The organism is Aureimonas altamirensis, assembly GCF_001463885.1.
GTDB lineage: Bacteria > Pseudomonadota > Alphaproteobacteria > Rhizobiales > Rhizobiaceae > Aureimonas > Aureimonas altamirensis.
Window position 1 is genome coordinate 1 of the sequence record NZ_BBWQ01000020.1, and the last position, 114270, is coordinate 114270.

General features: G+C 65.4%; 109 protein-coding genes and 3 tRNA genes (1 of these 112 only partly in view). 60 read left to right on the top strand and 52 right to left on the bottom strand.

Translation table 11 applies throughout. The annotated features are described in order from the left end of the window. The coding region (locus AUL31_RS14615; RefSeq protein ID WP_192842529.1) for a beta strand repeat-containing protein at positions 1–2016 on the bottom strand (2016 nt) is incomplete at its 3' end. A gap of 1 nt (position 2017) precedes the next feature. Between AUL31_RS14615 and AUL31_RS20360 the strand changes: the two genes are divergently transcribed. Both AUL31_RS20360 and AUL31_RS14620 read left to right on the top strand, forming a co-directional pair. Further along, a complete protein-coding gene (locus tag AUL31_RS20360) occupies positions 2018–2263 on the top strand; it encodes a hypothetical protein (RefSeq protein ID WP_143190266.1) in 246 nt (81 codons plus the stop codon). Between the two features lie 277 nt (positions 2264–2540). Beyond that, positions 2541–4166, top strand: a complete 1626-nt coding sequence (locus tag AUL31_RS14620) for a GMC oxidoreductase (protein WP_060608194.1) — start codon at positions 2541–2543, stop codon at positions 4164–4166. Here the strand turns inward: AUL31_RS14620 and AUL31_RS14625 are convergent. Next, the gene (locus AUL31_RS14625) at positions 4159–5286 is read right to left on the bottom strand and encodes a DegT/DnrJ/EryC1/StrS family aminotransferase (RefSeq protein WP_306302617.1); all 1128 of its coding nucleotides are present in this window, start codon (positions 5284–5286) and stop codon (positions 4159–4161) included. The two genes, AUL31_RS14620 and AUL31_RS14625, sit on opposite strands and share 8 nt — an antisense overlap. A gap of 253 nt (positions 5287–5539) precedes the next feature. Here AUL31_RS14625 and AUL31_RS14630 point away from each other — a divergent pair, with 253 nt between their 5' ends. From AUL31_RS14630 to AUL31_RS14635, 3 genes are all read left to right on the top strand, one after another. Then, positions 5540–6931, top strand: coding sequence for a GGDEF domain-containing protein (locus tag AUL31_RS14630; RefSeq protein ID WP_060608202.1), 1392 nt, complete (start codon positions 5540–5542; stop codon positions 6929–6931). Positions 6932–6953: 22 nt separating this feature from the next. Then, positions 6954–7109 (top strand): DUF1289 domain-containing protein, encoded by a 156-nt coding sequence (locus AUL31_RS20040; protein WP_073469358.1) that lies wholly within the window; start codon positions 6954–6956, stop codon positions 7107–7109. A 70-nt stretch (positions 7110–7179) separates the two neighbouring features. Continuing rightward, positions 7180–7410: a hypothetical protein gene (locus AUL31_RS14635; RefSeq protein WP_060608204.1), complete on the top strand. Its 231-nt coding sequence runs from the start codon at positions 7180–7182 to the stop codon at positions 7408–7410. Between the two features lie 3 nt (positions 7411–7413). Here the strand turns inward: AUL31_RS14635 and mmsB are convergent, their stop codons facing one another. From mmsB to AUL31_RS14670, 7 genes are read right to left on the bottom strand one after another with little or no spacing between them, the layout of a single operon-like run. Further along, positions 7414–8289, bottom strand: coding sequence for a 3-hydroxyisobutyrate dehydrogenase (mmsB, locus tag AUL31_RS14640; protein ID WP_060608959.1), 876 nt, complete (start codon positions 8287–8289; stop codon positions 7414–7416). Between the two features lie 16 nt (positions 8290–8305). Then, positions 8306–9895 carry a GMC family oxidoreductase gene (locus AUL31_RS14645; protein ID WP_060608208.1) on the bottom strand — a complete coding sequence of 530 codons (1590 nt, stop codon included), beginning with the start codon at positions 9893–9895 and terminating at the stop codon, positions 8306–8308. A 4-nt stretch (positions 9896–9899) separates the two neighbouring features. After that, positions 9900–10889, bottom strand: coding sequence for a branched-chain amino acid ABC transporter permease (locus AUL31_RS14650; RefSeq protein WP_060608212.1), 990 nt, complete (start codon positions 10887–10889; stop codon positions 9900–9902). 2 nt (positions 10890–10891) lie between these two features. Beyond that, on the bottom strand, positions 10892–11776 hold the full coding sequence (locus tag AUL31_RS14655; protein ID WP_060608217.1) for a branched-chain amino acid ABC transporter permease: 885 nt from the start codon (positions 11774–11776) through the stop codon (positions 10892–10894). Positions 11777–11780: 4 nt separating this feature from the next. Then, complete coding sequence (locus AUL31_RS14660; RefSeq protein WP_060608219.1) at positions 11781–12521, bottom strand: ABC transporter ATP-binding protein; 741 nt, start codon at positions 12519–12521, stop codon at positions 11781–11783. Then, positions 12518–13312: an ABC transporter ATP-binding protein gene (locus tag AUL31_RS14665; protein ID WP_060608962.1), complete on the bottom strand. Its 795-nt coding sequence runs from the start codon at positions 13310–13312 to the stop codon at positions 12518–12520. Before AUL31_RS14665 ends, AUL31_RS14660 begins: the two co-directional genes overlap by 4 nt. A 17-nt stretch (positions 13313–13329) precedes the next feature. Next, positions 13330–14535 (bottom strand): ABC transporter substrate-binding protein, encoded by a 1206-nt coding sequence (locus AUL31_RS14670; RefSeq protein WP_060608965.1) that lies wholly within the window; start codon positions 14533–14535, stop codon positions 13330–13332. A gap of 279 nt (positions 14536–14814) precedes the next feature. On the opposite strand from AUL31_RS14670, the gene AUL31_RS14675 reads away from it, so the two are divergent. The 3 genes from AUL31_RS14675 (at position 14815) to AUL31_RS14685 (ending at position 16908) form a co-directional block, all read left to right on the top strand. Continuing rightward, positions 14815–15735 (top strand): LysR family transcriptional regulator, encoded by a 921-nt coding sequence (locus AUL31_RS14675; RefSeq protein ID WP_060608224.1) that lies wholly within the window; start codon positions 14815–14817, stop codon positions 15733–15735. A gap of 64 nt (positions 15736–15799) precedes the next feature. After that, positions 15800–16183 carry a CidA/LrgA family protein gene (locus AUL31_RS14680; protein ID WP_060608226.1) on the top strand — a complete coding sequence of 128 codons (384 nt, stop codon included), beginning with the start codon at positions 15800–15802 and terminating at the stop codon, positions 16181–16183. Then, a complete protein-coding gene (locus AUL31_RS14685) occupies positions 16180–16908 on the top strand; it encodes an LrgB family protein (RefSeq protein WP_060608231.1) in 729 nt (242 codons plus the stop codon). Before AUL31_RS14680 ends, AUL31_RS14685 begins: the two co-directional genes overlap by 4 nt. Before the next feature lie 4 nt (positions 16909–16912). Here the strand turns inward: AUL31_RS14685 and AUL31_RS14690 are convergent, their stop codons facing one another. After that, complete coding sequence (locus tag AUL31_RS14690) at positions 16913–17185, bottom strand: hypothetical protein (protein WP_143190267.1); 273 nt, start codon at positions 17183–17185, stop codon at positions 16913–16915. A gap of 106 nt (positions 17186–17291) precedes the next feature. Between AUL31_RS14690 and AUL31_RS14695 the strand changes: the two genes are divergently transcribed. Together AUL31_RS14695 and AUL31_RS14700 are read left to right on the top strand one after the other, a co-directional pair. Beyond that, a complete protein-coding gene (locus tag AUL31_RS14695) occupies positions 17292–17570 on the top strand; it encodes a hypothetical protein (RefSeq protein WP_143190268.1) in 279 nt (92 codons plus the stop codon). Between the two features lie 73 nt (positions 17571–17643). After that, a complete protein-coding gene (locus AUL31_RS14700) occupies positions 17644–18063 on the top strand; it encodes an META domain-containing protein (RefSeq protein ID WP_060608243.1) in 420 nt (139 codons plus the stop codon). Between the two features lie 9 nt (positions 18064–18072). Here AUL31_RS14700 and phbB read toward each other — a convergent pair whose 3' ends face one another. Together phbB and AUL31_RS14710 are read right to left on the bottom strand one after the other, a co-directional pair. Then, positions 18073–18798, bottom strand: coding sequence for an acetoacetyl-CoA reductase (gene phbB, locus AUL31_RS14705; RefSeq protein ID WP_060608967.1), 726 nt, complete (start codon positions 18796–18798; stop codon positions 18073–18075). 54 nt (positions 18799–18852) lie between these two features. After that, the gene (locus AUL31_RS14710) at positions 18853–20037 is read right to left on the bottom strand and encodes an acetyl-CoA C-acetyltransferase (RefSeq protein ID WP_060608246.1); all 1185 of its coding nucleotides are present in this window, start codon (positions 20035–20037) and stop codon (positions 18853–18855) included. Positions 20038–20257: 220 nt separating this feature from the next. Here AUL31_RS14710 and phaR point away from each other — a divergent pair, with 220 nt between their 5' ends. Further along, on the top strand, positions 20258–20866 hold the full coding sequence (phaR, locus tag AUL31_RS14715) for a polyhydroxyalkanoate synthesis repressor PhaR (protein WP_060608249.1): 609 nt from the start codon (positions 20258–20260) through the stop codon (positions 20864–20866). A 97-nt stretch (positions 20867–20963) separates the two neighbouring features. On the opposite strand, the gene rpmF is transcribed toward phaR, so the two are convergent. Together rpmF and mtgA are read right to left on the bottom strand one after the other, a co-directional pair. Further along, positions 20964–21143, bottom strand: coding sequence for a 50S ribosomal protein L32 (gene rpmF, locus AUL31_RS14720; RefSeq protein WP_039195390.1), 180 nt, complete (start codon positions 21141–21143; stop codon positions 20964–20966). A gap of 217 nt (positions 21144–21360) precedes the next feature. Continuing rightward, entirely contained in the window at positions 21361–22107 is a 747-nt protein-coding gene (gene mtgA / locus AUL31_RS14725; RefSeq protein WP_082646965.1) for a monofunctional biosynthetic peptidoglycan transglycosylase, read from the bottom strand. 108 nt (positions 22108–22215) lie between these two features. Here mtgA and AUL31_RS14730 point away from each other — a divergent pair, with 108 nt between their 5' ends. Next, positions 22216–23127, top strand: coding sequence for a polyprenyl synthetase family protein (locus AUL31_RS14730; protein WP_060608252.1), 912 nt, complete (start codon positions 22216–22218; stop codon positions 23125–23127). Positions 23128–23131: 4 nt separating this feature from the next. Here AUL31_RS14730 and AUL31_RS14735 read toward each other — a convergent pair whose 3' ends face one another. Both AUL31_RS14735 and ispG read right to left on the bottom strand, forming a co-directional pair. Further along, the gene (locus AUL31_RS14735; protein WP_060608256.1) at positions 23132–23986 is read right to left on the bottom strand and encodes a transglycosylase SLT domain-containing protein; all 855 of its coding nucleotides are present in this window, start codon (positions 23984–23986) and stop codon (positions 23132–23134) included. Positions 23987–23997: 11 nt separating this feature from the next. Beyond that, positions 23998–25254, bottom strand: a complete 1257-nt coding sequence (gene ispG, locus AUL31_RS14740; protein ID WP_244489419.1) for a flavodoxin-dependent (E)-4-hydroxy-3-methylbut-2-enyl-diphosphate synthase — start codon at positions 25252–25254, stop codon at positions 23998–24000. 119 nt (positions 25255–25373) lie between these two features. Between ispG and AUL31_RS20365 the strand changes: the two genes are divergently transcribed. Continuing rightward, positions 25374–25532, top strand: a complete 159-nt coding sequence (locus AUL31_RS20365; protein ID WP_156417295.1) for a DUF3309 family protein — start codon at positions 25374–25376, stop codon at positions 25530–25532. Between the two features lie 85 nt (positions 25533–25617). Beyond that, positions 25618–25776 carry a DUF3309 family protein gene (locus AUL31_RS20045; protein WP_073469360.1) on the top strand — a complete coding sequence of 53 codons (159 nt, stop codon included), beginning with the start codon at positions 25618–25620 and terminating at the stop codon, positions 25774–25776. A gap of 20 nt (positions 25777–25796) precedes the next feature. On the opposite strand, the gene pyc is transcribed toward AUL31_RS20045, so the two are convergent. The 5 genes from pyc to AUL31_RS14765 all read right to left on the bottom strand — a co-directional run bounded on the left by pyc (position 25797) and on the right by AUL31_RS14765 (position 36925). Continuing rightward, complete coding sequence (gene pyc, locus AUL31_RS14745) at positions 25797–29252, bottom strand: pyruvate carboxylase (protein ID WP_060608259.1); 3456 nt, start codon at positions 29250–29252, stop codon at positions 25797–25799. Positions 29253–29362: 110 nt separating this feature from the next. Next, positions 29363–32059: a malto-oligosyltrehalose synthase gene (gene treY, locus AUL31_RS14750; RefSeq protein ID WP_060608261.1), complete on the bottom strand. Its 2697-nt coding sequence runs from the start codon at positions 32057–32059 to the stop codon at positions 29363–29365. After that, positions 32056–33900 carry a 4-alpha-glucanotransferase gene (gene malQ / locus AUL31_RS14755; RefSeq protein ID WP_060608264.1) on the bottom strand — a complete coding sequence of 615 codons (1845 nt, stop codon included), beginning with the start codon at positions 33898–33900 and terminating at the stop codon, positions 32056–32058. The genes treY and malQ overlap by 4 nt, the downstream gene beginning before the upstream one ends. Continuing rightward, positions 33897–35780 carry a malto-oligosyltrehalose trehalohydrolase gene (gene treZ / locus AUL31_RS14760; RefSeq protein ID WP_060608269.1) on the bottom strand — a complete coding sequence of 628 codons (1884 nt, stop codon included), beginning with the start codon at positions 35778–35780 and terminating at the stop codon, positions 33897–33899. The genes malQ and treZ overlap by 4 nt, the downstream gene beginning before the upstream one ends. Before the next feature lie 14 nt (positions 35781–35794). Beyond that, positions 35795–36925, bottom strand: a complete 1131-nt coding sequence (locus tag AUL31_RS14765; RefSeq protein WP_060608272.1) for a zinc-binding metallopeptidase family protein — start codon at positions 36923–36925, stop codon at positions 35795–35797. Between the two features lie 181 nt (positions 36926–37106). On the opposite strand from AUL31_RS14765, the gene AUL31_RS14770 reads away from it, so the two are divergent. From AUL31_RS14770 to AUL31_RS14805, 8 genes are all read left to right on the top strand, one after another. Next, a complete protein-coding gene (locus tag AUL31_RS14770) occupies positions 37107–40427 on the top strand; it encodes a transglutaminase family protein (RefSeq protein ID WP_060608275.1) in 3321 nt (1106 codons plus the stop codon). Continuing rightward, positions 40417–42645: a circularly permuted type 2 ATP-grasp protein gene (locus AUL31_RS14775; protein ID WP_073469362.1), complete on the top strand. Its 2229-nt coding sequence runs from the start codon at positions 40417–40419 to the stop codon at positions 42643–42645. Before AUL31_RS14770 ends, AUL31_RS14775 begins: the two co-directional genes overlap by 11 nt. A gap of 4 nt (positions 42646–42649) precedes the next feature. Beyond that, positions 42650–43561, top strand: a complete 912-nt coding sequence (locus AUL31_RS14780) for a transglutaminase family protein (RefSeq protein ID WP_060608282.1) — start codon at positions 42650–42652, stop codon at positions 43559–43561. A 53-nt stretch (positions 43562–43614) separates the two neighbouring features. Then, complete coding sequence (gene lepA / locus AUL31_RS14785) at positions 43615–45435, top strand: translation elongation factor 4 (RefSeq protein WP_060608284.1); 1821 nt, start codon at positions 43615–43617, stop codon at positions 45433–45435. Positions 45436–45450: 15 nt separating this feature from the next. Next, positions 45451–46731 carry an Hsp70 family protein gene (locus AUL31_RS14790; protein ID WP_244489420.1) on the top strand — a complete coding sequence of 427 codons (1281 nt, stop codon included), beginning with the start codon at positions 45451–45453 and terminating at the stop codon, positions 46729–46731. Between the two features lie 65 nt (positions 46732–46796). After that, on the top strand, positions 46797–47222 hold the full coding sequence (locus tag AUL31_RS14795) for a GlcG/HbpS family heme-binding protein (RefSeq protein WP_060608287.1): 426 nt from the start codon (positions 46797–46799) through the stop codon (positions 47220–47222). 6 nt (positions 47223–47228) lie between these two features. Continuing rightward, positions 47229–47882 carry a nucleoside triphosphate hydrolase gene (locus AUL31_RS14800; RefSeq protein ID WP_060608290.1) on the top strand — a complete coding sequence of 218 codons (654 nt, stop codon included), beginning with the start codon at positions 47229–47231 and terminating at the stop codon, positions 47880–47882. A 66-nt stretch (positions 47883–47948) separates the two neighbouring features. Beyond that, complete coding sequence (locus AUL31_RS14805; protein WP_060608293.1) at positions 47949–48680, top strand: SDR family oxidoreductase; 732 nt, start codon at positions 47949–47951, stop codon at positions 48678–48680. Positions 48681–48731: 51 nt separating this feature from the next. On the opposite strand, the gene AUL31_RS14810 is transcribed toward AUL31_RS14805, so the two are convergent. The 9 genes from AUL31_RS14810 to AUL31_RS14845 all read right to left on the bottom strand — a co-directional run bounded on the left by AUL31_RS14810 (position 48732) and on the right by AUL31_RS14845 (position 55507). Further along, positions 48732–49610 (bottom strand): DMT family transporter, encoded by an 879-nt coding sequence (locus AUL31_RS14810; RefSeq protein WP_073469364.1) that lies wholly within the window; start codon positions 49608–49610, stop codon positions 48732–48734. A 100-nt stretch (positions 49611–49710) separates the two neighbouring features. Beyond that, positions 49711–50538, bottom strand: coding sequence for an inositol monophosphatase family protein (locus AUL31_RS14815; RefSeq protein WP_060608296.1), 828 nt, complete (start codon positions 50536–50538; stop codon positions 49711–49713). Next, positions 50535–51485 (bottom strand): 1-phosphofructokinase family hexose kinase, encoded by a 951-nt coding sequence (locus tag AUL31_RS14820; protein ID WP_060608300.1) that lies wholly within the window; start codon positions 51483–51485, stop codon positions 50535–50537. Before AUL31_RS14820 ends, AUL31_RS14815 begins: the two co-directional genes overlap by 4 nt. 107 nt (positions 51486–51592) lie before the next feature. After that, complete coding sequence (locus tag AUL31_RS20530) at positions 51593–51757, bottom strand: hypothetical protein (RefSeq protein ID WP_192388162.1); 165 nt, start codon at positions 51755–51757, stop codon at positions 51593–51595. Between the two features lie 42 nt (positions 51758–51799). Next, complete coding sequence (minE, locus tag AUL31_RS14825; RefSeq protein WP_060608303.1) at positions 51800–52084, bottom strand: cell division topological specificity factor MinE; 285 nt, start codon at positions 52082–52084, stop codon at positions 51800–51802. Further along, positions 52081–52896, bottom strand: coding sequence for a septum site-determining protein MinD (gene minD / locus AUL31_RS14830; protein ID WP_060608306.1), 816 nt, complete (start codon positions 52894–52896; stop codon positions 52081–52083). The genes minE and minD overlap by 4 nt, the downstream gene beginning before the upstream one ends. A 17-nt stretch (positions 52897–52913) precedes the next feature. Further along, the gene (gene minC, locus AUL31_RS14835) at positions 52914–53666 is read right to left on the bottom strand and encodes a septum site-determining protein MinC (RefSeq protein ID WP_060608309.1); all 753 of its coding nucleotides are present in this window, start codon (positions 53664–53666) and stop codon (positions 52914–52916) included. A 117-nt stretch (positions 53667–53783) separates the two neighbouring features. Then, complete coding sequence (locus AUL31_RS14840; protein WP_060608312.1) at positions 53784–54773, bottom strand: KpsF/GutQ family sugar-phosphate isomerase; 990 nt, start codon at positions 54771–54773, stop codon at positions 53784–53786. 20 nt (positions 54774–54793) lie between these two features. Continuing rightward, positions 54794–55507, bottom strand: a complete 714-nt coding sequence (locus tag AUL31_RS14845; protein ID WP_082646967.1) for a GntR family transcriptional regulator — start codon at positions 55505–55507, stop codon at positions 54794–54796. A 316-nt stretch (positions 55508–55823) separates the two neighbouring features. Between AUL31_RS14845 and zwf the strand changes: the two genes are divergently transcribed. From zwf to AUL31_RS14865, 4 genes are all read left to right on the top strand, one after another. Continuing rightward, the gene (zwf, locus tag AUL31_RS14850; protein ID WP_060608318.1) at positions 55824–57302 is read left to right on the top strand and encodes a glucose-6-phosphate dehydrogenase; all 1479 of its coding nucleotides are present in this window, start codon (positions 55824–55826) and stop codon (positions 57300–57302) included. Positions 57303–57311: 9 nt separating this feature from the next. Next, positions 57312–58013 carry a 6-phosphogluconolactonase gene (gene pgl, locus AUL31_RS14855; protein ID WP_060608321.1) on the top strand — a complete coding sequence of 234 codons (702 nt, stop codon included), beginning with the start codon at positions 57312–57314 and terminating at the stop codon, positions 58011–58013. Positions 58014–58023: 10 nt separating this feature from the next. Then, positions 58024–59841 carry a phosphogluconate dehydratase gene (edd, locus tag AUL31_RS14860; RefSeq protein WP_060608324.1) on the top strand — a complete coding sequence of 606 codons (1818 nt, stop codon included), beginning with the start codon at positions 58024–58026 and terminating at the stop codon, positions 59839–59841. Between the two features lie 148 nt (positions 59842–59989). Then, positions 59990–61954, top strand: coding sequence for a polysaccharide biosynthesis protein (locus tag AUL31_RS14865; RefSeq protein WP_060608327.1), 1965 nt, complete (start codon positions 59990–59992; stop codon positions 61952–61954). A 9-nt stretch (positions 61955–61963) separates the two neighbouring features. Here the strand turns inward: AUL31_RS14865 and AUL31_RS14870 are convergent, their stop codons facing one another. Then, complete coding sequence (locus AUL31_RS14870; protein WP_143190269.1) at positions 61964–63475, bottom strand: hypothetical protein; 1512 nt, start codon at positions 63473–63475, stop codon at positions 61964–61966. A 65-nt stretch (positions 63476–63540) separates the two neighbouring features. Beyond that, on the bottom strand, positions 63541–64527 hold the full coding sequence (locus tag AUL31_RS14875; RefSeq protein ID WP_073469366.1) for a LysR family transcriptional regulator: 987 nt from the start codon (positions 64525–64527) through the stop codon (positions 63541–63543). A gap of 357 nt (positions 64528–64884) precedes the next feature. On the opposite strand from AUL31_RS14875, the gene AUL31_RS14880 reads away from it, so the two are divergent. From AUL31_RS14880 to AUL31_RS14925, 10 genes are all read left to right on the top strand, one after another. Beyond that, positions 64885–66033 (top strand): ABC transporter substrate-binding protein, encoded by a 1149-nt coding sequence (locus tag AUL31_RS14880; protein ID WP_060608334.1) that lies wholly within the window; start codon positions 64885–64887, stop codon positions 66031–66033. 16 nt (positions 66034–66049) lie between these two features. Further along, positions 66050–66895: an ABC transporter permease gene (locus AUL31_RS14885; protein ID WP_060608337.1), complete on the top strand. Its 846-nt coding sequence runs from the start codon at positions 66050–66052 to the stop codon at positions 66893–66895. After that, positions 66892–67713, top strand: a complete 822-nt coding sequence (locus tag AUL31_RS14890; RefSeq protein ID WP_060608340.1) for an ABC transporter permease — start codon at positions 66892–66894, stop codon at positions 67711–67713. The genes AUL31_RS14885 and AUL31_RS14890 overlap by 4 nt, the downstream gene beginning before the upstream one ends. Continuing rightward, positions 67710–68777, top strand: coding sequence for an ABC transporter ATP-binding protein (locus AUL31_RS14895; protein WP_060608344.1), 1068 nt, complete (start codon positions 67710–67712; stop codon positions 68775–68777). Before AUL31_RS14890 ends, AUL31_RS14895 begins: the two co-directional genes overlap by 4 nt. 13 nt (positions 68778–68790) lie before the next feature. Further along, positions 68791–70290 carry an amidohydrolase family protein gene (locus AUL31_RS14900; RefSeq protein WP_060608347.1) on the top strand — a complete coding sequence of 500 codons (1500 nt, stop codon included), beginning with the start codon at positions 68791–68793 and terminating at the stop codon, positions 70288–70290. Beyond that, positions 70283–71074: a creatininase gene (locus tag AUL31_RS14905; protein ID WP_060608350.1), complete on the top strand. Its 792-nt coding sequence runs from the start codon at positions 70283–70285 to the stop codon at positions 71072–71074. Before AUL31_RS14900 ends, AUL31_RS14905 begins: the two co-directional genes overlap by 8 nt. Before the next feature lie 73 nt (positions 71075–71147). Continuing rightward, positions 71148–71603 (top strand): DUF2948 family protein, encoded by a 456-nt coding sequence (locus AUL31_RS14910; protein WP_060608353.1) that lies wholly within the window; start codon positions 71148–71150, stop codon positions 71601–71603. Positions 71604–71621: 18 nt separating this feature from the next. Continuing rightward, positions 71622–72920: a histidinol dehydrogenase gene (gene hisD / locus AUL31_RS14915; RefSeq protein WP_060608356.1), complete on the top strand. Its 1299-nt coding sequence runs from the start codon at positions 71622–71624 to the stop codon at positions 72918–72920. A 7-nt stretch (positions 72921–72927) separates the two neighbouring features. Then, entirely contained in the window at positions 72928–73407 is a 480-nt protein-coding gene (locus AUL31_RS14920) for a UPF0262 family protein (RefSeq protein WP_060608359.1), read from the top strand. A 4-nt stretch (positions 73408–73411) separates the two neighbouring features. Beyond that, entirely contained in the window at positions 73412–73864 is a 453-nt protein-coding gene (locus AUL31_RS14925) for an arsenate-mycothiol transferase ArsC (RefSeq protein WP_060608362.1), read from the top strand. Between the two features lie 14 nt (positions 73865–73878). On the opposite strand, the gene yihA is transcribed toward AUL31_RS14925, so the two are convergent. From yihA to rpmH, 4 genes are read right to left on the bottom strand one after another with little or no spacing between them, the layout of a single operon-like run. Then, positions 73879–74517: a ribosome biogenesis GTP-binding protein YihA/YsxC gene (gene yihA / locus AUL31_RS14930; RefSeq protein ID WP_060608365.1), complete on the bottom strand. Its 639-nt coding sequence runs from the start codon at positions 74515–74517 to the stop codon at positions 73879–73881. 1 nt (position 74518) lies between these two features. Next, entirely contained in the window at positions 74519–76321 is a 1803-nt protein-coding gene (gene yidC, locus AUL31_RS14935) for a membrane protein insertase YidC (RefSeq protein WP_060608983.1), read from the bottom strand. Positions 76322–76324: 3 nt separating this feature from the next. Next, positions 76325–76696 carry a ribonuclease P protein component gene (gene rnpA, locus AUL31_RS14940; protein WP_232412937.1) on the bottom strand — a complete coding sequence of 124 codons (372 nt, stop codon included), beginning with the start codon at positions 76694–76696 and terminating at the stop codon, positions 76325–76327. Between the two features lie 32 nt (positions 76697–76728). Then, positions 76729–76863 carry a 50S ribosomal protein L34 gene (gene rpmH / locus AUL31_RS14945; RefSeq protein ID WP_039195429.1) on the bottom strand — a complete coding sequence of 45 codons (135 nt, stop codon included), beginning with the start codon at positions 76861–76863 and terminating at the stop codon, positions 76729–76731. Between the two features lie 265 nt (positions 76864–77128). Between rpmH and AUL31_RS14950 the strand changes: the two genes are divergently transcribed. After that, complete coding sequence (locus AUL31_RS14950; protein ID WP_060608371.1) at positions 77129–78574, top strand: sensor histidine kinase; 1446 nt, start codon at positions 77129–77131, stop codon at positions 78572–78574. Between the two features lie 99 nt (positions 78575–78673). Beyond that, positions 78674–78750: transfer RNA gene (locus tag AUL31_RS14955), tRNA-Arg, on the top strand. 167 nt (positions 78751–78917) lie between these two features. On the opposite strand, the gene AUL31_RS14960 is transcribed toward AUL31_RS14955, so the two are convergent. Beyond that, positions 78918–79820, bottom strand: coding sequence for a LysR family transcriptional regulator (locus tag AUL31_RS14960; RefSeq protein WP_060608375.1), 903 nt, complete (start codon positions 79818–79820; stop codon positions 78918–78920). Between the two features lie 138 nt (positions 79821–79958). On the opposite strand from AUL31_RS14960, the gene AUL31_RS14965 reads away from it, so the two are divergent. Next, entirely contained in the window at positions 79959–80732 is a 774-nt protein-coding gene (locus AUL31_RS14965; protein ID WP_060608377.1) for an SDR family oxidoreductase, read from the top strand. Here the strand turns inward: AUL31_RS14965 and AUL31_RS14970 are convergent. Beyond that, on the bottom strand, positions 80717–81673 hold the full coding sequence (locus tag AUL31_RS14970; RefSeq protein WP_082646968.1) for a LysR family transcriptional regulator: 957 nt from the start codon (positions 81671–81673) through the stop codon (positions 80717–80719). The genes AUL31_RS14965 and AUL31_RS14970 overlap by 16 nt on opposite strands. A gap of 102 nt (positions 81674–81775) precedes the next feature. Between AUL31_RS14970 and wrbA the strand changes: the two genes are divergently transcribed. From wrbA to apnL, 7 genes are all read left to right on the top strand, one after another. Then, on the top strand, positions 81776–82402 hold the full coding sequence (gene wrbA, locus AUL31_RS14975; protein ID WP_060608380.1) for an NAD(P)H:quinone oxidoreductase: 627 nt from the start codon (positions 81776–81778) through the stop codon (positions 82400–82402). Beyond that, positions 82402–83601: an MFS transporter gene (locus tag AUL31_RS14980; RefSeq protein ID WP_060608383.1), complete on the top strand. Its 1200-nt coding sequence runs from the start codon at positions 82402–82404 to the stop codon at positions 83599–83601. Before wrbA ends, AUL31_RS14980 begins: the two co-directional genes overlap by 1 nt. An 80-nt stretch (positions 83602–83681) precedes the next feature. Further along, positions 83682–84617, top strand: a complete 936-nt coding sequence (locus AUL31_RS14985; RefSeq protein WP_082646969.1) for a metal ABC transporter solute-binding protein, Zn/Mn family — start codon at positions 83682–83684, stop codon at positions 84615–84617. A gap of 1242 nt (positions 84618–85859) precedes the next feature. Beyond that, entirely contained in the window at positions 85860–86501 is a 642-nt protein-coding gene (locus AUL31_RS20840) for a ZinT family metal-binding protein (protein ID WP_409359975.1), read from the top strand. A gap of 270 nt (positions 86502–86771) precedes the next feature. After that, positions 86772–87599: a phosphogluconate dehydrogenase C-terminal domain-containing protein gene (locus AUL31_RS14995; RefSeq protein WP_060608389.1), complete on the top strand. Its 828-nt coding sequence runs from the start codon at positions 86772–86774 to the stop codon at positions 87597–87599. A 65-nt stretch (positions 87600–87664) separates the two neighbouring features. Continuing rightward, entirely contained in the window at positions 87665–88705 is a 1041-nt protein-coding gene (locus AUL31_RS15000; RefSeq protein WP_060608392.1) for a Gfo/Idh/MocA family protein, read from the top strand. Further along, on the top strand, positions 88702–90516 hold the full coding sequence (apnL, locus tag AUL31_RS15005; protein WP_244489421.1) for a D-apionate lactonase: 1815 nt from the start codon (positions 88702–88704) through the stop codon (positions 90514–90516). Before AUL31_RS15000 ends, apnL begins: the two co-directional genes overlap by 4 nt. An 8-nt stretch (positions 90517–90524) precedes the next feature. On the opposite strand, the gene AUL31_RS15010 is transcribed toward apnL, so the two are convergent. Further along, positions 90525–91238, bottom strand: a complete 714-nt coding sequence (locus tag AUL31_RS15010) for a transcriptional regulator NanR (protein WP_060608395.1) — start codon at positions 91236–91238, stop codon at positions 90525–90527. 104 nt (positions 91239–91342) lie between these two features. On the opposite strand from AUL31_RS15010, the gene oiaX reads away from it, so the two are divergent. The 8 genes from oiaX to AUL31_RS15050 all read left to right on the top strand — a co-directional run bounded on the left by oiaX (position 91343) and on the right by AUL31_RS15050 (position 100123). Then, a complete protein-coding gene (gene oiaX / locus AUL31_RS15015; protein WP_060608398.1) occupies positions 91343–92614 on the top strand; it encodes a 3-oxo-isoapionate-4-phosphate decarboxylase OiaX in 1272 nt (423 codons plus the stop codon). Positions 92615–92636: 22 nt separating this feature from the next. Then, positions 92637–93965 (top strand): four-carbon acid sugar kinase family protein, encoded by a 1329-nt coding sequence (locus tag AUL31_RS15020; RefSeq protein WP_060608402.1) that lies wholly within the window; start codon positions 92637–92639, stop codon positions 93963–93965. A gap of 76 nt (positions 93966–94041) precedes the next feature. Next, a complete protein-coding gene (locus tag AUL31_RS15025; RefSeq protein WP_060608405.1) occupies positions 94042–95355 on the top strand; it encodes an MFS transporter in 1314 nt (437 codons plus the stop codon). 109 nt (positions 95356–95464) lie between these two features. Further along, a complete protein-coding gene (locus AUL31_RS15030; RefSeq protein ID WP_073469418.1) occupies positions 95465–96190 on the top strand; it encodes a FadR/GntR family transcriptional regulator in 726 nt (241 codons plus the stop codon). Then, positions 96187–97173 carry a C4-dicarboxylate TRAP transporter substrate-binding protein gene (locus tag AUL31_RS15035; RefSeq protein ID WP_060608411.1) on the top strand — a complete coding sequence of 329 codons (987 nt, stop codon included), beginning with the start codon at positions 96187–96189 and terminating at the stop codon, positions 97171–97173. Before AUL31_RS15030 ends, AUL31_RS15035 begins: the two co-directional genes overlap by 4 nt. Before the next feature lie 18 nt (positions 97174–97191). After that, the gene (locus tag AUL31_RS15040) at positions 97192–97662 is read left to right on the top strand and encodes a TRAP transporter small permease (RefSeq protein WP_060608413.1); all 471 of its coding nucleotides are present in this window, start codon (positions 97192–97194) and stop codon (positions 97660–97662) included. Continuing rightward, positions 97659–98933, top strand: a complete 1275-nt coding sequence (locus AUL31_RS15045) for a TRAP transporter large permease (protein WP_060608416.1) — start codon at positions 97659–97661, stop codon at positions 98931–98933. The genes AUL31_RS15040 and AUL31_RS15045 overlap by 4 nt, the downstream gene beginning before the upstream one ends. A 119-nt stretch (positions 98934–99052) precedes the next feature. After that, on the top strand, positions 99053–100123 hold the full coding sequence (locus AUL31_RS15050) for a linear amide C-N hydrolase (RefSeq protein WP_060608992.1): 1071 nt from the start codon (positions 99053–99055) through the stop codon (positions 100121–100123). A gap of 6 nt (positions 100124–100129) precedes the next feature. On the opposite strand, the gene AUL31_RS15055 is transcribed toward AUL31_RS15050, so the two are convergent. From AUL31_RS15055 to AUL31_RS15085, 7 genes are all read right to left on the bottom strand, one after another. Beyond that, the gene (locus tag AUL31_RS15055; RefSeq protein ID WP_060608419.1) at positions 100130–101143 is read right to left on the bottom strand and encodes an ABC transporter substrate-binding protein; all 1014 of its coding nucleotides are present in this window, start codon (positions 101141–101143) and stop codon (positions 100130–100132) included. After that, on the bottom strand, positions 101140–101892 hold the full coding sequence (locus tag AUL31_RS15060; RefSeq protein ID WP_060608423.1) for an ABC transporter ATP-binding protein: 753 nt from the start codon (positions 101890–101892) through the stop codon (positions 101140–101142). Before AUL31_RS15060 ends, AUL31_RS15055 begins: the two co-directional genes overlap by 4 nt. Beyond that, positions 101871–102743: an ABC transporter permease gene (locus AUL31_RS15065; RefSeq protein ID WP_082646971.1), complete on the bottom strand. Its 873-nt coding sequence runs from the start codon at positions 102741–102743 to the stop codon at positions 101871–101873. The genes AUL31_RS15060 and AUL31_RS15065 overlap by 22 nt, the downstream gene beginning before the upstream one ends. Continuing rightward, positions 102704–104050, bottom strand: coding sequence for an LLM class flavin-dependent oxidoreductase (locus AUL31_RS15070; RefSeq protein WP_060608431.1), 1347 nt, complete (start codon positions 104048–104050; stop codon positions 102704–102706). Before AUL31_RS15070 ends, AUL31_RS15065 begins: the two co-directional genes overlap by 40 nt. A 120-nt stretch (positions 104051–104170) precedes the next feature. Continuing rightward, positions 104171–104833, bottom strand: coding sequence for an endonuclease III domain-containing protein (locus tag AUL31_RS15075; protein ID WP_060608434.1), 663 nt, complete (start codon positions 104831–104833; stop codon positions 104171–104173). Further along, complete coding sequence (locus AUL31_RS15080) at positions 104817–105302, bottom strand: GNAT family acetyltransferase (RefSeq protein ID WP_244489422.1); 486 nt, start codon at positions 105300–105302, stop codon at positions 104817–104819. The genes AUL31_RS15075 and AUL31_RS15080 overlap by 17 nt, the downstream gene beginning before the upstream one ends. A 63-nt stretch (positions 105303–105365) precedes the next feature. Then, on the bottom strand, positions 105366–106148 hold the full coding sequence (locus AUL31_RS15085; protein WP_060608440.1) for an SDR family oxidoreductase: 783 nt from the start codon (positions 106146–106148) through the stop codon (positions 105366–105368). A 105-nt stretch (positions 106149–106253) separates the two neighbouring features. On the opposite strand from AUL31_RS15085, the gene AUL31_RS15090 reads away from it, so the two are divergent. Together AUL31_RS15090 and AUL31_RS15095 are read left to right on the top strand one after the other, a co-directional pair. After that, positions 106254–106763, top strand: a complete 510-nt coding sequence (locus AUL31_RS15090) for a 2,4'-dihydroxyacetophenone dioxygenase family protein (RefSeq protein ID WP_244489423.1) — start codon at positions 106254–106256, stop codon at positions 106761–106763. Further along, a complete protein-coding gene (locus tag AUL31_RS15095) occupies positions 106741–107517 on the top strand; it encodes an SDR family NAD(P)-dependent oxidoreductase (protein ID WP_082646972.1) in 777 nt (258 codons plus the stop codon). The genes AUL31_RS15090 and AUL31_RS15095 overlap by 23 nt, the downstream gene beginning before the upstream one ends. A gap of 9 nt (positions 107518–107526) precedes the next feature. Here the strand turns inward: AUL31_RS15095 and poxB are convergent, their stop codons facing one another. The 3 genes from poxB to AUL31_RS15110 all read right to left on the bottom strand — a co-directional run bounded on the left by poxB (position 107527) and on the right by AUL31_RS15110 (position 110126). Beyond that, complete coding sequence (poxB, locus tag AUL31_RS15100) at positions 107527–109257, bottom strand: ubiquinone-dependent pyruvate dehydrogenase (protein WP_060608443.1); 1731 nt, start codon at positions 109255–109257, stop codon at positions 107527–107529. Positions 109258–109557: 300 nt separating this feature from the next. After that, positions 109558–109851: a hypothetical protein gene (locus AUL31_RS15105; RefSeq protein ID WP_060608446.1), complete on the bottom strand. Its 294-nt coding sequence runs from the start codon at positions 109849–109851 to the stop codon at positions 109558–109560. 200 nt (positions 109852–110051) lie between these two features. Further along, a tRNA-Thr gene (locus tag AUL31_RS15110) sits at positions 110052–110126 on the bottom strand. A 166-nt stretch (positions 110127–110292) separates the two neighbouring features. On the opposite strand from AUL31_RS15110, the gene AUL31_RS15115 reads away from it, so the two are divergent. Continuing rightward, a tRNA-Phe gene (locus AUL31_RS15115) sits at positions 110293–110368 on the top strand. A 61-nt stretch (positions 110369–110429) separates the two neighbouring features. On the opposite strand, the gene AUL31_RS15120 is transcribed toward AUL31_RS15115, so the two are convergent. After that, positions 110430–111167 carry a DUF3750 domain-containing protein gene (locus AUL31_RS15120; RefSeq protein WP_060608449.1) on the bottom strand — a complete coding sequence of 246 codons (738 nt, stop codon included), beginning with the start codon at positions 111165–111167 and terminating at the stop codon, positions 110430–110432. 154 nt (positions 111168–111321) lie between these two features. Between AUL31_RS15120 and AUL31_RS15125 the strand changes: the two genes are divergently transcribed. After that, positions 111322–112413, top strand: a complete 1092-nt coding sequence (locus AUL31_RS15125; RefSeq protein WP_060608452.1) for an HWE histidine kinase domain-containing protein — start codon at positions 111322–111324, stop codon at positions 112411–112413. 16 nt (positions 112414–112429) lie between these two features. Here AUL31_RS15125 and AUL31_RS15130 read toward each other — a convergent pair whose 3' ends face one another. Next, complete coding sequence (locus AUL31_RS15130) at positions 112430–112780, bottom strand: response regulator (protein WP_244489424.1); 351 nt, start codon at positions 112778–112780, stop codon at positions 112430–112432. Positions 112781–112890: 110 nt separating this feature from the next. Here AUL31_RS15130 and AUL31_RS15135 point away from each other — a divergent pair, with 110 nt between their 5' ends. Continuing rightward, complete coding sequence (locus AUL31_RS15135; protein WP_073469368.1) at positions 112891–113535, top strand: SH3 domain-containing protein; 645 nt, start codon at positions 112891–112893, stop codon at positions 113533–113535. Between the two features lie 38 nt (positions 113536–113573). Here the strand turns inward: AUL31_RS15135 and AUL31_RS15140 are convergent, their stop codons facing one another. Further along, positions 113574–113834 carry a GlsB/YeaQ/YmgE family stress response membrane protein gene (locus tag AUL31_RS15140; RefSeq protein WP_060608460.1) on the bottom strand — a complete coding sequence of 87 codons (261 nt, stop codon included), beginning with the start codon at positions 113832–113834 and terminating at the stop codon, positions 113574–113576. Between the two features lie 210 nt (positions 113835–114044). Here AUL31_RS15140 and AUL31_RS15145 point away from each other — a divergent pair, with 210 nt between their 5' ends. Next, positions 114045–114270 carry the beginning of a metallophosphoesterase gene (locus AUL31_RS15145; protein WP_060608464.1) on the top strand. It continues 584 nt past the right edge of the window, so only the first 226 of its 810 coding nucleotides appear in the window; it begins with the start codon at positions 114045–114047; the stop codon falls past the right edge of the window.

Genomic DNA, 114270 nt, shown 5'->3' on the forward strand with positions numbered 1-114270 from the left:
CACCTCCGTCTCCAGGATGCCGCCGGCGCCGACATAGTCGCCGAGGATGGTGAGCGTTCCGATGGAGGTGCCCGGCGCGACGGTGCCGGCATTGCTGGTCGGGCCGACGAAGCCGTTGCCCTCCAGCCGGCCGCCGGCCAGGACGTCGACCGTGCCGCCGAGGATGCCGTTCACCTGCAGGGCGCCGCCCGATATCGTGCTGATGCCGCCAAAGCCGGCATGGGCGGCGTTGAGGATGGTGCGCCCGGCCAGCACGTCGATCTCGCCATCGCCCGCGATGGTGCCGACGCCCGTCTGCGGGGCCTGCAGGTCGAACTGGTAGCCGTTGCTGGAATGGTTGAACACCAGCCGCCCGTCGCCGGGGCCGAACTGGAGCGTCGGCGTATTGATGGCGCCCGGCGCAACCGGGGCCGTACCCTCCAGCCCGCCGATCACCACCGTGCCGGTGGAGCCGGCCACCGGGCCGACGATGAAGTCGCCGGGCGTCGTCAGCACCGCGCCGGTGGCCAGCAGCAGCGTGCCTGCGCCGGCAGCGCCGGAAAGCGCCTGGCCGACATAGGTGTTGGCCGGGGCAAGCGTTGCACCCGCGACCATGCCGAAGATGCCGCCCTGCACATAGAGATCGCCGGTAAACCCATTGCCCGCGCCCCCGGCAAGGTCCAGCCGTCCCGGCCCGATCTGCACGAGGTTGCCGGTGCCGGAGATGGCACCGCCCCAGAGCACGTCATCGGAGCGGTTGAAGGCGAAGGTTCCGCCTGCGCCGATGTCCACCGAACCGACAATGGAGCCACTGGTGCCGCCCGTTCCAAGCTGCAGCGTTCCTTCGGATATGGTGGTGCCGCCGGCGTAGGTGTTGGATGTCGTCAGGGCGACGGTGCCCACCCCGACTTTCTCCACCGCACCGCTGCCGGCAATCGTGCCGGCATAGGTTTCGTCGACGCCTTGCGTGAAACGGACGATGCCGTCGGTAAGGATCGAAGGCGTCAGCGCCGACGCCGCCCCTTCGAGCGTGCCGGCCGGCGCGACGGTCATCGAGCCGCCATAGCCGCCATTGGTGCCGGTCAGGCGGAGCGTGCCTGCATAGACGGTGGCCGAGGTGATGTCGGTCAGCGAGCCGCCAAGGGTCCAAAGCCCGGGCTCGGTCTTCGACAGGGTTTCGAAAGACGTGATGGAGCCGGCATCCAGCACCGTCGGGCCGAAACCGGCCAGCACGAGTGCGTCCACCCCGGTTCCGCCGGTGATCGCCTGCGTCGGTGCGATTGTGCCGTCGGCCAGATTGCGCAGCGTGACAAGGTCGTTGTCCGGCCCCATGTCGATCAGACCGGTGATCGTACCCCCTCCCTGCCACAGGAAATTATCGTTCCCCGTGCTCATCCGGACCTCGCCGGATACCGCGCCACCGGTGATCTGAACGATGTCATTGCCGCCGCTGACGCTGATATTGCCGCCGATGCTGCCCGCAGAAACGAATATCTGGTCGTCGTCGAACCCGGTTACGAGGTTGCCGATGATCGAGCCGCCCGACATGTCGAAGATGTTCTTGTCGAGCTTCATATCGACCCGGCCGATGGTTCCGTCGGTCATGGTGGCGACATCGCCATCCTCGAAGGCACCGACGATCGTCCCGCCCGACATGAAGAAGATGTCGCGTGAGTCCCCTTGCGCAAGGGACCCGATGCTTCCGCCGCGCATGATGAACGTGTCGATCCCGTTGCCCTGGCTGACTGCACCCGAAACCGTTCCGCTGTCGATCTCGAAAAGGTCCTGCCCCCCTCCGGTCACGATCGCGCCCGTTACGGTGGCTGTGCTGGCTGGAGAGAATGTTATGGAGCTGGTGCCGATGGTGTTGGTGTAGCCGGCGATGACCCCGCCATTCAGCAGGACGGTCTTGACGCCGGAGCCCCCGGTAAACCCGCCGCCGTACGTGCCGCTGTCGACAGTCAGGGTGTCGTCCCCGGCAAGAAGGTCGATCGTTGTCGCTTCCGGATCCGGAAGCGTCGCAGCATCGCACAGCACGATGTCGTTTCCCGCGCTTGCCGGGGTGCATCCGGCATTCGCCTGGTCGGCGAAGAGAGCGATGGCAACCCACGATGTCGTCGCGAGCAGCGATGCGGATTTCAATGCCTTGGCAGAAAACTTCATCGACGTCGCTCATCAACAGAAAGGCAAGCTTATCTTTGAGAAACCATCAATGACCCAATTCCGCCTGCATGCAACTTTCGATGCACATTTTGATGCTTATGAACACGCTCCGTTGCGATAATGTCATTCGGCTCCGATACTGTGGACACCTCGCGGCAAGCTCGGTGAGGCCGTGGCTTAAGAAATATTTCCTAGACGGTATACAACCAACGGTTATGATTCCTAACTTCCGTCAATACCTCGATTGGCGGATAGATTAAGCCTATCGTGCTAGGGCCGAATAAATGTGCGCCATAGAATATCGATCTGCCCGCACATAATATTTCTTTGTCGAATTGGCAAAGATGATCTGATTTACGAAAATGCCATTCCATGCTGATAGTTTATCGCACGACAGTGTGCATGCCGATGGTGCCCCACCCTATGACGCCATCGTCGTGGGCAGCGGCGCGGCAGGCGGCGTGGCATGCCATGAGCTGACGCACGCCGGCTTGCGTGTCCTGGTGCTGGAGGCCGGCTGGCAGCCGACGTCACCTTTGGCCGGCGTCAATGCGCCGTCTGCGCGGATCATCGCTTCTATCACCAACAGCCTGCGCCGCCGCGCCATTCCGCCTGCTCTGAACGCCGTGGGCATGAAGGCCCTGTCGGCCTATGGCAGGCTCCGGCAGCCCATTCAGTCGCGCTGCTTCGCGTGGAAATTGTCTCCAGGCTCCCTCGTCGACGATCGCGACTGCCCGTATGAGACCGCGCCGGGTACGAAGTTCAACTGGTTTCGATCCCGCCAGGTCGGGGGCCGGATGATGGTGCCGGGCCATGGGCGGCAATATTATCGCATGGCCAATGCCGATCTGGATGCAGACGCCCACGGTCGGCCCGCATGGCCGGTCGGTCTGTCCGAGCTCGAGCCCTGGTACGCAGCGACGGAAGAGAAGCTGCGCCTGAGGGGTGGAAACGACAGTTCCAGGCTGGTGCCGGACAGTCGCCTTCACACCGTCGTCGCGCCACGGCCCGAAGAGGCGGCGATGATGGCCGCGCTTGAAGACCTGTCGCCCGACATGCACCCCATTCTCGGCCGCTATGCACCGCCGTTGGACTGGATTTCGATGGCCGCCAGAACCGGCCGCCTGACCCTGGCCACGGGCGCGATCGTCGATCACGTGCGCAGGGACGGCAATGGCTGCGTCACCGGCGTCGGCTGGATCGATGGGCGCAGCGGCAAACGCCGGTCGGCGGAAGCGCCGATCGTCTTCCTGTGCGCTTCGGCTTTCGAGTCCACGCGTATCCTTCTGATGTCGCGCGATCCCGCCAACCGGGAGGGCCTCGGCATGCATTCAGATGCGCTTGGACGTTACGTCATGGACCATGCCGTCGCCAGTTGCGCCGGCCACATTGGCGTGCGGACGGGCGACGACACGACGGAAGGCGAGCATGGCCGCTGCATCTATGTCCCGGCAATGGCGCATGTGGACCACCCGGCGACGGGCACGTTGCTGGAAGGCCCCTTCGGCCTGCAGATCCATCGCCAGCCGATGGGTAGCGAGCGGGCCCGGATCGACATTGTCGGCTTTTCGCCGATGCGCCCCCGCCCGGAGAACCGTATAAGCCTGTCGTCCCGAAAGGACCGGTTCGGCCTGCCCATCCTGAGCATCGATTGCCGCTACGACCATGCCGACAACGCCATCGCCGGGCACATGATGGAGAAGGTGGCGGAAGCGGCCAAGGCGCTGGCCCTCGACGTCGAGTATATCAGCAAGGAAATCGCCCCGCCGGGCACCGGCATCCACGAGTGCGGCACGGCACGAATGGGCTCCGACCCATCCACCTCCGTCGTCGATGCCAATGGCGAGTGCTGGGACACCAAGGGGCTTTACGTCACCGATGCGGCCGCGATGCCGTCGCTTGGCGTGCAGAACCCGACGCTGACGATCATGGCTCTGTCGGCGCGGGCTGCCGCACACGCCGCCGGCCGGCGGCTCGAGCCGGCGGCCGAGCCCGAGCGCCGCCGGGTGGAAGAGTTCATCTGACGATACCGCGCGCGATGCGGCGCATGAGTGCGGACGGATAGTTCATGCCCAAATTCACCACGCAGGTGCGATCGAGTATGTCCAGCGTCCTGGAACACATGTCCCGGTCGTAGCGGATCTCCCGGTTCGCCCACGCCCACGGGTTCAGCTTCGGGTGGGACGTACGCTGGGCCAGGATGGGCTCCCAGTTGGTATAGACGTGCTTCGAGCTGTCGCGCAGACGGTTCCAGACGCCGCGCCGCGACTGCAACTCGATGGCCTCCTCCTTCGACGGGGCCAGAATCGTCAGGCTGACCGCGCTTTCGGCATCGTTGTGCGGCGTCACGCGGAAGCTGGAGCTGCCCGACAGGATATCGGCCATCATGGCGCGACGATTGCGCATGCGCTCCAGCATCGGAACGACCTTCTTGAGCTGCACCGTCAGCATCGCGGTCTGGATTTCGGTAACCTTGTAATTGACGCCGATGAGGGCCGGCTCTTCCAGCGGCTTCTCGTGGTCGCGGATCAGGTCGCCAAGGTCGTGATAGCCCCGGGCCCGGGCGAAATATCGGCTGTTGCCCGTCAGCACAGCTCCGCCTTCTCCGATATTCATGTTCTTCATCTTGTTGAAGCTGTAGGCGCCGAGGTCGCCGATCGCGCCAAGATGCCGGCCCTTGTATCGCACCCCGACGGCCTGGCAGGCATCCTCGATGACAAGCAGTCCACGCCTTGCGGCAATGGCCATGATGGCATCCATGTCGCACGGCGCATTGCCCATGTGCACCGGCATGATGGCCCGCGTATAGGGCGTGATCTTCTGCTCGATGTCGTGAGGGTCGATGGTCAGCGTTTCATCGATATCGACGAAGATCGGCACCGCGCCGACAATGACGACGGCGGCGGCCGTGGCCATCCACGTATAGGCCGGAACGAGAACCTCGTCCCCGGGCCCGATCCCCGCGCCGACCAGCGCCGAGATAAGCGCGGCCGTTCCCGACGAGACCGCCAGTGCATGCCGGGCGCCCGTCACCTCTGCCAGGCGCTGCTCGAAGGCATTGGTGAAGCGTGCTTCCTTGCCGTGGCGCGCCAGGTGACCCCGCGCGATCGCACGACCGGCGGCGATCCACTCCTGCATTCCCATCGATGGCACCTGAACTCCTCCGGCCCTGAAGCCTGTCCTCGTCTGCTGAGGATGCCATCTTCCCTTTCCCGGCGGAGTTGGCAGCGCGAACTTCCTGTCGCGGCACTACCAAAAAGGCGTAGTCGCCTTTTGAGAAAACATCCTTAGATTGCACGCATACAATACTATGGATATGTCACGTCCAAGTCTGCAGCCGCCGTATCCGGGTCCAACTCCCTGGTAGCGCGTATTCATGCGTGAAAGCTGGAAAGCCATGACGTCAGATGCCTCCAGCGAGCGGGTCGTTCGCATTGCCCTGTTGTTCTCGATCGTCTTCGGCGCGTGCCTGATAGGTATATTCTCCCGTCCGGTCGGTCTTCTGGCCGCGTTCTGGCCTGCCAATGCCATCGTCGTCGGCGTGTTCGCCCGCTACCGCAAACTCGGGCATCCGCTGGAATGGGTTGCGGTGGCCGCCGGCTTCGTGGCGGCGGATCTTGTCACCGGAAGCACGATCAGCGCCGCGCTTCTGCTGAACGCGGCCAATCTCCTTGGCATCGTAGCGGGTGTCGTCATGCTGCGGGACATGTCGCCACAGGAGTTCCGCCTGCGGCGCCCCAATTCCGTGATCAAGCTGGCGGCGGCGGCCTGCGTGCCGGCCTTGATCACCTCCACCTGCGGCGCCCTGGCGTCCAACGCGCTTTTCGGGCATGCCCTGATTGCTTCCTTTGCGCAGTGGCTTTCGGCCGAGATGACGAGCTACGTCGCCATCCTGCCCTTTATCGCGACGTTTCCCCATCGCTGGCGTCGCGCTCTCAGGCAGCACAATTCGGACCGGACATCGGTGCGGCGCCTGGCGGCCCCGACATTGACGTTCGGCCTGTGCTGCCTGTTCGGCGTCGTCGTCGGCGGGCCGGGAGCCGTTTTCTTTCCGCTTCCGGCATTGCTGTGGTTTGCGATCTCGCTGCCGCTCTTCACCAATACAATCGTGCTTCTTCTGTATCTCGTGCTGGCCAATGTCGCGATCGCCTCCGGGCTCGTCGATATGCGCGTCGATCTGGCCGATGCACGCAATATCGTCTCGCTCCGATTTGCGCTGACGCTGCTGATCCTCGGCCCTCTCGCCGTCTCATCCATCAGCTCGAGTCGTTTGGTCTTGATGCGGCAGCTTCAGAAGGCACTGGCAACGGACTCGCTGACGGGCGCCCTGTCCCGTCCGGAGTTCCTGCGCCGCGCCGGCAGCGCCGCGGCGCAGGCACGATGTGCCGTCCTGGTGCTCGATGTCGACCGCTTCAAGCTCATCAACGACACCTACGGCCACGCGGCCGGCGACGCCGCCTTGCGCAGCTTCGCCGATGCCGTGCGCAGGGCACTGCGCGATGGTGACCATTTCGGTCGCATGGGCGGCGAGGAATTTGCCCTCATTCTGCCGAACACGCGGACGCGCGAGGCATTCCTGTTCGCCGAAAGGCTGCGAGAGGCGATATCCTTCATGACCGTCGAAATGCGCGAGGTCCGCGCATTCGGCATCACGGTCAGCATCGGCCTCAGCTCGACAGAGCCGGGCGGAAACAGCCTGTCCGACGCGCTTCAGAAGGCCGACAGGCTTCTCTACTCGGCCAAGAAGGGCGGCCGCAACCGGGTGATGTCCGAGCTTGTCCCCGCCTGAACCAGGCGTTAGGCAATCCCCCATGGAAAGCCCCTGCCTGAAGATCTGCACCTTCGACAAACGCCTTGGCCTGTGCACGGCGTGCCTGCGCACGATCGACGAGATCGCCCGATGGGGCAGCATGAGCGATGCCGAGCGCGCCGCCATCATGGCCGCCCTTCCGCACCGGCGCAGGTGACGGAACCAGACACGGCTTTGCCGCATTATCGCCTAAATGATGAAAGTGCGTTAACCGGGAGGCGATACTCATGGTCAGCATGTCGGTAGATACGGTCGAGACCTTCATCGTGCCCGACGAGGTCATGGTACGCCGGCGCGTACTGCCGGCCGGCCGCTATCGCGGCCAGCATCGCGGGTCCATCTGGGAGATCCTCCTCAGCGACGATGAGCGCCGGGAGTTCGGTTATCGCCGGCCGGCACTGAATGTCACGGAACTCGTATCGGAAGGCTATGTGCTGACCGAGCGCCCGTCCGCCTGACGCTCACCGCTGCCGGAGATACTTGATCACCGCCGAAAAATCCTCGCCGCCGCCACCGGCCGCATCGAACGCCTCGTAGATTTCCTTTGCGTGCCGGCCGAGGGGCGTTGCCGCCCCCGAACCGTCGGCAGCCTCCCGCGCCAACCCCAGATCCTTCAGCATCAGCGCGGCTGCGAAACCGGGCTTGTAATCGCGGTTGGCCGGCGATCCCGGAACCGGCCCGGGCACGGGGCAATAGGTGGTGAGGGACCAGCATTGGCCGGACGATGTCGACGCAACGTCGAACAGCGCCTGGTGCGACAGGCCCAGCTTCTCGGCCAGCACGAAGGCTTCCGCAACGCCGATCATCGATATGCCGAGGATCATGTTGTTGCAGATCTTGGCCGCCTGCCCTGCCCCGGCCGCGCCGCAATGGACGATCCGCTTGCCCATAAGCGCCAGCACCGGCTGTGCGGCGGAGAACGCTTCGTCCGAGCCGCCGCACATGAAGGTCAGCGTCGCAGCTTCCGCACCGACCGTGCCGCCGGATACCGGCGCATCCAGCGACAGCATGCCGGCTGCGGCGGCCATGGCATGCGCCTCGCGTGCGCTGTCGACATCGACGGTCGAGCAGTCGACGAGCAGCGCGCCCGGAGCGGCCAGCGACGCCAGCTCCGTCCAGACGCCGATGACATGGCGACCGGCCGGAAGCATCGTGATGACGGCCTGCGCATCGGCCACCGCATCGGCAAGCTCCGCAGCCAGGGGCAGCCCGGCCTGCTGCGCTGCGGCGCGGGCGCCCCCGGCAAGGTCGAAGCCGACGACCCGGTGGCCGGCCGCCTTGAGATTGAGGGCCATGGGCAGCCCCATATTGCCGAGGCCGACAAAGGCGATCCGCATGCTCATTGCCTGTCTCCTATTGCGCCAGGATCATGCGTGCCGCCTTTTCGGCGATCATGACCGTGGGCGAGTTGGTATTGCCGGACGTGATCGTCGGCATGATCGAAGCGTCGGCCACCCGCAGGCCGTGTACGCCACGGACCCGCAAATGCGGGTCCACGACCGAGTCTGGATCGCTCCCCATCCGGCAGGTGCCGACGGGGTGGAAGATGGTCGTGCCGATGTCGCCGGCGGCGCGCTCCAGCTCTTCCTGTGTCGCAAAGGACGGCCCCGGCTTGAACTCCTGCGGACTGTAGCGTGCAAGCGCCGGCTGGCCCACGATGGCGCGGGTGATGCGAATGGAGTCGGCCGCGACGCGCTTGTCCGCCTCCGCCGACAGGTAGTTGGGGCGGATGGCCGGCTGCGCGCGGTGGTCGGGCGAGCGCAGATGCACGCTGCCCCGGCTTTCGGGGCGCAGATTGCAGACGCTGGCGGTGAAGGCCGGGAAGGAATGGACGTTCTCGCCGAACTTCTCGAGGCTGAGGGGCTGCACGTGATATTGCAGATTGGCCGTTTCGAAGGCCGGGTCCGACCGCGTGAACACGCCAAGCTGGCTGGGCGCCATGGACATCGGGCCCGACCGCGACAGGGCATATTCCAGGCCGATCATCATCTTGCCGGCCATGGTGGAGGCACGCTCGTTCAGCGTGCGGATGCCGGACACCTTGTAGGCGCAGCGCAATTGCAGGTGATCCTGCAGATTCTCGCCGACGGAGGGGCGGTCGACGACCGTCTCCATCCCTGCCTCGCTCAGCACGCTGCCGCTGCCGATCCCGGAAAGCTCCAGGATATGCGGAGAGCCGATGGCCCCGGCGCTCAGCACCACTTCGGCACGGCAGGCCGCGCGGTGTATCGCGCCGGCCATCTCGTACTCCACGCCGACGACGCGGCCCTCCTCGATCAGAAGGCGGCGCACCTGTGCGCCCGTCCGGACCGAAAGGTTCGGCCGCTTCTCGGCCGGCCGCAGGAACGCCTTGACGGTGTTCCAGCGTACGCCGCGCTTCTGGTTGACCTTGAAGTAGGACGAACCCTCATTGTCGCCGCGGTTGAAATCCTCGATCTTCGGGATGCCATATTGCGCGGCCGCCTCGCGGAAGGCATCGAGGATATCCCAATGCAGCCTGGCGGTCTCGACACGCCATTCGCCGCCAGAGCCATGCATGGCGTCGGCCCCGGCGTAATAGTCCTCGCTGGCGCGGAACAACGGCAGCACGTCGTCCCAGGCCCAGCCCTCGCAGCCCATCTGGCGCCACAGATCGTAGTCCCTCGCCTGGCCGCGCATGTAGATCATGCCGTTGATGGACGAGCAGCCGCCCAGCACCTTGCCGCGCGGATAACCCAGCGCGCGGCCGTTCAGGCCTTCCTCCGCCTCGGTGGAAAAGCACCAGTCCGTGCGCGGGTTGCCGATGCAGTACAGATAGCCGACCGGAATGTGGATCCAGGCGTAATTGTCGCGTCCGCCCGCCTCCAGCAGCAGCACGCTGCGCGTGCCGGCCGACAGGCGGTTGGCGAGCGTGCAGCCGGCGGTGCCGCCGCCCACGACGATGTAGTCGAATGTTTCGGACATGATATCAGGCGCCGAGACGCTCCATGATGCGTCGGCCCAACCGGGAGTTCTGGAACTCGCCCACGATGCCGCGGCGGAATACCAGCACGCATACCATGAAGATCAGGCCGGTGATGATGGTGACGGGAAAGGACGAGGTGGCAAGGTAGTTCTGTAGCGTCACCACGATGGCCGCGCCGAAGAAGGGCCCCAGCATGGTGCCAATGCCGCCGAGCAGCGTCATCAGGATCACTTCGCCCGACATCTGCCATGCGACGTCCGTCAGCGTCGCGAACTGGAACACCAGCGCCTTGACGGAGCCCGCCAGGCCGGCCAGCGTCGCCGACATCACGAAGGCGGCGAGCTTGTAGGAATTGACCGAGTAGCCGAGCGAGATGGCGCGATTTTCGTTTTCGCGGATCGACTTCATGATCATGCCGAAGGGCGAATGCACGATACGGTAGATGGCGAACATGCCGATCAGGAAAACCGCAAGCACGAAATAGTACATGTTCAGGCTTTGGCCGAGGTCCAGAAAGCCGAACAGCGTTCCCCGCGGCACCGCCTGAATACCGTCCTCGCCGTGGGTGAAGGGCGCCTGCAAACAGAAGAAAAAGAACATCTGCGCCAGCGCCAGGGTCACCATGGCAAAGTAGATTCCCTGCCTGCGGATCGCCAGAAAGCCCATGACGAGGCCAAGCACCGCGGCGCCCGCCATGCCGACGAGGATGCCCAGCTCCGGCGACAGGCCCCACACCTTCACCGCATGGGCGGTGATGTAGGCCGCCCCGCCGAAGAAGGCCGCATGTCCAAAGGACAGAAGGCCGGTATAGCCGAGCAGCAGGTTGAACGCCGAGGCGAAGAGCGCGAAGCACAGGAGCTTCATCAGGAAGATCGGGTACAGGCCCAGCGGCGCAAGGATGAGGGCCGCGATCGCGATGGCCAGCAGCGCCAGCCGCACCGGCGCCGCACCCCGGCGTTCGACGGCGGCCACGCCGTAAGTCGCGTTTGCCATTGTCAGGCCCTCCCGAACAGGCCGGCGGGCCGCACCAGCAGCACCAGCGCCATGATGACGAAGATGACGATATTGGACGCCTCGGGATAGAAGACTTTGGCCAGCCCTTCGCAGAGCCCCAGCAGATACCCGGTGACGATGGCCCCGCCGATGGAACCCATGCCGCCCACAACCACGACGGCGAAGACGATGATGATGATGTTGGAGCCCATCAGAGGGCTGACCTGATAGACGGGCGCCGCGAGAATGCCCGTCAACCCGGCCAGCGCCGCGCCGAGGCCATAGGTGAAGGTGAGCAGAAGAGGCACATTGATGCCGAAAGCGCGCACCAGCGTCGGGTTTTCGGTCGCGGCGCGCAGGTAGGCCCCAAGCTTGGTCTTCTCGATCAGCAGCCATGTCGCCAGGCACACGACCAGCGATGCGACAACGATGAAGCCGCGATAGTTGGGCAGGAACATGAAGCCGAGATTGGTGCCGCCCGCGAGTTGCGGCGGCGGCGCGTAAGGCTGGCCGGATGCGCCGAAATAGTAGCGGAACGTACCTTCGAGCACGAGCGCGAGGCCGAAGGTGAACAGCAGCCCGTACAGGTGATCGAGGTCGTAGAGGCGCGACAGCGCCAGCCTTTCGATCAGCCCGCCGGCCAGCCCGACGATCAGCGGCGCCAGGATGAGCGAAGGCCAGAAGCCGATGCCGCCATAGGTCAGCAGAAGATAGCCGGCAAAGGCGCCGAGCATGTATTGCGCGCCATGGGCGAAATTGATGATGCGCAGCAGGCCGAAGATGACGGCAAGGCCAAGGCTGAGCATCGCATAGAACGAGCCGTTGATGAGCCCGACCAGCAATTGCCCCATCAGGGCCTGGATGGGCACGCCGAAGATCATGGTCATGAGCTCAGACTCCCAGCACTTCGTTCAGGCGTTGCTGGTGATGGGCCAGATCCCGCGTGGCGAAACTGTCCACCACCGTGCCGTGGTCCATCAGGTAGAAGCGGTCGGCGACCCGCGCCGCGAAGCGGAAGTTCTGCTCGACCAGAAGGACGGTCAGCCCGCGCTTCTTCAACTCGATCAGGATTTCGCCGATCCGCTCCACGATCACCGGGGCCAGCCCCTCGGTGGGCTCGTCCAGCAGCAGAAGCCGCACGCCCGACCGCAGCATCCGTGCGATGGCCAGCATCTGCTGCTCGCCGCCCGACAGTTTGGTGCCGCCGGAGGCGCGCCTTTCATGAAGGTTCGGAAAGAGATCGTAGATTTCGTCCAGCGTCATGCCGCCCTTGCCGACGACGGGCGGCAGGGTCAGGTTTTCCTCGACCGTCAGCGAGGCGAAGATGCCGCGCTCTTCCGGCACGAAGCCGATGCCGTGATGCGCGGTGCGATGCAACGGCACCGGCATCATGTCGCGCCCGTCGAAGCGGATGGTTCCGGTGCGCTTCGGGATAATGCCCATGATGGCGCGCAGCGTTGTGGTTTTGCCGACGCCGTTGCGGCCGATCAGCGTGATCGTCTCGCCGCTGGCGATATCCAGGTCCACGCCGTGCAGTGCATGGCTTTCGCCGTACCAGGCATTGAGACCGCGCACCGAAAGCAGCGCCTGCCCGGCATCGGCCGGACGATGGGAGGTGGCGGCGTGGCTCATTCCTGTGTTCCCATATAGGCGGTTCGGACGCGAGGATCGTTGGACACCGTCTGGTAGTCGCCGGCCGCCAGGATCTCGCCGCGCTGAAGCACGGTGATCCGCTGGCACAGATTGGCCACCACCTTGAGGTTATGCTCCACCATCAGGACGGCGCGGTCCTGCCCGACACGCCGGATGAGCTCCGATACCGTTCCGATATCCTCCTGCCCCATGCCGGCCATCGGCTCGTCGAGCAGCAGGACCTTCGGGTCGAGCGCCAGTGTGGTTGCGATCTCCAGAACGCGTTTGCGCCCATAGGACAGATCGGCGGCCAGCGCGTTTCGCGCTTCGGCCAGCCCCACCTCTTCGAGCAGTTCGAGCGCCCGTGCGTTCAGCACGTCGAGCGCCGATACCGGCCGCCAGAACTGGGTGGCCAGACCGCGCGGCCGCTGCAGCGCCACGCGGACGTTTTCCAGAACCGTCAGATGCGGAAAGGTCGCCGATATCTGGAAAGAGCGGACAAGCCCCTTGCGCGCCACCGCCGAGGGCGAGGCGCGGGTGATATCCTCGCCGTCGAAGGTGATCTGCCCGCGTGTCGGCTGCAGGAACTTGGTCAAAAGGTTGAAGACCGTCGTCTTGCCGGCTCCATTCGGCCCGATAAGGGCATGAACCTCCCCGTGCCGCACATCCAGATCGACATTGTTGACGGCGGTAAACCCTCCGAAGTCCCGGCGCAGCCCGCGGCACGACAGAAGCACAGCCCCTGCCTTGCCGGCCTGCGCCCCGTCGCCCGGATGCGGCTGGTCTGTCATCGGCGCCCCCATGCCGCTTACTGCGTCACAAGCGGGCAGCCGCTTTCCTCGGCGGACAGATAGGCCTGGGCGCCCGGGATGGTGGCAAGCACCTTGTAGTAATCCCAGGGCTTGGTGCTTTCGTCCGGCGACTTCACCTCCATGAGATACATGTCATAGACCATGCGCCCATTCGCCAGCACCTTGCCGCCACGACCGAACACGTCGTCCACCGGCATTTCGTGCAGCACCTTGGCAACCGCCTCCGTCTCGTCGGTGCCGGCCTTCTGGATGGCCTTCAGATACTGGGTGACAGTGGAGTAGGTGCCCGCCTGCACCATGTTGGGCATGCGCTGCGTACGCTCGAAGAAGCGTTGCGAAAACTCGCGGCTTTCGTCGTCACGGTCCCAGTAGAACCCCTCGGTCAGGGTAATGCCCTGCGCCGCCTGCAGGCCGAGGCCATGCACCTCCGCCAGCGTGAACAACAGCGCCGCCAGCTTCTGGCCGCCCTGCACGATCCCGAATTCCGATGCCTGCTTGACGGTGTTGGCGGTATCCAGGCCGGCATTCGCCATGCCGATCACCTTTGCGCCGGAAGCCTGCGCCTGCAGCAGGAAGGACGAGTAATCGGTATTGGACAGCGGATGCCGCACCGATCCAAGCACCGTGCCGCCATGCTCCGTCACGAATTTCGACGTCTGCTCTTCCAGCGAGTAGCCGAAGGCATAGTCCGCCGTCAGGAAGAACCAGGTATCGCCGCCCTGCTCCACCAGGGCGCCGCCCGTGCCGACGGCCAGAGCGTGGGTATCGTAGGCCCAATGGAACCCATAGGGGCTGCATTGCTCTCCGGTCAGGGCCGTCGTGGCCGGCCCCGTCGCCATGGTGATCTTCTTCTTTTCTTTGGACAGGCCCTGTACCGCAAGCGCCACCGAGGATGTCGTCAGCTCCATGATGGTGTCGACATTCTCCGTATCGTACCACTGGCGGGCGATATTGGAGGCGACGTCCGGCTTGTTCTGGTGGTCGGCGGTGATCACCTCGATGGTCGCGCCGTTGACCGTTCCGCCGAAATCCTCAACGGCCATCAGCGCCGCCTCGTAAGACCAGCGGCCGCCGAAATCGGCGTAGACGCCGGACTGATCGTTGAGGATGCCGATCTTGACGACATCGTCGGATATCTGCGCCATTGCCGGCATGGCGACGGCGGCCAAAAGGGCTGCGGTCAGGACGGACAGTTTATGCATTGAGGAAGCCTCCCGGGTGCCACGATTCAGGTCCACGGGAAATGCAGCATCGCGGCAAGGGCCGCGGCGACGCATCAAGCGCCACAATACGTCATCCTCCCGGCGCCCGCCGCGTTCTGTGCCGCGATCAGGCTGAGAATTGAGCGGCTCCGTTTCCTGCGGTGAACCAGCCACAACCTCTGCGACAAAGGCTAGCATCGGCATGATGCGCCGCATATGGAATTTTCCGCACAAGATATGTACGCTTTCGTACAGGCAATTGTACGAAAGCGTGGCACCATGCCGGGTAGCGGCTTCGACTGGGACGATTTGCGTTACTTTCTGGCGGTGGCGCAGACCGGCCAGCTTTCGTCGGCGGCGCGGCGCCTGCGAAGCAATCACGTGACCGTATCGCGACGGATCGACCGGCTCGAGCATTCCCTGTCGCTGCGCCTGTTCGAGCGTTCGCCGCGCGGCTACACGCTGACCGGGGTGGGAGAGCGCCTCGTTGCCCATGCACAGGCGATGGAGCAGACCGCCGACGGGCTGCACGAGATCATCTCGGGCGAGGCGGCGGCCCTGCGCGGCGTCATCCGCCTATCGACGCCCGAGGGGTTCGGCAGTTTCTTCCTGTCGTCTCGCCTGCCGGATTTCGCCTCGCGCAATCCCGGTCTTCTGATCGAGTTCATGACGCTGCAGCAAATCCTGTCGCTGTCGCGGCGCGAAGCCGACATCTCCGTCGCCCTGCACCCGCCGGCCGCCGGACCGTATCAGGTCGAGAAGATCGCCGGCTATCGCCTGCTCGTCTATGCCAGCCGATCCTATCTGGACTCGCACCCGCCCATCCGCAGCCGCGCCGAGGCGATGGAGCATCCCCTGGCGGGCTATATCGACGATATGATCTTTGCGCCGGGGCTGGACTATCTGCGTGACATCCTGCCCGGCAAACGCGCCGGCTACCAGAGTTCCAGCATCATCGCCCAGCTTGCCGCGGGGCTGGCGGGCTACGGCATGACCATCCTTCCCTACTTCATCGCGCGCGCCTATCCGCAGTTGGTGCCGGTTCTCCCGCAGGAGCTTCATATCGAGCGGGAATACTGGCTGTCGTGCCGCGAAGACCTTGCCGATGCCCCCCGTATCCGCGTCGTGCGGGACTTCATCCGGCGCGAGGCCGCCGCCTTCGAGGACATGTTCATGGCGCGTCCGATCCTGCCCGACTGACCTTCTTTCGCGGCCCGCCGCCATCGCCTAAGCTGCCGCGCGTCGTCCGGAGACTAACGCCTACATGTTGAAACCGATCGCCCTTATCCTTGCATGCCAGCTTGCCGGCGAAGCCGTCGCGCACGGTTTCGGCATGCCCGTGCCCGGCCCCGTCATCGGGCTGCTCCTTCTCTTCGCTCTACTTCTGGCAACCGGCAGCGCCGGCCGCGGCGTACTCGACGCGGGGCCGGACGGTGCGCTGGGCGGCGTGGCCGACAAGATCCTCGGCATGCTGGGACTTCTGTTCGTTCCGGCCGGCGTCGGGCTTGTGGATCATCTCGGGCTGCTGTCCGGCAATGCCTTGGCCTTCGCCGCGATCCTGGTCGTTTCGGTGGTGGTGACGCTGCTGGTGACGGTCGTCACCTTCGTGGGGGTCCACCGGCTGACGAAAGGCCGGGGCGACGCATGATCGGCACGCCGACCCCCTTCGAGCTGTGGGCCTATTTGTCCGCATCCCCGCTGCTGTGGCTGACGGTGACGCTGCTGGCCTGGCTGGTTGCCGACGAGATCGCCATCCGCACGGGCCGCAATCCCGCGGCCAACCCGGTATTGATCGCCATTCTCATCATCGCGGCGCTTCTGACCATCACGGGCACGCCGTATCGAAGCTATTTCGACGGTGCGCAGTTCGTCCATTTTCTGCTGGGCCCCGCAACCGTGGCCCTCGCCATTCCGCTGTATCGCGCACGCCGCGTCATCATGGACAATTTCGTGCCCCTGCTGGCCGCCCTGGTCATCGGTTCGGCAACGGCCATCGCCGTCACCGTACTGATGGCGCGGTGGCTGGACCTACCGCAGGTGGCCATCCTGTCGCTTGCGCCGAAATCGGCGACGGCCCCCGTTGCCATGGGTATCTCGCAGGCCATTGGCGGCCAGCCGGCGCTGACGGCCGCCATGTGCATCCTGACGGGCATCATCGGCGCCCTGATCGTCACGCCGATGATGAACGCCCTGCGCATCCGCAACTATGCCGCGCGCGGCTTCGCCGTGGGGCTCGCCTCGCATGGCATCGGCACGGCGCGCGCCTTTACCGTCGATTCCCTGGCCGGGGCCTTCGCTGGTATCGCCATGGGACTGAACGCGCTGACCACCTCGATCATCCTGCCGCCGCTGGTTGGACTGCTGATGCGTTGATGCGTCAGTTCAACCGCCCCTGCCGACACCGCTCATAGGCGCGGTCTGCGGCGCGCTCGGCCGTCTGCCGCGTCATCAGGCGCGACGACAGGCTGCCGCGATCGTCCGAATAGTCTTCCAGCGCGTTGTAATAGGTCTGGCGCGCATAATTGTCGCAACGCGACACGGGGGCGTCGTCGGGTGCAACGATTTCGCCGCGAAAAGCCGTCGCACCGCCGGCGACGGTGCATCCCGACAGCATCAGGACCGCTATCGAGAGTGTGGATAAGGTGCGCATTGCGGTTCCTCCGCTGTCGGATCTCCGGCGCCCGGCCGGCTTCGCTTGGCTGGCGCAAGGTTTAAGGCGGAAAATGGTCGATCCGAAGGACAAGGCGAGAGGACAGATGACCATTTCCGGCCACAACGAAACGCTGGTGACGACCCGTTTCCGGACACACGGCTATGCGGGCGCGTTGCTGTTTACCTTCTGCCCGCCCATCTTCCTGTATGAGACCTACCAGCTCTTCTATACGACGGCGATGGAAGACAATCCCCTGATCGGGCTCTTTGCCGCCGCCGCGCTTATCCTGTCCTTCGCCAGCGTGCCGCTGATGCTGATCGGCCGCCGGCAGCGCTATGTCCTCGTTTCCGTTCCCGGCCCGGCAACAGGCGACGTCGTTTGAGGCCAGGGGGGTGCCGCAGACAGGGCGGCGCCCTATCCTTCCGTTGCATGACGACCAAACGAAGGGGAAAGACATGCGCGCCCTGATCATGGCGGGTCTCTCCGCATTCGCCATCCTTACATCCGGCGCGCTGGCGGACGAGCCCGCCGGCATGGCGCCGGTGGGCGCCTGGACGGTCGAGACGATCGGCGATGCCGGCGTGCTGGACCAGAGCGAGCCATCGCTGATCATCCAGGCGGATGGCCGCGTCAACGGCTCCAGCGGTTGCAACCGCTACAGTGGAACGGCCACGCTGGCCGATGACGAGATGGGTTTCGGGGCGCTTGCCTCCACACGCATGGCCTGCGCCGGTGCGGTGATGGAGCAGGAGCGGGCCTTTCTCTCAGCGCTGGAAAGCGTCACCGGGTGGCGTGAGGATGCCGATGGCCGCCTTGTGCTGCTGGGTGCCGACGGCACCAGCCTGATGGTGCTGGTGCGCGGCACCAACGCCTGAGCGCGTAGCTCAGGCGAGATACTGGCCGCCATTCACCGTTACGGTGGAACCGGTGACGAAGCCGGCATCCTCGTCCACCAGGAAAAGCACGGTGCGGGCGATCTCGTCCGCCTGCCCCAACCTGCCGACGGGGATCTGCGGCAGGATATGCTTCTGCATGACATCGTCGGAGATCGTCGACATCATGTCGGTGTCGATATAGCCGGGGCAGATGGCGTTGACCGTGATGCCCTTGCGGGCGCCCTCCTGGGCAAGCGCCTTGGTGAAGCCAATATCCCCGGCCTTGGCGGCCGAGTAGTTCACCTGGCCCATCTGGCCCTTCTGGCCGTTGATCGACGAGATGTTGACGATGCGGCCGAACTCGCGCTCTCGCATCCCCTCCCAGACAAGGCGGCTCATGTTGAAGAGGCCGGTCAGGTTGGTGGCCACGACCTCGTTCCATTGCTGCGGCGTCATCTTGTGGAACATCGCGTCCCGCGTGATGCCGGCATTGTTGACGAGGATGTCCGGCGCGCCCAGCGCCTCCGTGACGGCGGCGACGCCGCGCCCGCAGGAATCATAGTCGGATACGTCCCATCGGAAGGTGGCGATGCCTGTATCCGCCGTGAAGCGTTCCGCCACCGCTTCGTTGCCGCAGTAATTGGCGGCGACCTTGTAGCCCGCCGCCGCAAGCGCCCTGGCGATGGCCGCGCCGATACCGCGCGTGCCACCGGTTACGATTGCCGTCCTCTGCATGCGCATGTCCTCCCACTCGACGCCGCCGGCCTTGCTGCCAGGCGATTCTTTTTCTCACATGGCTTCGAAACACATGGCGATGCCCATGCCGCCACCGATGCAGAGGGTGGCCAGCCCCTTGCGCGCGCCCCGCCGCTGCATCTCGAACAGCAGCGTGTTGGCGATCCGCGCGCCGGAGGCGCCCACCGGATGCCCAATGGCGATGGCGCCTCCATTCACGTTGACGATGTCCGGGTTCCATCCAAGATCCTTGTTGACCGCGCAGGCCTGCGCCGCAAAGGCTTCGTTTGCCTCGATGAGTTCGAGGTCCTCGATCGACCAGCCGGCCTTTTCCAGCGCCCTGCGGGATGCGGGGATGGGGCCGGACCCCATCAACGCCGGGTCCACGCCGGCCGTCGCCCAGGATACGATGCGCGCCATCGGCGACAGTCCACGGCGTGAGGCCTCGTCCTCGGACATCAGCACCAAGGCGGCCGCACCGTCATTGATGCCGGAGGCGTTCGCCGCCGTGACGGAACCCTCCTTGTCGAAGGCCGGCCGCAGCTTCTGCACCTTGTCCAGCGTCGTGCCGGGTTTGATGTATTCGTCCTGGTCGACGACCGTGTCGCCCTTGCGGCCCGCCACCGTGAAGGGCACGATCTCGTCGCGGAAACGGCCTTCCCCTTGCGCCTTCTCGGCCTTGTTCTGCGAGGCCACGGCAAAGCCGTCCTGCTCGTCGCGCGTGATCTGCCACTGGCGGGCGACGTTTTCGGCGGTGATCCCCATGTGATAGCCGTGGAAGGCGTCGATCAGGCCGTCCTTCAGCATCGTATCCACCAGCTTCAGGTCACCCATCTTCTGCCCACCGCGCAGATGCGCCGCATGCGGCGCCATGGACATCGATTCCTGCCCCCCGGCCACGATGACGCGGGCATCGCCCAGGGCAATCTGCTGCATTCCCAGCGCCACGGCACGCAGGCCCGAGCCGCAAAGCTGGTTCAGCGCCCAGGCCGTGGTTTCCTTCGGGCATCCGGCCTTCATCGCCGCCTGCCGGGCCGGGTTCTGTCCCTCGCCCGCCTGCAGGATCTGACCCAGGATCACTTCGTCCACCTCGGCTGCGTCCACGCCGGCGCGTGCGAGCGCAGCACCGATCGCTGCGGCGCCCAGTTCATGCGCCGGCACATTGGCGAAGGCGCCGTTGAACGCGCCGACCGGCGTGCGGGCGGCGCCCACGATGACGATGGATTGAGCGGCACTCATGATGAAAATTCCTCCTTTAAGGCAGGTCGAGCCTGCCCTTCCCGCCCATCAAAACCCGGACGCGGGACTTTGTGAAGGGACGGCACGGTACAAAAGAGCATCCTCGCATGACAAAGGTTTGGATTGCCGCGCTATGACCGGTATGTTCTTTTAGGCAGTGCAGCATTCGCCCGCAGAGGCGAAGCGGCATCGCGGAGGCGCAATGCTCGGGAGAGAGACTATGGCTCGCAGGAACGAAACGACGGTCATCAAGAAATACGCAAACAGGCGTCTCTACAACACCGGCACCAGCATGTACGTGACGCTGGAAAACCTGGCCGCGATGGTGAAGGGCAACGAGGATTTCGTCGTCCAGGACGCCAAGACTGGCGAAGACATCACCCATTCCGTCCTGACGCAGATCATTTTCGAGCAGGAAAACAAGAACGGCCAGAACCTGATGCCGATCACCTTCCTGCGCCAGCTCATACGCTTCTACGGCGATCAGATGCAGATGGTGATCCCGGCCTATCTGGAACAGTCGATGACGTCCTTCTCGCACGAGCAGGAGCGCTTCCGGACCAACCCGGCGGAGGCGGTCGCGCAGACGACGCGGCTGATCGAGGATCAGGTGCGCCGCAACACGGAACTGTTCCGCCAGGCGATGAGCGTCTTCAACCCCTTCATCGCCAATGCCATGACCGAGGGGCAGCCGGCGCCCAACGGAACCGCGCACACGGCCGGGAAGGCGGGCGGCGGTGCATCCCCCGCGGATGACCTTGCAGCCATGCGGCAGGAGCTTGCCGACATGCAGAAGCGTATCGAGGCGCTCGACTCCCGCAAAAGCTGAAACCCGCTTTGCCGCAACGCAAGAAGGCCGGTGCATGCACCGGCCTTCCCGTCAACATCGAACCATTCGGGCCGAGCAACGGCCCTTCCGGTTAAACTTAGTCCTGAGCCTTCAGAACCTGGCGGCCGCGATAGACGCCCGTCTTCAGGTCGATGTGGTGCGGGCGGCGCAGCTCGCCCGAGTTCTTGTCCGTGACGTAGGTCGGGGCGCTCAGCGCATCGGCCGAGCGGCGCATGCCACGCTTGGAGGGCGTCGTCTTTCTTTTGGGTACGGCCATGTCGTGCTCCGTGGCGATGACGGCCCGGGCCCCATCGCTTGTCTGTCCTGTTGTCGCCATCGGCATCGGGCTCGATCGGCTCCGGCACCGTCCACGTTGCAGCCGACCGTGGATCGCCCTTGAGCAATCCCACGTATTCACCTGCATCGGGGAAATCGTGACAGCCCAATACCAAAAGCGGCGACGAAAGAAAAGTCCCCCTGCCCGCTTCGTACCATCAGCGCCCGAGGTCCAGGCACTGGGTGTAATCTCCCGATGCCCGGGCCCGCGCCTGGATGCGATCCGCCATCCGCGCCAGCCCGGCGCTTGGCTTTGCCGGATCGCGTGACAGAGGCGACGGCAGCGTCACTGCCAGAAGCGCCGCCTGCCGGCTTGAAAGGTCGGCAGCGGGGCGGTTGAAATAGTAGCGCGACGCGGCCTCGATGCCGTAGACGCCGGGCCCCCATTCGGCAACGTTGAGATAGATTTCCATCATGCGGCGCTTGGTCCACATCGTGTCCGCATACATGGCCAGGGGCAGTTCAAGCCCCTTGCGCACATAGGAACGACCGTTCCACAGGAACAGGTTCTTCACCGTCTGCATGGGTATGGTGGAGGCGCCCCGGCTGGGTCCGTCGCTACTGAAGGCGCGGTCCATCACCCCGGCGAACTCGGCCCAGTCGACGCCTCCATGGGCGCAGAACTGGCCGTCTTCCGACATCATCACCGAGCGGACGAGCACAGGTGCGATGTCCTCCAGCGGCACCCACTGCCTGTCATAGGGCTGGAAGGCAAAATGCTCCGAGAGCATCAGAGTCGATACGGGGCGCGTGGTCGGCATCGCGTAGATCGGCACCAGCACCAGCGGCAACGCCACGACGGCCAGGATCAGCAGCACTGCGAATCGCTTCAGCCGCCCGCCGAACGTTCGCTTCCGCACCTGCGGTTTCCTTTCCGGTTCAGCATCGAGGTTCAGTTCGCTCATGTCCCCACATCGCCTGCCGGCACTGCGCCGCGCCTAAAGGCCTTGCCCGCCGACGGCCAGTCCGGCACACGGGGAGTTCCCGCATAAGCATGGTCAGGAACGCGCCTCGTGACAAGCTCCTATTCCCCGGCATTCTCCGACAGGCTCAACGCAACCGCCGCGGCGGTGGAGACGGCTTTGGCCGGCACCTTGTCGGCATCCACGCCGCTTCTGGCGGACATGCCGGACCGGCTTGCCGATGCGATGCGCTACGGCTCACTCGGCGGCGGCAAGCGGCTTCGCCCATTCCTGACCCTCGAATCGGCGGCGCTTTTCGGCGTTCCGCCGGCTGGTGCGGCGCAGGTTGCAGCCGCGCTGGAATGCATCCACTGCTATTCGCTCATCCATGACGACCTGCCCGCCATGGATGACGATGATGTGAGGCGCGGCCGTCCGACGGTGCACAAGGCCTTCGACGAGGCCACGGCCATCCTTGCGGGCGACGGCCTTCTGACACTCGCCTTCGGGCTTGTCGCTCAAGCGGAAGACCTGTCGCCCGCGGCACGGCTGAGCCTCGTTGTGCTTCTGTCGCGCGATGCCGGGGCGGCCGGCATGGCCGGTGGCCAGATGCTCGACCTCATGGCCGAGACCGTTACTCTGGACGAGGCGTCCATCGCCCGCATGCAGGCGATGAAGACCGGCGCGCTGATCGCCTTCGCCTGCGAAGCCGGCGCCGTGCTGATGGATGCCTCGCCGGCCGACCGCGCACGGTTGCGCCGCTTCGGGGAAGTGGTCGGGCTCGCCTTCCAGCTTGCCGACGACCTTCTGGACGAGACGGCCGATGCGGCGACGCTGGGCAAGGCCGCCGGCAAGGATAGGGACAGGGGCAAGAAGACGCTGCCGGCGTTGCACGGGCTGCAATGGACGCGCGATCGCCTGTCGCAATTGGTGTCGGAGGCGGAGGACCTTCTGTCACCCTTCGGCGAGGCGGGCGCCACCCTCTGCGAAACCGCCCGCTTCATTGCGGGGCGCGACCGCTGAAGCGTCAGTTGCGCAGCACGACGCAGGCGCCTCCATCGCCGCGCAGGCGGGTGCAGATGGCATTGGCCTGTGCCCGGCTGTCGGCTCCCACCCGCACCGCGGTGATACGGCGCGGACCGGAAGCCGGGCGGGCGCGCATCAGGATCGGATCGACACCGCCCAGGATCGCCGGGTGGGCATCCTGCAGCCGCCGGTAGATGCGCAGTGCAATAGCCTCGTTGACATGGCCGGCCACCTGCACGCCCCATGGCCGCATCGGCGCGCTTTCCGCCAGCGCGAAGACCGCGCGCGTCTCCATGATCGGCAGCCGCCGGCACGAATCCTCGAAAGACAAGGCCGCGTCCAGCGGCTTTGCTTCGAAATCGCGGCCCACCTCGTCCCGAAACCAGGAAGCGGGATAGGCGGTGATCGACAGGACATAGTCTTCCGTCTCGAAGGGCAGCCGGCCACCCGCCCGCATCCAGCGCTTCACCCGGTTGATGCCGCCATTATAGGCGGCTGCGGCAAGGCCCCACGAGCCGAGCTCGGCCTTCAGGTCGCGCAGATAGCTGGCGGAATGCGGGATCGCCTGCTTCGGGTCGAACGGGTCTTCTAGGCCGCGCTCGGCCGCCGTATAGGGCATGAACTGGGCGATGCCGCGCGCCCCGACCGGCGAGATCGCCCCGGCATCGAAGCGGCTCTCCTTCCAGATCAGGCGGGCGAAGAAATCCGGCGACATGCCCGCCTCGGCGGCATTGTCCGCTATGAGATCGCAGATCGCACCGACGGGCGAGTCGGCTTCGGCCTCTTCGGCGAGCGTGCCCACGGCGCCAAGCGCCCAGACCGTCGCGGCAACCGGCAAAAGGCGAAGCCACCGCAACCGACCGGCCCCTATTGTGCGGCGACCGGCCTGCCGAAGCGCCGCTCGATGTAGTCGGCCACCATGACGCGGAATTCTTCGGCGATATGCGCGCCGCGCAGCGTCGCCACCTTCTGCCCCTCTATGTAGACGGGCGCGGACGGGACTTCGGCAGTGCCGGGCAGGGAAATGCCGATATCGGCGTGCTTGGATTCGCCGGGGCCGTTGACGATGCACCCCATCACGGCAACCGACAGGCTTTCCACTCCGGGATATCGGTCACGCCATTCCGGCATGGCGGCCCGGATATCGGATTGGATCGTCTCGGCCAGTTCCTGGAAGAGGGTCGAGGTGGTGCGTCCGCAGCCGGGGCAAGCCGCGACGATGGGTATGAACTGGCGGAAGCCCATCGTCTGCAGGATCTCCTGCGCCACCTGCACCTCGCGCGTGCGGTCGCCGCCGGGCTCCGGCGTCAGCGACACGCGGATCGTATCGCCGATGCCCTCCTGCAGCAGGATGCCCATTGCGGCCGACGAAGCGACGATGCCCTTCGAGCCCATGCCGGCCTCGGTCAGGCCCAGATGAATGGCGTGGTCGGTGCGCCGCGACAGGTCGCGGTAGACGGCGATCAGGTCCTGCACGTTCGACACCTTGGCGGACAGGATGATGCGCTCGCGCGCCAGCCCCGTTTCTTCCGCCAGCGCCGCCGAATGCAAGGCGGACTGGATGATCGCCTCGCGCATGACGGCCCTGGCGGGGCGCGGCGTCGGCAGGTGGTTGTTCTCGTCCATCAGGCGCGTCAGCAACTCCTGGTCGAGAGAGCCCCAGTTGACGCCGATACGCACGGGCTTGTCGTGGCGGATCGCCATTTCCACGATATCGATGAACTGCCGATCCTTCTTGTCCTTGAAGCCGACATTGCCCGGGTTGATGCGATACTTGGCCAGCGCGGCCGCGCAATCGGGATAATCGGCCAAGAGCTTGTGGCCGATATAATGGAAGTCGCCCACCAGCGGCACGTCGAGGCCGAGCCTTTCGAGGCGCTCGCGGATACGCGGCACCGCCGCGGCCGATTCCGGCCTGTCCACGGTGATGCGCACGATTTCCGAGCCGGCCTGCGCAAGTTGCGCCACCTGCCTGACCGTCGAATCGATATCCGCGGTATCGGTGTTGGTCATGGACTGGACCACCACGGGTGCGCCTCCGCCGACACGCACGCCACCCACATCGACGCCCACCGTGGGCCGGCGTGGCAACGGGTCTGCGATAATATCCTGCATCATGGTCATGGATGGCGTCCGGGCTTGCCTATGGTCGTGCACACCATATAGGGCTTCACCGGGCGGGAAAATGGCAGGCGGCGATCACCGTCGCGCCTGCCCGGATGTCATGCAATCGGAAACCACCCATGTCCTTCGGCGCAATCGTCAATCTCGCCGCTCTTCTTCTCTTCATCGCAGCCTGGCCGGTTTGGCCCTGGTCGCGCACTCTCAGCCCGCGGCCGGCCATCGTGGCCGGCATCGTCCTGACGATCGCCGTGCTCGCATGGGTGACGCAGATCATCTGATCGTGACTGCCCGCAGCCCGATGGAACCGGCAGCCTGCCAGCGGCCTTTTACAGGGAAGCAACAGTATTCGCGGAGCTGCGTGACATGTCCCTCGGAACGATCCTCGTCATCATTCTCGTACTGCTTCTCATCGGCGCGTTCCCCAGCTGGGGCCATTCGCGCAGCTGGGGATACGGGCCGAGCGGCATTCTTGGCTTTATTTTGATCGTCGTGCTGATCCTTTTGCTGCTCGGCCGGATCTAGAGCCCTCATATCGTTGCCCGTCAGGCAAAGCTGACCAGAAGATCCTTGGCGTCGATCTGGTCGCCGGCCTTTACATTGACCGACTCGATGACACCGTCGCGCTCGGCATGGAGCGCCGTTTCCATCTTCATCGCCTCGATGGACAGAAGCACGTCGCCGGCCCTGACGCTTTGCCCCGGTGATACAGACAGCGTCGAGACGACACCGGGCATCGGCGCGCCGATCTGGTTGGCGTTTGCCGGGTCCACCTTGGCGCGCGCGATCACCGAGTCTGCGCGCGAGCGATCCGGAACCTTGATACGCCGCGGCTGGCCATTCAACTCGAAGAAGACGGTGCGCATCCCCTTTTCGTCCGTATCGCCGATGCCCAGGCAACGCACCACCAGCGTCTTGCCGCGCTCCAGGTCGACGAGGATCTCCTCCTCCTGCGCGATGCCGTAGAAGTAATTCAGGGTCGGCAGCATGGAGACGGGCCCGTACCGATCCGCCGCAAGGGCGAAATCGGTGAAGACCTTGGGATACATCAGGTAGCTGGCGAAGGCCTGGTCGTCGATCTCGCCCCCCAGCTTCTCCTCGACAGCGCGCCGCTCCGCATCGAGGTCGGCGGGGGCAATCAGCGCGCCGGGCCGCACGGTGATCGGCTTATCGCCCTTCAGAGCCTTTTTCTGCAGCGCTTCGGGCCAGCCGGCCGGAGGCTGGCCGAGATCGCCCCTCAGCATCGAGACGACCGATTCCGGAAAGGCGATCTCGCGAGCCGGGTCCTGCACCTCGGCGACGGTCAGATCCTGCGATACCATCATCAGGGCCATGTCGCCGACCACCTTGGACGACGGCGTAACCTTGACGATGTCGCCGAACATCCGGTTCACGTCCGCATAGGTCTGCGCCACCTGATGCCAGCGCGTATCGAGCCCGAGCGAGCGCGCCTGCTCCTTGAGGTTGGTGAACTGCCCGCCCGGCATCTCATGCAGATAGACCTCCGATGCCGGCCCCTTGAGGTCGCTTTCGAAGGCGGCATACTGTCCGCGCACCCCCTCCCAGTAGAAGGAGATGCGCCGGATGGCCTCCTGCGACAGGCCGGGGTCGCGCTCGCTGCCCTCCAGCGCCGCGACGATGGAGCCGAGGCAGGGTTGCGAGGTGTTGCCGGACAGCGCGTCCATGGCGGCATCCACCGCATCGACGCCGCTTTCGATCGCGGCCAGCACCGTGGCCGCCGCGATGCCCGAAGTGTCGTGCGTGTGGAAATGGATGGGGATCGAAATCTCGTCCTTCAGGGCCCGGAACAGCGCGCGCGCCGCAGCCGGCTTGAGCAGGCCGGCCATGTCCTTGACGCCGAGGATGTGCGCACCGGCGCTTTCCAGTTCCCTGGCCAGATCGACATAATATTTCAGGCTGTAGGTCGGCCGGCTTTCATCGAACAGGTCGGCCGTGTAGCAGAGTGCGCCTTCGCACAATTTGTCCGCCTCCAGCACCGCATCCATCGACACGCGCATGTTCTCGACCCAGTTGAGGCAGTCGAACACGCGGAACAGGTCGATGCCGCCCCGTGCCGCCTCGGCCACGAAGCGCTTGACGACATTATCGGGATAGTTGGTGTAGCCGACCCCGTTGGAGCCGCGCAGCAGCATCTGCAGCAGGATGTTGGGGGCACGCTGGCGGATCAGCGCCAGCCGCTCCCAGGGGTCTTCCGTCAGGAAGCGCATGGAGACGTCGAATGTGGCGCCGCCCCAGCATTCGAGGCTGAGCAGTTGCGGCAGGCCCCGTGCATAGGAATCGGCCACCGCTGCGATGTCGAAGGTGCGCATGCGGGTGGCCAGAAGCGACTGGTGGCCATCGCGCATGGTGGTGTCCGTCATCAACACCTGCTTCTGGGCCAGCATCCAGTCGGCAAAGCCGCGCGGACCCAGCTCGTCCAGCTTCTGGCGCGTTCCGGGCGCGATCTCGGCATGGAACAGCGGCGCCTGCGGGCGGCGCAGGTCGGCCGCCGGCCGCGGCCTCCCCCGCGTTTCGGGATGGCCGTTGACCGTGACATCGGCAAGATAGGTCAGGAGCTTGGTTGCGCGGTCACGCCGGCGCACCTGCCGGAACAGGTCCGGCGTCGTATCGATGAAGCGGGTCGTATAGCTGTTGTCGCGAAATTGCGGGTGGCCGATGATCGCTTCCAGAAAGGTCAGGTTGGTAGCCACGCCCCGGATGCGGAACTCGCGCAGGGCGCGGTCCATCCGCGCGATGGCCTCCTCGGCCGTCGGGGCCCAGGCTGTCACCTTTTCCAGCAGCGGATCGTAGAAGCGCGTAATCACCGCTCCCGAATAGGCGGTGCCGCCATCGAGCCGGATGCCGAAGCCCGTTGCCCCGCGATAGGCGGTGATGCGGCCGTAATCCGGTATGAAATTGTGCTCCGGATCCTCCGTCGTGATGCGGCATTGCAGCGCGTGGCCGTTCAGCTTGATGTCGTCCTGCGCCGGTACGCCCGATTCCGGCGTGCCGATGGCATGCCCGTCCAGAATGTGGATCTGCGCCTTCACGATGTCGATGCCGGTGACTTCCTCCGTCACCGTATGCTCGACCTGGATGCGCGGATTGACCTCGATGAAGTAGAACGCGTCGGTATCGGCATCCATCAGGAATTCCACCGTGCCGGCGCCGACATAGTCGGTGGCCTCGGCGATCCTGCGGGCATGGGCCGCTAGTTCGCGGCGCTGGCGATCGGACAGATATGGTGCCGGCGCCCGCTCCACCACCTTCTGGTTGCGTCGCTGGATCGAGCAGTCCCGCTCGAACAGGTCCACCACATTGCCGTGCGTATCGCCGAGAACCTGCACTTCCACATGGCGGGCGCGCTCGACGAGCTTCTCGAGATAGACTTCGTCCTTGCCGAAGGCGGCCCGCGCCTCGCGCTTGCCTTCCGTCACCTCGCGTTCAAGATCGGCTTCGGCCCGGATGGCGCGCATGCCGCGTCCGCCACCGCCCCACGACGCCTTGAGCATCACAGGGTAGCCGATCTGCGCCGCCAGCCGGCGCACCTCTGCCATATCGTCGGGCAAGGGGTCGGTCGCCGGCACCACCGGCACGCCCACCTCGATGGCCAGGTTGCGCGCCGCCACCTTGTTTCCGAGGCGGCGCATCGTATCCGGCCGTGGGCCGATGAAGGTTATGCCGGCTTCGGCGCAGGCATCGGCAAATTCCGGGCTTTCGGAAAGCAGGCCATAGCCCGGATGGATCGCGTCGGCGCCGGAGGTGCGTGCAACGCGGATGATCTCCTCGATCGACAGATAGCTTTCGATGGGGCCAAGGTCGCGCGTCAAATGCGGCCCACGGCCGATCTGGTAGGATTCGTCGGCCTTGAAGCGATGGAGGGCGTACTTGTCTTCCTCTGCCCACACGGCAACCGTCTTCAGGCCCAACTCGTTGGCGGCCCGAAACACCCGGATGGCGATTTCGGACCGGTTAGCGACCAGGATCTTGGCTATCGTCACGGAACGTCCCCTCCACTGCACATATGCGAGCCGTCAGGCCCATTTTTGTTGCAGCGCAAGATTGAGGGGCGTTCACGCGAGATTGCAAGCAGGATTCCGCGAACGGACGTTCACCCGCGCGGCGTACTCAAAAGGGCCAGCGGCACGCCGTCGAACAGCTCCTCCAGGCGCAGTTCGCGGTCCAGCGTCACCGGTTTTCCCGTAACGGCGTCCGACAGGCGGCGCCCGGCCAGCACGGCCGGCACCACCACACGCGTATCCCCGACTGTGATGCCGCTCAGGTCGGAACGCCCGTCCAGAAGCGTCAGGCAAAGGCGGGGCGCCACCACGATTGCCGCATCGTCGCCGCTCAACCGGGCAAAGGCCAGAAAATGCGATGCAGCCGCGCCTTCCACCTCCAGCGGGAGATAGTCGCCGACGGTGAACAGGCCCGGCCGGGCCCCGCGCGCCGCAAGGCCGACCGCCGTCAACCGCGCCTTGGCGACGCCGTCGCGCCAGTGCGCCGCCGCGTCGCGGACCGGCTCGCCACTGCGCAGCGCCGCCAGGCGGGCATCGAAGTCGACGAGCCGGCGATTGTCCGGGTCGACGAGGCTGTTGTCGTAGAATTCCGTCCCCTGATAGATATCCGGCACGCCGGGCGCACCCAGCCGCACCAGTGTCTGGGACAGGCTCGTCAGCGCACCCGCAGCAACGAAGGGCTGTACCCGCTCCCAGAAGGGTTCAAGAAAAGCCGGTTCGAAGGCGGCGTCCACGAAGGCAAGCAGAGCCTCTTCGTAAGGCTCGTTGGGCGCGGTCCAGCTGGTGAACTGCTTGGCCTCGCGCACCGCCTTCTCCATGAAGGCACGCATCCGCTGGCGGATCTCGTCGCGGGCCGTGGCATCCCTGGGGTCGAAGTCGGCAGGCAGGACGCCCAGCAAGGACTGGTAGAAGCCCCATTCGGTCGCCGGGTCCGGCGACAGGCCACCATCGTCGAGGCTGACCCGGTACGGCGCCAGCGCATCGGCCGCATAGCGCACGATCTCGTTCCAGGCGTCGGGCGCCTCGCTGATCGTGTAGATGCGGGCCCGCGCATCTTCACCGCGCTTGGTATCGTGCGTCGACAGTGCCAGGAGCCCTTCGGGCTGGTCTTCCAGCCGGATCTGCATCGCCGTGTGGAAAGCGTCGATATCGGCCCCGTAATGGTCGGGCTCTCCTCCGACTTCGTTGAGGGCGATCAGGCGGTTCCACCGGTAGAAGACGGTATCCTCGACCGCCTTGGCCATCACCGCACCGGTGGTCTGCTGGAAGCGGCGGGTGAAGTCGAGTGCGCCGGCCATGGCTGCGCCATCCTCGAAGTCGAGTTTCAAGAGCCGACCGACGAAGGCGACCGGCTCGTCCGCTTCCACCTTGCGGGCGGCCTGCACCCATGCGACCGCGCCATCGATGATCTCGATGTCTTCGGCCGGAATGCCGTCGATACCGGAATAGGTCCGATAGACCGGCAGCGCCGTCGCGAATTCGAGGATCGAGCGTTGCAGCGTGTCGGGCCCGAAGTCGCGCGTCGCCAGGCCCTGGCGGGCGACCGAAAGGGCTATGTCGGTCAGCACAGCCAGTTCGCCGGCAAGGTTGTGGCTGAAGATGTAGCGCTTCTGCTTGTGAACCTGCGCTTCCAGCGTCGCCTCGCCGCCGACGAAGGCATCGTAGGCCTGCGTCATCGCCGCTTCCTGCGCGGCATCGACATAAAGGCCGGAGATTGCGGAGATGAACTCGTAGCCGGTGGTGCCCTCGACATTCCAGCTGCGCCGCAGGCGCTCCGGTCCCGTCAGGATCTTCTCAACATGGATCACCGCCTCGCTGGCCCCGGCCCTGTCCAGCACGGTCCTGAGATCGCCCAGATAGCCCTTCGGATCGGCGACGCCGTCGACATGGTCGATGCGGATACCGTCGAGCCGCCCCTCGCGCGCCAGCCGCACTATGGTGCGATGGCTTTCGCGGAAGACGCGCCGGACTTCCTGCCTAACCCCGATGAGGTCGGCGATCTCGAAGAAGCGGCGATAGGACAGCTTCTCCCGCGCAAGCCGCCACCAGGCCAGGCGCCAGTTCTGGCGCTCGTGCAGAGCATGCAATGCCGCCTTGTCGCCATTCACCTTGGCGACGGCCTGCTCGAAGGCGGCCAGAAAGTCGTGATCTTCCAGAAGTTCGGCGATGCGCTCGACGAGGTCGTCGCCATCGGCCGGCTCGGCACCGGCGAACAGCCGGATCAGCGGCTCGCGCTGGGGATGATCGAGAAAGCCGAAAATAGCGGGGAAGGTGCGCGGATCGACCGGCAGCTCGTAACCCGAAGTGGAAAAGCGCAGCTCACGACGGCCGATATCCAGGACGACGGCAAGATCGCCGTTTTCGAGCGCCTCCCCATAGGGCTGGCCCAGAACGGGGATGAGGATCTTTTCCGCCTCCCACGAGATGTCGAAGGTGCCCGCATGACGGCTCTCCGAACCCCAGCGCAGCACATCCTCCCACCAGCCATTGGCCGGCGAGACGCCCATATGGTTGGGCACGAAGTCCAGGATCAGGCCAAGCCCCGCATCGCGCAGGGCATAAGACAAGGCGTCAAAGCCGGCATCGCCGCCAAGCTCGGGCTCGAAGCGGTTATAGTCGACCACGTCATAGCCGTGGGTGGAGCCGGGCGACGCCTCGAAGACCGGCGAGGCGTAGAAATGGCTTATGCCGAGCTCGGTCAGATAAGGCACCAGGGCGCGGGCATCGTCGAAGCCGACGCCATTGCGAAATTGCAGCCGATAGGTTGCGGACAGCGTGCGGCTGGTCATGTGTGTCGGGGCCTTTCCTCGCGCATGGCGGCAGCCATGGCCTTGAATATCGGATGGTCTTCCAGGGCTTCGAGGGGGACTTCGCCGCGAATGCGCCAGTTGGGGTAGGCGTCGGTGGTGCCGGGCAGGTTGGGCTGGCGCAACGCCATCACCATGTCGTCCAGTTGCACGGCAAAGAGATGCGAGCGCGTCCGCGCCGCAAAGCGATGGATGGCCAGGGCCAGGTCCAGGGGCAGCGCGTCCGGCAGCGCCGACCGGTCGTTCAGCGGCCCGGCGAAATCGTCCGGCAACAACCCTTCCAGCCGCAGGGCGTGCAGCAGGGCATGGCGGTCATTGTCGCGTTCGGCCCTGTCGCGCCGCGTCGATACTTCGTCCTGGCGGCCGGCATCCGCCCGCAAGGCGATGTCGCTTGCGGCCCACCAGCCGGCCAGCGTGGCCAGATCGTGGGTAGAGATGCAGGCCAGCGAGCCGACCGGATACTGCGCGGGGGCTATGAAGCCTTCCCACTCCCGTTTTTCAAAATAGAGCACCCGATAGGACAGGATGTTGGCCGCCTTCATCACCGGCCGGAACCCTTCGGGCACGGTGCCGAGATCTTCGCCGATGACGATGCAGCCATTGGCGCGCGACGCCCTGGCCGCCACATCCACCATATCGCCCAGCGGATAGCGGACATACCCGCCGTCGCGGGCATCATGCCCGCGCGCGATCCACCACAGGCGGGCCAGCCCCATGACATGATCGATCCGCACGGCACCGGCATTCTTCATGAGGGCGTCGTAGGCTTCGGCCAATGGCCTGTAGTTGCGCTTTGCCAGCGCCTCCGGCGACAGGGGCGCCAACCCCCAGTCCTGGCCGGCGGCGTTGAACATGTCCGGCGGCGAACCGACGCGCGCATCCGGCATCGTCACGTCCGGGTCTGCCCACGTCTCCGCCCCATCGGGCGAGACGCCAACCGCGAAATCGAGATAAAGCCCGATGCTCATGCCCGCCGCCAGCGCCCGCTTCTGCGCGTTGCGAAGCTGCGTTTCGGCCGTCTGCTGCAACCATATGTGGAACAGGATGTCGCTCGCGTGCTCCGCCGCGAAGGCGCGCACCGCGTCGTGCTCCGGGTGCCGGAAGGGTTCCGGCCAACCATGCCAACCGGCGCTGCCGCCGGCGGCAGCGAAGTGCATGGACAGCGCCTCGAACAGGGCGAAATTTTCGATTGCGTCTGCATGCCGCTCGCAAAACGCGCTCAGCGCCGGCTCGTCCACGGCCTCGCCGCGATCGAAGATGCGACGCAGCACCGCCGCGCGGGCCCGGCCGGCGCGCGGATAGTCGATCAGGTCGCCGTCGAGGCCGTCGAACAGCGACGGATCTTCCGCCGCAAGCTCCGCCATCGCCTCGGCGCCGCCCGGCAGAACGTCTACCGCAATGTAAAACGGGTTCAGGAAACGGCGGGTCGATGGCGAATAGGGGCTGAAATGCCCGGGATTGGCGAAGAACAGCGCATGCAGCGGGTTGACGCCCAGGAATGCCGCCCCGGCCCTTCCGGCAATCTCGGCTAGATGGCCGAGATCCTCGAAATCGCCGAGGCCGACGGTGCGGGAGGATCGCAGGGCATAAAGCTGGCAGGTCACCCCCCAGGCCGGCTTGCCCTGCGGTGCGACGCAGGCTAGGTCCGGCACATGGCGGGCCGCCTCGAAGCGGCCCGGCTGGGCCGCGTCCGGGTCGATCCCCATGACGGTCAGGAGCGAGCGAAGCGCCGTCTCGCTCAGGCTCCTCTCATCCCCCGTCTCCGAAGTATAATGCGTCTGTATTCCGTGGCTTCTCGCAAGAGACACCAGATCATGCGTCATTCGGCCAGCCCCTCGATCACATCATGGCGACCGAGCATAAAGCCGACGCTGAATCCGCGCATCCGTCCCTCCCGCAAATCGTCGAACGTCCCGCCATGATTTGCGAAGACCTCCGTTGCCCCTTCCAGAAGGCTTGGATCGAAATCCTCGCCGATGTCCCATGGCGCGTCGTCCAGATTGGCGAAGCAGTGGTAGAAGCGGCCAGGCGCAAGCTCCCAGGAAACGATCATCGCCCGCCCGTCGACCAGCGCCTTTCCGGTGCCGCCGGGTGCGTCGGCCAGAAGGGGGAACAGATGGTCGCGGCGCGCTTCCAGAAGCTGCTGCGTGACCTGCAACCGCCGCCGGTTTACCGGCCGTTCCTTCAACGACCATTCCAGCCGCGAGGTCAGGAAGGTGGATTCCGCATTGGGATCGGGGAAGACCTCTTGCGCGTGCGGGTCCTCGAACGCCGAGAACTTGGCAAACTCGGCCTTGCGTCCGCGCGATACGGCAGCTCCCAACTCCCCATCGAAATCCGTGAAGAAACAGAATGAGTTGCAATCGCCGAACTCGTCGCCCTGGAACATCAGCGGAATCTGCGGCCCCAGCAGCAGAAGCGCCTGCAGACAATCGAAGGCCCGCGCCGAACTGAGCGAGCGGAGGCGGTCGCCGAAGGCGCGATTGCCGATCTGGTCGTGGTTCTGCAGGAAATTCACGAAGGCGGTCGGCGGCAAATGGTCGGACGTTTCCCCGACATCGCGGTCCCGATGCGGGGAATGTTCGCCCTGATAGACGAAGCCCGTCGCCAGCGCCGTTGCGATCTGCTCCACCGTGTCAAACTCGTAGTCGATGTAGTAGCCTTCGCGGTCGTTGGTCGCCAGCACATGCGCCGCATGGTGGAAATCGTCGTTCCACTCGCCGGAGATGACGGGGACGGAGCCATCCGCGCCCCGCTCGATGAAGCGGGTGATGTTGCGTTCGTCTTCGGTGGTCAGATGGACGTGGCGGTCCGGGAAGGCGGCGCGCACACGTTTGGCCAGTTCCTCCACCAGCGGCGTGTCGGTCGTATCGTGGATGGAATCGATGGCGTCCAGGCGCAGGCCGTCGATCCGGTACTCTTCCAGCCAGTACAGCGCATTCTCGATCATGAAATCGCGCACGGCCGGCTCGTCATAGGCGATGGCCGGACCCCATGGCGTATGTATTTCCGATTGGAAGAAGTCCGGCAGGTAGGAGGGGATGTAGTTCCCGTCCGGTCCGAAGTGATTGTAGACGACGTCCAGGAACACCATCAGCCCACGCTCGTGCGCCGCATCCACCAGCCGCTTCAGGCCGCGATGGCCGCCATAGACGCCGTGCGGGCAGTACAGCAGGACACCGTCATAGCCCCAGCCGCGCCGACCGCCGAACTCGGCAACCGGCAGCAGCTCGATAGCCGTAATGCCCGTGGCCTTGAGATGGTCGAGCCTTTCGATGGCGCTGTCGAACGTTCCTTCGTCGGTGAAGGTGCCGACATGCATTTCGTAGAAGACCGTCTCGTGCCAAGGCCGGCCGCGCCATGCCGAGGTGCGCCATTCATAGGCGTGCGGGTCCACCAGCCGGGACCGGCTGTGCACATCGAAGGTCTGCTCGCGCGAGGCTGGGTCCGGCACCGGCTTGCCACCGTCGACGCGGAATCCATAGGCACCGCCCACGGGTACCGCATCCGTCTTAAGACGCCACCATCCCTCGGCGTCCTTGTCCATCGCCAGGAATGCCGTTTCGTCCCCTTCGCCGGCCGCAAGCTCTACCGTTGCTGCATGCGGCGCCCAGAGCTGGAACAACGCGCCGCCATCGACCGGCCGCGCCCCCCAACTCGTCTGACAGGAAAAGCGCGTTGCGATCTGTCCACCCTCGGCCATGAAATATTTCCTTCCTAGCCAGCGGCCGTTTCGGGTTGCTGACTTTCGACAAGCTCTTCAGAAAGTCCGGCCCGTGCCTCCGTGCCGATGCGCCCATGCACAAGGTCGTGGATGAAGCCGAGCTTCTGGATCACCACCGGCGACAGGACGAACGGATAGGCATCGTTGAGGCCCATGGACCGGTTCAGCGCGTTGATCGCAGCCGATAGCGCCAGCCAGGCCTCGGCTATCTGGTCGATGGTCGTGTTCTGGCCGTAGATGTCGAAATCCAGCTCCGTCGTCAGGATGCCGTCCCGGTCCAGCCGCGGTGACAGCGTCATGCCGAGAGCGCCGCCCGTTTCCAGCGTATCCACGATATGCAGGTAGTGGGCCCAGGTCTCGGCGAAGTCTTCCCAGGGGTGCGCACCGGCATAGGACGATACGAAATTGTCCTGCCAGTTTGGCTGCGGGCCGTTGGCGTAGTGGGTTTGCAGGGCCTGCCCGTAATCCTGCGAATCATCGCCGAAGACGGCTCGGCAGGCTTCCAGGGCATTGCCGTCCCGCACCAGCCGGTCCCAGTACCAGTGGCCGACCTCATGGCGCATATGGCCGAGCAGCGTTCTATAGGGCTCGCCCAGCTCGGCGCGCCGCTTCTCGCGTTCGGCGTCGTCCGCCTCTGCCAGCGCGATGGTGATGAGGCCGCGATCATGCCCCGTCATGACGTTGCCGCCCGTTTCAGGGTCATGCGTCAGGAAATCGAAGCCAAGCCCTTCCGGATCCTCCGCACGGGTCATCAGCGGCAGTCGCAGGCGCAGCAGCGAGTAGAACAGCCGCTGCTTGGCAAACTCCATCTTCTGCCACAAGGCGACATTCTGGGGGTCGGACAGATCCGGCACCGTCAGGTTGAAGCGCGAGGCGATGGACAGCGTCTCCGGGCTGTCGGATGGCAGCAGCCAGTTGCAGACCCCGTAGCGATAATTGTCGCAGTACTTCCAGTGCTCGCCATTGGCGCGGCGGCCAACCGATACGAAGTATTGGCCGTCCGGCTCCAGGGCCAGCATGCGGTTGGTCAGGGGCTCGTAACCGAGCGCGTGTCCGCAGCGTTCGCAGACCGTGTTGGTGAAGTAGACCACCTGATCGCAGGAGGGGCATGAAAAGAGCTTCATGGCGAGAGGCACCTTCGAAAGCAGCGGCGGGGGGTTGATCGGCGGTCAGGAATGTGTGGGCGAACGTTCGGTTCCAAATGCCACGTCATGCTGCGATGCAAACGCTTGTGGCGGGGAACGGTTCGGCTATGGTTCGATAATAATTTTCGGAACCAGCAGGTCGAAGGCGCGTACCGAACCCATGTCGATTCTTGCCGCACTGAACCACGTCACGCATTACCGCTATGACCGCCCGGTCCGGCTTGCTCCGCAAACGATACGGCTTCGTCCGGCCCCGCATTCGCGCACAAGGGTTCCGTCCTACGCGCTGAAGATCACCCCGGCCAACCACTTCATCAACTGGCAGCAGGACCCGTTCGGCAACTACCTCGCCCGGATCGTCTTCCCGGAGACGACGACCGAGTTCCGCATCGAGGTGGACCTCGTTGCCGACATGTCGGTCTATAACCCCTTCGACTTCTTCATCGAGGACAGCGCGGAGAAGGCCCCGTTCACCTACTCCGAAGACCTGCACGAGGAACTGAAGCCCTATCTGGCCCACGATCCCGCCGGGCCGCTTCTGCAGACGTTCTTGTCCGAAATCGACACGACGCCGATCACCACCATCGATTTCCTCGTGGCGATGAACCGCAAGGTCGAACAGACGGTCGACTATGTGATCCGCATGGAGCCCGGCGTCCAGACACCGGAAGAGACGCTGGCCCGCCGGTCCGGCTCCTGCCGCGACTCCGCCTGGCTGCTGGTGCAGACCTTCCGGCACCTCGGCCTCGCCGCCCGCTTCGTCTCCGGCTATCTAATTCAGTTGAAGCCAGACACCGTCGCCCTCGACGGGCCGGCCGGAACCGACCATGATTTCACCGACCTGCATGCCTGGACGGAGGTGTATGTTCCGGGCGCCGGCTGGATCGGCCTCGACCCGACATCGGGCCTCCTGACAGGCGAAAGCCACATCCCGCTGGCCGCGACGCCGCACTTCCGGTCGGCCGCGCCGATCTCTGGCGCCGTCGACTATGCCGAAGTCGAGTTCCATTTCGACATGACGGTACGGCGCATCGCCGAACGGCCCCGCGTCTCGTACCCGTTCCCCGACGAAAGCTGGCAGTCGCTGGATGCGCTGGGCGAGGCCATCGACGCCGATCTTGCCGCAGCCGACGTGCGCCTGACCATGGGCGGCGAGCCCACTTTCGTTTCCATCGACGATTTCGAGGCGCCGGAATGGAACGCCGAGGCGACCGGGCCGGCCAAGCAGGGCCTTGCGGACGATCTTATCCGCCGCCTTCGCACACGCTTTGCCGATGGCGGCTTTCTGCATTTTGGCCAGGGCAAATGGTATCCCGGCGAAACCCTGCCGCGCTGGACCTACTCGCTCTACTGGCGCAAGGACGGCAAGCCGATCTGGAAGAACCCCGCCTTGATCGCCGAGGACGCGCACAGCGATACGGCGACCATCGAAGCGGCCGAAACCCTGTTGCGGACCGTCGCCCAGACGCTGGGCGTCGACCCTGCCAATGCGGAGCCGGCCTTCGAGGATCCGTCTTACTGGCTGGTGCGCGAAGCGCGGCTGCCGGACAATGTCGATCCGACGGATTCCAAGCTGGACGACCCCGAGGAGCGCGCCCGGCTGGCGCGCGTCTTCGACAGGGGGCTGCACAAGCCGTCCGGCATGGTGCTGCCGGTGCAGTCATGGCAGGCCGCCGACCAGGCCGGCGGCCGGCGCTGGATTTCCGAAAAGTGGCGCACCCGGCGCGGCAAGCTGTTCCTGGTGCCGGGGGACAGTTCGGTCGGCTATCGCCTGCCCCTGACCGCATTGTCGCATATTCCGCAGTCCTCGTACCCCTACGTCAACCCGGCCGACCCGATGCAGCCTTTCCCGGCCCTGCCCGAGCCGGCCAATTTCGGCCGGCCCCAGCCGCGTATCGAGGCTGCGGCGCCGCAGCGGGCCCTTGCCCCGGCCGCGATCGACGAGATCGCCGGCTCTGTCCGCACGGCGCTGTCCATCGAGCCGAAGGACGGCAAGCTCTGTGTCTTCATGCCGCCGGTGGCCACGGTGGATGAATATCTGGATCTGCTCGCGGCCATCGAGGATGCCGCCGAAGCGGTGTCCATGCCGATCCGGATTGAGGGCTATCCGCCGCCCTTCGATCCGCGCATCAACGTCATCCGCGTCGCGCCCGATCCCGGCGTCATCGAAGTCAACGTCCATCCGGCCGCAAGCTGGCGCGAGGCGGTGTCGATCACGACGGGCGTCTACGAAGACGCGCGCCAGTCGCGCCTCGGCACGGAAAAGTTCATGGTGGACGGGCGGCATGTCGGCACCGGCGGCGGCAACCACGTGGTTGTCGGCGGGGCGACGCCGCTCGACAGTCCCTTCCTGCGCCGGCCCGATCTGTTGAAATCGCTGGTGCTGTACTGGCAACGGCATCCGGCGCTGTCCTACCTGTTCTCGGGCATGTTCATCGGCCCCACCAGCCAGGCTCCGCGCATCGACGACGCGCGTCACGACAGCCTTTACGAGCTGGAGATCGCCATGGCCAACGTGCCGGCGCCGGGTGCCGGCACCGCGCCGCCGCCCTGGCTCGTGGACCGTCTGTTCCGCAACCTCTTGACCGATGTGACCGGCAATACGCACCGCTCCGAAATCTGCATCGACAAACTGTTTTCGCCCGATGGCCCCACCGGCCGCCTCGGCCTGGTGGAGTTTCGCGGCTTCGAGATGCCGCCGGACCCGAAGATGTCGCTGGCCCAGCAATTGCTGGTGCGGGCGCTGATCGCCTGGTTCTGGAAGGAGCCGCAGGACGGGCCATGCACGCGCTGGGGCACAAGCCTGCACGACCGGTTCATGCTGCCCGCCTTCGTCTGGCGCGACCTCCTGTCCGTCCTCGGCGATCTGGAGCGCGCGGGCTATCCGGTCCGTCCCGAATGGTTCGAGGCGCAGCACGAATTCCGCTTTCCGTTCTGCGGCCGCATCGAGCGTCAGGGCCTGTCGCTGGAGTTGCGACAGGCGCTCGAGCCGTGGCACGTCATGGGCGAAACGGGCGCCATCGGCGGCACCGTCCGCTTCGTGGACTCTTCGGTGGAGCGGCTGCAGGTGAAGCTTTCCGGCTTCGACCCGGCGCGCCATGCGGTAACGTGCAACGGGCGTTTCGTGCCGCTGACGGCAACGGGCACAAGCGGCGAGGCCGTGGCAGGCGTGCGCTACAAGGCGTGGCAACCGGCCAGCGGCCTGCATCCCACCCTTCCGGTCAATGCGCCGCTGACCTTCGACATCTACGATCGATGGTCGGGCCGCTCGCTGGGCGGCTGCGTCTATCACGTCGCCCATCCCGGCGGCCGCAACTACGAAACCTTCCCCGTCAACGCCTATGAAGCGGAGGCGCGAAGGCTCGCCCGGTTCGAGGATATCGGCCATACGCCGGGGCGTTTCCAGCCCGCGCGGGAACTGCCCGATCCGTCCTTCCCCCTGACGCTCGACCTGAGGCGTCCGAGCCACCTTGCTTTCTGACGCCCGCCCCCCGCGGCACGGCGCGCCGCAACCCTATCGGCCGGCCGGCATCGACGAGATGGTCGATGCGGGTGGCGTCGTGCGTCCGCACTACCGGAGCCTCGTCGACGCGCTTGCGACGATGCCCGTAGCAGAGCAGGTGCGGCGTCAGGGCCAGGCCGAGCAATATCTGCGCGAGGCCGGCGTCTACTATCGCGATACGGCGGAAGGCGCGGGTGCGACGGCGGCCGAGCATGCCTGGCCGCTGGCCTTCCTGCCGCTGGTCATCGACGCCGCCGAGTGGCGCGGGCTGGAGGCGGCGTTGATCCAGCGGGTCCGCTTTCTGGAAAGCCTTTTGACCGACGTCTACGGCGACCGCGCTCTGGTAACCGAAGGCCTCCTGCCCGGGACGGTGCTTGCCGGCAACCGCGAGTTCCTGCACCCGCTTGCCAACCAGGCGCATAACGGCCTGCCGCTGCTCGGCTTCGTCGCCATGGACCTGATGCGCGGCGCCGACGGCGTCTGGCGCCTTCTCGGCGACCGGACCCAGGCACCGTCGGGCGCGGGTTTCGCCCTCGAAAACCGCGTGGCCACCGCAAGAGCCTTCCCCGAGCTCGTCCGGGATGGGCGGGTGCGCCGGCTGGCCGGCTTCTTCAAGGGCTTCAGGGATGCGCTGAATGCGCGCAATGCGGCCCTCGGCGGCGAATCGATCGGCATTCTCAGCCCCGGCCTGATGAGCGAAACGTCGTACGAACACGCCTATCTGGCCCGCTATCTCGGCTTTCAGCTCGTCGAAGGCGGCGACCTGACCGTGCGGCAGGACCGTGTCTTCGTGCGCAGCGTCGAGGGCGACCGGCCCGTCGCCGTCCTCTGGCGAAGGCTGGACGCGGATTTCGCCGATCCTGTCGAGTTGAACGGCGACAGCCGCATCGGCGCGGCCGGATTGTCGCGTAGCGTCCGCGCCGGCAACCTTCTGATGGTCAACGCGCTGGGCTCCGGCTTTCTCGAAGATCCATCCCTTGCGCCGTACATGGACACGCTCGCGGAAAGGCTGATCGGCGAAAGGCTGCTCATGCGGCCGGCCCAGCAGACGTCCGTGCCCTCCACCGCGCCGGTCCTGTCTTCGGGTTCGCTGTCGCCGCGGCCCGTGACGCTGCGGGTATTCCTGGCGCGCGGTCGCGACGGATGGCATGCCATGCCGGGCGGCTTTGCCCGCGTGGCGGAAGTCGCGCTGCCCGGCGCAGCCATCCGCGCCGGGGGCCGCTCGGTGGATGTGTGGGTGATGTCGGACGAGCCCCAATCGGATCTCACCTTGCTGTCGCGCGACGCGGTCTTTTCCCGGCGGCTTCCCGGGGCGCTGCCGGCGCGCGCGGCAGACAATCTGTTCTGGCTGGGGCGGCAGGTCGAGCGGCTGGAGCAGGCCAGCCGCATCATGCGCACGCATCAGGGGCGGCTGGCGGATGCGGCGCCGCTTGCCGAAGTGGACAAGGCGTTACGCGGCGCCCTGATGCGTTTCGGGCTGGATGCGGACAGCCCATTGCCCGGCCTTGCCGCGCTGGCCGGCATGGCCTGCGACATCGCGGCCCGCATCCGCGACCGGTTTTCACCGGATGGCTGGCGCGTCCTTTCGGAAATCCCGCCGCTTCTGGCGCAGGCCCGGCCCGCAACGCATGCCGAGGCCGCCGCCGTCGCCAACGGCATTCTTGGCCGGCTGTCGGGTTTCACCGGCCTTGTCGAAGAAAACATGTACCGGCTGAACGGCTGGCGCTTCCTGCAATGCGGCCGCAGGATCGAAAGGGGCATCGCATTCTGCGAATCGCTGGCCGACCTGGTCCGCCCCGATCTGGGCGACGAGGCTTTGGACGCCATCCTTGAGCTGGCCGACAGCCGCCTCACCTATCGCCGCCGCTACTCGGTGGAGCTCTGGCGGCATGCGGTGCTGGACCTTTCCGTGCTCGATCCGCTCAACCCGCGTTCGGTAACCTTCCTTGCCGAAGAACTGGATGCCATCATCCACGCATTGCCGGGTTTCCAGGCCGGCGAGCCGCTGACGCAGCCCGGCCGGCGCATCGCCCGGCTGGCCGTCCGCCTGCGCACGGCGGACCCGCGCGAGGTCGACGCCGCCTTCCTGAAGCGCGTTGCGCAGGACATGCGCGATATTTCCGAACTTCTGTCCGAGCGGTATTTCGCGCCGGTGGCAGCGCATCCGTCGGCCTATGGCGGAAGCACGGTAGAATAGGCCCATGCGTTACGATATCCGCCTTCGCATCGGCTACGACTATGCCTTTCCCGTCCGCAGTGCCCATCATCTGCTGCGGGTTGCGCCGCGCATCGACCGCGGGCAGACGATCCATGCGCTGTCGCTCGATCTTGCCCCGAAGCCGGACGAGACACTTCAGGAGAGCTGCTTTTTCGGCAACCGGACGCACCACCTTCTGCTGAGCCGGCCGCACACTGCGCTGTCGGTCGAGATGCGCGCCCGGGTCGAGGTCCGGCGCATGGAGCCCGACCTTTCGCAAGGGCCGGACATCGCAACCCTTGCCGACCTGGCGCGGCGGACCCGCGCCGAAAGCGGCCAGAGCCCGATTTACCATCTGGCAGCCAGCCGCATCGTGGCTCCCCTGCCGGAAGCGGGCGTCTTCGTGTCCGAAAGCCTGAGCGGCCGGTCGCCCGGCCTCGGCGTTCTTGCCGTCGCGCAGCGCATTGCCGGCGAGTTCACCTACGAGCCGGGCTTTTCGTCGCTGGCCACGACGCCGGCGCAGACCCTGTCCAGCCGCCGCGGCGTCTGTCAGGATTTCGCGCATCTGATGATCGCGGGCCTGCGGCAGGCCGGCATTCCGGCGGCCTATGTTTCGGGCTTCCTGCGGACGGACCCGCCGCCCGGCCAGCCGCGCATCGAAGGCGCCGATGCCATGCATGCCTGGATCGAGGCGTGGCTCGGCCCCGACCTCGGCTGGGTCGGCTTCGACCCGACCAATGGCTGCCTTGCCGGCGAAGGTCATGTGGCCGTGGCCTTCGGCCGCGACTACGCAGATGTTGCGCCGGTTGCTGGTGTCGTCACCACCACCGGCGCGCAGGCCACCGATCATGCGGTCGACGTGGTGCCCGAAAACGAGCCGCCGGCCTCGTGGCAGGCTTTGCTCGCCGCGTCGTGACACTGGCCGCCCATCCGTAAAAAGCAGTTTCTGTTTGGCCCCGGATTGAATATATGCGGGCAATGAGCACCAAGACCGCCCTCGACCGTATCCGCAACTTTTCCATCGTCGCCCATATCGACCATGGCAAGTCCACGCTGGCCGACCGCCTGATCCAGGTGACGGGCGGTCTCGACACGCGCGAGATGAAGGATCAGGTGCTCGACTCGATGGATATCGAGCGCGAGCGCGGCATCACCATCAAGGCGCAGACGGTGCGCCTGCACTACACCGCCCGCGACGGGCAGATGTACGTCCTGAACCTCATCGATACGCCCGGCCATGTCGACTTCGCCTACGAAGTCTCGCGCTCGCTGTCGGCCTGCGAGGGGGCGCTGCTGGTGGTCGACGCGGCGCAGGGCGTGGAAGCGCAGACGCTCGCCAACGTCTATCTGGCGCTCGACGCCAACCTCGAGATCGTGCCCGTTCTCAACAAGATCGATCTGCCGGCGGCCGAGCCCGACCGCGTGAAGGAGCAGATCGAGGAAGTCATCGGTCTCGACGCCTCGGACGCGGTGATGATCTCGGCCAAGTCGGGCCTCGGCATCGAAGACGTTCTGGAAGCCATCGTCACGCGGCTGCCCTCTCCCAAGACCGGGGACCGGTCCGCACCGCTGAAGGCCATGCTGGTCGATAGCTGGTACGACGCCTATCTCGGCGTGGTCGTGCTGGTGCGCGTCATCGACGGCGAAATGAAAAAGGGCCAGACCATCCGCATGATGGGCACGGACGCCAAGTATCCGGTGGACCGGGTCGGCGTCTTCACCCCCAAGATGGTGGCCGTCGAAGCGCTCGGCCCCGGCGAGATCGGCTTCATCACCGCATCCATCAAGGAGGTTGCCGATACGCGCGTCGGCGACACCATCACCGAGGACAAGCGCCCGACGGCCGACATGCTGCCCGGCTTCAAGCCGGCGCAACCGGTTGTCTTCTGTGGCCTGTTCCCCGTCGATGCCGCCGATTTCGACGATTTGCGCGCGGCGATGGGCAAGCTCCGGCTGAACGACGCGTCCTTCTCCTTCGAGATGGAATCCTCCGCCGCCCTCGGTTTCGGCTTCCGGTGCGGCTTCCTGGGCCTGCTGCACCTGGAAATCATCCAGGAGCGGCTGAGCCGCGAGTTCGACCTCGACCTGATCGCGACCGCCCCTTCGGTCGTGTACACGATCCGCATGTCGGACGGGTCGGAAATCCAGCTTCACAACCCGGCCGACATGCCCGACGTGATGCGCATCGACACCATCGAGGAACCGTGGATCCGCGCCACGATCCTGACGCCGGACGATTACCTCGGCAACATCCTGCAACTCTGCCAGGAACGACGTGGCATTCAGGTGGACCTGTCCTATGTGGGCAAGCGCGCCATGGTCACCTACGAACTGCCGTTGAACGAAGTCGTCTTCGATTTCTACGACCGGTTGAAGTCCATCTCCAAGGGCTATGCCTCCTTCGACTACCAGATGGTCGACTACCGCGAGGGCGACCTCGTCAAGATGAGCATCCTCGTGAATGCGGAGCCGGTCGACGCCCTGTCGATGCTGGTCCACCGCAACCAGGCAGAGCGGCGCGGCCGCGCCATGTGCGAGAAGCTCAAGGAGCTCATCCCGCAGCATCTGTTCAAGATTCCGATCCAGGCGGCCATCGGCGGCAAGGTCATTGCCCGCGAGACCATCTCGGCGCTCCGCAAGGACGTGACCGCCAAGTGCTACGGCGGTGACGCCACCCGCAAGCGCAAGCTGCTCGACAAGCAGAAAGAGGGCAAGAAGCGCATGCGCCAGTTCGGCAAGGTGGAGATTCCGCAGGAAGCCTTCATCGCCGCACTGAAGATGGACAGCTAAGCGGACGGAATCCCCTTGCCCCCGATATCCGACACCGTGGCGTCCGGCACCCATGCCGGACTCGACTTCGGCACGACCAATTCCACGCTTGGCATTGCGGCGCGCGGCGGGTCTCCGCGTCTTCTGCCCGTCGAGGGCGACGCGCTGACCATTCCCTCGGCGCTGTTCTTCAGCCTCGAGGACGGCCACACCTATTTCGGCCGGAAGGCCGTATTGGAATATGTCGAGGGCGCGGAAGGCCGCTTCATGCGCGCCCTGAAAAGCATACTCGGCACATCGCTCATGAATGAGACGACGCTTGTCGGGCGCGAGCGCAAGAGCTTCCAGGATCTTATCGGGCGTTTCCTGCGCCACATGCGGGAAAGGCTGGAATCGGCCGGCGTGCAGGCCGACAAGGTCGTGCTGGGGCGTCCGGTGCACTTCATCGACGACGACCCGGCCGCCGATGCCACGGCAGAGGCGCAACTGGCAGCCGCGGCGCGCGCCGAAGGCTTCGCCCATGTCGAGTTCCAGTACGAGCCGGTCGCCGCCGCGCTGTACCGGGAGTCGATGCTGGATGCCGAGGAACTGGCCCTGATCGTCGATATCGGCGGCGGCACATCCGACTTTTCGGTGGTGCGCCTGTCACCGGAGCGCGCCCGCGCGCATGACCGGTCGTCCGATATCCTCGCCTCCACCGGCGTGCATGTCGGCGGCACGGATTTCGACCGGCTGCTGAGCATACGCCATGTCATGCCGCATTTCGGGCTGGGAAGCCTGTACGCCGACGGCAAGCGCAGCCTGCCCGTCTGGTACTTCAACGACATGGCGACGTGGCATCGCATCAACCTGCTCTACACGCCGAAGGTCCTGCGGGACATGCGCGACCTGGAGCGTGCCGCGGCGGAACCCGAGCGTCTGGACCGGTTTCGCCATCTCGTGGAACATCGCTCCGGGCATCGGCTGGCCGGCGCCGTCGAGGCCGGCAAGATCCGGCTGACGGACGCGCCGGAAACCGAAATCGTCCTCGACGAGCCCGGTCTCGACTTTTCCCTGACCGTCTCACGGGTCGCCTTCGAGGATGCCACGCGCGATCTCGTCGGCAAAATCCAGGCCAGCCTTGCAGAGGCCCTGGCCACGGCGGGCGTTTCGGCAGAGGCCGTCGACAGTGTCGTCCTGACGGGTGGCGGCGCGGAAGTGCCGGCCGTGCGCATGGCCGCCACGGCATCCCTGCCGCATGCGCGGGTCATCCGCTCCGATGCCTTCGGCAGCGTCGGCCTCGGCCTGGCGCTGGATGCCGCGCGGCGGTTTGGATAAAGCTTTCGTTCCAAACGCAAGGCGCGGCGATTCGAGGATGGCCGGGCCACCAGGGAAGGAAACCCATGACACTGACGCTCGACCACGCCCGCAAGATCATCTCCGCCAGCCTTGCCAAGGCGGCCGAAGGCAAGTTCAAGCCGCTGACCGTGGCCGTGCTGGATGCCGGCGGTGCGCTGATTGCCCTGGAGCGGCAGGACGGCACGTCGCGCATGCGCCCCGACATCGCCATCGGCAAGGCCAATGGCTGCATCGCGATGGGCCTCGGAAGCCGCGCCTTGTTCAAGCGCGCGGAAGAGCAGCCCTATTTCATCCAGGCAATGAACAGCCTTGCCGGCGGCAGCCTGGTGCCGGTGCCGGGCGGTGTCCTGATCCGCAATGACGGCGCGATCATCGGCGCGGTCGGCATCACCGGCGACACGTCCGACAATGACGAAGCTGCCGCGATCGCGGGCATCGAGGCGGCGGGTTTCACGGCTGACGTAGGCTGACCGCCGATGGCGCCGGACATCACCATAGAGGACCTCGTCCAGCTTGCCCTTCGGCAGGCCGGCGATGGCCGGCGCATCGTCGTTGCACTCGCCGGCCCACCCGGGGCCGGCAAATCGACGGTCGCCGGCCGCCTTGCGCATGCGCTGAATGAGGTGAGGCCCGGCATCGCCGCCCTGTTTCCGATGGATGGCTACCATTTCGACGATGCCGTCCTGAACGCGCGCGGGCACCGCCCGCGTAAAGGCGCTCCGCATACCTTCGATCTTGGCGGCTATCGGGCCATGCTCGACAGGCTGCGCGCCGACGACGCAACCGACATCGCCGTGCCGGTCTTCGACCGCACGCTGGAGATCGCCCGGGCCGGCGCGGACATCGTGCCGGGCCCGGCCCGCATCATCGTCACCGAGGGAAACTACCTGCTTCTCGATGCCGATGGCTGGCGCGAGCTGCGCAGTCGCTTCGATATCGCGGTGTTCGTGACGGCGCCGATGGCCACCATCGAGGAGCGCCTTCGGCAGCGCTGGCTGGGCTTCGATTACGACGATGACGCCCTTCTTTTGAAGATGGAAGGCAACGATCTTCCCAATGTCCGGCTCGTGCTGGGCTCCAGCGCGCAAGCCGATTTCACCCTCCACACCGACGGGTCCGAATTGGTCTAACCACTTGCCCTGAAGCCGCGCTTCGCCCTATTGAACCTGCGATTGGATCAATGGGCAGGAGACACAATGATCGACCTTTCGGGAAAGACAGCCTTCATAACCGCGGCTGCGCAGGGCATTGGCAAGGCTACGGTGGAACTGTTCGCCGCGGCCGGGGCGCGGGTGATCGCCTCCGATATCAACGAGGCGGCATTAGGCGAACTTTCAAGCCTTGCCGGCGTGGAGACACTGAAGCTCGACGTGCTCGACGCAGCGGCCGTAGAGGCGGCGGCGGTCAAGGCAGGCCCGATCGACATTCTCTTCAATTGCGCGGGCGTCGTGCATTCCGGGACGATTCTGGACTGCAGCGACAAGGATCTGAACTTCGCCTTCGATCTGAATGTCCGCGCCCAGATGCACACGATCCAGGCGGTCCTGCCCGGCATGCTGGAGCGTGGCGACGGCTGCATCATCAACATGGCGTCCGTTGCATCCAGCGTGAAAGCCGTGCCGAATCGCTTTGCCTACAGTGTCACCAAGGCGGCCGTAATCGGCCTGACCAAATCGGTCGCCGCCGACTATGTCGGCAAAGGTATCCGCTGCAACGCCATATGCCCCGGCACCGTCGATTCCCCCTCGCTTCAGGAGCGCCTGCGCGCCGGGGGCGATTATGAAGGCGCCCGCGCCGCCTTCATCGCGCGCCAGCCCATAGGCCGGATCGGCCAGCCGGAAGAGATCGCGGCACTCGCGCTGCATCTGGCCACCGCCACCTATACGACCGGCCAGATCCACGTGATCGACGGCGGCTGGACGGCCTGACCTCTTTGGACAGGGCGGGGACAGCATCCCCGCCCTGCCCCGCTTAGGCGGTTACAGGCGCTTACGGTTCTCGCGCCACCAGATATAGATGCCGCTGGCAATCAGGATCGCGGTGCCCGCCAGGGTCAGGGGGTGCATCGGATCGCCGAACCAGAAGATGCTGAGCAGCGCCGAGAACATCACCTGCGAATACAGGAAGGGTGACAGAAGCGACGCCGGGGCGAAGGAAAACGCCTTCACCAGCACGGTATGGCCCAGGGCGCCGAACGCACCCATCACGAACATCAGCACCCATTGCCAGAGCTCCGGCGTCTGCCACACGGGCAGCACCACGAAACACATGATGACCATGCCTGCGGCGGTTGTGTTGAACTGCGTCACCGCAGGGTTTTCCGCATGCGCCAGATGGCGCGTCATCAACAGGTACACGGAATTGCTGACGACGGCGGCCAGCGGCAGCAGCAGCCACGGATCGGTACGGCCGAGCTCCGGGCGCACCACCAGAAGCACGCCGACAAAGCCCGCGACGACCGCTGTGATGCGATGGATGCCGATCGTTTCCTTCAGCACCAGGACCGACAGGAGCGTCACGAACACTGGCGAGAAAAACAGGACGGCCGTGGCGTCGGCCAGCGGCACGTGCGCGATGGCCATGTACATCAGCAACGTGGATGACAGCAGGCACATGCCGCGCACGAACTGCAGCATGGGATGGCGCGACCGCAGATAGCCGAAGCCGCCGCTGCGCGCGGTAAGGATGCCGCCAACCAGGATCGTGTGGAAGACGTAGCGCCCCCACACGACCTGCATGACGGGCAGAACCCCTGTCAGGCTCTTGGCCACGGCATCCATGGACGAGAAGATCATCCCGGCGGCCAGCGTAAGCAGGATGCCGCCGAGTATGGAAGTGGACGCTGTCTGGCTGGGCATGTCGATGCTACGGGAGGTGGGTTCAGGTTCCTTCCATAAAGCCTGTTTGCCTTACCATTGGAATGATTATTGCGCACAAGGCGCATAATTCCGTGTGCCGTCAGGCGGTCAGCGCCAGCGCGCTGGCGGTTTCCCCGCCGCCGATAATCATCGGCTGACGCCAGACGACGCCGCGTGGAGCGTCGAAGCGCGTGAAATCCTTCCAGTCATGGGCAGCGTCCTGCCGCGTCAGCACCGTTCCGCCTGTCGCCTGCACCAGGGGCACGCCACCGGCGACATCCCATATGTTGGGCGAATCGAAGCGCGCGCCCGCCAGAAGCCCGGCTGCCACGAAGGCGCATTCCGCCGCCGCCGAGCCGGTCTGCCGGGCCTCGTAGCCAAGGCTCATGTCGGTCATCAGATTGGGCATGGCGACGATGCGTCGCTTGACGGCCGAGCGGTCCACCGCCTCGATGCGCGCCCCGTCGAAAAACAGCGAGCCGCCCTTGGTCGCATGATAGACCCCCGGCCGCAGCGCATGGCTGGTCGAACACCAGACCGCGCCGACGATAGGGTCGCCCTTGTGCACCAGCCCGATGGAGGCCGCGAAGATGGGAAAGCCGTTGACGAAATTGGCCGTTCCGTCGACCGGATCAATCACCCAGGTATAGTCGGCAGGCGGCAATTCGCCGCCGCCCTCCTCTTCGCCGATGATGGCGTGTGTAGGGTATCGCTCGGCAAGGCGCTCGCGCAGCACCGCCTCGACGGCGCTGTCGATTTCGGACACCGGGTCGCGGAACTCGGCCTCCGCCTCTTCCTCGCGCGACAGTTTCTTGTACTTGACCGCCAGGGCAGTACCGAGCGACGCGATGATGCGGTCTCCGGCCAGTTGCGCCAGCTCCACGGCGAGGCGTTCCAGATCCCGAAGATCGTCCTTGGCTTCGCTCATTTCAGTTCCTCGATCTGAACCCGCCCGGCCACGATTTCGATATCGTGCAGGTTGCCGGTTCCGCGCCCATGGCGGGTCACGTTCATTGCGCCGGCGGCCGTCGCCAGTTTCAGGCAGGCATCCGGCTCGTCGCCACGGGACAGGGCAACGGCAAGCGCGGCGGTCATGGAATCTCCGGCGCCCGAATGGTCGCGCGGGGTCAGTTGCGGGGCCTTCGCCTCCCAGAAGCGATCCTGCATCAGGGCCAGGGCGCCGGCGCCCGCGCAGGAGACGACGATATTGTCGGCCTTCTTGCGCAGGCTCTCCATGGCCTTCATCAGGCTTTTGCGGCTGTCGTCCTTGGCCAGGCCCGCGGCCTGCAACTCTTCGTGGCTCACCTTGATCAGGGTGAGGCCTTCTTCCACCGCATCCAGGACGGTGCCTGCGATATCGGCGACGGAGATGACGTCGTTGGCCTGCAGGTCGCGGGCCAGCCGCGTGTAGATTTCAACGGGCACGACTTTGCCGTCGGGTACGCCGGTCACGATCATCGTGCCGCAGCGTATGCCCTCGGCCAGGGCCGCGTTGTAAAGATCGTCCACCTCGTGACGGTCCAGCCGTGGCGGCGGCACCGTGGCGATTTCCTTGCGCTGGCCGCCGCGTCGGTCGTTGATATATCCGCCATTGGCGTGGCGTATCGGTACGGCGCGCATGTCCAGCCCTTCGGACCGCACCAGCGCCTCGATCAGGGTGCGTGCCTCGCCGCCCACCGGCCCCACCAGCAGGGCCTTGCCACCCAGCTCGGCCGCCATGCGTGCGGCCCAGACGCCCTGTCCGCCAGCGTGGAAATAGACTTCGTCCTCGCCGCTGGCCAGCTTCTCGATGGTGATGGTGAAAAGCGGCCATGGCGCGAAGACCGCGATCTCCGACGAGGCCTCCCGTTTACGCGCTACCTTATCGCTTGGCATGATCTTCCCGCGGTTGTTTCGCTGACCAGAGGAAGCGACAAACCACCGCATCGGTTGCCCGGCATGCATAAAAAAACCCCGGCTCGATCGGCCGGGGTCAGGCCGTTCTAGTTGACGCGGCGCGCTTTCTCGACCGCTTCCTCGCACACCTCGACATGCTTGAGGAGCGCGTCGTTGGACAGGATCGCCGCGATGCTGCGGATGTTTCGACCCTGCATTTCCGGGGTTTCCTGCACCTTCTGCAACCGGACGAGAAGTTCGGCTCTGCTCATCGTCGTCTCTCCTTTCGCTTCGTCCTCGTATCCGAAGACCGATCAGCCGTGTGCGGTACGAACCTCGCGGTCCATGACCGGCTCGGCAATCGGCAATTCGATATCCACCTCCAGCATGGAGATGGCGTCACCGCGATCCATCGATACCTTGACCTTCTCCGGGTCGATGGACACGTGCTTGGCGATCACCGCCAGGATCTCCTCGCGAAGGATGTTCACGAGGTCGGACTGGCCCACGGCGGCCCGCTCATGCGCCAGCAGAACCTGCAGGCGCTCGCGCGCGGCCGGCGCCGTATTGCGTCGGGCAAAGAGGTTGAACAGGTTCATGCCGCCCTCCTGCCGAAGAGTTTGCCAAGCAGGCCGCGCTTGTCGGTGGGCACGATCATCGGCACGGCATCGCCGTTCAGGCGGCGGGCCGCATCCATGTAGGCGCGCGCCGGGGCGCTGTTGGCATCCGACAACGTGACGGGCGTGCCAAGGTTGGAAGCGCGCAGCACCTCGGCGCTTTCCGGAATGATGCCGAGAAGCGGGATGGAGAGGATCTCCAGCACGTCCTCGACCTTGAGCATGTCGCCACGCTCGGCCCGCACCGTATCGAAGCGGGTCAACAGCAGGTGCTTTTCGATCCGCTCGCCGCGCTCGGCGCGTTCGGTCTTGGAATCGAGCAGGCCGATGATGCGGTCCGAATCGCGCACCGACGACACTTCCGGATTGGTGACGACGACCGCGATGTCGGCATGGCGCATCGCCAGCGTGGCGCCGCGCTCGATGCCGGCCGGGCTGTCGCAGATCACCCAGTCGAACTGCTCCTTCAGCTCGCCCATCACGCGTTCGACACCCTCGGTGGTGAGGTTGTCCTTGTCGCGCGTCTGCGAGGCAGGCAGCAGGTGCAGCGTGTCGACGCGCTTGTCGCGGATCAGCGCCTGCGGCAGCTTGGCATCGCCCTGGACCACGTTGATGAGATCGTAGACGACCCGGCGCTCGGCGCCCATCACCAGATCCAGGTTGCGCAGGCCGACGTCGAAATCGACGACCACGACCTTCTGGCCGCCCTGCGCAAGCGCGGCGCCCAGCGCGGCGGTCGAGGTCGTCTTGCCGACTCCTCCCTTGCCCGACGTCACCACCAGAACTTTTGCCATTATCGACGTCCTTTCGTTCAAGCCAGAACGGCTGCCTTCAATACATCCCCGTCCAGCCAGACCTGCACGGCCTGGCCCCGGAGTTTCTGTTCCATGTCTTCCGCGGTCTTGTAGAGGCCGTCGATCGCGATCAGCTCGGCCTCGAGCCTGCGGCAGAAGATGCGCGCCTTCGGGTTGCCGGCAGAGCCCGCCAGGGCCCGGCCGCGAAGCGCGCCGTAAACGTGGATGGAGCCGCCTGCCACGATCTCCGCCCCGGACGAGACGGACCCCAGCACGGTCACATCCCCATCGGGATGGATGATCGACTGGCCCGAGCGCACGCTCTCCTCGACGATCAGCGTGGAATTGCCCTGCGGCGGCACATAGACGCTGGATGCGGCATCGCGCGCAGGCTCGCTGCGCGCCTTGGGGCCGGCAGCCGGCGCTGCGCCCTCGTCCGGCACCTCGACGTCCGCCGCCGGGCGGCCGCCGCGCATCTCGGGCGGCATGCCGGGGCCAAGCAGCGAGGGCTTGGCGCCCTCGATGCCCATGATCCTGACATTGCGCTTTGCCAGCTCGTCGATCAGGGATTGCAGGGTCTCCCGCGTGATCGGCAGGCCGGCGACGTCCAGCACGATGGGCCGGCTCAGGAAGAAGCCGGTGGAGCGCCGGGCAAGGTCATCCAGTTCGTGGAGCCAATCCTCGAAAGGCAGCTCCGGCGACAGAACGAGCGCCAGAAAGGACCGTCCGCGCAGGCGGATAGCTTTGCGACTGGTCAAGGTTTCATTCATCTTGGTTAACGAGTGGTTTCCATGGTGTACGGCCTCCACGGTTAACACTCGGTTAATTCCCGAACCTTGCGCCTTTGCAGCGTCGGCAGGTTTTTTTCGGGTCGGCCGCGCAGCGCCTCAGGCGACGCCGGCCCGCAAGAGGTCGAGCGTGCGGATAAAGCCCACCGGCTCCCTGCCCGCCACCACGAAGAGAGCGCCGATCTTGCGGGCTTCCATCAGCGTCAACGCTTCGGCAGCCAGGGTCGACGCGCCGACGACGATCGGTTCGTGCGTCATCACCGCCGAGACCGTGCGCTCGGCAAGGTCGGGCGACAGATGACGTCTGAGGTCGCCGTCCGTGATCATCCCGACAAGGTCGCCCGCCGCATCGACCACGCCGACCGCCCCGAAACCATGGGCCGACATCACGCGGACGGCCTCGGTGACGTTCGCGTCAAGGCCCGTCAACGGCAGGGATTGCCCGGTGTGCATCAGGTCTCCCACCGTCTGTAGCTGGGCGCCCAGCTTGCCGCCGGGGTGGAATATCTTGAAGTCGTCCGGCGAGAAGCCGCGATCCTCGATCAGCGCGACGGCGATGGCATCGCCGATGGCAAGCTGCATGAGGGTGGAGGTGGTGGGCGCCAGATTATGCGGACATGCCTCGCGCACGCGGGGAAGGACAAGCGGCACCGTCGACGCCATCGCAAGCGTGCTGTCGCCGGCGGCGGTCAACGAGATCAACGGCACCTCGAATCGCTTGGCATAGGTGATCGTCTGCGCCAGTTCGCTGGTCTCGCCCGACCAGGACAGCGCCATGATGACGTCCGTCCTGTCGATCATGCCGAGATCGCCGTGGTTCGCCTCCGTCGGGTGGAGATGATAGGCGGGCGTACCCGTAGAGGCGAATGTCGCCGCGAGCTTGCGTGCGATGTGCCCACTTTTGCCGACGCCGGTGACGATCAGCCGGCCGGGCCGCAGGCGGATCAGCGCAACGGCGTCCGCGATGGCCTTTCCCAGCGGCCCGTTCCGGATGTCGGCCGACAGTATTTCGAAAGCATCGCTTGCGGCCGAAAGGCTGCGGAGCGCCGAGCCCACGACGGCAAGCGAACGGTCTTCATCTTTTGACATCTGGTCTTCCGGGGCTGATCTCAGCTGTTCTCGTAGAACAGATCCTGCCCCAGATAGCAGCGCGCGACCCGCCGTTCCAGCGCCACGCCATCATAACTGAAGATGATGCGGGTCAATTGCAGAAGGGGCTCGCCCGTCGGTACGCCGAAAACACGCGCATCGTCGGCATCGGCCACGATCGGGCTGACAGTCTCGGTCATGCGGACGGCCAGGCTATGCGCGAACCAGCGCGCCTCGGCGGCTTCCAGCAGGGCGGCCGCGCCGCGCGCGCCGGCCGCCGGCACGAACGGGCTTTGGGCGATCTCGGTCAGAAAGATGCGCCCGCCATGCCGACGCTGCCGCCGCATGGCCAGGATTTCGCTGCCTGCCACGATCTTCAGGTCGGCGGCGACGGCGTCGTCCGCCTTGGAGATGGATGCGCCGATCAGGTCGAGTTCACCGGCGACGCGTTCGCCATCTGCATCGAGAAAGGTGACAAAGCGCCTGGACGCTTCCTCGCCGGACGCGTTCAGGATCAACGTTCCCTTTCCCTGGGAGCGATCGAGCACGCCGTACTGATCGAGAATATCGAAGGCGCGCCGCACCGTGCCGATGGAAAGACCGAGTTCGCGGGAGATCTCCGTCTCGCTGGCTATGAATTGGCCGGCGGGCCAGACACCAGAGACTATTCGACCTATGAAGTCGTCAACGACCTGCAGATACAAGGGCCTAAGATCAAAAGTCTTCAGGCTCATTTCACTCCCTACGCGCCGCAATATTCAGCTGTGCGTTATAGCACGACAAAAAAATGATGAAAGTCCTTACAATTCAATAAATTACGAATGTTAAGTGTATATTTGTTTAGATAACTGAGACTTCTGGTTATAGTATTGTTGACCACGCAATTACATTATCGGTGCGGACTCCGGTTCATTCGGATGCCGTCCTGCCCAACCCGGCGAGCACAGCCGAAATGCCGCTCTGCGCGCTTTCATTTTCAATCGATTAGATTTACCCTTGTCCGCGGGTCGCCCTATAACCGACTCAAGGATTTCAGCAGGATTCGTATTCGTGACCAGCCACATCATCCCGGTAGACAGTTTCGACTATGTTGTTTTCGGGGGCAACGGCGACCTGGCAGAGCGCAAGCTGTTGCCGGCCCTCTATCACCGCGACCTCGACGGACAGATTCCCGACGATTCCCGCATTATCGGCGCGTCGCGGACGTCGCTCAGCGACGAGGAATACCGTGCCTTCGCCCGTGCGGCGATCGACCGCTTCGTGGCGGCGGAAGATCGTGACGAGGCGGCCATCGAACGCTTCATCGGCCGACTTTTCTACCTGACGGTCGACGCGCGGGCCGATGGCGGCTGGAACGAACTGAAAGCGCTGCTGGACCAGGCGCCACCAAGCCGCATCCGCGCCTTCTACCTTGCGGTGGGGCCGTCTTTGTTCGGCGATTTCGCCATGCGCATCCGAAGCTTCGGCCTTGTCAACGACTGCACGCGCCTGGTGGTGGAAAAGCCGGTCGGGCGCGATCTCGAATCCGCCCGCGCATTGAACCGCATCATCGGCGAACATTTCGAAGAGCATCAGGTCTTCCGTATCGATCACTATCTCGGCAAGGAGACGGTGCAGAACCTGATGGCGCTGCGCTTCGCCAACATGCTCTACGAGCCGCTGTGGAACTCGGCCTTCGTGGACCATGTGCAGATCACGGTCGCCGAATCGGTCGGCCTCGAAGGGCGTGCCGGCTACTATGACAAGGCCGGCGCGCTGCGCGACATGGTGCAGAACCACATCGTGCAGCTCATGTGCCTGGTGGCGCTGGAGCCGCCCGGCGCCATCGACGGCAATGCCCTTCGCGACGAAAAGCTGAAGGTGCTGCGGGCGCTGAAGCCCATCGACGCGCGCAATGTCGAGCATGTCACCGTCCGCGGACAGTACCGGTCGGGCGCCTCCAATGGCGGGCCGGCCCGAAGCTATCTGGAAGATCTCGGCGAAGACTCCAGCAACACCGAGACCTTCGTCGCCATCAAGGCCGAGATCAACAACTGGCGCTGGGCCGGCGTGCCCTTCTACCTGCGGACGGGCAAGCGCCTGACGCAGCGCATGAGCGAGATCGTCGTCACCTTCCGGCCCATTCCGCACAACATCTTCGGCGGCGCGGCCGGCCATGTGCAGCAGAACCAGCTTGTGCTGCGCCTGCAGCCCGACGAAGGCGTCAAGCAGTGGCTGATGATCAAGGACCCGGGCCCCGGCGGCATGCGCCTGCGCCACGTGCCGTTGGACATGAGCTTCGCCCAGTCCTTCGGGGTTCGGAACCCGGACGCCTACGAGCGCCTGCTGATGGATGTCATTCGCGGCAACCAGACGCTGTTCATGCGGCGCGACGAGGTGGAAGCGGCCTGGGAATGGGTGGACCCCATCCTGTCCGCCTGGGAAGAGAAAGACATTCGCCCGCAAGGGTACACCGCCGGCACATGGGGCCCCTCGGGCTCCATCGCGCTCATCGAGCGCGACGGCAGAACCTGGCACGAACCGGAGTAAGGGCGGACCATGGATCTGCGTTTCCACGAATATCCGACGCGCGAGGCCCTGGCCGAAGGCCTGGCGACGGGCCTGGCCGCCGTGCTTGCCACGGCAATCGACGCACGCGGCGCCGCGACGCTTGCCGTTTCAGGCGGTTCCACGCCCCGACTTCTGTTCGAGCGCCTGTCGCAGGCCGATATCGAATGGGACAGGGTGTGCGTCCTCCTCGTCGATGAACGCTGGGTGGACGAGGACAGCGATCGATCCAACGCGCGTCTCGTGCGCAACGGACTTCTGGTCGGCAGGGCCGCCAAGGCGCGCTTCGAACCCTTCTTCATACCGGGTCGGACCGCGGCGGAAGCCGCGCCGGACCTGTCGGACCGGTTCGCCGTCATCGCGCGGCCTCTCGACGCGGCCATACTGGGCATGGGCAATGACGGTCATACCGCGTCCTTCTTTCCCGGCTCCGAGCAACTCGGGGCGGCGCTGGCGCCCTCCGACGGGGCCAGCGTCGTCGCCGTGGAGGCGCCCGGCGCCGGAGAGCCGCGCGTTACGCTGACGCTGCCTCTTCTCCTGTCGGCGCATTTCCTGGCGCTGCACATCGAGGGCGAGGACAAGAGGGAAACCCTGGGGCTGGCGCTTGCCGACGGCCCGCTGGAAGAGATGCCCGTCCGGGCCGTGCTGCGGCAGGAAAGCCGCGACGACCTGCAGATATTCTGGGCGCGCTGAGGAGCTTCGAATGAGTGCCGACAAACGCCTCATTGCAATTACCAACCGTATCCGCGAACGCTCCGTGGCCGCGCGCGAAGCCTATCTTGCCCGCGTCCTAGCCCGCGCCGAATCGCGGCCGCGGCGTTCCGCGCTGGGATGCGGCAACCTGGCCCACGGGTTTGCCGCCTGCGGAACCGGCGACAAGGCGCGGCTGAAGGGGGACGCAACCCCCAACCTCGGCATCATCACCGCCTATAACGACATGCTGTCGGCGCACCAGCCCTATGAGCGGTATCCCGACATCATCCGGCAGGCAGCCCGCGACATGGGGGCGACGGCGCAGGTGGCCGGCGGCGTCCCCGCCATGTGCGACGGCGTCACGCAGGGCGAGGCCGGGATGGAGCTTTCGCTGTTCTCGCGCGATGTCATCGCCCTGTCGGCCGCGGTCGGCCTGAGCCACGACATGTTCGACGCGGCAGTTTATCTCGGCGTCTGCGACAAGATCGTACCGGGGCTCGTCATCGCCGCGCTGACCTTCGGCCACCTCCCGGCGATCTTCGTGCCGGCCGGTCCCATGACGTCGGGTCTGCCCAATGACGAAAAGGCGCGGGTGCGCCAGCTTTATGCCGAGGGCAAGGTCGGCCGCGACGAACTGCTGGAGGCGGAATCCAAGTCCTATCATGGACCGGGCACCTGCACCTTCTACGGTACGGCCAATTCCAACCAGATGCTCATGGAGATCATGGGCCTGCATCTGCCTGGCAGCTCGTTCGTCAACCCCAACACCCCGCTGCGCGACGCCCTCACCCGCGAAGCGGCACAACGCGCCTTGTCCATCACGGCCCTCGGCAACGAGTACACGCCCGTCGGGGTGATGGTGGACGAGCGCACAATCGTCAACGGCGTCGTCGGACTGCACGCCACCGGCGGCTCCACCAACCATACGCTGCATCTGGTTGCGATGGCGGCCGCGGCGGGCATCACGCTGACATGGCAGGATATCTCCGACCTGTCGGACATCACGCCGCTTCTGGCGCGCGTCTACCCGAACGGTCTGGCCGACGTGAACCACTTCGACGCGGCAGGCGGCATGGGCTTCCTGATCCGCGAGCTGCTGGGGGCCGGGCTCCTGCATGAGGATGTCCGCACGGCCTTCGGCATGGGCCTGTCGGCCTACACGGTCGAGGCAAGGCTGGCCGCCGACGGCGTCGGCGTGGAGCGGGTTTCCGCTCCGTCCGAGAGCCTCGATTCCAAGGTTCTGGCGCGGGCGGATACGCCCTTCTCGTCCAATGGCGGACTGCGCGTTCTGGACGGCAATGTCGGCAAGGCCGTCATCAAGGTTTCGGCCGTCAAACCCGAGCGGCGCGCCGTCACCGCCCCTGCCCGCGTCTTCGACGGGCAGGAAGCCGTGCAGCGCGCCTTCCGCGCCGGCGAGCTGACGGGCGACTTCATCGCCGTCGTCCGGTATCAGGGCCCTTCGGCCAACGGCATGCCCGAGCTGCATAAGCTCACGCCGACGCTGGGTGTTCTCATGGACCGCGGACAGAATGTCGCTCTGGTGACGGACGGCCGCATGTCGGGTGCCTCCGGCAAGGTGCCGGCGGCCATTCACGTCACGCCGGAAGCCAAGGAAGGCGGCGTCATCGGCCGTATAAGGGACGGCGACCTGATCCGGCTGGACGCCGAGGCCGGTACGCTGGAACTGCTCGTCGATGCGGCCGATCTGGCGCTGCGCGATGCCAGCGCCCCGGACCTGACCGGCAACGACTATGGCGTCGGCCGCGAGTTGTTCGGCATCTTCCGCAACATGGTGGGCCCTGCTTCCGGGGGCGCAACCGTATTCTAAAGCCGCCCGCGACGCGCGCGCTTCTTCCTTGATCGATGGAAACGCTCTAGAATGATAGGATGGTGGGGACGATCTCGGATCGTTCCAACCATTTCCTGCAATGCGTACGGGGCCCATCGCGCCTCCGGCGCCTCGGTTCCGGAAGGCCATGTTCGACACGAAGCCGCATCTGCCGCGCGGGTCGCTCCGCTCTCTCGGCATCGTCCACGACGTGCTGGTTGCGGCCTTGTCGATGGTGCTGTCGCTGGGCCTCGCCTGGAACTTCAACGCCTTCAGCGTCTACTGGCAGCTCTGGGCCATCGTCGGCAGCTTTGCCCTGACCTCCGCCCTGATGTTTCCGCTATTCTCGTTGAACAGCGGCGCCTGGCGCTATGCCTCGCTGCTCGACGTCGTGTCCATCGTCAAGGCCGTGACCGCCATCGTGACGGTCTTCCTGCTGGGGCATTTCATCCTGTTTCGCGGCGCCTACCTGCCGCGTTCGGCCCTTGTGATGTGCTGGTTCATCATGATCGTCGGGCTGGGCGGGCCGCGCCTTATCTACCGCCTGTCCAAGGAGCGCGGTTTCAACGAAACGGCCACGCGGCCGCTCGGCATCGGCAAGGTCGAGCATATCGTGCTCTACGGCTTCAACGACAATGCGGACCTTTTCATCCGCAATGCCCGCCGCTCGCAGCCGAACACCCATATCGTCGCCATCCTCGACCCTCGGCCCAAGAACTGGCGCCGCCGGCTGCACGGCGTGCGGGTGGTGGGCGATCTGTCGTCGCTCGTGACACTGGCCCGCAAGAGCGAGCTGTCGGCCAGCCCGATCTCGCAGATCGTCGTTACGCAGACAAACCTGCCGCCGCTCGACATGGCCAATGTGGTGGAGGCGGCGGCTCCGATGAAGATCGCCGTCAAACGCCTGCCGGATATCTCGAAGGCCGGCGGCGTCGATAGCGAGGCGCCCATCGAGGCGCTGCCCGTATCGCTGGAAGATCTTCTCGGCCGCCGCGAGGTGGATCTGGAAATCCGCGAAGTGGCGCAGCTCATCAACGACCGCGCCATTGCCGTGACAGGCGCGGGCGGCAGCATCGGATCGGAACTCTGCAAGCAGATCGCGGCCTTCCAGCCCAGCAAGCTGCTGCTGATCGACAGTTCCGAGTTCAATCTCTATTCCATCGGCCGCCAGCTTGCGACCGCCTTCCCCGGCGTCGAGCGGGAAGAGCGGATCCTCGACGTCCGCATGGCCGACCGTGTTCTGGCGGCCTTTACGGACTTCCGGCCGGATGTCGTCTTCCACGCGGCGGCGCTGAAGCATGTGCCGCTGGTGGAGCAAAACCCGGTCGAAGGTATCGAGACCAACCTCATCGGCACACGCAACGTCGCCGACGCGGCCCTGGCGGCAGAGGCGGCGGCCTTCGTGATGGTGTCGACCGACAAGGCGGTCAACCCGGCCAACGTCATGGGCGCCACCAAGCGCGCCGCCGAGGCCTATTGCCAGGCGCTGGATCTGTCGGGCAGCGCCACGCGCTTCATGACGGTTCGTTTCGGCAACGTGCTCGGCTCGGCCGGATCGGTCATCCCGCTGTTCCAGTCCCAGTTGCAGCGCGGCGGTCCGCTTACCGTCACGCATCCGAAGATCACCCGTTTCTTCATGACCATCCCGGAGGCCTGCCGCCTCATCCTGCATGCGGCGGGGCACGGCGTTGCCGCACGCACGGAGCGGGGGCGGATCTTCGTGCTGGATATGGGCGAGCCGATCCTGATCTCCGAACTGGCCGAACGGCTGATCCAGCTTGCGGGCCTGCGTCCCGGCGTCGATATCGCCATCGAATATATCGGCCTGCGCCCTGGTGAGAAACTCTATGAAGAGCTGTTCGGCGATGGCGAGATTATCGAGCGGACCGGGCGCGAGGGCCTTCTGGCGGCCAGCTCCCGGGTGTCGGACACATCGTTCCTGAGGCGCAATTTCGAGGCGCTGGAAAAGGCCATCCGCGCCAACGACGCCAGCCGTGCCATCGCTCTCCTGTCGCATATCGTGCCCGATTACCGGCCCGCGCAGAGCGAGCGTCCGGCCTTGAACGACATTGCGGGCGCGGCGCCATCGCTTCCGCCGCCGCCGGCATCCTGAAACGATGATCTAAAGCCGGTGCGGCCCGTTGCGCTCGTCATGGCGGCGCTGCAGCTCTTCGGGACTCATGATGCGCGCGGCACCTCCGCCATCGAGTTCGGCCTGCCGACGCGCCGTCATCTCACGCAGTTCGCGGCGAAGGCGCTCGCGGCGGCGCAGGACCGCGTCATCCACCTGCGGTTCGTTCCCCGCTTCTGGCGGTTCGTTGCCCGGTTCGGCCTGGGGTTCGGGTTCGGGCCGGCGCTCCGGCTCCGGCGCGGCATCGGCCGCGCGCGGCTCAGCGGTTTCGGCCGGGGGTGCAAGGCGCAATGCGTCGCCCCGCCGTGCCAGATCGACAGGCGCATAGGATACATCCGACAGGACCACTTCCGTCCGGCGCGCGCCCTGCCCCAAGGCGCGCGACAGGCCGTAAGCCGCCAGAATGAGAAGGCCGGCCAGGATGCCGCCGGCCGCGCCCATCAACCCGTAGGCGGCCTCCGACGGGCCGTCGCGCAAGGCGGGCGGCTTCGCTGCAATCACTATGGCAACCGGAGCCACCGGGGCGCGGCGGGTGAGTTCATCCCGCGCTGCGCTTGCCTCTGCCAGCGCGGCGCGCAAGCGGTCCACCTCGGGCGACTCCCGGACGGGGCCTGCCGCGGCCGAATCGGCGGCCGCTGGCGGGGCCGGCTCGGCCAGCGCCGCATCCAGCGCTGCCTGACGTTCCGCCACAAGGCGGGTGGCCTCCTGCCGCGTTGCGGCCTCGGCGGCCGCCAGCCGTCGGGCGGCTTCCACGCGGCGCGGATGCCGGGGCCCATAGGTTCGCGATAGAAGACCAAGTTCCGCTGCCGCAGCATCGCGCCTTTCGGACAAGGTGCGAACGCTTTCCGGCACATCGCCGCTGCCCGATCCGCCGTTGGATATCCGCTGCAGCGCAGCCAGTTGTTGCTGAAGGCGCGACACCTCCGCATTCGGCGCATCCCTGTCGGGTTCCGGCTCGGCCGTGGGTTGCACCGTGGCAAGCGCGGCTTCGGCTTGCGCGAGGGCGGTCTCGGCATGGCGCACATGGCGCTCCGCTTCGTCCTGCTCTGCAGTGCGCCTGCCTTCGACGTCACGCGCCTCGCGCTCTGCGAAGGCGCGTGCGATGGCGTTGGCATCCCGCGCAGCGGCCTCGGCCGAGGCGGCCCGCACGAGGATATCAGCCGTCAGCTCGCCCTGCGGGCTGTGGACGGCCACGCGGCTGCGCAGGTCGGCCAGGTCCGGCGACGCCGCAGCCAGAACATCATCCCCCGCGATCCGCGCCAGCTTGCCGCGCAGCCGTGGCAGAAGGATCGCATCGTCGCCGCCGTCTGCCGGGCGGTAGGCATCCGGTTCCAGCGCAATGCGCGCAACGGCCGAATAGACCGGCTCGGACAGCCGGTCGAAGGCGACACCCGCCACGGCCCCGCATGCGGCGGCCAGCAGCAGAACCACGCCCCAGCGCAATGCGGCGGGCGGGCGCTTCCGCGCTGTACCGTCGGGTAGCGGCCGGGTGATGCGAGGCATGAAGCGGGTCCTGGATGATGCGGGGCGTGCAGCCTTGAGTGTCGCCGAACATGGCAAACAAACATTTAAACCTGCGGTTGCCGCCTGTCACCCGTCGCCGGCGTTCTGGGCGCCAGCGCCGGGATGGCGGGTTGCGACAGGCTGGCCCGCCAGGTGCCATCGCCGACCAGCCGTGCGATTACATCGCCCAGCGCTCGCGCAACCGCTTCGCTGCCGCGTGGGTTGACGGTGCGTTGCGATACGACGACCGACAGCCGCCAGGACGGCGTCGGATCGCAGATCTCCAGCGCCACCATCTCGTTCCGCGCAAGCTCGTCCAGAAAAGCGAAATGCGGCATGATCGCGCCGAACCCTTCGGAGGTGACAAGCCGGGCTATGGCAGGCAGGCTGTCGCAATCCAGCGCATCCACGGTCATGCCGCGCCGCGCCGCCAGCCGCTCGACAACGGTGCGCAGCGCATGCGGGCGGCCCGGCAGAACGAGCGGCATGTCGAACACCCGGTCGAAGGCAACCTGACGACGACGCCCCCATGGGTGCCGCGAGGATACGAACAGGCACAGATCCTCGACGACCATTTCCGTCCAGGCGACATCGTCATAGGCCCGGTGATCGTAGAGCAGCGCGACATCCAGCCGTCCGCCCTGGACGAAATCGTCGAGATAGCCCGACATGGCCTCGACGATATGAAGCTCGATATCGGGCGCGCGCACCGCAAGTTCCCGGAACAGCGGCAGTGACAGATTGCGTGCGGCCGATGTCGGCAGGCCGACGGACACCCGGCCGCGCGGATGGCCCTTGCGCGCATGCATGACCTCTCGTGCGCGCTCGACCCCGGACAGGATCCGCCGCGCATGGTCGTAGAATTGCTGCCCGAGTTCCGTCAGGGCGACGCCACGGGCATGGCGGGACAGAAGCTCGACGCCGAGCTCGTCCTCCAGGTTTCGAATCTGCTGGCTGAGGGATGGCTGTGAAATGCGGAGGGTTTCCGCCGCCCGGGAAAAGGTGCCGCTGTCGGCAATCGCGACAAAATATCTAAGCTGCCGGAAGTCCATCGGCCTCGACCTGCGTTTGGACCTACCTATGGTTAGGTTTTGATCACATGTCAAGTTGCCTAAACTTTAGTCATATGCTCTGAAATCAGACAATCGGTGTCTATTCCCGGATCACCGACCGAAGAATAAGTGCACGGCTTTCAAGCACTCACGCTATAAAGTCTGCCGCACTTTCGGGCAGCCGGAACCGATATTCAAATAACATCAATAGAGTCAGGGAGGCTGCCAGCTACGCGTCGGCGCAATCTGCATCCCCATAGGAGCATCCTATGGGCAGTGATCGGTTTTTCGTCTTTCCGTTTCAAGAAGCGGTCATGCACAGTCGCGGCACGACATTTGAGCCACGAAGGTCTTTTCATGAGCCGCTTCCTGATCCGCGATCCGCGCGAGCTTCTTCTTCGTCCGACACGCAGAACCGTCCTGCAGGGCGCCGGCGCTCTGGCCGGTGCGACGGCTCTGGGCCTTGGCACCGGCGCATCGATGGCGCAGGACAATGTCCTCAACATCCTTACCTGGCCGGGCCATGGCGACCCGGCCTTCGTCAAGCCGTTCGAGGACGCGCACGGCGTCAAGGTCGTCGCCAAGGAGTATGTGGGCGGCGAGCCGATGCTGGCGCTGATGAACCAGTCGCCTCCCGGCTCCTTCGACGTCGTGCTTGCCGATGCCGAGTATATCGGCATGCTGCAGGATGGCGGCTTCATCGACGCGCTCGACCCGGCCGATTACCCGCTGGCCGACTATTGGCCGGAGTTCCAGAAGTTTCCGCTGCATTGGGTCAATGACGAGCTTTATTCCGTCATGATCCGCTTCGGCTATCTGGGCCTTGCCTACCGCACCGATATGCTGGCACCGGAAGACGTCGCCTCCTACGAGGCCCTGTGGAACGAGAAGGTAAAGGGCAAGGTCGGCTTCTTCGACTGGTACCTGCCGACGATGGGCTGCCTCAGCCTCTATGACGGCAACGCCTCGCCCTTCGATATCGACGACACGGCCTACGAAAAGCTGAGCGAAACGCTCTTCTCCCTGCGTCCTCAGACGAGCGGCTTCTATTCCATGGCAGACCAGTTCGCCATGCTGACCAACGGAACCGCCGCCGTCATCCCCGGCATCGGCGACTGGGTGGTGCTGCTTCTGCAGAACGAGGGCGTGCCCGTGGACGCCGTCGTGCCCGAGCAGGGCGGCATCCAGTGGACGGAATCCATGTCCATCGTCTCCAGCTCCACCAAGAAGGACCTGGCCAAGGCGTTCATCCAGTATGCCAGCTCGCCCGAGGGCCAGTTCCGTTCTGCGCGCCTGCCGGCCTATTGGGCATCCATCCCCAACAAGAAAGGCTGGGAGATGATGAACGCCGAGGCCCCCGAGGATGCGGTGAAGCTGCGCCACACCTTCGATGCCCGCAACGTCATGGACGAGTACAAGGAAGGCAAGATCCACATCCGCCAGACGCCGGTGCAGCAGGATATCGAGACCTGGAACGACACCTGGTCCGAATTCAAGGCCATGTGACGAAGCGTCTTCCGGCATGACGGTGCGTCGCTCCCGCTTCGGCCTCGTTCTCGGCCTGCCCATGTTCCTGTGGCAGGCCGCGTTCTTCGTGGCCCCGCTTCTCTTCCTGGTCGCGATGACCTTCTGGTCGGTCCGCAACTTCCGCCTGCGGCCGGATTTCACGCTGGCCAACTGGCAGGCCGTGCTGTCGGCCGGTTTCTTCCAGAATGCCTTCGTCCATACCTTCGTGCTGTCGTCGTTCGCCGCGCTTGCCGTCAGCCTCCTCGCCTTACCGGTATCCTATGCCCTGGCATTCAAGGTGCCGTCGCGCTGGCGGCTACTGCTGGCCGGGCTGCTGCTGGTGCCCTTCTTCACCAGTTTTCCCGTCCGCATCTACTCGATGCAGATCTTCTTCAGCCCGTCCGGCATCATCCATGCGCTCGTTACGCCGTTCGGCCTCACCGCCCCGTCCATCCTGAATACGCCGACGGGCACCTTCATCGGCTATCTGACCCTGACCGCGCCGCTGGTCATCCTGTTGCAGACGATCGCGCTGGGCGCAGTCGACAGGACGCTGGTGCAGGCCGCGCACAATCTCGGCTGCGGCCGGATGGCGACGGTGCTGCGCATCATCGTGCCTTCGGCGCGGGTGGGGCTGGTGCTGGCCGCCGCCTTCGCCTTCATCCTGTGCTTCGGAGATTACATCAGTCCGCAGTTCCTGGGCGGGTCCAACCCGCCGACGCTGTCCATCCTGATCGCCGACCAGGTGAAATCCGGCAATCACTGGCCGCGAGCGTCAGTTGTCGCCGTCGTGATGATCCTGACCCTGACCGCCGTGCTCGGCATCCTGATGAAGCTGGCCTATGGACGGCGCCCATCATGAAGACCGACGCCACGGGCCGGATCATCAACTGTCTGCTGGCGGCCTGGGCCGTCGTAGTCTTCCTGTTCATCTTCGCGCCCATCCTGTCGACGGTCGTCTTCTCCTTCAATGCCGACCGCTTTCCCGCGCTGCCATGGGGCGGGTTCTCCCTGCAATGGTACGAGGCCATCTTCGCCGACGCGACGGTGCGGCGCGGGCTGGGCAACAGCCTCGTCGTCGCAGGCTTTGCCGCCGTGATATCGACCGCCCTCGGCTTCACCGCCGCCTATGTCGACTATCGCTATCGCTTCTTCGGCAAGGCCGTGTACATGGTGCTGGCAACGCTGCCGCCGACCGTACCCGTGGTCATCATGGGCGTGGCGATGCTCAGCTTCCAGGGCCGCATCGGCCTGTCGGGCACCATCCCGGGCCTTGTGGCCGCCCATGTGGTGATCTGCGCGCCCTTTGCCATGGCGCTTGTCCGCATGCGGCTGGCCGATCTCGACAAGGATCTCGAACCTGCCGCCTGGAACCTCGGCTGCGGCCAGTGGATGACGCTGCGCCGGATCGTCATTCCCTTTGCCCGGCCGGCCATCGCCGCGGCGCTGCTCATCACCGCTTCGGTCTCCTTCGATGAATTCATGGTCGCGTGGTTCATCTCCGGGCTCAACGAAACGCTTCCGGTCCGCGTGCTCGCCATGCTGCAGGGGCAGGTCAGCCCACGCATCAACGCCGTCGGGGCCCTCGTCTTCGCGGTTTCGATCGTCCTGGTGGCGCTGGCGCAGCTGATCGCCACACGGCGGCTGGCGGCCGGCCGTATCAAGGGAAACAATCCATGACGAACGCCATGCTGGAGCTTTCCGCCGTCGGCAAAAGCTATGACGGGCAGATGGCGGTGGAGGATGTCAGCCTTGCCGTGCACAAGGGCGAGTTCGTCGCGCTGATGGGCCCGTCCGGCTGCGGAAAGACGACCACCCTGCGCATGATCGCCGGCCTGGAAACGCCGACCCGTGGCGACATCCGCCTGTGGGGGCGGCGCATCAACGACGATCATCCCTGGGCGCGCGACACGCCTCTGGTCTGGCAGAACTATGCCCTGTTTCCATTCATGACGGTGCGCGACAATGTCGAGTTCGGCCTGAAGCAGCGCTCGGTCGAAGCCGCCATACGCCGCATCAAGGTGGAGGAGTGGCTGGAGCGGATGGGCATCGCCGCGCTGGCGGGGCGGCTGCCGCATCAACTGTCGGGCGGGCAGCGCCAGCGCGTCGCCCTGGCCCGGGCGCTGGCCATCGAGCCGGAATTGCTGCTGCTCGACGAGCCGCTCAGTGCCCTCGACCCGCATTTGAAGGTGCGCATGCAGGCAGAGCTGGTCCGCCTGCACCGGGAGCTCGGCATCGCCTTCGTCTGCGTCACCCACAGCCCGTCCGAGGCCTTCGCCATGGCCGATCGCGTCGTGATCATGAATGCCGGCAAGGTGCAGCAGGTCGGTGCGCCCCGCGCGCTCTATCGCCGGGCGGCAAACAGCTTCGTGGCCGAGTTCCTCGGCGGCTCCAATCTCGTGCCCGGCACCGTGCGCCAGGATGGTGGACGCCAGGTCATCGACACCGCCATCGGCACATTCGGCGTCCTGGAGCCGGCGCCCTCTCCCGGCCCGGCAACGCTTGTCATCGGCGCCGACAAGATCGTCCTGTCGTCCGTCGCGCCCGGCCACGGCGGTGTCGCTGCAAGCGTCGCCACCACCGATTTCAACGGCGCGTCGCTGACCGTCTTCCTGGAATGCGCCGGCGGACAGGAGCTGAAGGCCGTGGTGGCGTCGGGCGCCATCGAGGCCGATGCCTTCACGCCCGGCACCAGGGTCTTCGCAAGCTGGAGCGACGATTCCGGCTACCTCATCACAAATTGAAGGCATTCAATCCATGAGCATCCTGATCAAGGGCGCAACGATCCTGGCCGGCGGGCAAGCCGGCATGGAGCCATTCACCGGCGACATGCTGGTGGAAGGCGAGCGGATCGCCGCCATCGGCACCGGGCTCGAGGCGCCGGACGGCACGCAAACGCTGGACGGCAGCGGCAAGCTGGTCATGCCCGGCCTCGTCAACGCCCATCTGCATTCCAACGAAGCCCTGTTCAAGGGCCGCTACGACAACATGCCGCTCGAAGTCTGGATGCTCTATTCCTACCCCATCCGCGCGGCGAAGGCATTGCCGCCGCGCCTTGTCTATCTTCGCAGCATGCTGGTGGCGATGGAATCCCTGCGCACCGGCGTCACCTGCATCACCGACGATCTTTACGAAAGTCCCCGCTCCGAGCTGGAGCTGATGGGCGCGGCCATCGACGCCTATGACGATGTCGGCATCCGGGCCACCGTTTCGGCCCATGTGGTCAACCGCAACTTCCTGGATACGATTCCCTTCACGCGGGACTACGTACCGCAGGATCTTCAGGACGAGATCGGGCGCATGATCCCGATGTCCACGCAGGAGTACCTCGCCTTCGTCAAGGAGGCGCATGCCAGGTTTCATGGGCGGTCGGGCCGCATCCGCACCATGCTTGCCCCTTCCGCGCCCCAGAGATGCACGGTGGATCTGATGCAGGCCGCCAACGAGTTGGCAAGGGAATGGGATGCCCCGTTCCATACGCATATCGTCGAGACCAAGGTCCAGGGCGTGACGGGGCCGGAATTCTACGGCAAGTCGCTGATGGCCTATATGGACGATCTTGGCCTGCTCAGCCCCTGGACGACGATCGCCCATTCGATCTGGGTCAGCGACGACGACATTGCCCGTATGGGGCGGGCCGGTGTCTGTGTCGCGCACAATGCCATTTCCAACCAGAAGCTCGGCGCGGGAACCGCCCCCGTGCGCAAGCTTCTCGACGCCGGCGTCCATGTCGGCCTCGGATCGGATGGCATATGCTCCAACGATACGCCGCGGATCTTCGATGTGATGAAGGCCGCCGGCCTGATGCACAAGGTGAACAACCCGGACTGGAAGCGCTGGCTGACGGCATCCGAAGTCCTGCATGCCGCAACGCTTGGCGGCGCGCGCACCGCGCGGCTGGAGGCGGAAACCGGCTCGCTTGAGGCCGGCAAGAAGGCCGACTTCCTGGTGCTCGACATGGAGACCGCCAGCTTTACGCCGATGAACGACCTGCGCCAGCACCTCGTCTATTGCGAGAATGGGTCCTCCATCGAGAAGGTCTTCGTCAACGGCGAGATGGTGGTGGATGGCGGACGCCTGACCAAGGTGGACGAGAAGGCGCTGCTGGCCGAGCTTCGCGAGATGATGCCCGCCTTCCAGGAGTATACGCTGGGTGTCGAAGCGGCGAACCGCGTGCTGGAACCGGCCTTCGAAAAGGTCGTCAAACGCTGCTACGGAATGGATATCGGCATGACCCGGTGGGCCTCCGATGTCTGAGACCCGCACGATCCGCATCGCGGACCTGACCTCCTACGATTTCCGACGCCTGGTGCAGGAAGGGCCGCCGGTGGTGCTGCTGCCGGTCGGCTCCATCGAGCAGCACGGCCCGCATCTGCCGCTGTCGACGGATGTCATCCTGCCCGAGGAGATCGCCATGCGTGTCGCCGCGCGGATGGGCGCGCTCGTCGCGCCGGCCATCTCCTACGGCTACAAGTCGCAGCCGAAGACCGGGGGCGGCAATCATTTTCCCGGCACGCTCAGCCTCGACGCCTCCACCTTGATCGCCATGCTGCGCGATGTGATGAACGAGCTCGTGCGTCACGGCATACGCCATATCGTGGTGTTCGACGGCCATATGGAGAACCAGTGGTTCATCACCGAGGCGATCGACCTCATGCTGCGGGACCAGCGGCGCGAAGGCATCGACACGGTCCGCGCAATCAAGCTCGGCTACTGGGAGTTCATCACGCCCGCCACCGAGGAAGTCCTCTTCCCCGATGGTCTCGTAAGCTGGGCGCTGGAACATGCCGCCGTCATGGAAACCTCGGTCATGCTGCATCTGCGGCCCGATCTCGTCCGGGCGGACCTGATCCCCGATCATCCCCCGGCAGAGTTTCCACCCTTCGACCCCTACCCGTTCGACCTGTCGACCATACCGGAAGATGGGGTCCTCAGTTCCGCGGCCAGCGCCACGGCGCAGAAGGGGCGCCTGGTCGTGGAGCAGGTGGTGCCCGATATCGCCAATGCGCTTTCGGCATTCTTCGCAAGGTCAGGCGGTTAGCGGAGCGCGGCGTTTCCACTTTCGCCCGATCTGCTCTACATGGGTTCCGGAACCGAACCACACGAAGCGGACCATGACAGACCTACGCCTTATGGCGCTCGACGCCCAGGACCTCCAGATCATCTCGGCGTGCTGTCAGGACGCCGTCATGAAGACGCAGGATCTCACCTTCGAGCCGAACGGCAAGCGGTTCGTCATCGTGATGAACCGCTTTGCCTGGGAAGCGGCGGACGAGCGCAAGGGATTTGCCCGGTTTCGCCCCCGTAGCCGCGAGCGTCGGCGCGCCGTCCTGCATTTCGACCGGGTGATTTCGGTGCGCCAGAACGGAATCGCGACAACCATGCCGGAGGAGGTGCTGGACCTTCTTGCCATCCGCTTCGAAGAGGCGGACGCCCCCTCCGGCGTCATCGAGCTTGTCTTTGCCGGCAACGCTACGATAAGGCTTCAGGTCGAGTGCATCGAGGCCCAGCTATCCGATCTGGGGGCAGCCTGGAGCACGGATGCGGTGCCCGACCACGACCGGGGCTGAAGTTTCGAGGAGTATCCAGTGCCGATCAGGCTGAATGCGGGGGAGCCGGATTTCGAAAGCCGCTTCGAGACCTTCCTGGGTACGAAGCGGGAAGCCTCGCCCGATGTGGACGATGCCGTCCGCAGCATCATCGCCCGGATCCGTTCGGAAGGCGACGCCGCACTGATCGATCTGACCCGGCGCTTCGACGGCCTGGACCTGACACCTGATACGCTGCGCGTCACGCCCGACGAGATTGCCGCCGCGGTTGCGGCGACACCGCAGCCGACCATGGATGCACTGAAGTTCGCGCATGAGCGTATACGGCGCCACCACGAGCGCCAGCGCCCCGAAGACGACCTGTATACGGATGCGCTGGGCGCCACGCTCGGGGCGCGCTGGACGGCGATCCGCTCGGTAGGGCTGTACGTGCCCGGCGGTGCCGCCAGCTATCCGTCCTCGGTTCTCATGAATGCCGTGCCGGCGGCGGTGGCGGGCGTCGGCCGCATCGCCATGGTGGTTCCGGCACGCTCGGGCGAGTTGAACCCGCTGGTGCTGGCGGCAGCACACCTAGCCGGCGTCGGCGAAATCTATCGCATCGGCGGGGCACAGGCCGTGGCCGCGCTTGCCTACGGCACCGAAAGCGTGCCGCCCGTCGCCAAGATCGTCGGCCCAGGCAATGCCTACGTTGCCGCTGCCAAGCGGCAGGTGTTCGGCACGGTGGGCATCGACATGATCGCCGGCCCATCGGAAGTGCTCGTCATCGCCGACCGCGACAACAATCCCGACTGGGTTGCGGCCGACCTGCTGGCCCAGGCGGAGCACGATACGGCGGCGCAGTCGATTCTCATCACCGACGACGCCGCCTTCGCACAATCGGTCATCGAGGCGGTGGACAGGCAATTGCGCCGCCTGCCGCGCGAGACCACCGCGCGCGCCAGCTGGGACGATTTCGGCGCCATCATCCTGGTGCAGGATCTGGTGCGCGACGCTCCGCCGCTGGCCGACCGTATCGCCGCGGAACATCTGGAAATCGCCACCGCCGATCCGGAGCGCCTGCTGGAGCGCATCACCGATGCCGGTGCCGCCTTCCTGGGGCGGCATACGCCGGAAGTCATCGGCGACTATGTCGCGGGGTCCAATCACGTCCTGCCGACGGCCCGTTCGGCGCGCTTCTCGTCCGGCCTTGGCGTCCTGGATTTCATGAAGCGGACATCCATCCTGAAATTGACGCCCGAAAGCCTCGCGGCCCTCGCGCCGGCTGCGGTGGAACTGGCGCGTGTGGAAGGGCTGGACGCCCATGCGCGCTCGGTATCCATCCGACTGAACATGTCCTGAGGCCCCGATGGACAGGGGGGAACATGGCAGGCTGGTCGATATCGAACTGGACGAGTCGATCGGGCGTGCCACCCCGGATGTCGAGCATGAGCGCGCCGTCGCCATCTTCGACCTGATCGAGGAAAACCGCTTCGAGCCGACGGGCATGGAGCCGGCCGGTCTCTACCGGCTGCGCCTTGCCCTCGTGGAAAAACGCCTCGTCTTCGACATCCGCGACTCCGACAACCGCAAGCTGACGACGCACATCCTGTCGCTGACGCCGTTCAAGCGCATTATTCGGGATTACTTCCTGATCTGCGACAGCTATTACGAGGCCATCCGCTCGGCGACGCCCTCGCAGATCGAGGCGATCGACATGGGGCGCCGGGGCGTCCACAATGACGGCTCCGAACTGCTGCGCGAGCGCCTGGCAGGCAAGATCGTCCTCGATACCGATACCGCACGGCGGCTCTTCACGCTCATCTGCGTCCTGCATTGGCGGAGCTGACGCGATGACGACGGGCACCACCCTCCCCCGCTCCATCCTGTTCGTCTGCGGCATGAACTCCATTCGTTCGCCGATGGCCGAAGTCCTGGCGCGCAGCCTTCTGCCGGGCACCGTCTACATCGCCTCGGCCGGGGTGAAGGATGGCCAGCCGGACCCCTTCGTGGACGCGATCCTGAAGCAGGAGGGCCTGCCACCCGTCAGCGCACCGCCCCGCCGCATGGAGGATATGGAGGACGGGTTCTTCGACATGATCGTCACCATGTCACCGGAGGCGCATCACTATGCGCTGGACCATACGGGTGGTGAGGCGGTGACGATCGAGTTCTGGCCGATGCCCGATCCGTCGGCCACCACCGGCAGCCGCGAGCAGATCCTCGACGCCTATCGCGACGTGTTCAACCGGATCGAGGCGAAAGTCCGCGACTTGCGAGCCCGTGGGCTGGCCTCACCGGCGTAAGGCGCGGCAAGCGGTCAGTCGACGAAGGATTCGATGGCCGCCTGCACCTCGGCAAGGCCGACGCCCTTTTCCGACGAGGTAGACAGGATTTCCGGATAGGCGGCCGGCCGCTTGCGGATGGCCTCCTGGGTGGCGGCCATCAGCTTGGGCAGCGCCAGCGCGGAAATCTTGTCGGTCTTGGTCAGCACGATCTGGTAGGACACGGCGGCCTTGTCCAGAAGGGCCATCACGTCGGCGTCGTTCTTCTTGATGCCATGGCGGGAATCGATCAGCACGAAGACGCGCTTCAACGAGGCCCGGCCGCGCAGATAATCGAAGACCAGGCGCGTCCAGGCATCGACATGCTCTTTCGGCGCCTTGGCATAGCCATAGCCCGGCATATCCACCAGCGCGACGGGCGGCAGGTCGTCCGCTCCGCCGGCATAACCGTCCGGCACGAAGTAGTTGAGCTCCTGCGTGCGGCCCGGCGTATTGGACGTGCGCGCCAGCCCCTTCTGGCCAAGCAACGCGTTGATCAACGAAGACTTGCCGACATTCGACCGGCCGGCGAACGCCACCTCAGGCGGGCCCTCCGGCGGCAGGAACTTCATGGCAGGCACGCCGCGGATGAACACCCACGGCCGCTTGAAGATCAGGCTCGTTTCTTCGGCCACGTCAGGCCTCCGAACCTTTTCGTCGGAACACACCGCGCAGATTGTCCCACAGCTCGATCTTGGCGCCGTTGCGCTTCATGATCACGGACTGCTGGATGATCGACAGGAAGTTGTTCCACGTCCAGTAGATCACCAGTCCGGCGGGGAAGGACGCCAGCATGAAGGTGAACAGGATCGGCATCCAGGTGAAGATCATCTGCTGGGTCGGATCGGGCGGCGTCGGGTTCAACTTCATCTGGATGAACATCGTGATGCCCATCAGGATCGGCCACACGCCGATCATCAGGAAGTGCGGCAGCGTCAGCGGAATGAGACCGAAGAGGTTGAAGATGCTCGTCGGATCCGGTGCGGCCAGATCCTGGATCCAGCCGAAGAAGGGCGCGTGCCGCATCTCGATGGTGACGTAGAGCACCTTGTAGAGCGCAAAGAAGACGGGGATCTGCACCAGCACGGGCCAGCAGCCCGCCGCAGGATTGATCTTCTCCTCCTTGTAGATGCGCATCATCTCCTGCTGCTGCTTCATCCGGTCGTCGGCGTATTTCTCGCGCAGCTCCATCATCAGCGGCTGCACGTTCTTCATCTTCGCCATCGACTTGTAGCTCTTGTTGGCGAGCGGGAAGAAGACGAGCTTCAGCATGACGGTCACCAGCAGGATGGCGATGCCGAAATTGCCGGTGAAGTTGTAGATCCAGTCGATCACGTAGAAGAGCGGACGCGTCAGGAAGCGGAACCAGCCCCAGTCGATCAGGCGGCTGAACTCCGGTATGCCGAGGCTGTCCTGATAGCCGTCGACGAGACTGACGACCTTCGGGCCGGCGAAGGCGCGGGTCAGCAATTCGCGGGTTTCACCCGGCTGCAGGTTGACGGCTTCGCTCAGATATTCCGACTGGTAGCGGCTGCCATTGTCGGACGAGAAGCGGAAACCGGGCTGGAACGACGCGCCGGTATCGGGAATCAGCGTCGTTGCCCAGTATTTGTCGGTGATGCCGAGCCAGCCGGAATTGGTCGCTGCGGGGCTGACCCTGCCCTCTTCCTCGATCTTGGAATAGGTGACCTCGTTGAGGCCGCTGTCGCCGAGATAGCCGATGAGGCCCTCGAACACGACCCAGGCGGAGGCAACCTGCGGCTTGGAATGGCGCACGACGCGGCCGTAGGGCTGCACCGACACCGCGGCGTCGCCGGCATTGGTGATGCTGTCGGCGATGGAGAACATCGCATTCGGATCGACGGAGATCTCGCGGACGAATTCGATGCCGCGCTCGTTGGTGTAGGTCAGGCGGATGGGCGTGCCGGGCGTCAGCGTCTGGCCCTCATCGGCCTGCCAGCGCGTCGTCGGGCCTGGCAGGGCGCCGATATTCTGCCCGGTATAGCCGAATTCGGCAAAATAGCCGTCATGGCCGGTCTGCTCGGGCGACAGGAGCACGATGGTGGGCGAGGAATCGTCCACCGTCTCGTGGTAATTCTTGAGGCGCAGATCATCCAGGCGGGCGCCGATCAGGTTGATCGAGCCGGTCAGCGAGGGCGTATCCAGCGTAACGCGAGGCGAGGCGGCGATGGCGGCGTCGCGCGTCAGCGTATCGACCTGCGCAGCGGCCTGCGGAATGCTTTCGCGGCCTGCTGGCGCCACGGCCTGTTCCTGCGGGGTGCCGGCCGGAACGGTGGGCGACTGCAACGATCCCTCCGCCGCGGTCGTCGTCGCGGCGCCCTCGTCGGACATGCGGGGGCTGATGACGAAGAACTGCCACCCCACCAGGACCGCGATGGACAGCACCATCGCCAGAAGAAAATTGCGGTTGTTTTCCATCATTCACGTTCCCGGTGGACGGGCCCTCTGGCCGGAACGGCCGCCCGCGTCGCCCCGCGCCACTTTTCGAAACCGTGCGGACAGCTCCGCTTCGATCCGGTCGAAGGGTGCTGAAAGAAGATCGCGGCGCGCGACGATCACATAATCGAAGCCCGGCACCATGTCAGCCCCGGAATGGACACGGATCGCTTCACGAAGGCGTCGGCGGATGCGATTGCGCTCCACCGCGTTGCCGACCTTGCGCGTGACCGTCAGTCCGTACCGGGCCGGGTCATCGTCCGGACGTTCCAGAGCCTCGATAAAGAACAAAGGGCCGTTCAGACGACGGCCCTTGCGTGCGGCCAGAAACTCCGACCGCTTCTTGAGTCGCTGCACCACCCTGGCAGTGCGCGCCGGCGTCCGTAGCCTTAGGCCGACAGGCGCTTGCGGCCCTTGGCGCGGCGCGACGCGATAACGCGGCGGCCACCGGTGGTCGCCATGCGCGAGCGGAAGCCGTGGCGGCGCTTGCGGACGAGTTTGCTCGGCTGATAAGTGCGCTTCATGTTGTTCTTCCGCGGCGATATCCGCGGACCCCTTGGTTCGACAGGTCTCTACATAGACTTTGGCGGACGGGGCGTCGGACATGCATAAGCACTCTGACGCGGGCTGCCACCCGCTCTGGTGCGGCGCTTATGGAAAATTCGTGGACGAAAGTCAATTGCGCCTTCCTATCCTGCGGCCCGAAAGCCTAAGAAGTACCAAGGCGCGATGGCCAGTTGCCGGTACCAGGTGCGGAATCGGGCGAGGAAGGATCTGAGAGGATATTGGATGACGGGCGCCAGGGAAGAGGCGAACGCCCACCGGCCCACGCTGCCGCGCCGTCTGTCGACGCGCATCCTGTGGTTCACCATGATTTCGATCATGCTGGCCGAGGTCGCCGTGTTCGTGCCGTCCGTTTCCAAGTTCCGCCGCGACTGGCTCTACACCAAGGTCGAGACGGTGGCAGCCGCCAGCCTTGCGGCCGGGCGCAGTTCGGGCGGGCCCTTCGGGCTGATGGCGCCGGAGGACGAGGCGGAGCTTCTCCATTCGCTCGGCGCGCAGCTCATTGCCGTCGAATCGCAGGGGATGTCGCGGCTTCTGGCGCGGGCCGACGAAGTGGGACCGGTGGACCGCGAGGTCGATCTTGCGACCGAATCCATACCCGCATCCATCCGCGCGGCCTTCGACACGCTTCTCTTCGGCGGCCAGCGCACCATTCGGGCCCTTGGACCCATCGGCGACGGAACGATGACGGCGGAAGTCGTTCTTCTGGAGCAGCCATTGCGCCGGGCGATGCTGGTCTATTCCCGCAACATCTTCACCATCTCGCTTTTGCTGGCCAGCTTCGCGGGGCTTCTCGTCTACATCGCCATCAGCCGCTATCTGCTGCGGCCCATGCGCCGGATGACCGAATCGATGGTGCGGTTTCGGGAAGAGCCGGAAAACCCCGCGCGCGTTATCGTGGCCAGCAACCGCGATGACGAGATCGGCATCGCCGAGCGGCACCTGGCCGATATGCAGGGCACGCTGCAGCGGATGCTGCGCGAGCAGCGGCATCTTGCGGATCTCGGGCTGGCCGTTTCCAAGATCAACCATGATCTGCGCAACACGCTGGCCTCGGCGCAGCTTGTCTCGGACCGCCTCTCGGATATTCCGGATCCGCAGGTGCAGCGTTTTGCGCCGACCCTGATCCGAAGCCTGGACCGGGCACTGCATTATACGCAGTCGGTGCTGGCCTATGGCCGCGCGGTCGAGAGCAATCCGCAGAAGCGCGTGATTCGGCTGCGGCTCCTTGTCGACGACGTCTTCGAGATGATGGCCGGGCTGGACGACCGGGTCCAGTTTTCCAACGAGGTGCCGACCGATCTCGAGATGGAGGTGGACCCCGACCATTTCCATCGCGCCGTCGCCAATCTTGTCCGCAACGCGATTCAGGCCTTCGAGAACGACGCCGACGAGGCGCTGGTGCGCCGTGTCGTGGTGGACGCTGTGGACGTGGACGGCGAGGAGGTCCGCATCGGCGTCCAGGATACCGGACCTGGCCTGTCTGCCCGCGCCCGCGAAAATCTTTTCAAGGCGTTTCGTGGCTCGACGCGCGCCGGCGGCACCGGGCTGGGGCTCGCCATCGCGGCCGAGATCGTGCAGGCGCATGGAGGTTCTATCCACCATGTCGAGGGGCACTCGCCGGGGGCGCGCTTCGAAATCGTGGTCGGCAAGCATGACGGTCGCATGTGACGCATTTTTTCGGCAGAGGGCGCTTGCTTTCGCAAAGGGGAGCGGTTAGGAACCGCTCACACCGGTTGCGGGGCTGCCAAGCCCCTGCCAACGCCGGATGCGCCCGTAGCTCAGCTGGATAGAGCACCAGACTACGAATCTGGGGGTCAGAGGTTCGAATCCTTTCGGGCGCGCCATTCATCGCCAATTTGCATCCGCAGTACGACATGCCGGCCGAGCGCAGCGTCGGCATTCTGCCCGCCAGTTGTATTGCGTCAGGGCTCCGCGCAAACGACGATTGCTTAAATGCAGCTCTCGCCGACCCGCTTCCGCTACGGCGTGAGGACGGGCCACAAGCTACCGGTCACGTTGCAAGATGCCGCTTGAGAAGGTCCTCGAGCCAGTCGGCGAAGATCTGCAATCGGCGGGAAAGATGCTGCCTGTGCGGATAGAGCAATGTCATCGGCATGGGCTCCGCGCGATAGCCGGGCATCACCTCGACCAGTTCGCCGGCATCGAGGTGGCCTTGCACGTCGTAAGCTGGAATCTGGATCAGCCCGAGGCCGGCCAGACAGCACGCGATATAGGCTTCTGCGCTGTTTACGGTGACGCGACCGCGCATCGATAAGGTGCGCAGTGTACCCTCCTCCACCCATTCCCAATCCTCGACGCGGCCGCTGGAAGGGGATGCATAGTTGACGGCCCAATGCTGGCCGAGATCGCCCAAGGCCCGCGGCGTTCCATGGCGCGCCAGGTAAGCGGGGCTCGCAACGTTGATCAGCGCCAATCTGCCGATGGGGCGGGCGATCAGACCGGAATCGCTTAAAGGGCCAACCCGAAGCACACAATCCAGACCGTCTTCCACCAGGTTCACCGCGCGATCGGTAAGGCCGAGGTCGATGTCTATCTGCGGATAGAGATCGAGAAATTCCGGAAGCGCCGGCGCAACGATGAGCCGGCCGATCCGACCGGGGACATCGATGCGCAGCCGGCCCGACGGCTGCGCCGCGGCCTGCCGGAACAGATTTTCCGTATCCTCGACATCCGCGATGACGCGCTGGCACCGTTCGTAGAAGGCTGCTCCGTCGTGGGTCGGTGCGACCTTGCGGGTGGTGCGATGCAGCAGCCGCGCGCCGACCCGCCCCTCCAGTTCCTGAACTGCCGCCGAGACGGAAGAGCGTGGCAGGCCGAGCGTGTCGGCTGCACGCGTGAAGCTTGCGCATTCCACGACGCGGCTGAAAGTGCGGAACAGGTCGATGCGGTCCACCGGTCAGACATTCCTGATTGTACTGCTTTTCTGACAAGTCATGTCAGAATGATCGCCTTTATCGCCCGATGCTAGACGATATTGGTCCCCGCGGGAAAGCAGCCACTGGTTAGCTGCACACTGGCAAGGAGACCACCCATGACCGACCACAGCATCAAGGGTAAAACCGTCATCATCGCCGGCGGGGCCAAGAACCTGGGCGGGTTGATTGCCCGGGATCTTGCCGCACAAGGCGCCAAGGCCATTGCCATCCACTACAACAGCGCGGCCACGAAGGCCGATGCCGACGCGACGGTGGCTGCGGTCAAGGCGGCCGGAGCCGAGGTCGTCGCGATCCAAGGCGATCTGACGACGGCCGGGGCCGTCGAGGCCCTGTTCAACGATGCCGTCGCCGCCATCGGCAAGCCGGATATCGCCATCAACACGGTCGGCAAGGTTCTGAAGAAGCCAATCGCCGAGACGTCCGAAGCCGAATATGACGAGATGAGCGCGGTGAACGCCAAGAGCGCGTTCTTCTTCATCAAGGAGGCCGGCAAGCATCTCAATGACAATGGCAAGCTCGTAACGCTGGTCACGTCGCTGCTTGGAGCCTACACGCCCTTCTATGCCACCTATGCCGGCACCAAGGCGCCGGTTGAACATTTCACGCGCGCAGCCTCCAAGGAGTTCGGCGAGCGCGGCATTTCGGTGACGGCCATCGGCCCCGGTCCGATGGATACGTCCTTCTTCTACGGTCAGGAAAGCGCCGATGCGCAGGCCTATCACAAGAGCGCGGCGGCGCTCTCCGGCTTCTCGAAGACCGGCCTGACCGACATCGAGGACATCGTCCCCTATATCCGCTTCCTGGTTTCCGATGGTTGGTGGATGACTGGCCAGACCATCCTGGTGAATGGCGGCTACACTACCAAGTAAATGTCACGCGGGCCCTGCTCGTTGCGGGTAGCCGTCGTTTCGGCCGCGCCGGTCAAGAGGTCGGATAATGTCCGCGCGGCCGGTCCCAGCGCCTCGTCCCGACGGTGGGCGAGGTAGGCGCTCGATGTCATCTCGCCATCGCGGCCCAATGCGCTGACATCGAGACGCGCGAGCCTGCCCTGCTCCAGGTCCCGCTCGACGCGCCAAATGGGTAGCCGCCCCCAACCTGCTCCACCCAGGATAAGATCGTACTTAGTATCCTGGGTGTTGACGCGACAGGTCCGCGCGGACACCACGCCGAAATCGCGTCCTGCGGATATATCGGATGGATCCGTCAGGACGATTTGAAGATGGTCTGCAACATCCATCGCCTCCAATGGACGGCCGGCGCGGCACGACGCAAGCGGATGCGTTGACGCCACCACGGCAACCTGCCTGACCGACGTCAGCGGCTCGAACCTGATCCGCGGGTCGCGAAACTCCTCGCCCACCATGATGGCAAGCGCACAGCGCTTCTTTCGCAAAGCGTCCAGTGGACCGCCCATGGCCTCGGCCCAGACCTGGATGGCGACGGCCGGAAAATCGTCTCGCATGCGTGAGATCGCGCGTGCAATGTCCTGCATGGGGTAGAGCGTGTCGACGGAAACGGCGAGCTCCGTTTCGACACCGCTGGCAAAACCCCGGGCCTCGGCGCGCAGCACGTCCACACGCAGAATGATGTCACGGGCGTTGCCCAGCAGCACGCGCCCCTGTGCGGTCAAAACCGGCCTGTGCCCGGACCGATCGAACAGTTCCACGCCGAGGGCCGCCTCCAGATTGGCAATAGCGACGCTTACTCCCGACTGGACGCGGGACAGTTTTCGAGCCGCCGAGCGAAAGCTGCCGCTGTCGGCAATCGTCACGAAGGTCCGGATCTGATCGAGAGTAAGAGCATCCAACATGATCGTTTCTCTTGATCAAGCCTATCCATTTTATATCACTTATTGTGCTCGGCTGATCGGTGCAAACCTCTCCGGCAGATTGCAACCGAAGCGAGACCCCCAATGACCAAGGTGCTGGTGCTTTACTACTCCTCCTACGGACACATAGAGACCATGGCTCTGGCTGTGGCCGATGGCGCGCGCGCGGCGGGCGCGGAGGTGGCCATCCGACGCGTGCCGGAGCTTGTTCCCGAAGCTGTTGCCGAGAAATCGGGATACAAGGTCGACCAATCGGCCAACGTCGCAACCGTGGCGGAGTTGGCCGAGTACGATGCGATCATCATCGGCACGCCCACCCGCTTCGGCACCATGGCATCGCAGATGAAGAATTTTCTGGATCGGGCCGGTGGGCTCTGGTTCGAGGACCGGCTGGTGGGGAAAGTGGGTAGCGTCTTTGCCTCCACCGGCAGCCAGCATGGCGGTCAGGAGACGACCATCCAGTCCACCCAGACCGTCCTTTTCCATCTCGGCATGATCATCGTCGGCCTGCCTTACACCTTCAAAGGCCAGATGCGGATGGACGAGATCACCGGCGGCACCCCCTATGGTGCATCAACCCTGGCCGATGACGGGCATGGCGGACACCGCGACGTCAGCGAAAACGAACTGGATGGCGCGCGCTTCCAGGGCCGGCATGTTGCGGAGATCGCGGCCGCCCTGGTCGCCGGCCGCACGCAACGGGCCGCGTGATGGACACGGCATCGGCAAAGAGAGTGGGAAATTCGAACTGGATTGCCGTGACCGTGATTGTCGGGAGCGGGATTGCAGCCGCCCTGCAGGCCGGCAAAGCCGCGATTGCGGCGCCGTTGCTGCAATCCGATCTTGGCATCGGCCTGACGGCAATCGGATGGCTGGCCGGCGTTTTTGCCCTAACCGGGTTTATCGGCGGCATTCCTGCCGGCGCGTGCGTGGCGCGCTTCGGTGCGCGGCGCATGCTTATCATCGGACTTCTGGTCACCGCGGCCGGCGGCACCCTCGGCGCGACCCTACCGGGGTTGCCCGGCCTGTTTGCGGGCCGCGTCATCGAGGGTGCAGGCTTCCTGCTGGTGACAGTCGCGGGGCCCTCATTGCTGGACGAGGTCGTGCAGGCTGCGCATCGTGATCTGGCTTTCGCACTATGGAGCTGCTTCATGCCGGTCGGCATGGCAGCGGCCATGGTGGCCGGGCCGCTGTTCCAGCAATGGCCCGTAATGTGGTTGGCAGGAAGCGCGTTGCCGCTGGTAATCTGCGCGATCGTGCCATTCGTCATTGCCGCAAGCGGGCAAGGACGGCCCCTGTCGCTCGATGGCCTGTGCCGGGATGCGTTGGCTGTCTCGCGCGACCGGAAATCCCTGGGATTGTCGCTCACCTTTGCGCTGTACAGCCTGATCTTCTTTGCCATGTTCAGCTTTTTGCCGGTGTTGCTCATGCAGCGGCTGGGGGTGACGCTCCAGATGGCAGGGCTGCTCAGCGCGCTGGCTTCGGCAGTCAATGTCATCGGCAATCTGACAGCGGGCCTGTTGCTATCCAGGGGCCTGAGCAGGGCAATGCTGCTGGTTGGCGCCTTTGTTATTGTCGGCGTGGTCGGCTTCGGCATCTTTCTGCCCGGTCTGCCGGACACCGGCGTATTTGCTCTGTGCCTGGTGTTTTCCGCAGTCGGCGGCGTGATCCCGGCCATTCTGTTGTCATCCGCACCGATCGTCGCGCCGACCGCAGGACTGGTGCCGATCGTTATGGGCCTGATCATGCAAGGCAATAATCTCGGCCAGATTCTGGGTCCGACGGCCATCGGCGCTGCGCTGGATCGGTTTGGATGGGGCGCTGCCGCATACATCGTGGCCGCTGCTGCATCGCTTGCGGTGGTTATTGTGCTCTCCACGCTGACACGACGCGACTTCACAGCCGCGTGAACACACCGGAGCGCCGTTGACGTAATGTAATAACATAACATAGTGATGCGCCCAGCCGCGATATCGAGACGTTGGAGCGCATGGCCTTCTCAAGACATATCATTCGTGCCCTCGCCTTTGCGGCCGCTGTTGCGGCGTTTGGCGGGAATGCTCAAGCCAAGTCGCTTCGCGTTGTCGCCAGCTTCTCGATCATCGGCGATTTCGCCGCCGTTGTGGGCGGCGACCGGATCGAACTTCAGACGTTGGTGGGCCCCAATGGCGACGCGCATGCGTATGAGCCGCGCCCAAGGGATGCGACGGCCCTTGCGCATGCAGATGTGATCCTGACCAACGGGCTGGAGCTGGAAGGCTTTCTGGATCGGCTGATTACCGCCAGTGGCACCAAGGGCCACGTCGCAACGCTGACCGATGGCCTCCTGGCGATCGAAGAACCGGGTGGCGGCCATTACCATTTCGTCAATGGTGAAGCGATTTTCCATGCCGGCGCGCTGAATGCCCATGCGTGGCAGTCCGTACCCAACGCCAAAATCTACGTGGCCAATGTCCGCGACGCATTCTGCCAGGCCGATGCAGCAGGATGCCAATCCTACACGGACAATGCAGACGCCTATCTAGAGGCGCTGGACAGTCTGGACCGCGATATCCGCGACACTCTGAAAACGCTTCCGGACGATCGCCGCACCGTTGTCGTGGGGCACGACGCCTTCGGCTACTTCCAACAGGAATACGGGATCCGCTTCCTGTCGCCGCAGGGCATTTCCACTGCGTCCGAAGCTTCGGCCGCCGACGTGGCGGGGCTGATCGAGGAGATGCGCCAAGCCGACGTCAAGGCGATCTTTGCGGAGAACATCAGCGACCCCAGACTGGTCGAGAGGATCGCATCGGAGGTCGGCGTGCAACTTTCCGGCACCCTCTATTCCGATGCCCTGTCGCCGGCCGACGGCCCCGCGCCCGACTACATCACCATGATGCGGCACAATCTGGCACTGCTGGCGAAAGCCCTGTCGGCCGGTTGAGGCCGGGTGGGCTGCCCGGCTCCACACACCCCCCTTTTCTTCCCACGCATATCGAGGATGCGAACTATGTTGCGAAGACTAAGCTGCGCGACGGGCATCGCGCTCATTCTGGCAGGTACCGGCATGGTGCATGCAGAGGACGGGCACGACGACGTCACCCTTTTCCGCGTTTTCGTTGCCGATCATGCGGAGCCCCGCATCACGGCGTTCGATCTTACAGAGCCCGCCAATCGCTGGAGCTTCCAGACGACAGGGCAGAGCCGGCTCTATCCCATCGACAATGGTACGGCCATCGCCGCCGTCCAGTCCGATGCCGATGCGGTTCATTTCCTGCGCAGCGGCGTCACGCTCAGCGCGCACGGAGATCATTCCGACATCGAGATAGCGGACCCGGCCAGCCTGCCGCAAACCCTGTCCGGGCCGCGGCCTTTCCACCTGATCGATCATGGCGGCAAGGTCGTCATCAACTTCGATGGCGGGGGATATGCCGGCATTCTCGACGCGCATGCCTTGTCGGATGGCGCGCTTGAGGAGCGACGCCTGCCGCAGGCACGCGCGCATCACGGCTATGTCGCGCCGATCGGCAATGGCTGGGTCACCAGCGTTGCCTCCGATGCGCCGGTCGAGGGCGATGCCGCGCCGTCTCGCATCGGCCTTCAGCCAGTGGACGGGGATGGCAAGCCGACCGGCGAGGTCGCAGCCTGCACCGCCATCCACGGCGAGGCGTTTTCCGGCGCCTATCTGGCAACCGGCTGCAAGGAAGGCATCCTGACGGTGACCGCCGGTGAAAACGGGCCGGCCTTCAAGATGCTGGACTACCCGGCCGACCTGCCCTCGGGGCAAAGCACCGGAACGCTGCTCGGATCGACCGCGATGCAGGTTTTCCTGGGCAACTACGGTGCCAAGGGACTTGTGGTGATCGACCCGGTCGATACGCCGCACCTGCGCTATGTCGAGCTGCCATTCCGCCGCATCGACTTTACCCTCGATCCGGCCAATGCCCGCTTCGCCTACGTGTTGACCGAGGACGGAACCTTGCACCAGTTCGACATGCTGGAAGCGAAGGTGACGGCAAGCGCGCGCGTTACCGAGCCCTATTCGATGGACGGACATTGGAGCGATCCGCGCCCGCGCCTTGCCATGGCGGGCGACGAAGTGGTGATGAGCGACCCGAAGGCCGGCCTGATCCGGCGCATCGCAAAGGCCGACCTTAAGGAAATCGGCACGATTGCCGTAGACGGCATGCCCTTCAACATCGCTGTCGTCGGCGGAAGCGGCGTCGTCCACGACCATGCCGACCACGACCACGCGGGCCACGACCACGCAGGCCACGCGCACAGCCATGGCGACCCCCAGATCTACAAGGGCTATTTCGAGGATGCCCAAGTCGTGGATCGCCCCCTGTCGGACTACGCCGGAGACTGGCAGTCGGTCTATCCCTACCTGCAGGACGGGACCCTGGACCCGGTCTGGGCGCATAAGGCGGAGGGCGGCACGATGAGCGCCGACGCGTACCGCGCCGAGTACGAGACCGGCTATCGCACCGATGTCGAGCGCATCACCATCGAAGGCGACAGGGTGACGTTCTACCGCGACGGCAAGCCCATCGGCGGCACCTACGTGTATGACGGACTGGAGATCCTGACCTACAAGAAGGGCAATCGCGGCGTGCGCTTCATCTTCCAGAAGACGGCCGGCGATGACGACGCACCGCAATTCATCCAGTTCAGCGATCACAAGATCGCTCCGGAAAAGACCGATCACTTCCACCTGTATTGGGGCAATGACAGAGCCGCGCTTCTGGAAGAGGTCACGAACTGGCCGACCTACTATCCCTCAAGGCTCGACGCCGACCAGATCGTAGAGGAGATGCTGGCTCACTAAGGCCAGGGCCTCCAGCGCGCCCGGCTCCTATCGCCAAAAGATACAGGCCGGGCGCGACAAATATATACTCGTCATACCAGTTGACGGGGTGATGACGTACCGTGATATAGAGACCCTGCTGGGAGGCAGGGTCCACGCGGTATCGCCGCATTGGCCGGAAGTTCGCTTCGGTCCGCAGCGCGCAAGCGCAAACGGGCCAATCCTTTGCCTCTCCGCAGTCATGCTTGGCGGCCAACGCGCCGCGACGCTGCCAGAGGAAAGGAATTCGACATGACTTCGATCGCCCTGTTCGGCGCCGGTGGCAAGATGGGCTACCGTCTGGCCAGCAATTTAAAAGGCTCGCGCTTCGACGTGCGCCACGTCGAGCCCAGCGAGGCCGGCGCAAAGCGCCTCAAGGACGGTCTGGGCTTCGATTGCGTGCCCGCGGAAGCCGCGCTCGACGGCGCCGAAGTGGTGGTGCTGGCCGTACCGGACACGCTGATCGGCAAGGTTGCCAACGGCATCGAGAAAAGCCTGAAGCCCGGCACCATCGTCGTCGTGCTGGACGCGGCGGCCCCGTTTGCCGGCCACTTGCCCAACCGCCCCGACCTGACCTACTTCGTCACCCATCCGTGCCATCCGCCGATCTTCAACGACGAGACGGAGATGGACGCCAAGCGCGACTTCTTCGGTGGCATCGCCGCCAAGCAGCACATCACGTCGGCCCTGATGCAGGGCCCCGACGAGCATTATGCGCTGGGTGAGGAAGTCGCCAAGGTGATCTGGGCGCCGGTCATGCGCTCGCATCGCGTGACCGTGGAGCAGATGGCCCTTCTGGAGCCCGGCCTGTCCGAAACCGTCTGCGCCAGCCTGCTGGTTGCGATGAAGGAAGCCATGGACGAGGTCGTGGCACGCGGCGTGCCGAAGGAAGCCGCACGCGACTTCCTTCTCGGCCACATGAACGTGCTCGGCTCGGTGATCTTCGAGGAGACACCCGGCGTGTTCTCCGACGCCTGCAACAAGGCGATCGAGTTCGGCAAGCCGATGCTGATGCGCGACGACTGGAAGCGCGTCTTCGAACCGGAAGAGCTGGCCGCCTCCATCCGCCGCATCACCTGAGTTCGGTTGATCTCCAGGCTCTGCCGCCCCGCCGGCAGAGCCATTCCTGCGCGGAGGACGTAAGAATGGGAAATGCCGGAAACAGGCTGCAAGGCGCGCTGATCGGATGCGGCTTCTTCGCCGTAAACCAGATGCACGGATGGGCCGATATCGCCGATGTCGACATCGTGGCCGTCTGCGACCGCGATGCCGGCCGCGCGAAGGCCATGGCCGAACGCTTCGCCGTGGCCAGGGTCTATGACGATGCCGCGGCGATGATGCGTGCGGAAACGCTCGATTTCGTCGATATCGCGACGACGCCGCCCAGCCACCGCGCTTTGGTGGAGCTTGCGGCGGCCCACCGCATTCCCGCCATCTGCCAGAAGCCCTTCGCCCCACGGCTGGACGACGCACGCGCGATGGTGGCCGCCACGCAGCAGGCCGGCACAAGGCTGATGGTGCACGAGAATTTTCGCTGGCAGTCGGCCATCCGGGCGGCGGCGGCGGCCCTGCAATCCGGCAGCATCGGCAGGCCCTTCTTTGGGCGTGTCTCGTTTCGCTCTGCCTTCGACGTCTATGCCGCACAGCCCTACCTTGCCACGGGCGAGCGGTTCATCATCGAGGATCTCGGCATCCACGCGCTGGATGTCGCACGCTATTTGTTCGGCGACGTTTCCGGCGTCACGGCCCGGATCGCCCGCGTCAATCCGGCGATCCGGGGCGAGGACGTCGCCACGATGATGCTCGACCACGCCAGCGGCGTCACAAGCATCGTCGACTGCTCCTACGCCACGCGGCTGGCCGAAGAGCATTTCCCCCAGACGCTGATCGAGATCGATGGCGCAGACGGCACGATCCGGCTGGATGCGGGCTATCGCCTGACGGTGACCACGCCAGGCGGCAGCCGCGCCGAAGACGTATCGCCGACGCTCCTGCCTTGGGCCGAGCGGCCATGGCACAACATCCAGGAAAGCGTTCTTGCGATCCAGCGGCACTGGGTAGACTGCCTGCGCGCCGACACCCAACCGGAAACATCCGGGGCCGACAATCTGAAGACGCTGGCGCTTGTCGAGGCGGCCTATCTCAGCGCCGCTGAAGGCCGCTCCATCGATCCGGATACGCTGTGACGACGCGCGACGACATGGCGCTGCGCCGACCGACGGCCGATGGCCGCAGGCTGCTGGCCGGCAGGCTGTCGGCGGAACTCGTATCCGGTGGTCTGCGGGACATTCGCTACGACGGACATGAGGTCCTGCGCGCCATCGACTATGTTGTCCGCGACCGCGACTGGGGCACCTACGACCTGATCGTGACCGGGCTCGATGTCGACGAGACGCAGGCGGGCTTTTCCATCCGCTATGCGGCCCGCTGCGCGGCGCCGGACGGGACGGCCCTGCATCTCAGCGCGCGCATCGAGGGTGCCGAAGACGGTACGCTGTCCTTTACCGTCGACGCCACGCCGGACGGCGCGTTCGAGACAAACCGCACGGGCTTTTGCGTGCTGCACCCGATCGAGGGTGTCGCAGGCGCGCCGGTGCGGGTTACCCATACGGACGGCACCACGCAAGACGCCCACTTCCCCGACCTGATCGAGCCATGGCAGCCTTTCAAGGATATCAGGGCGCTCGACCATTCTCCGGCCCCCGGCCTTTCGGCAAGCTGCCGGATGGAGGGGGACACGTTCGAGATGGAAGACCAGCGCGCCTGGTCCGACGCTTCGTACAAAACCTATGTGCGGCCGCTAAGCCTGCCCTGGCCCTACCGCCTGACGCCGGACGTGCCGCTGCGACAGAGCGTGACGTTGACTGTCCGCCGGTCGGCGGACGCGGTACCGAAGAGCCGGCCGGACGTCGTGTCGATACGGCTGGGCGAGCGCCTGCCGACACACATGCCGCCCATCGGCGTTGCCGTGTCGCCGGGCGAGACCGGCGCTGCGGACGCCGCACGCGATGCGCTGGCGGAGTTGAACCCGCAATCGCTGCTTCTGGCATACGAGCCCGGGATCGGCCATGGCCGGGCAGAGCTTGAGCAGCTTCGCATGCTGGCGGAGGCCGTTCCGGACTCCGAGCGCGTGCTGGAGTTCGTCGTTCCGACAGCCGGGCCGCTGGGAAGCGCCTTCGACACGGCTGCGTCGGCCATCCTGGAATCGGGTCTTGCACCCCATGCCGTCGCGGCGCTGGCGGATGTCGACCGCCAATCCACCCCGCCCGGCAGCGAATGGCCGGCCTGCCCGCCTCTGGAAGACATCTATGCCGAAGCGCGCCGGGCCTTCCCCGGCGTCTCGATCGGCGGCGGCATGTTCAGCTATTTCACGGAGCTGAACCGCAAGCGCGTGCCGGCCGCGCTGCTGGACTTCGTCACGCATGCCACCTGCCCCATCGTCCATGCAGCGGACGACCGCAGCGTGATGCAGACGCTGGAAGCGATCCCTTATATCACGCGGTCCACACGCAGTTTCATCGGCACGACGGCATACCGCCTCGGCCCCACCACCATCGGGATGCGGCAGAACCCGTACGGCTCGCGCACCATGCCCAATCCCGACGGCGGGCGCATTCCGATGGCGCATGACGATCCGCGCGGCCGCAGTGCGTTCGGTGCGGCCTGGCTGGTGGGCTATGCCGCACGGCTTGCCGGCACGGGCGTGCAAAGCTGGACGGCCGGCTCCCTCAGTGGACCGCGCGGCGCGATCCTGCCGGATGGCGGCAGAACGCCCGCCTTCGCCGTGCTGAAAACGCTGGCCAGCCTTGCCGGGCGACCGCGCATCGCGCTTGAAAGCGATGCGCCCGGACGGGTCGATGGCTTCGCCGCGCTCGATACCGACGGCTCGACCGTCCTGTGGCTTGCCAATCTGACGGCCGAAGACCAGCAGGTGCATATAGACGGCGAAATGGCGACTCTCGGCCCCTATGCGCTCCTGAGCCGGGTCACCTCATGACGACGCGGTCAGCCGGCCTGATGGACGTAAAGCTCGCGCGATCGCTCGAGGTGGCGCACCAGCGCCGCCTCCGCGGCCTCCGGATCGCGGGCGGCCAGCGCATCCAGCAGTTCCTGATGCTCGACCAGCGTCACGTTTTCGCGGCCGGACCAGATCAAAAGTTCCGTGTGGTACTGTTTCAGCCAGCCCAGCATGGAATGCGACACAGCCGTCAGGATCGGGTTGCCGCAGATGGCCGTGATGCGCGTGTGGAACTGCATGTCGGCCGCGATGAAGGCATCGGGCCGGCCCAGCACCGCGCGCTGCGCGTCGAGCAGGGCGCCGAGGGCGGCGATGTCGGTATCATGGGCCCGCTCGGCGGCTTGCCGCACCACGCCGCGCTCGAACAGGATGCGCGCTTCTTTCAGATGGTCCAGCGCGGCCGGAGAGGTCGACAGCATGATCTCGGCCGCGCGGTCCACCTGCCGCACGACAGATTGCGGCGTCATGGCCAGCACCCGCGCACGCTCGCCATGGCTGATCGCGATCAACCCCATGCCGGCCAGCGCCTGCATCGCCTCGCGTATGGCAGGGCGGCCGACGCCGAAGCGCGCCATCAGATCCCGCTCGGCGGGCATCGCGTCGCCGGGGGCAAGCTCGCCCGACACGATCATGCCCTTCAGACGGTCGAAGACCTCGTCCGACAATTTGCGGCGAACGATCGGCTCCGGGGTCGTGTCCATGGGTATGGTCCTGCGCGGCGCGGCGCACTGTGCCCCGCTGGTGTCATCACCATACCACTATCGGTTTCCGTCTGGAAACGCTCCAGTCTGGAGGGCGTAACGCCATGAACGACAGGATCGTCGTCACCTATCGCATCGAGACGCCGGGCAGCGTCGAAAAGCTCGCCGCCAAGATCGCCAGCGACCAGTCCACCGGCACCTTCGTTCCGCTGCCGGGCGAAACGCCCGAACTGAAGGCGCGTGTGGCAGCCGAGGTTATCGCGGTGCGCCCGCTGGAACCGGTTGGGGAACCGTCCTTCGGGCGCGACCACGACGATCTGGCTGCGCCGCTTTCCTTCAACCGGGGCGAGGCCGACATCGCCTTTCCGCTTGCGGCGGTGGGCACGGACCTTGCCGCCCTGATGACCATCGCGATCGGCGGCGTCTATTCCATCAAGGGGTTCAGCGGCATCCGCATCACCGGGCTGAAGCTGCCGGAGGCCTTCGCCAGGGCATGGCCCGGCCCACAATTCGGCATAGCCGGCAGCAAGCGGCTGACCGGCGTGGAGGGGCGCCCCATCATCGGCACCATCGTCAAGCCGGCGCTCGGGCTTCGGCCACATGAATCGGCCGCGATGGTGAAGGAGCTGGTGGAAGCCGGCGTCGACTTCATCAAGGACGACGAGAAACTGATGAGCCCGGCCTACTCGTCCCTGGACGAGCGGATTGCCGCCATCATGCCGGTGGTGCTGGACCATGAGCAGAAGACCGGCAAGAAGGTGATGGTTGCCTTCGGCATCACCGCCACCGACCCCGATACCATGATGCGCAACCATGACCGGGTGGTCGAGGCGGGCGGCAATGCCGCCGTGGTCAACATCAACTCCATCGGCATGGGCGCCATGGCGTTCCTGCGCCGCCGTTCGTCCATCGTGCTGCACGCCCATCGCAACGGCTGGGATATACTGACCCGGCACTCCGGCCTCGGCATGGACTTCTCCGTCTACGAAACCTTCTGGCGTCTGCTCGGCGTCGATCAGTTCCAGATCAACGGCATCGGCGCGAAATACTGGGAGCCGGACGACAGCTTCATCCGCTCGTTCCGCGCGCTCGACACCCCCCTCTTCAAGCCGGAAGACCGGCCCCTGCCGGTGGTCTGCTCCGGCCAGTGGGGCGGGCAGGCTCCGGCCACCTGGCAGGCCGTTGCCACGACGGACCTTCTCTATCTGTGCGGTGGCGGCGTCGTCAGCCATCCCGGCGGGCCGGCTGCCGGGGTCCGCGCGGTGCAACAGGCCTGGCAGGCCACCGTGGCCGGCATCGACCTTGCCACCTACGCCAGAGACCACACCGAACTCGCACAATCCATCGCCAGATTCGGGTCCGGCGATGGCGCCTGAGCGCACAAGGATAGGCCGCACGATGACTTCTCCCCTGCTGATGACCTGGTATGGCGACGACCTCACCGGCTCGACCGACGTGATGGAGGCGCTGGCGCTGTCCGGCATCGAGGCCGTGCTGTTTCTCGATATTCCGGACGCCGCCCAGCGCGCGCGCTTTCCGGGCGTGCGTGCCCTCGGCATCGCCGGCACCAGCCGCAGCGAGACGCCGGAGTGGATGGACGAGAACCTGCCGCCCGTCTTTGCCGCGCTGGCCGCCGAACACGCCGAGATCTGCCATTACAAGGTCTGCTCGACCTTCGATTCCGCACCGCATGCCGGCAGCATCGGACGGGCGCTGGAGCTTGGGCGCAAGGCCTTCGGCGACAGGCCCGTGCCCATCCTCGTCGGCGCGCCGCAGCTTAAGCGCTATACCGCCTTTGCAACGCTGTTCGCGGCCTATCGCGGCGAGGTCTTCCGCATAGACCGCCATCCCGTCATGAGCCGCCATCCGGTAACGCCGATGCACGAGGCCGACCTGATCCGTCATCTTGCCGGGCAGACGGATCTTTCCATCGCCCTCGTCGACCCCATCGCGCTGGGCGGCAACGACCCGGATTCCAGCATCGATGCCGCTTTGGCGGAAGAGCCGGGCGGCCTGTTCATCGACGTCATGGACCCGCGCGGCCAGGCAGTGGCGGGCCTTCAGTTGCGCAGGCTCGCCAGGGCCGGGAGCCGGTTCGTCGTCGGCTCGTCCGGCGTGGAATACGCGCTTGCCCACGCCTTTGCCGCGGCGGGCGAGGCGTCGGGCAGTGGGCATTTCGATCCGCTGCCGGCGGTGGAGCGCCTGTCCGTCGTATCCGGGAGCTGCTCGCCCACCACCGCGCGCCAGATCGCCTATGCACAAAGCCAGGGCTTCACGCCTGTCGCGCTGGACCCCCGCGCCCTCGTCTCCGGCGACGAAGCGGCGGTGGAAGCGGTGGCCGCCACCGCCCATGCGGCGCTGGCCGAAGGCGCCAGCGTGATCGTCCATACGGCGATGGGGCCGGAAAGCGATCTCGGCGACGAGATCGCCGATGCGCCCGGCGCACGCCATGCCATCGGCCGGGGCCTTGGCCGCCTGCAGGCCGAACTTGTCCGCCGCGCCGGCCTGACGCGCGCCGTCATTGCCGGCGGCGATACGTCCAGCCACGCGCTGCGGCAGCTTGCGGTCTATGCGCTGACGCCCCGCCTGCCGATGGCGGACACACCCGGCTCTCCATTGTCGACGGCCTACAGCACCGACCCGGCATTCGACGGGATGGAGGTGGCGCTGAAAGGCGGGCAGGTCGGCAACGACGACTATTTCGTGCGCATCCGGGACGGCGGCTGACGCGAATATGGCGGGCCGGGACGAGGGGCCCGGCCTTCAAGACCGTCTTTTTCCTCATTGGGGGGTTCGACACAGCATGCAAACGATCAATTCCGTCGAGACATCGGCGATCCGCAAGATCACCTGGCGTCTCGTGCCCTTTCTGGGGTTGATGTTCTTCATCAACTTCCTCGACCGTACGGCCATCGGCTTCGCCGGGCCGAATGGCATGACGCAGGATCTGGGGCTGACGGCAGCCCAGTTCGGCTTTGCCGCCGGCATCTTCTTCGTCGGCTACATCGCGCTCGAAATCCCCAGCAACCTCGCTCTGCACAAGTTCGGCGCCCGCAAATGGCTGGCCCGCATCATGGTGACGTGGGGTATCGTGTCGCTGCTCTTCACCTTCGTGCAAAGCGCCACGCAGCTTTACTGGCTGCGCTTCCTGCTCGGCGTCGCCGAAGCCGGCTTCTTTCCCGGGGCGATCCTGTTCCTGTCCATGTGGGTGCCGGCGCGCCACCGCGCCAAGGTGCTGGCCGTCTTCTATGTGGCGCAGCCGCTGACGACGGTGATCGGCGCGCCCATCGCCTCCGCGCTGATCGAGGCGCATGGCGCCTTCGGCCTCGAGGGATGGCGCATCATGTTCTTCGGCGTCTCCGTGCCGGCCATCATCGTCGGCATCATCACCTTCTTCTACCTGCCCGACACGCCGAACGACGCGCGCTGGCTGACGCGGGAAGAGCGGGATTGGCTCAACGGCGAACTGGCGAAGGAAGACAAGGCCAAGGCGGCAAGCCATGGCCGCGATACCGGCAAGGCGCTCAAGAGCGGCCGGGTTTGGCTGCTGTCGCTGATCTATTTCGGCTTCATCTACGGGCTCTACGCGCTGGGCTTCTTCCTGCCCACCATCATCGGCGGGTTCGAGGCCGATTTCGGAACGAAGTTCACCGTCATGGAACGCGGCCTCATCACGGCGATCCCCTATCTGCCGGCCGCGATCGCGCTTGTCCTGTGGAGCCGCGATGCCTCCCGGCGCGGCGTGCGCCCCTGGCATATCGGCATTCCGGCCCTGCTGGGCGCGGTGTCCATTCCGTTGGCCCTGGCCATGCCGACACCCACCACGACCATCGCGGTCATCACCCTGACGGCCTGTGCCATCTTCTCGGCGCTGCCGAACTTCTGGTCCTTCCCGGCCCGGTTCCTAACCGGGGCGGCGGCGGCGGCCGGCATCGCCCTCATCAACACGATGGGCAACATCGCCGGCTTTGCCGCGCCCTACATCACCGGCGCGGTCAAGGACTGGACGGGCGGCTACGCCGTGCCGATGACCATCGTGGGCGGCTTCATGCTGCTGTCGGCCATCCTGTCCTTCGCGGTGCTGCCGCGCCTGGAAGAGCCCCGCGACCGGGGCTGACGGCCAGGGGCGATCACACCGGCCTCACAGAACCGTTGGTTGATCGCCCCTCCCTGCAACTGAAATACCCTCCCCCGTGGTCCCATTGTTGGACCACGGGGGAGGCATCTTGGGACGGACGACAGCCGTACAAAGCGTGGTCGACACGCTGCGGGCCGAAATAACGGCCAGCCACAGGCCGGGAGATCTGCTCGCCAACGAGCGGGCTTTGGCCGAACGGTTCGGCGTCGGCCGCAACACCGCGCGCGAGGCGCTGGTGACGCTTCAGGTCCACGGCCTCATCAAGATCACGCGGCGCGGGCCCATGGTGACGGAGCCCGATTTCGACGCCGTCTTTTCCATCTTCAGCCATTACTTCGCCAGCGATCTGCGCACCTGCCGCGATCTCCTGGACATGCGCACCATGCTGGAAACGGGGGTTCTGCCCGCGGCGCTGGCCAATGCCGGGCCGGACGACGTCGTGGCCCTGTCGGCTATCCTGGATCGGATGGATGCGGCCCTGACGGTGCGCGAAAACGCCGTCGCCGACCATGCCTTCCATGCGCGTATCGTCCAGATGGCGGGCAATACGGTGATCGCCCGGCTCTATGCCGTGATGCGCGATCCCATCATCTTCTACATGGAGATCGGCAAGAACGTGCCCCGGCACGACGCCGCCTCCATGGGCAACCACCGTCGCATGGTGGAGGCCATCGGCCGGCAGGATCTTGCCGGCCTGACAGAGGCGGCGGCCGCCCACTACGCATACAGCCGGGCAGTGCTGGAAGAGACGCTGTCCCGCGAGGCCGCCGCACGAACCCCCACGCAAAACGGCTCGGGAGGCCAACAGACATGACAACGACGCTCAAGCGCCTGGCAGGCTCGCTTCTGGCGGCAGGCCTTGCCCTGTCCATCCATGGGCATGCCAGCGCACAGGAAGTCACCATCCGCGTCGCCTACGAGAACAATCCCGGCGAGCCGCTGGACCAGGTGATGAAGCACTGGCAGGAGCTGATCGCCGAGCGCTCCGACGGCCAGATTGCACTGGAGCTCTACCCGAGCTCGCAGCTCGGCTCCAAGCAGGACGTAACCGACCAGGCCATCATGGGCCTCAACGTCGTCACCATCACCGATGTCGGCTTTCTGGCCGATTACGAGCCGGATGTCGGCGTGCTGTTCGGCCCGTATCTGACCGACGACATGGACAAGCTTTTCGCCATCTACGACGGGGAATGGTTTGCGGAAAAGCGCGAGTCGCTGCGCCAGAAGGGCGTCCACATCGTCATCCCCAACCTGCTCTACGGCACGCGCCACCTGATTTCCAAGCGCCCCGTGCGCACGCCCGAGGATATGCGCGGCCTGAAGGTGCGCGTGCCCAACAACATCATGCAGATCCGCTCCTTCGAGGCGATGGGCGCGACCCCGACGCCGATGCCGCTGGGCGAGACCTTCTCGGCGCTGGCGCAGGGCGTCATCGACGGCGTGGAAAACCCCGTCTCGGTGCTCTACGGGCAGCGGTTCCACGAAGAGGCGAAATATCTGAACAAGATCGGCTACATCACCAACACGGCGATGTTCGTCGGCGGCGAAGCCTTCTTCTCGACCCTCAGCGAGCCGCATCTGCAGATCGTGCACGAAACGGGCTACGAGGCGGGCCTCTACAGCCAGCAACTGATGACCTCGCTGGACGACGAGCTGATCGGCAAGATGCAGCAGGAGGGTGTCGAGATCGTCGAGGTGGATACCGAGCCGTTCCGCGCGCTGACGCAGCCGGTCTACGCAAGCTTCCCCGAATGGTCCGACGGTCTCTACGAAGAGATCCAGGGCCAGCTACAGTAAGCCGGTGGGTGAAGACCGATGAGATATCTGACAAGGCCGGTCAACTGGCTGGTGGCCTCCGCGCTGCTGGTTCTGGTGGGCATCACCAATTACGGCGTCTTCATGCGCTATGTCATGGGCCAGCCCGTGCATTGGGGTGAAGAAATGAGCGCTTTGCTGCTCATCTGGATCGTGATGGTGGGCGCCATCGCGGCAGAGCGCGATGGCCAGCACCTGACCATATCGGTCTTCACCGACATCCTGCCGGAAGGCGTGCGCCGCGGGCTCGAGCTGGCGGTCACGCTGGCCTCGGCGGCGCTGCTGTTCTACCTCGCCTGGCTCGGCTGGCAGTTGGCCATGTCGACGCAGTTCCGCGTTACCGCCATCCTGCGCATTCCGCAGATGTACCTGAACCTTGCTTTGCCCGTCGGCTTCGCCGGCACGGGCCTCTACATGCTGCACGCCGCCTATGCCGGCCTGACGCGGCCCAGGGCGGGAGACGACCGTTGAGCCTGTCCACCATCATCCTGTTCATGCTGGCGCTGATCGCGCTCAACATGCGGCTCTACCTCGCCATCATCGCGGCGACGCTGTGCTACTTCCTGTTCATTGCGCCGTTGCCCATCGGCATCGCGGTGCAGCGGCTCGTCGGCCCGACGCAGAACGCCTCGCTGCTGGCGATCCCCTTCTTCATCCTGCTCGGCACCCTGATGGCGCATACCGGCATTGCCGAGCGTATGCTGAAGATCGCCGATCTTCTCGTCGGGCGGGTGCGCGGCGGCATGGCATTGGCAAACGTGATGCTGTCCACCCTGATGGGCGGGCTCAGCGCATCCAATCTGGCCGACGCCGCCATGACGGCGCGCATGATGGTGCCGGAAATGGAAAAGCGCGGATACGACCGCGCCTTCTCGTCGGCGCTGACGGCGGCCAGCTCGCTGATCACGCCCATCATACCGCCCGGCATCGCGCTGATCATCTACGCGCTTCTGGCGAACGTCTCCGTCGGGCGCATGTTCATGGCCGGCATCCTGCCCGGCCTGCTCCTGGCCGCTATCCTGATGCTGACGACCTACATCGTTTCGGTGCGGCGCGGCTACAAGCCATCGCGGCAAACGGCGCCGAGCGCGCAGGAGGTGGGCACGACCCTCTTTGGGGCATGGCCGGCGATCTTCCTCGTCATCGCCGTCATCGGCGGCATCAGGGCCAATATCTTCACGCCGACGGAGGCCGGCGCCTTTGCGGTGCTGTTCGTGATCTTCGTCGGCTTCATCGTCTCGCGCGAGATGCGCCTGTCGCATGTGGGTGATGCGCTGCTGGAAACCGGCAAATCCACCGCGTCGATCATGCTGGTCATCATGGCGTCGTCGGCGCTGGCCTGGGTGTTCTCGCTCGAGCAGGTCGGACAGCAACTGGCCTCGGTCATCACGGCGACGACGAGCAATCCCTGGATCTTCCTGTTGATCATGAACGGGGTGTTCCTCGGGCTCGGCCTGTTGATCGAGGGCACGGCGCTGATGATCGTGCTGGTGCCGATCCTGCTGCCGACGGTCCTGGAACTGGGGATCGACCCAATCCACTTCGGCATCGTCATGATCGTCAACCTGTCGATCGGTACGATGACGCCGCCCGTGGGCACGGTGATGCTGGTGGTCTGCAACATCACCAGGGTTTCCGTGGGCGCCTTCACGCGGGAGGCGACCAGCCTTTATATCGCGCTGCTGGTGGCGCTGCTGCTGGTGACGTTCGTGCCGGCCATCTCGCTTGCGCTGGCGGGGTAGCATCGAAGCGAGGGGGCGGAAGCGCGCACGTTGCCGTCGGCCGCCGCTTCGGCCATGATGCGCAAAACCGGTTCGGGTTCGGGCCGGCGTTCCACCCCCTTATTTCGGACATGCCGATCATGGCCCATCGCGCAAGCGCCATCCGCCTTTTCCTGACGAGCGGGCTGGCGCTCGCCACGCTGGCGGTTCCGCCTTCGGCACTCGCCTGCACGCGCTTTGTCTATATCGGTGCCGACGATGCCGTCGTGACCGCACGGTCGATGGACTGGAAGGCCGAGATCGGCACCAACCTCTATATCCTTCCACGCGGCATTGCGCGCACCGGCGAGGCGGGGGAAAACTCGCTGGAGTGGACGGCGAAATACGGGTCCGTCGTCGCGACGGGCTACGACGTGTCAACGACCGACGGGGTCAACGAGCAGGGGCTGGTGGCCAATCTGCTGTGGTTGACCGAATCCGAATATCCAGCCTTCGACGCGTCGTCCAGGCCGGGCCTGACCATCGCCGCATGGGCACAATACGCGCTGGACAATTTCGCGACGGTGGCCGAGGCGGTTGCCGTCATGGGCGATCCGCCCTTCACCATCGTCACGGATGCCGTCCCGGGCGAGGACCGGCTGACCACGCTGCATCTTTCCCTGTCGGATTCGACCGGCGACAGCGCCATCTTCGAATATATCGATGGGCGGCTGGTGGTGCATCACGGACGGCAGTACCAGGTGATGACGAACTCGCCCACCTATGACGAGCAGCTTGCGCTTGCCGCATACTGGTCGCAGATCGGCGGCACGGTGATGCTGCCCGGCACCAACCGGGCATCGGATCGCTTTGCGCGGGCCGGTTTCTACATCAAGGCAATTCCGCAGGCCGCCCCGCAAAAGGAAACGCTGGCCAGCGTCTTCGGCATCATCCGCAACGTGTCGGTGCCGCTGGGCATCTCGACACCCGACCAGCCGGAAATCTCGTCGACGCGCTGGCGTACGGTCTACGACCACAAGGCGCGGCTCTACTTCTTCGAATCCGCGATGACGCCCAATACGTTCTGGGTCGATCTGAAGGCGGTGGATTTTGCAGAAGGGGCAGAGGTCAAGCGTCTGGACCTTGGCCCGCAGCAGGACCACACCTTCTCGGGCAATGCGACGGCCGACTTCAAGCCGGCCGCGCCATTCCAGTTTCTCGGGCTACGCTAGGGGCGGCTAGCGCGCCGGCTGCACGGCTGCGGCCTTTTCCAGGCCGAAATCGCGGAACCTGAAGTCGAACTCGTCTTCGGCCTTCAGCGTCTTGCCGGGGAAGGCGCCGCCTGCCTGCAGAAGATCGATCGTCTTCTGCTGGATGGGTACGATGGCCTCGAGGCCCGGCGCCCGGGTCGCATCGCCTTCGCTGATCCACACCTGTTCGGCATCGTCCTGCGACAGCCGCTGGTCCTTGACGAGATAGTCGGCGATCCACGTGTCCCGATTGCCGTTCCTCCAGGCATGGGCGCGGTACCAGGCCTCGACGAAATCGGCGATGGCCGCAGCCTGAGCCGGATCGTCCAGCGCGGTTTTGGCGGCGTAGAGATATTTGAGGTTGGTTGCGGTTCCCGGAGCGTTGTCGAGGGCGCGTGCGCCCTGCCCTTCCACCGAGGCCAGGTACCGTGCCCGGTCCGGCTGCTTGAGCACGGCGGCGTCGATCTGGCCGCCGCGCAGGGCATCGGCAAACTCCGAAAGGCCGAGATTGACCGGCTCGATATCGGCGATGCCCAATCCGACGGCTTCGAGATTGCGCAGTACCGTCGCCTGCTGGGCCGTACCGACATTGATGCCGACGCGCTTGCCCTTCAGGTCCTCAAGCGTCTCGATGCCGCTGCCCGGCGCCGTCGTGACGAGGTTGCCCGGCCCGGCGGTGACGACGGCGCCCACCACGACAACACCGGCATCGGAATAATGCGCCAGGATCGGCGGAACGTCGCCCACCGCGCCCACCTGGGCGGCTCCGGCGCGGATGGCTTCCAGGCGCAGCGGGCCGCTGCTGAAATTGGCGTAGGTGACGTCCGCGGCGAGTTTATCCTGCTCGCCCGAAAGCTTGAGAAGGCTGGCGACATAGTTGGCGTCGTCGGCGATCACGAGGCTTGTGCCGGGCGGCACATCGCGCGGCAGAGGCTGTTCGGCCGACGCCGTGATCGGCAGAAGCAGAGTTGCGGCAAGCAGCAGTCCGGAAAGTCGTTTCATGGGTTCGCACTCCTGTGGGCATGGCCGGCGGGGACGCCGAGCTCGGTGAGGATTCGGTTGCGCGCCTGAAGGAAGGCTTCGGCAGACAGGCGCACGTCGGAGATGTCTTCGTCGTAGGCGATGCGCCCCTCGGCGATCATCACGACCCTGTCGGCAAGGCTGAGCGCCTCCTCGACATCGTGGGTCACGAAAAGCACGGCCGGGCGATGGCGCGCGCACAGGTCGAGCAGCAGCCGCTGCATACGGATGCGGGTCAGCGCGTCGAGCGCGCTGAACGGCTCGTCGGCAAGGATCAGTTCGGGATCGCGGACAAGCGAGCGCGCCAGCGCAACCCGCTGCTGCTCTCCGCCCGAAAGCATTCTCGGCCAGGCATCCTCGCGGCCGGCAAGCCCCACTTCCGCAAGGGCGGCGGAGGCACGCTCCCGGATGCCGGGGCGCCATGCCCCCAGAACCACGTTGTCGACCACGCTTGCCCAGGGCAGCAAACGCGAATCGTGGAACAGAACGGCGCGGCGACCGGGCACAGAGACCCGCCCCGTACCTTCTGCGCCGTCGTCCAGCCCGGCCACCGCCCGCAGCAGCGTGCTCTTGCCGCAGCCGCTTTTGCCGAGCAGGGCGACGAACTCTCCGCGCCGTATGGACAGATCGATGCCGGACAGGACCTCGCGTCCGTCGAAGGCGCGCCGCAGGCGCTGGATGCGAACCACCTCCGGCTCCGGCGACGGGTTCAGGCTATGGAGCTGCGCCATGACAATGCCCTCCTTTCGGCAAGGCGGACGATGGCATCGGAGCCGAACCCAAGCGCGCCGTAGAGCACCAGCCCCACCAGCACCACTTCGGTCTGGCCGTAGATCCGCGCCTGCGTGATCATGAAGCCGATGCCGCTGGTCGCATTGATGGTTTCCACCACCACAAGGGCCGTCCACGAATGGGTGACGGCAAGGCGAAGGCCGGTGAAGAACCCCGGCAGCGACGCGGGAAACACCACGTGGCGCAGGAAGCGCGCGCGGCTCAGCGACACCGCCTGGCCCAGCTCCACGTAACGGCGGTCGATGCCGCGCAGGGCGGCGTGGGTATTGATGTAGATGGGTACCAGGGTTCCGAGTGCGATGATGCTGATCTTCATCGTTTCGTCGATGCCGAGCCAGATGATGAAAAGCGGGATCAGCGCAAGGTTCGGGATCGAGCGCTTGACCTGCACGAGCCCGTCGATCAGCGCGTCGCCCAACCGGGTCAGCCCGGCCACGACCGCCAGGACGAAGCCGGCGGCCACGCCGATGCCCAGCCCGAGCCCGGCACGGTGCAGCGAGGCCGCGATATCGGTGGCCAGCGTACCGCTGGCCACCATGTCGAAGAAGCTGTCCACCACGGCATCGGGGCCCGGCATCTTGGCCGGGGGCAGCCATCCCGCGCCCGAGGCCACATACCACGCAGCCAGCACCAGCAACGGCCCTGCCAACCGTTGCAGCGGCCATGGCCGGGGCGGCACGAGGCGTTTTGCATCGCCCTGCGTTACGACGCGCGGCGCAGAAACCGGGCCGGCCTTGTCCACAACGGCACTCATTCCGCGGCAACCCGCTGCTGGCCATGCGCGCGCCATTCGGGCCGTGGCAGGCCGAGATGCTCGCGCAGGGTCCGCCCCTCGTAGTCTTCCCGGAAAAGCCCCTTGCGCTGGAGGATCGGAACGACCGTCTCCACGAAATCGGACAGGGAGCCCGGCAGCGACGGCGGGATCAGGTTGAAGCCGTCCGCAGCGGCGCCATCGAACCATTCGACGATCGTCGCGGAGATCTGCTCCGGCGTTCCCGTGGCGATGCGGTGCCCGCGCCCCGCGCTCAAGCGCCGCAGAAGCTGGCGCAGCGTCAGATGCTCGTTGTCGGTCAGCCGATGGACCAGGTCGTGCCGGCTCTTCTGGTGGGTGCCGACCGAGTCGCGCGGCGGAATATGCACCGCGTCATCCAGATCGTGGCCGGAGAAGTCGATGCCCGTCACACGCTTCAACTGCGCCAGTCCGTAGGTGGGCAGGGTCAAATCCTCGAAGGTCTCGCGCCGTGCCCATGCCTCTTCCTCGGTGCCGCCGATGAAAAACGACAGGCCCGGCAGGATGTGAACCAGAGCCGGGTTTCGCCCATGGCGCGCAATGCGCGACTTGACGTCCGCATAGAAGCGTCGCGCATCGTCGAAATCCGGCTGGGCGGTAAAGATCGCTTCCGCATGCCGGGCGGCAAGCTCCTTTCCCGGTTCGGACGATCCTGCCTGGAAGATGACCGGCCGCCCCTGCGGCGAGCGGGGAATTTCCAACGGCCCTGCCACGCGGAAATGCTGCCCCTCATGGTGAAGGCGATGGATTTTTTCCGGGTTGACCAGAATGCCGGCCTGCTTGTCGCCGACGACGGCGTCGTCTTCCCAACTGTCCCACAGGCCGGTGGTCACGCGCAGGAATTCGTCGGCACGGGCATAGCGCTCGTCCGGTGCGGGATGGCTGCCGAAGCTGAAATTGGCGGAGGCCTCGTCATTGGCGGTCGTCACGACGTTCCAGGCGGCCCGCCCCTGGCTGACATGGTCCAGTGTCGCAAAGCGACGTGCCAGGCCATAGGGGTCGTTGTAGGTGGTCGACGCGGTTGCCACCAGGCCCACATGGCTCGTCACCCCGGAGAGGGCTGCGATCAACGTGAAGGGGTCCAGGCTGTCCCATGGACGGTCCTGCGGCCTGTCCTTCAGCACCGGGTGGTCTGCAAAGAAGATGGCGTCCAGTTTGCCGGCCTCGGCAATGCGGGCCAACCGGCGAAAGTGTTCGATGTCGGTAACGGCGCGGATGTCGGTTTCCGGCAGCCGCCATGCGGCCTCGTGCTGGCCGACATTGCGCAGGAATGCGTTGAGGTGAAGTTGGCGGCGCCGAGCGGACATCTGTCCCTCCGATCGTTGGTCACGCCTTATCAGTCTATAAATTTTGTATATTTATAAGCGACGCTATTGCGCATTTGGGCTTGCCGGAGAAAATTCTGTTCCAGTTTACCGGGCCTTGCGCTAACCGGCGCGCCGCCTAAGGCACAGATCCGCCAGGAAGCAGGTTGGGCATGCCGGCGCACGGGCGTGGCACACCGCTTTGCCGAACTGGATCAGCCAGAAATGCCCGTCCCGCAGCGCCCAGCGGGGCGCCCGCGCCGCAAGCTCGTCGGCCGTGCGGTCGGCAGTGGGGGCGTGGGTCAGGCCAAGCCGGTTGGCCACGCGAAAGACATGGGTATCGACGGCAATCACAGGCCGGTCGTAGACGAAGGACAGCATGATATCGGCGCATTTACGCCCGACGCCGGGCAGCGCCGTCAGCCCTTCGCGCGTGGTCGGCACGGCTCCGCCATGCCTGTCCAGCAGGGCCGCCGCCATGCGCAGGATGTTGCGTGCCTTGGCATTGTAGAGGCCGCAGGGGCGGATCGCTCCAGCGATCACGGCCTCGTCCAGCGCCAGCATCGCCGCTGGCGTATCGGCAAGGCGAAACAGGGCATCGGCAGCCAGCCGCGTGTTGGCGTCGCGGCTTTGCGCCGACAGCATGCAGGCCACCAAGGCGCGAAACGGGTCCGCTTCGCCCTTCGGCCCCTTGGCGCCCTCGACCCGCCCCGGCATATGCGTCCGCAGCCGGTGGAAGCATTCCTGTACCTCTGCCGGAGACAGGCGTTCAGAGTGCGCCTTCATCGTCTTTCTCGGGCGGGTCGTTCACCTGCCGCTCGGCGCTGACGCTCAGCAATTGATAAGCCCCGAGCCCGACGAACAGCAGCACGCCGACAAACAGAAGGATGGTCGGGTAGATCATGCGGGAGAAGTCCTCCTTGCCCGCCTGGAATACCGTGACGACCGCCTCCAGAAGGACCGCGATGACGATGGTGGAGATGAATTTCGTCAGGCTGCGGCGCGCCTCGGCGGCCTGCCGCATTTCGCGGCCCCGGATCGCCTCCTCCTCGAGCAGGTATTTCCCGACATCGAAGACGGCGATGGCGATGACCGTGTAGCCCACGGCTTCCAGCAGGGCCGGCCCGACATCCTGGTCGGGCACGGTCCAGCTTTGCCAGACGTCTGCCAGCGCATAGGCGATCAATCCGCCGGCGAGCAGCATGAGCACGATGCTTGCGACGCCGAATGCGGCGCGCGTCAGAAACTCGAACAAGGGATCCACCCGGAAATGCTTGGCGACGCGAGGTAAGTGCGCGACACGCATCACTTGGCAAGGTCAGACGATGCCGGGATATGTGCCGCCATCGATCAGCAGGCTCTGGCCGGTGATGTAGCCGGCCTGTGCCGAGCACAGGAAGGCGCAGACCGTGCCGAATTCTTCGGGCGTGCCGAAGCGGCCGGCCGGGATGCTCTTTCGGCGCTCATCCGCCAATTGCGCCTTGTCGACACCGCGTGCCGCGCTCTCCCGCTCCATCGAGCCGCTCAGCCTGTCCGTGTCGAAGGCGCCGGGCAGCAGGAAATTGATGGTCACGTTGGCCCCTGCCACCTGCCGTGCCACGCCGCCGAGAAAACCCGTCAGGCCGGCGCGTGCGCCGCTGGACAAGTCCAGCATGGGAAGCGGCATCTTAACCGAGGCGGAGGTGATGTTGACGATGCGCCCGAACCGCCGCTCGACCATGCCGTCGATGACGCGCTGCACCAGGTCGACCGGCGCGATCATGTTGGCCTGCAGACCGGCCAGCATCGCCGCCTCGTCCACCTGCCGGAAATCGCGCAGAGGGGGGCCGCCATTATTGTTGACGAGAATGTCGACCTGCCCGCCGGCAGCCGCAACCAGCTCGGCCCGCAGGCCCGCATCGTCCAGATTGCCGGCGACGGCCACGATGTCGGCACCCGTCTCTTCGGCAATGGTGCGCGCCACGGGCTCTATCGATTCGGGTGTGCGGCCATTCATCACCACGCGCGCACCCTCGCGCGCCAGCGCCGTCGCGCAGGCCCGGCCAAGGCCGCGGCTGGATGCGCAGACGATGGCCGTACGGCCGGCAATTCCAAGATCCATAGGATAGTCCCCTTCCCTCGTTGCAACCATTGATCGTAAGTTCGACCTGGGAATCAAGCCGGCTGCAAGCCGGCACCATCCGCGCCGAGGGAGGAAAAAGCGAGGATGAGCAGCAGCTTCTATCGCGATATGAAGGGCTCGACACACAGGCTGGCCCCGCACGAGATCGTCGTGCCGGCGGTGCCGGACGACGAGCGCATCTGGGTGCCGCAGGCACCGGACGTCTGGTTTCGTCCCCTGATGCTGAACACGCTGGCCGGGCAATGGTGCAACCTCTTGCGCGTGCGCAAATCGGGCGTGCTGTCACGGCATCTTCACCCCAACCCCGTGCATGGCTTCGTGCTGAAGGGCAGATGGCACTATCTGGAGCATGACTGGGTGGCCACGGAGGGCTCCTATGTCATGGAGCCGCCGGGCGAGATCCACACGCTGACCGTGCCGGAAGACGTGCCGGAAATGATCACCTTCTTCAACATCACCGGCTGCATGGTCTATCTGGACGAGAACGACCGGCACATCGGCTTCGAGGACGTGTTCACCAAGATCGACATGTGTCGCGCCCATTACGAAAAGGTTGGCCTGGGGAGCGACTATGTCGACCAGTTCGTCCGCTGAGGCGCTGCGCGCGGCCCATGGCTGGGCCTCCGGCTGGGCCGGCGGGCGGCATGTCCTGGTGTCCGGCGGCACGTCGGGCATCGGCGCCGCCATCGCCGGGGCCTTTCTGGCGGCGGGTGCGCACGTCACCTGCACCGGCGCGGGCGCGGCCGACATCGCCAGAGCCGAGGCCGATCCGGCATTGAGCGGCGCCAGCCTGAAGGCCCTCGACGTGCGCGATTGCGATGCCGTCGCCGCCTTCTTCGCCGAGATGGACGCCCTGGACATCCTGGTCAACTGCGCAGGCATCATCCGGCGCGGTGCGGAGCTGGACCCGGAGGTGTTCGCCGAAGTGGTGGACATCAACCTCAACGGCAGCATGCGCATGGCTGCCGGCGCCCGGCCGCTTCTGGCCCGGCAGGGCGGCTCCATCGTCAATACCGCGTCGATGCTGTCCTTCTTCGGCGGCGGGCTGGTGCCGGGCTATTCGGCCAGCAAGGGTGGCATCGCGCAGTTGACGCGCTCTCTCGCCATCGCCTACGCGCCGGACGCGATCCGGGTGAACGCGATTGCGCCGGGCTGGATCCGAACACCCCTGACGCAGGGGCTGACCGCCGACAAGGAGCGCAGCGCCGCCATCGAGCAGCGCATCGCACTTGCCCGCTGGGGCGAGCCGGAAGACCTCGTCGGCGGCGTCTTCTATCTCGCCTCGCCCCTTGCCGCCTATGTTACCGGAACGATCCTGCCCATCGACGGCGGCTATCTCTGCGTTTGAGCGACAGGCTTACCGTCGGCGCAAAAGATTGGCGGCGGCCAGTTCCAGCACCTCGTCGCCGCGCCCGCTCAACACGGCCTTGAGCGCATAAAGGCTGAACCCCTTTGCCTGCTCCGCCTTGATCTTCGGCGGGATCACCAGTTCCTGCGGTTCGATGGGCACGTCCACCAGCACCGGCCCCGGGTGGGCGAGCGCTTCCGCAAGGATGCTCTCCAGCGAGGCGGAATCGCGCACGCGAAGCCCGCGTATGCCCACCGCCTCGGCCAGCGCCGCGAAGTCGGCCCCCTGTAGCGACGTGTTGGTATCGAGGTAGCCGGCCGCCTTCATCTCCATCGCCACGAAGCCGAGCTGGCCGTTGTTGAACAGGATGATCTTCACCGGCAGGTCGTGCTGCGACAGCGTCAACACATCGCCCATCAGCATGGTGAAGCCGCCATCGCCCGACAGGGAGATGACCTGCCGGCCGGGAAAGGCCGCCTGTGCGCCGATGGCCTGCGGCATGGCGTTGGCCATGGAGCCATGGTTGAACGAGCCGATCAGCCGCCGCTTGCCGTTCATGCGCAGATAGCGCGCCGCCCAGACGACGGGCGTTCCGACATCGGCGGTAAAGATGGCGTTGTCGTCGGCAAGCTTGTCCAGCACCTTGGTTACATATTGCGGGTGCAGCGGCTTGCCCGCCGGCGATGTCGTGGCCAGATCGTCGAGCCCTTCGCGGGCCTTCTGGTAATGGGCACGGGCAGAGTCGAGAAAGCCCGCATCGCGATGCGGCTCTATCATGGCGCGCAGACGCCGGGCCGTCTCGCCCAGATCGCCCAGCACGGCCACGTCCAAGGGCACGCGGCGGCCCAGCGCCTGCGGGTCGATATCGACCTGGCCGATCTTCGCGCCCGTCGGATAGAAGTTCCGGTAGGGGAAATCCGTGCCGAGCATCAGCAGCGCGTCGCATTCCATCATGGCGTGATAGCCGGACGAAAAGCCGATCAGCCCCGTCATGCCGACATCGTAGGGGTTATCCCATTCGATATGCTCCTTGCCGCGAAAGGCATGGACGATCGGCGCCTGCAGCGCCTCGGCCAGCGCAACGACGTCCGCATGCGCGCCGGCGCAGCCGGCGCCGCACAGAAGCGTGACGGCGGGGGCGGCGTTGAGCATCAGCGCCAGCCGGCGCAGGGTCGCATCGTCGGGCGTTGCTACCGGGGGCTCCATCGGCGCGAAGGGCGGCGTGCGCCCGCCGACGGCAGGCTTCAGGGAGACATCGCCCGGCAGCACGATCACCGCAACGCCGCGCTGGCCGATGGCCGCACGCATGGCCCGGTGCAGCACTTCCGGCATCTGGCGCGGGTCGGTGACCAGCTCGACGAAGTGGCTGCACTCGCGGAAGATGTCCGTCGGGTGCGTTTCCTGGAAGTAGTTCAGCCCGATCTCGGAAGACGGAATATGCGAGGCGATGGCCAGCACCGGCACGCGGTTGCGGTGGCAATCGTAGAGGCCGTTGATCAGATGGAGATTGCCGGGTCCGCAGCTTCCGGCGCAGACGGCCAGCTTGCCGGTGGCGTGGGCCTCCGCGCCCGCGGCAAACGCGCCGGCCTCTTCGTTGCGGACGTGCATCCATGCAATGGAGCCGATTCGCTGCAGGCTGTCGTTGATGGCGTTCAGGCTGTCGCCCGTAACACCCCAGATGCGCGACACCCCTGCGGATACCAGCGTTTCGACCACGAGGTCCGCGACAGACTTGGCCATGATGCGATCTCCTTCATGCGAATGAGGGAGGAACTGGCGCGCCGTGGAAAGATGGAAAGCCTTGCGGCGTGTCGGTTTCACGCGTCAGGCATGCAGAACTGGAAGATCACACCCCCCACGCAGGGCCCAAACACGACTGAGCACAGCACCATTGGAACGGTGTGATTCTGCGTCATTACTGATGGGCCGTGTCCAACGGTCGAAAAGGTCAGTGAACCGACGGTCATGATATGACAGCCAACTGTTTGTGCAGAGACGCGAACAGGAACGCAGAGGATCTTGAGCCGCAAACAGAGATCGTTAGTCGCAACTACATATCGGCATCGCACCCCAATCGCCATTGACGTGGTCAAGGTGTAACGTTCTTCTTCCAGCAGCAGCTTTAGAAGCGTTCATGTATGCCTGAAAAATGTCCAGGTTCATCAACATAACATGAGGCTCGTTATCCGGCCCTGATATCAACCTGATTTTTCCTCTGGCATGAACACCCGCCAGCAGCTTCATGTCGGCGTCGGAGAAGGCATCGAGGGGCACGCCGTCCTGGCCAGCCGCGGATAGTCGCTTGCATAGTGACTTGAGTTTTATGTCGGTCATGGTCCGTAGGCCCTGCTATCGCCGTCCCAGATACGGATGCACACTGCCGTTGGATGCACTGCAGCAAATTATCTTTGCGCAAGGCCTGCCCGGGCGTCGTTTGGCCGGTCTCTTATGGGATTGGGAAATGACGTCGGGTTGGAGAGGCTTGCCCGGATAGGCATGCGCATTCGGGAGCAGGCTTCAAATGCCAGGACGGATGGTGCTGCGAGAGAGGATTGAACTCTCGACCTCTCCCTTACCAAGGGAGTGCTCTACCACTGAGCTACCGCAGCCGCTGTCGACGGCGGCTCTATTACACAGCCCGGCGTCTTGCGCAAGGCGCTGGCGGCAAGAATGCGCCGGGCATGCAAAAGGGGCTGGACAGCCCGATATGCGTCACCTATAAGCCGCCCATCCTGAAGAGGGGTCGTCACACAAGACACCTCGCAATCGGGGCATGCCTAGGTAGCTCAGTTGGTAGAGCATGCGACTGAAAATCGCAGTGTCGGCGGTTCGATCCCGTCCCTAGGCACCACCACCCACAACACTTTGATTATAGCTTGCCTGACCGCCATCCTCGATTGCGGGCGGGTGGTTCATCGCAGCGAAATCGTGCCGACACCCGGCAGCTTAACCCCCAGTCGCCTGAAATCGAGCCCGGCCACGAGGCCGAGTATGTTGATCTCGAGCCCGCTTGCCAGACCGACGGTGATGCCTGCATAGCCGCCGAGAGAAGCGCGAAAGTCGCGTCCGTCGGGTGTCGGGCCGAACCGCCCCCATCCCGGCGCGAAATCGCGTCCCACCGCATGCGGCGGAAGCCGCCCGCCGAAATCCGGGACGGCATCCAGAACATAGGCAACGAAACTGTTCGAGTTCGGCCCCGGCCAGATGTGATAGCCGCCGGCCTGCGCGTAAGGGTAGGCGGCAATCGCCGCATCGAACTGCGGCAGCAAAGCCTCTGCGGCCTGCCCCTCGACGGCGTGGACAATGAAGGGTTCGTTCGAGTACCAGAAGCCGTCCGCATCGCGGTGGTTGCGCCGCACCGGCTGGCCCCAGCCCACCTTGTCATACCGCTCGTAACGCGCCTCCCCCGGCCGCTTCAGCACGATCCAGCTATGCAGGGAGATCGCCCCCTTCATGCCGCCGGTCCGCGCTGCCAGAATATAGACGGCAGCCCTTTCCCGGTCCGCCGGCGGCAGGGTGCCGGCCGACGTCCAGATGGCGCGGTTCCACTGCGAGGGGCGCTCCGTCAGGGCCCACCAGGCCGAACTTGCCAATACCGGTATCAGGAAGAAGATCGCGAATGCCGCGATAAGGCTACGCATCAGCGTCATGCGGCACAGGCCCTTTCGACACGGCGTTGCATAGCCGCGACCGGATTGCTTTCATGGTTCTGTCTGCAACTTCAGATATGCATTTAAATCACGATTAAGTCTTTCGAAGGAGGCGAGCATCCGAGGCGATCTGGAATCTTATGCGGATAGCGAGGTGGCAAGGCTTGCCGCACTCGAATCCTATGCCATTCTGGACACGCCTCCCGAGCCCGACTTCGACGAAATCGCCGCCATTGCCGCGGAGTTGTGCGGGGCATCCGGCGCCCTCGTCAACCTCGTCGCGGCCGAACGACAGTTCATCAAGGCGGCCACCGGCCTTGCCGGGGCGGAAGCCGCGTCGGTGCTGCCCTTCTGCCGCCAGACAGTGCGCCAGGGAAGCTTCCTTCAGATTTTCGACACGGCGGCCGACCCGCGTTTCAATGACCATCCCGCCGTGACGGCGACAGACGCGATCCGCTTCTATGCCGGCGCCGTGCTGCGCACCCCCGGCGGATATCCGATCGGCACGATCTGCGTGCTCGATACCGTACCTCGCACCTTGAACGACCATCAGGTGCGCAGCCTGCAACTCCTGGCGCGCCAGGCCATGGCTCAGATCGAGATGCGCAAGCTCATCGCCGAGCGCGACGCCAGCATCGAAGATCTGCGCGAAGCCAACCGACGCCGCCTCGTGCTGGCGCACGAACTGTCGCACCGCATGAAGAACACTTTGGCGGTGGTGCAATCCATCGTCGGCCAGACGTTCCGCATCTCGTCCAGCCTGGAAGAGGCCCGCACGGCCATTTCGGCACGGCTGGCCGCGCTTGCGCGTGCCCAGGATCTTTTGATCGGATCCGTCTCGGCAAGCACACCCGTCGCCGACGCCATCGCATCCGCGCTCGTGCCCCATCGTGAAAGCACCGACAGGATCGGCGTGTCCGGGCCTGTCGCCTACCTGAATCAGCAGCAGACGCTGGGCCTGACGCTGGCGATCCACGAGCTGGCGACGAATGCCTGGAAGTACGGCGCCCTGGCAAGCCCCGACGGGCGCGTCGATATCGTCTGGGCGCTCGGGCAGGAAAGGCAGTTCACCTTCCATTGGCTGGAGTCCGGCGGGCCGCCGGCCTCGGCGCCGGCTCGGCGCGGCTTCGGCTCCCGCCTTCTGGAAAGGGTCGTGGCCGGTTACTTTTCCGGAAGCGCGCAACTGACCTTCGCGCCGGCCGGCGCCGAGTTCCGGATGCGTGGCACGTTGGACAAAATCGATTGACCCGCCCTGCGGGCTTCTATTGCACCGCCAGGACCAGAAGGTCCTCGTAGCGGTAGGGCTTGGTCAGGAATACGGCACCGTCCGGCAGCGCCGCGCGGTCCGGGTGCTGACGGCCCGACAGGATGACGATACGCGTATCCTCGCAATCCCTGTGAAGGCGATGCGCAAGGTCGAGGCCATCCAGTTCGCCCGGCATGTTCACATCGGTATAGACGATGTCGAACCGCTCGCCGGCCTCGATCAGCCGCCATGCGTCGTCCGCGGAGCCCGCTTCGCGCACGTCCAACCCGTTGTCGGACAGGAAATCTACCAGAGCCATGCGGACCATGGGCTCGTCTTCGACGACCAATGCCAGCAATTCATGCACCAATTCAATATGCCGTTCGACGAAAATATAGGTCGGCGGCGCAGCGTGTAAAGATTCGTAACCGGGCGAAGCTATAGACGAGTGACAACGCAGATGGAACTGAATCGGCATTGCCGATCGAGACCCTATGGAGCGCGATGATGGCAACGGGCAAGCGCAGGCGCAAACCGGCAGGCAAAAAATCCGGCATCGGCATGGGCTGGTGGCTGGCGGGCCTGCTCGGGGTGGGCTGGATCGTCCATGGATCGAACCCCGCTCTCATGAACGGCGTCTACGACAGGGTCGCGACCCTCACCGGCATGACCGACCAGAAGACCCCACCCACGCGCACGGCATCCGCTCCGCGCGCCACCACCGCCGCCAAGCCGGCCATAACCTCGCCGCGCCCGGCGGCACCGACACCCGAGCGCAAGGCGCAGGTGGCCTCCATCGCCAATCCGGCAACGCCCGCGACACGGCCCGCAGCCGCAAGCCGCCCCGTTCTGAAAAGGGGGCAGCTTCGCCTTCTGTCCGAACCCAGGGACGGATCGACCGTGCGCGCGACTGTCGAGCCGGGCAAGGTCTTGCGAATCGTCGAAAGCAAGGGGGAGTGGCGCCGCGTCGAAGCCGGGATATTCACCGGCTGGGTCCGCGCGGCCAGTCTGGGCCGCAATGCGTCTGCTGCGATGCCGACGGCGATGCGGCCGCCTTCCATGCAGGTGGAGCGGGCCGATCGGCGCATCGTGCCGCCCGCTTCGGTGAACGGGCAAAACTGACGACGGGAGACGGCCGGAGCCGCTCCCGCCTGTCATTGTCAGCTACGGACGCTGTTGCCCCGAAGCGCACGCGCGATCGCTATGAGGATGCAGGCTCCGACGAAGCCCGCGACCAGATAGCCGAGCCAGCCGCCGAACGATACGCCCAGCAGTCCGAAAAGGAAGCTCGCCACTGCCGCGCCGATGATACCCAGAATGATATTCATGAAGACGCCTGTGTCGCTCTTCATGAAGATCGTCGCCAACCATCCCGCAAGGCCACCGATGATGATGGCCGCAATCCAACCTACGCCGTCCATAACTCGTCTCCTGACTACACGGTCGATGCGATGGAAGGTGAAGCGGCGCACCGTTCGGTCAAGCAGCTTTCGATAAAAAAGGCCGTAATGGGGCTCGATCGGTTCCGGGGCGGCATTTTTTGTGGCCGCAGGGTGTATGCACTACCGTGTCACGCAAGGTCGCCCCAGGGCGAATCGCATCGCCCGAATGACCACCCAGGATCGCACCGCATGAAAAGCCTGTCCCGGCTGCTCGGCTCTCGCCAACCGGAACGCCGCCCGTTGAAGCGCATCGCCCTGCCCGAGCCCTCTGGGCCGGTCTATGCCGTCGGCGACGTCCACGGGTGCCTGGACGCGCTTCTGGCGCTGGAAGACGAGATCTTCGCCGATGCCGCCCACTTTCCGGAGCCGCGTCTGCTGATCATGCTGGGCGACTACGTCGACCGAGGCCCGGCCT

Bases quoted from the DNA above. Each gene is read 5' to 3' on its own strand.
- malQ (WP_060608264.1), bottom strand. From the start codon at position 33,900: ATGACGCATGATCTGGTGTCTCTTGCGAGAAGCCACGGAATACAGACG.
- AUL31_RS20040 (WP_073469358.1), top strand. From the start codon at position 6,954: ATGGAAAGCCCCTGCCTGAAGATCTGCACCTTCGACAAACGCCTTGGC.
- AUL31_RS15020 (WP_060608402.1), top strand. From the start codon at position 92,637: ATGACTTCTCCCCTGCTGATGACCTGGTATGGCGACGACCTCACCGGC.
- wrbA (WP_060608380.1), top strand. From the start codon at position 81,776: ATGACCAAGGTGCTGGTGCTTTACTACTCCTCCTACGGACACATAGAG.
- AUL31_RS14890 (WP_060608340.1), top strand. From the start codon at position 66,892: ATGAAGACCGACGCCACGGGCCGGATCATCAACTGTCTGCTGGCGGCC.
- AUL31_RS14995 (WP_060608389.1), top strand. From the start codon at position 86,772: ATGACTTCGATCGCCCTGTTCGGCGCCGGTGGCAAGATGGGCTACCGT.
- AUL31_RS14880 (WP_060608334.1), top strand. From the start codon at position 64,885: ATGAGCCGCTTCCTGATCCGCGATCCGCGCGAGCTTCTTCTTCGTCCG.
- mmsB (WP_060608959.1), bottom strand. From the start codon at position 8,289: ATGCGGATCGCCTTTGTCGGCCTCGGCAATATGGGGCTGCCCATGGCC.
- AUL31_RS15000 (WP_060608392.1), top strand. From the start codon at position 87,665: ATGGGAAATGCCGGAAACAGGCTGCAAGGCGCGCTGATCGGATGCGGC.
- AUL31_RS14770 (WP_060608275.1), top strand. From the start codon at position 37,107: ATGTCGATTCTTGCCGCACTGAACCACGTCACGCATTACCGCTATGAC.
- poxB (WP_060608443.1), bottom strand. From the start codon at position 109,257: ATGGCCAAGTCTGTCGCGGACCTCGTGGTCGAAACGCTGGTATCCGCA.
- AUL31_RS14680 (WP_060608226.1), top strand. From the start codon at position 15,800: ATGTTGAAACCGATCGCCCTTATCCTTGCATGCCAGCTTGCCGGCGAA.
- AUL31_RS15025 (WP_060608405.1), top strand. From the start codon at position 94,042: ATGCAAACGATCAATTCCGTCGAGACATCGGCGATCCGCAAGATCACC.
- AUL31_RS14670 (WP_060608965.1), bottom strand. From the start codon at position 14,535: ATGCATAAACTGTCCGTCCTGACCGCAGCCCTTTTGGCCGCCGTCGCC.
- AUL31_RS14895 (WP_060608344.1), top strand. From the start codon at position 67,710: ATGACGAACGCCATGCTGGAGCTTTCCGCCGTCGGCAAAAGCTATGAC.
- AUL31_RS15065 (WP_082646971.1), bottom strand. From the start codon at position 102,743: ATGGCGCGCGCATGGCCAGCAGCGGGTTGCCGCGGAATGAGTGCCGTT.
- AUL31_RS14805 (WP_060608293.1), top strand. From the start codon at position 47,949: ATGATCGACCTTTCGGGAAAGACAGCCTTCATAACCGCGGCTGCGCAG.
- AUL31_RS15105 (WP_060608446.1), bottom strand. From the start codon at position 109,851: ATGACCGACATAAAACTCAAGTCACTATGCAAGCGACTATCCGCGGCT.
- AUL31_RS14925 (WP_060608362.1), top strand. From the start codon at position 73,412: ATGACGACGGGCACCACCCTCCCCCGCTCCATCCTGTTCGTCTGCGGC.
- AUL31_RS20840 (WP_409359975.1), top strand. From the start codon at position 85,860: ATGCCCTTCAACATCGCTGTCGTCGGCGGAAGCGGCGTCGTCCACGAC.
- AUL31_RS15140 (WP_060608460.1), bottom strand. From the start codon at position 113,834: ATGGACGGCGTAGGTTGGATTGCGGCCATCATCATCGGTGGCCTTGCG.
- AUL31_RS14885 (WP_060608337.1), top strand. From the start codon at position 66,050: ATGACGGTGCGTCGCTCCCGCTTCGGCCTCGTTCTCGGCCTGCCCATG.
- AUL31_RS15050 (WP_060608992.1), top strand. From the start codon at position 99,053: ATGGCCCATCGCGCAAGCGCCATCCGCCTTTTCCTGACGAGCGGGCTG.
- AUL31_RS14845 (WP_082646967.1), bottom strand. From the start codon at position 55,507: ATGAGCCTGAAGACTTTTGATCTTAGGCCCTTGTATCTGCAGGTCGTT.
- AUL31_RS15035 (WP_060608411.1), top strand. From the start codon at position 96,187: ATGACAACGACGCTCAAGCGCCTGGCAGGCTCGCTTCTGGCGGCAGGC.
- AUL31_RS14795 (WP_060608287.1), top strand. From the start codon at position 46,797: ATGACACTGACGCTCGACCACGCCCGCAAGATCATCTCCGCCAGCCTT.
- AUL31_RS14655 (WP_060608217.1), bottom strand. From the start codon at position 11,776: ATGACCATGATCTTCGGCGTGCCCATCCAGGCCCTGATGGGGCAATTG.
- AUL31_RS14865 (WP_060608327.1), top strand. From the start codon at position 59,990: ATGTTCGACACGAAGCCGCATCTGCCGCGCGGGTCGCTCCGCTCTCTC.
- AUL31_RS14665 (WP_060608962.1), bottom strand. From the start codon at position 13,312: ATGACAGACCAGCCGCATCCGGGCGACGGGGCGCAGGCCGGCAAGGCA.
- AUL31_RS14660 (WP_060608219.1), bottom strand. From the start codon at position 12,521: ATGAGCCACGCCGCCACCTCCCATCGTCCGGCCGATGCCGGGCAGGCG.
- minD (WP_060608306.1), bottom strand. From the start codon at position 52,896: ATGGCAAAAGTTCTGGTGGTGACGTCGGGCAAGGGAGGAGTCGGCAAG.
- AUL31_RS14800 (WP_060608290.1), top strand. From the start codon at position 47,229: ATGGCGCCGGACATCACCATAGAGGACCTCGTCCAGCTTGCCCTTCGG.
- yidC (WP_060608983.1), bottom strand. From the start codon at position 76,321: ATGGAAAACAACCGCAATTTTCTTCTGGCGATGGTGCTGTCCATCGCG.
- AUL31_RS20360 (WP_143190266.1), top strand. From the start codon at position 2,018: ATGTCGTTTCCCGCGCTTGCCGGGGTGCATCCGGCATTCGCCTGGTCG.
- lepA (WP_060608284.1), top strand. From the start codon at position 43,615: ATGCGGGCAATGAGCACCAAGACCGCCCTCGACCGTATCCGCAACTTT.
- AUL31_RS14820 (WP_060608300.1), bottom strand. From the start codon at position 51,485: ATGCCAAGCGATAAGGTAGCGCGTAAACGGGAGGCCTCGTCGGAGATC.
- phbB (WP_060608967.1), bottom strand. From the start codon at position 18,798: ATGCAGAGGACGGCAATCGTAACCGGTGGCACGCGCGGTATCGGCGCG.
- AUL31_RS15085 (WP_060608440.1), bottom strand. From the start codon at position 106,148: ATGGATCTTGGAATTGCCGGCCGTACGGCCATCGTCTGCGCATCCAGC.
- edd (WP_060608324.1), top strand. From the start codon at position 58,024: ATGAGTGCCGACAAACGCCTCATTGCAATTACCAACCGTATCCGCGAA.
- AUL31_RS14870 (WP_143190269.1), bottom strand. From the start codon at position 63,475: ATGCCTCGCATCACCCGGCCGCTACCCGACGGTACAGCGCGGAAGCGC.
- AUL31_RS14980 (WP_060608383.1), top strand. From the start codon at position 82,402: ATGGACACGGCATCGGCAAAGAGAGTGGGAAATTCGAACTGGATTGCC.
- AUL31_RS14875 (WP_073469366.1), bottom strand. From the start codon at position 64,527: ATGGACTTCCGGCAGCTTAGATATTTTGTCGCGATTGCCGACAGCGGC.
- AUL31_RS14690 (WP_143190267.1), bottom strand. From the start codon at position 17,185: ATGCGCACCTTATCCACACTCTCGATAGCGGTCCTGATGCTGTCGGGA.
- rpmH (WP_039195429.1), bottom strand. From the start codon at position 76,863: ATGAAGCGCACTTATCAGCCGAGCAAACTCGTCCGCAAGCGCCGCCAC.
- minC (WP_060608309.1), bottom strand. From the start codon at position 53,666: ATGAATGAAACCTTGACCAGTCGCAAAGCTATCCGCCTGCGCGGACGG.
- rpmF (WP_039195390.1), bottom strand. From the start codon at position 21,143: ATGGCCGTACCCAAAAGAAAGACGACGCCCTCCAAGCGTGGCATGCGC.
- treZ (WP_060608269.1), bottom strand. From the start codon at position 35,780: ATGGCCGAGGGTGGACAGATCGCAACGCGCTTTTCCTGTCAGACGAGT.
- pgl (WP_060608321.1), top strand. From the start codon at position 57,312: ATGGATCTGCGTTTCCACGAATATCCGACGCGCGAGGCCCTGGCCGAA.
- AUL31_RS14765 (WP_060608272.1), bottom strand. From the start codon at position 36,925: ATGAAGCTCTTTTCATGCCCCTCCTGCGATCAGGTGGTCTACTTCACC.
- AUL31_RS15010 (WP_060608395.1), bottom strand. From the start codon at position 91,238: ATGGACACGACCCCGGAGCCGATCGTTCGCCGCAAATTGTCGGACGAG.
- oiaX (WP_060608398.1), top strand. From the start codon at position 91,343: ATGAACGACAGGATCGTCGTCACCTATCGCATCGAGACGCCGGGCAGC.
- AUL31_RS15055 (WP_060608419.1), bottom strand. From the start codon at position 101,143: ATGAAACGACTTTCCGGACTGCTGCTTGCCGCAACTCTGCTTCTGCCG.
- AUL31_RS14780 (WP_060608282.1), top strand. From the start codon at position 42,650: ATGCGTTACGATATCCGCCTTCGCATCGGCTACGACTATGCCTTTCCC.
- ispG (WP_244489419.1), bottom strand. From the start codon at position 25,254: ATGACCATGATGCAGGATATTATCGCAGACCCGTTGCCACGCCGGCCC.
- mtgA (WP_082646965.1), bottom strand. From the start codon at position 22,107: ATGAGCGAACTGAACCTCGATGCTGAACCGGAAAGGAAACCGCAGGTG.
- AUL31_RS14635 (WP_060608204.1), top strand. From the start codon at position 7,180: ATGGTCAGCATGTCGGTAGATACGGTCGAGACCTTCATCGTGCCCGAC.
- treY (WP_060608261.1), bottom strand. From the start codon at position 32,059: ATGACCAGCCGCACGCTGTCCGCAACCTATCGGCTGCAATTTCGCAAT.
- AUL31_RS14970 (WP_082646968.1), bottom strand. From the start codon at position 81,673: ATGTTGGATGCTCTTACTCTCGATCAGATCCGGACCTTCGTGACGATT.
- AUL31_RS14675 (WP_060608224.1), top strand. From the start codon at position 14,815: ATGCCGGGTAGCGGCTTCGACTGGGACGATTTGCGTTACTTTCTGGCG.
- AUL31_RS15120 (WP_060608449.1), bottom strand. From the start codon at position 111,167: ATGACGCTGATGCGTAGCCTTATCGCGGCATTCGCGATCTTCTTCCTG.
- AUL31_RS14920 (WP_060608359.1), top strand. From the start codon at position 72,928: ATGGACAGGGGGGAACATGGCAGGCTGGTCGATATCGAACTGGACGAG.
- AUL31_RS14650 (WP_060608212.1), bottom strand. From the start codon at position 10,889: ATGGCAAACGCGACTTACGGCGTGGCCGCCGTCGAACGCCGGGGTGCG.
- AUL31_RS20530 (WP_192388162.1), bottom strand. From the start codon at position 51,757: ATGAGCAGAGCCGAACTTCTCGTCCGGTTGCAGAAGGTGCAGGAAACC.
- AUL31_RS15040 (WP_060608413.1), top strand. From the start codon at position 97,192: ATGAGATATCTGACAAGGCCGGTCAACTGGCTGGTGGCCTCCGCGCTG.
- AUL31_RS15075 (WP_060608434.1), bottom strand. From the start codon at position 104,833: ATGAAGGCGCACTCTGAACGCCTGTCTCCGGCAGAGGTACAGGAATGC.
- AUL31_RS15060 (WP_060608423.1), bottom strand. From the start codon at position 101,892: ATGGCGCAGCTCCATAGCCTGAACCCGTCGCCGGAGCCGGAGGTGGTT.
- phaR (WP_060608249.1), top strand. From the start codon at position 20,258: ATGGCTCGCAGGAACGAAACGACGGTCATCAAGAAATACGCAAACAGG.
- AUL31_RS14685 (WP_060608231.1), top strand. From the start codon at position 16,180: ATGATCGGCACGCCGACCCCCTTCGAGCTGTGGGCCTATTTGTCCGCA.
- AUL31_RS15070 (WP_060608431.1), bottom strand. From the start codon at position 104,050: ATGTCCGCTCGGCGCCGCCAACTTCACCTCAACGCATTCCTGCGCAAT.
- AUL31_RS14700 (WP_060608243.1), top strand. From the start codon at position 17,644: ATGCGCGCCCTGATCATGGCGGGTCTCTCCGCATTCGCCATCCTTACA.
- AUL31_RS14710 (WP_060608246.1), bottom strand. From the start codon at position 20,037: ATGAGTGCCGCTCAATCCATCGTCATCGTGGGCGCCGCCCGCACGCCG.
- AUL31_RS14910 (WP_060608353.1), top strand. From the start codon at position 71,148: ATGACAGACCTACGCCTTATGGCGCTCGACGCCCAGGACCTCCAGATC.
- AUL31_RS14645 (WP_060608208.1), bottom strand. From the start codon at position 9,895: ATGTCCGAAACATTCGACTACATCGTCGTGGGCGGCGGCACCGCCGGC.
- AUL31_RS14630 (WP_060608202.1), top strand. From the start codon at position 5,540: ATGACGTCAGATGCCTCCAGCGAGCGGGTCGTTCGCATTGCCCTGTTG.
- AUL31_RS14625 (WP_306302617.1), bottom strand. From the start codon at position 5,286: ATGGGAATGCAGGAGTGGATCGCCGCCGGTCGTGCGATCGCGCGGGGT.
- AUL31_RS14815 (WP_060608296.1), bottom strand. From the start codon at position 50,538: ATGAGCGAAGCCAAGGACGATCTTCGGGATCTGGAACGCCTCGCCGTG.
- AUL31_RS15095 (WP_082646972.1), top strand. From the start codon at position 106,741: ATGTCGACCAGTTCGTCCGCTGAGGCGCTGCGCGCGGCCCATGGCTGG.
- AUL31_RS20365 (WP_156417295.1), top strand. From the start codon at position 25,374: ATGTCCTTCGGCGCAATCGTCAATCTCGCCGCTCTTCTTCTCTTCATC.
- AUL31_RS20045 (WP_073469360.1), top strand. From the start codon at position 25,618: ATGTCCCTCGGAACGATCCTCGTCATCATTCTCGTACTGCTTCTCATC.
- AUL31_RS14905 (WP_060608350.1), top strand. From the start codon at position 70,283: ATGTCTGAGACCCGCACGATCCGCATCGCGGACCTGACCTCCTACGAT.
- AUL31_RS14900 (WP_060608347.1), top strand. From the start codon at position 68,791: ATGAGCATCCTGATCAAGGGCGCAACGATCCTGGCCGGCGGGCAAGCC.
- AUL31_RS14840 (WP_060608312.1), bottom strand. From the start codon at position 54,773: ATGTCAAAAGATGAAGACCGTTCGCTTGCCGTCGTGGGCTCGGCGCTC.
- AUL31_RS14985 (WP_082646969.1), top strand. From the start codon at position 83,682: ATGGCCTTCTCAAGACATATCATTCGTGCCCTCGCCTTTGCGGCCGCT.
- minE (WP_060608303.1), bottom strand. From the start codon at position 52,084: ATGAACCTGTTCAACCTCTTTGCCCGACGCAATACGGCGCCGGCCGCG.
- AUL31_RS14695 (WP_143190268.1), top strand. From the start codon at position 17,292: ATGACCATTTCCGGCCACAACGAAACGCTGGTGACGACCCGTTTCCGG.
- AUL31_RS14965 (WP_060608377.1), top strand. From the start codon at position 79,959: ATGACCGACCACAGCATCAAGGGTAAAACCGTCATCATCGCCGGCGGG.
- AUL31_RS14810 (WP_073469364.1), bottom strand. From the start codon at position 49,610: ATGCCCAGCCAGACAGCGTCCACTTCCATACTCGGCGGCATCCTGCTT.
- AUL31_RS15090 (WP_244489423.1), top strand. From the start codon at position 106,254: ATGAGCAGCAGCTTCTATCGCGATATGAAGGGCTCGACACACAGGCTG.
- AUL31_RS14950 (WP_060608371.1), top strand. From the start codon at position 77,129: ATGACGGGCGCCAGGGAAGAGGCGAACGCCCACCGGCCCACGCTGCCG.